The sequence below is a fragment of the Aquincola agrisoli genome (assembly GCF_036621135.1).
Lineage (GTDB): Bacteria > Pseudomonadota > Gammaproteobacteria > Burkholderiales > Burkholderiaceae_C > Aquincola > Aquincola agrisoli.
On sequence record NZ_JAZIBG010000049.1, the window covers coordinates 56,185 to 166,787 of the forward strand.

At 68.9% G+C, this 110,603-nt stretch carries 106 protein-coding genes, 1 pseudogene and 1 riboswitch (2 of these 108 only partly in view); of the genes and pseudogenes, 39 read left to right on the forward strand and 68 right to left on the reverse strand.

The features are described 5' to 3' along the window. Window positions 1-201 carry the start of a hypothetical protein gene (locus V4F39_RS23050; RefSeq protein ID WP_332292404.1) on the reverse strand. Its footprint begins 732 nt before the window's first position, so the window shows 201 of its 933 coding nt (coding positions 1-201); its start codon is at window positions 199-201; its stop codon lies beyond the left edge, outside the window. Between the two features lie 212 nt (window positions 202-413). Here V4F39_RS23050 and V4F39_RS23055 point away from each other — a divergent pair, with 212 nt between their 5' ends. Then, on the forward strand, window positions 414-908 hold the full coding sequence (locus V4F39_RS23055; RefSeq protein ID WP_332292405.1) for an RNA-binding regulator: 495 nt from the start codon (window positions 414-416) through the stop codon (window positions 906-908). A 104-nt stretch (window positions 909-1,012) separates the two neighbouring features. On the opposite strand, the gene V4F39_RS23060 is transcribed toward V4F39_RS23055, so the two are convergent. From V4F39_RS23060 to V4F39_RS23075, 4 genes are read right to left on the reverse strand one after another with little or no spacing between them, the layout of a single operon-like run. Beyond that, entirely contained in the window at window positions 1,013-1,807 is a 795-nt protein-coding gene (locus V4F39_RS23060; protein ID WP_332292406.1) for an SDR family oxidoreductase, read from the reverse strand. Beyond that, on the reverse strand, window positions 1,804-2,466 hold the full coding sequence (gene lptC, locus V4F39_RS23065) for an LPS export ABC transporter periplasmic protein LptC (protein WP_332292407.1): 663 nt from the start codon (window positions 2,464-2,466) through the stop codon (window positions 1,804-1,806). Before lptC ends, V4F39_RS23060 begins: the two co-directional genes overlap by 4 nt. Window positions 2,467-2,489: 23 nt before the next feature. Further along, entirely contained in the window at window positions 2,490-3,068 is a 579-nt protein-coding gene (locus V4F39_RS23070; RefSeq protein ID WP_332292408.1) for a KdsC family phosphatase, read from the reverse strand. Then, a complete protein-coding gene (locus V4F39_RS23075) occupies window positions 3,068-4,072 on the reverse strand; it encodes a KpsF/GutQ family sugar-phosphate isomerase (protein ID WP_332292409.1) in 1,005 nt (334 codons plus the stop codon). The genes V4F39_RS23070 and V4F39_RS23075 overlap by 1 nt, the downstream gene beginning before the upstream one ends. 92 nt (window positions 4,073-4,164) lie before the next feature. On the opposite strand from V4F39_RS23075, the gene V4F39_RS23080 reads away from it, so the two are divergent. Then, complete coding sequence (locus V4F39_RS23080) at window positions 4,165-6,162, forward strand: cation:proton antiporter domain-containing protein (protein ID WP_332292410.1); 1,998 nt, start codon at window positions 4,165-4,167, stop codon at window positions 6,160-6,162. Window positions 6,163-6,189: 27 nt separating this feature from the next. Here the strand turns inward: V4F39_RS23080 and V4F39_RS23085 are convergent, their stop codons facing one another. The 6 genes from V4F39_RS23085 to rpmH all read right to left on the reverse strand — a co-directional run bounded on the left by V4F39_RS23085 (window position 6,190) and on the right by rpmH (window position 10,758). Further along, window positions 6,190-6,657, reverse strand: a complete 468-nt coding sequence (locus V4F39_RS23085) for a Crp/Fnr family transcriptional regulator (protein WP_332292411.1) — start codon at window positions 6,655-6,657, stop codon at window positions 6,190-6,192. Between the two features lie 86 nt (window positions 6,658-6,743). Next, entirely contained in the window at window positions 6,744-8,123 is a 1,380-nt protein-coding gene (mnmE, locus tag V4F39_RS23090; protein ID WP_332292413.1) for a tRNA uridine-5-carboxymethylaminomethyl(34) synthesis GTPase MnmE, read from the reverse strand. Between the two features lie 12 nt (window positions 8,124-8,135). Beyond that, window positions 8,136-9,794, reverse strand: coding sequence for a membrane protein insertase YidC (gene yidC / locus V4F39_RS23095; RefSeq protein WP_332292414.1), 1,659 nt, complete (start codon window positions 9,792-9,794; stop codon window positions 8,136-8,138). Then, window positions 9,791-10,102: a membrane protein insertion efficiency factor YidD gene (gene yidD / locus V4F39_RS23100; RefSeq protein WP_378235113.1), complete on the reverse strand. Its 312-nt coding sequence runs from the start codon at window positions 10,100-10,102 to the stop codon at window positions 9,791-9,793. The genes yidC and yidD overlap by 4 nt, the downstream gene beginning before the upstream one ends. Then, entirely contained in the window at window positions 10,103-10,597 is a 495-nt protein-coding gene (rnpA, locus tag V4F39_RS23105; RefSeq protein WP_332292415.1) for a ribonuclease P protein component, read from the reverse strand. A 26-nt stretch (window positions 10,598-10,623) separates the two neighbouring features. Next, a complete protein-coding gene (rpmH, locus tag V4F39_RS23110; RefSeq protein ID WP_332292416.1) occupies window positions 10,624-10,758 on the reverse strand; it encodes a 50S ribosomal protein L34 in 135 nt (44 codons plus the stop codon). 336 nt (window positions 10,759-11,094) lie between these two features. Between rpmH and dnaA the strand changes: the two genes are divergently transcribed. The 3 genes from dnaA (at window position 11,095) to gyrB (ending at window position 16,447) form a co-directional block, all read left to right on the forward strand. After that, on the forward strand, window positions 11,095-12,510 hold the full coding sequence (dnaA, locus tag V4F39_RS23115) for a chromosomal replication initiator protein DnaA (protein ID WP_332292417.1): 1,416 nt from the start codon (window positions 11,095-11,097) through the stop codon (window positions 12,508-12,510). Window positions 12,511-12,735: 225 nt separating this feature from the next. Then, a complete protein-coding gene (gene dnaN, locus V4F39_RS23120; protein WP_332292419.1) occupies window positions 12,736-13,866 on the forward strand; it encodes a DNA polymerase III subunit beta in 1,131 nt (376 codons plus the stop codon). A gap of 94 nt (window positions 13,867-13,960) precedes the next feature. Then, window positions 13,961-16,447 carry a DNA topoisomerase (ATP-hydrolyzing) subunit B gene (gyrB, locus tag V4F39_RS23125; RefSeq protein ID WP_332292420.1) on the forward strand — a complete coding sequence of 829 codons (2,487 nt, stop codon included), beginning with the start codon at window positions 13,961-13,963 and terminating at the stop codon, window positions 16,445-16,447. 28 nt (window positions 16,448-16,475) lie between these two features. Here gyrB and V4F39_RS27245 read toward each other — a convergent pair whose 3' ends face one another. Continuing rightward, a complete protein-coding gene (locus V4F39_RS27245; RefSeq protein ID WP_378235114.1) occupies window positions 16,476-16,634 on the reverse strand; it encodes a hypothetical protein in 159 nt (52 codons plus the stop codon). Here V4F39_RS27245 and V4F39_RS23130 point away from each other — a divergent pair. Then, window positions 16,625-16,816, forward strand: a pseudogene (locus V4F39_RS23130) (hypothetical protein); the annotation flags it as partial. The gene V4F39_RS27245 and the pseudogene V4F39_RS23130 sit on opposite strands and share 10 nt — an antisense overlap. 81 nt (window positions 16,817-16,897) lie before the next feature. Here V4F39_RS23130 and V4F39_RS23135 read toward each other — a convergent pair. Then, window positions 16,898-17,347 (reverse strand): carboxymuconolactone decarboxylase family protein, encoded by a 450-nt coding sequence (locus tag V4F39_RS23135; RefSeq protein WP_332292528.1) that lies wholly within the window; start codon window positions 17,345-17,347, stop codon window positions 16,898-16,900. A gap of 264 nt (window positions 17,348-17,611) precedes the next feature. On the opposite strand from V4F39_RS23135, the gene V4F39_RS23140 reads away from it, so the two are divergent. Both V4F39_RS23140 and V4F39_RS23145 read left to right on the forward strand, forming a co-directional pair. After that, a complete protein-coding gene (locus V4F39_RS23140) occupies window positions 17,612-18,868 on the forward strand; it encodes a DEAD/DEAH box helicase (protein ID WP_332292530.1) in 1,257 nt (418 codons plus the stop codon). Window positions 18,869-18,929: 61 nt separating this feature from the next. Beyond that, window positions 18,930-19,457, forward strand: a complete 528-nt coding sequence (locus V4F39_RS23145) for a hypothetical protein (protein WP_332292421.1) — start codon at window positions 18,930-18,932, stop codon at window positions 19,455-19,457. Here V4F39_RS23145 and V4F39_RS23150 read toward each other — a convergent pair. Continuing rightward, complete coding sequence (locus V4F39_RS23150) at window positions 19,454-20,746, reverse strand: D-amino acid dehydrogenase (RefSeq protein ID WP_332292422.1); 1,293 nt, start codon at window positions 20,744-20,746, stop codon at window positions 19,454-19,456. The genes V4F39_RS23145 and V4F39_RS23150 overlap by 4 nt on opposite strands. Window positions 20,747-20,883: 137 nt before the next feature. On the opposite strand from V4F39_RS23150, the gene V4F39_RS23155 reads away from it, so the two are divergent. Further along, window positions 20,884-21,351: a winged helix-turn-helix transcriptional regulator gene (locus tag V4F39_RS23155; RefSeq protein ID WP_332292424.1), complete on the forward strand. Its 468-nt coding sequence runs from the start codon at window positions 20,884-20,886 to the stop codon at window positions 21,349-21,351. A 27-nt stretch (window positions 21,352-21,378) separates the two neighbouring features. Here V4F39_RS23155 and prsT read toward each other — a convergent pair whose 3' ends face one another. From prsT to V4F39_RS23175, 4 genes are all read right to left on the reverse strand, one after another. Continuing rightward, window positions 21,379-24,153: an XrtA/PEP-CTERM system TPR-repeat protein PrsT gene (gene prsT, locus V4F39_RS23160; protein WP_332292425.1), complete on the reverse strand. Its 2,775-nt coding sequence runs from the start codon at window positions 24,151-24,153 to the stop codon at window positions 21,379-21,381. Between the two features lie 58 nt (window positions 24,154-24,211). Continuing rightward, a complete protein-coding gene (gene egtD / locus V4F39_RS23165) occupies window positions 24,212-25,204 on the reverse strand; it encodes an L-histidine N(alpha)-methyltransferase (protein ID WP_378235116.1) in 993 nt (330 codons plus the stop codon). 10 nt (window positions 25,205-25,214) lie between these two features. Further along, window positions 25,215-26,507, reverse strand: coding sequence for an ergothioneine biosynthesis protein EgtB (gene egtB, locus V4F39_RS23170; RefSeq protein ID WP_332292532.1), 1,293 nt, complete (start codon window positions 26,505-26,507; stop codon window positions 25,215-25,217). Between the two features lie 97 nt (window positions 26,508-26,604). Beyond that, window positions 26,605-27,564: a LysR family transcriptional regulator gene (locus V4F39_RS23175; protein ID WP_332292426.1), complete on the reverse strand. Its 960-nt coding sequence runs from the start codon at window positions 27,562-27,564 to the stop codon at window positions 26,605-26,607. 106 nt (window positions 27,565-27,670) lie between these two features. On the opposite strand from V4F39_RS23175, the gene V4F39_RS23180 reads away from it, so the two are divergent. From V4F39_RS23180 to V4F39_RS23190, 3 genes are all read left to right on the forward strand, one after another. Beyond that, window positions 27,671-28,285 (forward strand): FMN-dependent NADH-azoreductase, encoded by a 615-nt coding sequence (locus V4F39_RS23180; protein WP_332292427.1) that lies wholly within the window; start codon window positions 27,671-27,673, stop codon window positions 28,283-28,285. A 37-nt stretch (window positions 28,286-28,322) separates the two neighbouring features. Then, window positions 28,323-29,207 (forward strand): pirin family protein, encoded by an 885-nt coding sequence (locus V4F39_RS23185; protein ID WP_332292428.1) that lies wholly within the window; start codon window positions 28,323-28,325, stop codon window positions 29,205-29,207. 82 nt (window positions 29,208-29,289) lie between these two features. Next, a complete protein-coding gene (locus V4F39_RS23190; protein WP_332292429.1) occupies window positions 29,290-30,960 on the forward strand; it encodes a phospholipase D-like domain-containing protein in 1,671 nt (556 codons plus the stop codon). Window positions 30,961-30,978: 18 nt separating this feature from the next. On the opposite strand, the gene V4F39_RS23195 is transcribed toward V4F39_RS23190, so the two are convergent. From V4F39_RS23195 to V4F39_RS23205, 3 genes are all read right to left on the reverse strand, one after another. Beyond that, window positions 30,979-31,761: a metallophosphoesterase gene (locus tag V4F39_RS23195; protein WP_332292430.1), complete on the reverse strand. Its 783-nt coding sequence runs from the start codon at window positions 31,759-31,761 to the stop codon at window positions 30,979-30,981. 16 nt (window positions 31,762-31,777) lie between these two features. Beyond that, window positions 31,778-32,494, reverse strand: a complete 717-nt coding sequence (locus V4F39_RS23200) for a UPF0149 family protein (protein WP_332292432.1) — start codon at window positions 32,492-32,494, stop codon at window positions 31,778-31,780. Between the two features lie 120 nt (window positions 32,495-32,614). After that, complete coding sequence (locus V4F39_RS23205) at window positions 32,615-34,489, reverse strand: phosphoenolpyruvate carboxykinase (GTP) (protein WP_332292433.1); 1,875 nt, start codon at window positions 34,487-34,489, stop codon at window positions 32,615-32,617. Between the two features lie 257 nt (window positions 34,490-34,746). On the opposite strand from V4F39_RS23205, the gene V4F39_RS23210 reads away from it, so the two are divergent. Beyond that, a complete protein-coding gene (locus tag V4F39_RS23210; protein ID WP_332292434.1) occupies window positions 34,747-35,331 on the forward strand; it encodes an MOSC domain-containing protein in 585 nt (194 codons plus the stop codon). On the opposite strand, the gene V4F39_RS23215 is transcribed toward V4F39_RS23210, so the two are convergent. Together V4F39_RS23215 and V4F39_RS23220 are read right to left on the reverse strand one after the other, a co-directional pair. Continuing rightward, complete coding sequence (locus V4F39_RS23215; protein ID WP_378235117.1) at window positions 35,332-36,417, reverse strand: AbrB family transcriptional regulator; 1,086 nt, start codon at window positions 36,415-36,417, stop codon at window positions 35,332-35,334. A gap of 9 nt (window positions 36,418-36,426) precedes the next feature. Continuing rightward, window positions 36,427-37,524, reverse strand: coding sequence for an alkene reductase (locus V4F39_RS23220; protein WP_332292435.1), 1,098 nt, complete (start codon window positions 37,522-37,524; stop codon window positions 36,427-36,429). A 106-nt stretch (window positions 37,525-37,630) separates the two neighbouring features. On the opposite strand from V4F39_RS23220, the gene V4F39_RS23225 reads away from it, so the two are divergent. Beyond that, the gene (locus tag V4F39_RS23225) at window positions 37,631-38,488 is read left to right on the forward strand and encodes a 23S rRNA (adenine(2030)-N(6))-methyltransferase RlmJ (RefSeq protein WP_332292437.1); all 858 of its coding nucleotides are present in this window, start codon (window positions 37,631-37,633) and stop codon (window positions 38,486-38,488) included. A 14-nt stretch (window positions 38,489-38,502) separates the two neighbouring features. Here the strand turns inward: V4F39_RS23225 and V4F39_RS23230 are convergent, their stop codons facing one another. Both V4F39_RS23230 and V4F39_RS23235 read right to left on the reverse strand, forming a co-directional pair. Continuing rightward, window positions 38,503-39,759, reverse strand: coding sequence for a pyridoxal-dependent decarboxylase, exosortase A system-associated (locus tag V4F39_RS23230; RefSeq protein WP_332292439.1), 1,257 nt, complete (start codon window positions 39,757-39,759; stop codon window positions 38,503-38,505). A 16-nt stretch (window positions 39,760-39,775) separates the two neighbouring features. Then, window positions 39,776-41,119, reverse strand: a complete 1,344-nt coding sequence (locus tag V4F39_RS23235; protein WP_332292440.1) for a UDP-glucose dehydrogenase family protein — start codon at window positions 41,117-41,119, stop codon at window positions 39,776-39,778. A gap of 144 nt (window positions 41,120-41,263) precedes the next feature. Between V4F39_RS23235 and V4F39_RS23240 the strand changes: the two genes are divergently transcribed. Beyond that, complete coding sequence (locus V4F39_RS23240; protein ID WP_332292441.1) at window positions 41,264-42,271, forward strand: NAD-dependent epimerase; 1,008 nt, start codon at window positions 41,264-41,266, stop codon at window positions 42,269-42,271. A gap of 10 nt (window positions 42,272-42,281) precedes the next feature. Here the strand turns inward: V4F39_RS23240 and V4F39_RS23245 are convergent, their stop codons facing one another. Continuing rightward, window positions 42,282-43,889 carry an acyl-CoA ligase (AMP-forming), exosortase A system-associated gene (locus V4F39_RS23245; protein WP_332292442.1) on the reverse strand — a complete coding sequence of 536 codons (1,608 nt, stop codon included), beginning with the start codon at window positions 43,887-43,889 and terminating at the stop codon, window positions 42,282-42,284. A gap of 191 nt (window positions 43,890-44,080) precedes the next feature. Here V4F39_RS23245 and V4F39_RS23250 point away from each other — a divergent pair, with 191 nt between their 5' ends. Genes V4F39_RS23250 through V4F39_RS23270 form a run of 5 tightly spaced genes read left to right on the forward strand, consistent with a single transcriptional unit; the run spans window position 44,081 to window position 47,546 of the window. Continuing rightward, complete coding sequence (locus tag V4F39_RS23250) at window positions 44,081-44,332, forward strand: acyl carrier protein (protein ID WP_332292443.1); 252 nt, start codon at window positions 44,081-44,083, stop codon at window positions 44,330-44,332. A gap of 35 nt (window positions 44,333-44,367) precedes the next feature. Beyond that, the gene (locus V4F39_RS23255; protein ID WP_332292444.1) at window positions 44,368-45,207 is read left to right on the forward strand and encodes a hydrolase 2, exosortase A system-associated; all 840 of its coding nucleotides are present in this window, start codon (window positions 44,368-44,370) and stop codon (window positions 45,205-45,207) included. Next, a complete protein-coding gene (locus tag V4F39_RS23260; protein WP_332292445.1) occupies window positions 45,204-46,058 on the forward strand; it encodes a hydrolase 1, exosortase A system-associated in 855 nt (284 codons plus the stop codon). The genes V4F39_RS23255 and V4F39_RS23260 overlap by 4 nt, the downstream gene beginning before the upstream one ends. A 28-nt stretch (window positions 46,059-46,086) precedes the next feature. After that, window positions 46,087-46,839 carry a hypothetical protein gene (locus V4F39_RS23265; RefSeq protein ID WP_332292447.1) on the forward strand — a complete coding sequence of 251 codons (753 nt, stop codon included), beginning with the start codon at window positions 46,087-46,089 and terminating at the stop codon, window positions 46,837-46,839. A gap of 2 nt (window positions 46,840-46,841) precedes the next feature. Continuing rightward, a complete protein-coding gene (locus V4F39_RS23270; protein ID WP_332292448.1) occupies window positions 46,842-47,546 on the forward strand; it encodes a GNAT family N-acetyltransferase in 705 nt (234 codons plus the stop codon). Between the two features lie 6 nt (window positions 47,547-47,552). On the opposite strand, the gene V4F39_RS23275 is transcribed toward V4F39_RS23270, so the two are convergent. Beyond that, on the reverse strand, window positions 47,553-49,019 hold the full coding sequence (locus V4F39_RS23275; RefSeq protein ID WP_332292449.1) for a hypothetical protein: 1,467 nt from the start codon (window positions 49,017-49,019) through the stop codon (window positions 47,553-47,555). Between the two features lie 226 nt (window positions 49,020-49,245). Between V4F39_RS23275 and V4F39_RS23280 the strand changes: the two genes are divergently transcribed. Genes V4F39_RS23280 through V4F39_RS23315 form a run of 8 tightly spaced genes read left to right on the forward strand, consistent with a single transcriptional unit; the run spans window position 49,246 to window position 58,342 of the window. Then, entirely contained in the window at window positions 49,246-50,205 is a 960-nt protein-coding gene (locus V4F39_RS23280) for a UDP-glucuronic acid decarboxylase family protein (protein WP_332292450.1), read from the forward strand. A gap of 33 nt (window positions 50,206-50,238) precedes the next feature. Beyond that, the gene (locus V4F39_RS23285) at window positions 50,239-51,189 is read left to right on the forward strand and encodes a glycosyltransferase family 2 protein (RefSeq protein ID WP_332292451.1); all 951 of its coding nucleotides are present in this window, start codon (window positions 50,239-50,241) and stop codon (window positions 51,187-51,189) included. 51 nt (window positions 51,190-51,240) lie between these two features. After that, window positions 51,241-52,719 carry a lipopolysaccharide biosynthesis protein gene (locus V4F39_RS23290; protein ID WP_332292452.1) on the forward strand — a complete coding sequence of 493 codons (1,479 nt, stop codon included), beginning with the start codon at window positions 51,241-51,243 and terminating at the stop codon, window positions 52,717-52,719. Window positions 52,720-52,747: 28 nt separating this feature from the next. After that, window positions 52,748-53,515, forward strand: coding sequence for a class I SAM-dependent methyltransferase (locus V4F39_RS23295; protein ID WP_332292453.1), 768 nt, complete (start codon window positions 52,748-52,750; stop codon window positions 53,513-53,515). Window positions 53,516-53,517: 2 nt separating this feature from the next. Then, window positions 53,518-54,717, forward strand: coding sequence for a glycosyltransferase family 4 protein (locus tag V4F39_RS23300; protein ID WP_332292454.1), 1,200 nt, complete (start codon window positions 53,518-53,520; stop codon window positions 54,715-54,717). A gap of 35 nt (window positions 54,718-54,752) precedes the next feature. Further along, entirely contained in the window at window positions 54,753-55,670 is a 918-nt protein-coding gene (locus V4F39_RS23305) for a glycosyltransferase family 2 protein (protein ID WP_332292456.1), read from the forward strand. Between the two features lie 6 nt (window positions 55,671-55,676). Next, window positions 55,677-56,672: a glycosyltransferase family 2 protein gene (locus tag V4F39_RS23310; protein WP_332292458.1), complete on the forward strand. Its 996-nt coding sequence runs from the start codon at window positions 55,677-55,679 to the stop codon at window positions 56,670-56,672. Further along, entirely contained in the window at window positions 56,669-58,342 is a 1,674-nt protein-coding gene (locus tag V4F39_RS23315; protein WP_332292459.1) for an asparagine synthetase B family protein, read from the forward strand. The genes V4F39_RS23310 and V4F39_RS23315 overlap by 4 nt, the downstream gene beginning before the upstream one ends. 13 nt (window positions 58,343-58,355) lie before the next feature. On the opposite strand, the gene V4F39_RS23320 is transcribed toward V4F39_RS23315, so the two are convergent. The 22 genes from V4F39_RS23320 to V4F39_RS23425 form a co-directional block, all read right to left on the reverse strand. After that, the gene (locus tag V4F39_RS23320) at window positions 58,356-59,225 is read right to left on the reverse strand and encodes a hypothetical protein (RefSeq protein WP_332292460.1); all 870 of its coding nucleotides are present in this window, start codon (window positions 59,223-59,225) and stop codon (window positions 58,356-58,358) included. A 90-nt stretch (window positions 59,226-59,315) separates the two neighbouring features. Continuing rightward, window positions 59,316-60,281 carry a polysaccharide deacetylase family protein gene (locus V4F39_RS23325; RefSeq protein ID WP_332292461.1) on the reverse strand — a complete coding sequence of 322 codons (966 nt, stop codon included), beginning with the start codon at window positions 60,279-60,281 and terminating at the stop codon, window positions 59,316-59,318. Continuing rightward, entirely contained in the window at window positions 60,278-61,651 is a 1,374-nt protein-coding gene (locus V4F39_RS23330) for a putative O-glycosylation ligase, exosortase A system-associated (RefSeq protein ID WP_332292462.1), read from the reverse strand. The genes V4F39_RS23325 and V4F39_RS23330 overlap by 4 nt, the downstream gene beginning before the upstream one ends. After that, the gene (locus V4F39_RS23335; protein ID WP_332292463.1) at window positions 61,644-63,023 is read right to left on the reverse strand and encodes a phenylacetate--CoA ligase family protein; all 1,380 of its coding nucleotides are present in this window, start codon (window positions 63,021-63,023) and stop codon (window positions 61,644-61,646) included. Before V4F39_RS23335 ends, V4F39_RS23330 begins: the two co-directional genes overlap by 8 nt. 20 nt (window positions 63,024-63,043) lie before the next feature. After that, window positions 63,044-64,249, reverse strand: coding sequence for a glycosyltransferase (locus V4F39_RS23340; protein WP_332292464.1), 1,206 nt, complete (start codon window positions 64,247-64,249; stop codon window positions 63,044-63,046). Continuing rightward, the gene (locus tag V4F39_RS23345) at window positions 64,242-65,459 is read right to left on the reverse strand and encodes a TIGR04063 family PEP-CTERM/XrtA system glycosyltransferase (protein ID WP_332292465.1); all 1,218 of its coding nucleotides are present in this window, start codon (window positions 65,457-65,459) and stop codon (window positions 64,242-64,244) included. Before V4F39_RS23345 ends, V4F39_RS23340 begins: the two co-directional genes overlap by 8 nt. After that, complete coding sequence (locus V4F39_RS23350; protein ID WP_332292466.1) at window positions 65,456-67,396, reverse strand: XrtA/PEP-CTERM system amidotransferase; 1,941 nt, start codon at window positions 67,394-67,396, stop codon at window positions 65,456-65,458. Before V4F39_RS23350 ends, V4F39_RS23345 begins: the two co-directional genes overlap by 4 nt. Window positions 67,397-67,414: 18 nt before the next feature. After that, complete coding sequence (locus V4F39_RS23355; protein ID WP_332292468.1) at window positions 67,415-68,632, reverse strand: TIGR03088 family PEP-CTERM/XrtA system glycosyltransferase; 1,218 nt, start codon at window positions 68,630-68,632, stop codon at window positions 67,415-67,417. A 5-nt stretch (window positions 68,633-68,637) separates the two neighbouring features. Beyond that, window positions 68,638-70,221 carry an exosortase A gene (xrtA, locus tag V4F39_RS23360; protein ID WP_332292469.1) on the reverse strand — a complete coding sequence of 528 codons (1,584 nt, stop codon included), beginning with the start codon at window positions 70,219-70,221 and terminating at the stop codon, window positions 68,638-68,640. Then, window positions 70,218-71,441, reverse strand: a complete 1,224-nt coding sequence (locus V4F39_RS23365) for a TIGR03087 family PEP-CTERM/XrtA system glycosyltransferase (RefSeq protein WP_332292470.1) — start codon at window positions 71,439-71,441, stop codon at window positions 70,218-70,220. Before V4F39_RS23365 ends, xrtA begins: the two co-directional genes overlap by 4 nt. A 14-nt stretch (window positions 71,442-71,455) precedes the next feature. Further along, window positions 71,456-72,493, reverse strand: a complete 1,038-nt coding sequence (locus V4F39_RS23370; RefSeq protein ID WP_332292471.1) for a FemAB family XrtA/PEP-CTERM system-associated protein — start codon at window positions 72,491-72,493, stop codon at window positions 71,456-71,458. A gap of 4 nt (window positions 72,494-72,497) precedes the next feature. Continuing rightward, entirely contained in the window at window positions 72,498-73,361 is an 864-nt protein-coding gene (locus V4F39_RS23375; RefSeq protein WP_332292472.1) for an XrtA system polysaccharide deacetylase, read from the reverse strand. A gap of 27 nt (window positions 73,362-73,388) precedes the next feature. Continuing rightward, complete coding sequence (wecB, locus tag V4F39_RS23380) at window positions 73,389-74,528, reverse strand: non-hydrolyzing UDP-N-acetylglucosamine 2-epimerase (protein WP_332292474.1); 1,140 nt, start codon at window positions 74,526-74,528, stop codon at window positions 73,389-73,391. Next, window positions 74,525-75,586, reverse strand: coding sequence for an XrtA/PEP-CTERM system-associated ATPase (locus tag V4F39_RS23385; protein ID WP_332292475.1), 1,062 nt, complete (start codon window positions 75,584-75,586; stop codon window positions 74,525-74,527). Before V4F39_RS23385 ends, wecB begins: the two co-directional genes overlap by 4 nt. A gap of 2 nt (window positions 75,587-75,588) precedes the next feature. Then, on the reverse strand, window positions 75,589-77,136 hold the full coding sequence (locus tag V4F39_RS23390; RefSeq protein ID WP_332292477.1) for a TIGR03016 family PEP-CTERM system-associated outer membrane protein: 1,548 nt from the start codon (window positions 77,134-77,136) through the stop codon (window positions 75,589-75,591). Further along, window positions 77,133-78,116, reverse strand: coding sequence for an XrtA-associated tyrosine autokinase (locus V4F39_RS23395; protein WP_332292478.1), 984 nt, complete (start codon window positions 78,114-78,116; stop codon window positions 77,133-77,135). Before V4F39_RS23395 ends, V4F39_RS23390 begins: the two co-directional genes overlap by 4 nt. A gap of 2 nt (window positions 78,117-78,118) precedes the next feature. After that, entirely contained in the window at window positions 78,119-79,696 is a 1,578-nt protein-coding gene (locus tag V4F39_RS23400) for an XrtA system polysaccharide chain length determinant (protein ID WP_332292479.1), read from the reverse strand. A gap of 32 nt (window positions 79,697-79,728) precedes the next feature. Beyond that, window positions 79,729-80,334, reverse strand: a complete 606-nt coding sequence (locus tag V4F39_RS23405) for an XrtA/PEP-CTERM system exopolysaccharide export protein (RefSeq protein ID WP_332292480.1) — start codon at window positions 80,332-80,334, stop codon at window positions 79,729-79,731. Window positions 80,335-80,713: 379 nt separating this feature from the next. Continuing rightward, window positions 80,714-82,009 (reverse strand): RNA polymerase sigma factor, encoded by a 1,296-nt coding sequence (locus V4F39_RS23410; RefSeq protein WP_332292481.1) that lies wholly within the window; start codon window positions 82,007-82,009, stop codon window positions 80,714-80,716. Window positions 82,010-82,046: 37 nt separating this feature from the next. Continuing rightward, window positions 82,047-82,469, reverse strand: coding sequence for a VOC family protein (locus tag V4F39_RS23415; protein ID WP_332292482.1), 423 nt, complete (start codon window positions 82,467-82,469; stop codon window positions 82,047-82,049). Window positions 82,470-82,509: 40 nt separating this feature from the next. Further along, on the reverse strand, window positions 82,510-82,911 hold the full coding sequence (locus tag V4F39_RS23420; protein ID WP_332292483.1) for a YciI family protein: 402 nt from the start codon (window positions 82,909-82,911) through the stop codon (window positions 82,510-82,512). Between the two features lie 101 nt (window positions 82,912-83,012). Then, window positions 83,013-83,408, reverse strand: a complete 396-nt coding sequence (locus tag V4F39_RS23425; protein WP_332292484.1) for a YciI family protein — start codon at window positions 83,406-83,408, stop codon at window positions 83,013-83,015. A 170-nt stretch (window positions 83,409-83,578) separates the two neighbouring features. Between V4F39_RS23425 and ahpC the strand changes: the two genes are divergently transcribed. From ahpC to V4F39_RS23445, 4 genes are all read left to right on the forward strand, one after another. Beyond that, on the forward strand, window positions 83,579-84,142 hold the full coding sequence (ahpC, locus tag V4F39_RS23430; protein ID WP_332292485.1) for an alkyl hydroperoxide reductase subunit C: 564 nt from the start codon (window positions 83,579-83,581) through the stop codon (window positions 84,140-84,142). Window positions 84,143-84,340: 198 nt separating this feature from the next. Continuing rightward, a complete protein-coding gene (gene ahpF / locus V4F39_RS23435) occupies window positions 84,341-85,912 on the forward strand; it encodes an alkyl hydroperoxide reductase subunit F (RefSeq protein WP_332292486.1) in 1,572 nt (523 codons plus the stop codon). 144 nt (window positions 85,913-86,056) lie between these two features. After that, window positions 86,057-86,443 carry a hypothetical protein gene (locus tag V4F39_RS23440; RefSeq protein ID WP_332292487.1) on the forward strand — a complete coding sequence of 129 codons (387 nt, stop codon included), beginning with the start codon at window positions 86,057-86,059 and terminating at the stop codon, window positions 86,441-86,443. A 38-nt stretch (window positions 86,444-86,481) separates the two neighbouring features. After that, a complete protein-coding gene (locus tag V4F39_RS23445; RefSeq protein WP_332292488.1) occupies window positions 86,482-87,549 on the forward strand; it encodes an NAD(P)H-dependent flavin oxidoreductase in 1,068 nt (355 codons plus the stop codon). Between the two features lie 24 nt (window positions 87,550-87,573). Here V4F39_RS23445 and V4F39_RS23450 read toward each other — a convergent pair whose 3' ends face one another. The 3 genes from V4F39_RS23450 to V4F39_RS23460 form a co-directional block, all read right to left on the reverse strand. Then, window positions 87,574-88,719 carry a CaiB/BaiF CoA transferase family protein gene (locus V4F39_RS23450; RefSeq protein WP_332292489.1) on the reverse strand — a complete coding sequence of 382 codons (1,146 nt, stop codon included), beginning with the start codon at window positions 88,717-88,719 and terminating at the stop codon, window positions 87,574-87,576. A gap of 30 nt (window positions 88,720-88,749) precedes the next feature. After that, entirely contained in the window at window positions 88,750-89,730 is a 981-nt protein-coding gene (locus V4F39_RS23455) for a Bug family tripartite tricarboxylate transporter substrate binding protein (RefSeq protein ID WP_332292491.1), read from the reverse strand. 81 nt (window positions 89,731-89,811) lie between these two features. After that, window positions 89,812-91,530 carry an acyl-CoA dehydrogenase family protein gene (locus tag V4F39_RS23460; RefSeq protein WP_332292493.1) on the reverse strand — a complete coding sequence of 573 codons (1,719 nt, stop codon included), beginning with the start codon at window positions 91,528-91,530 and terminating at the stop codon, window positions 89,812-89,814. A 104-nt stretch (window positions 91,531-91,634) separates the two neighbouring features. Here V4F39_RS23460 and V4F39_RS23465 point away from each other — a divergent pair, with 104 nt between their 5' ends. Further along, entirely contained in the window at window positions 91,635-92,546 is a 912-nt protein-coding gene (locus V4F39_RS23465; RefSeq protein WP_332292494.1) for a LysR family transcriptional regulator, read from the forward strand. A 22-nt stretch (window positions 92,547-92,568) separates the two neighbouring features. On the opposite strand, the gene cdd is transcribed toward V4F39_RS23465, so the two are convergent. Together cdd and V4F39_RS23475 are read right to left on the reverse strand one after the other, a co-directional pair. Next, the gene (cdd, locus tag V4F39_RS23470; protein ID WP_332292496.1) at window positions 92,569-92,994 is read right to left on the reverse strand and encodes a cytidine deaminase; all 426 of its coding nucleotides are present in this window, start codon (window positions 92,992-92,994) and stop codon (window positions 92,569-92,571) included. Between the two features lie 87 nt (window positions 92,995-93,081). Beyond that, entirely contained in the window at window positions 93,082-93,399 is a 318-nt protein-coding gene (locus V4F39_RS23475; protein ID WP_332292498.1) for a 2Fe-2S iron-sulfur cluster-binding protein, read from the reverse strand. 106 nt (window positions 93,400-93,505) lie between these two features. On the opposite strand from V4F39_RS23475, the gene V4F39_RS23480 reads away from it, so the two are divergent. Both V4F39_RS23480 and V4F39_RS23485 read left to right on the forward strand, forming a co-directional pair. Continuing rightward, on the forward strand, window positions 93,506-94,123 hold the full coding sequence (locus tag V4F39_RS23480) for a hypothetical protein (protein ID WP_332292499.1): 618 nt from the start codon (window positions 93,506-93,508) through the stop codon (window positions 94,121-94,123). Window positions 94,124-94,226: 103 nt separating this feature from the next. Further along, entirely contained in the window at window positions 94,227-95,525 is a 1,299-nt protein-coding gene (locus V4F39_RS23485; protein ID WP_332292500.1) for an alanine racemase, read from the forward strand. Window positions 95,526-95,550: 25 nt separating this feature from the next. On the opposite strand, the gene V4F39_RS23490 is transcribed toward V4F39_RS23485, so the two are convergent. From V4F39_RS23490 to V4F39_RS23535, 10 genes are all read right to left on the reverse strand, one after another. Then, window positions 95,551-96,492, reverse strand: coding sequence for a hypothetical protein (locus tag V4F39_RS23490; protein WP_332292501.1), 942 nt, complete (start codon window positions 96,490-96,492; stop codon window positions 95,551-95,553). A gap of 14 nt (window positions 96,493-96,506) precedes the next feature. After that, window positions 96,507-97,130: a PEP-CTERM sorting domain-containing protein gene (locus V4F39_RS23495; protein WP_332292502.1), complete on the reverse strand. Its 624-nt coding sequence runs from the start codon at window positions 97,128-97,130 to the stop codon at window positions 96,507-96,509. Between the two features lie 70 nt (window positions 97,131-97,200). Continuing rightward, window positions 97,201-98,532 (reverse strand): sensor histidine kinase, encoded by a 1,332-nt coding sequence (locus V4F39_RS23500; protein ID WP_332292503.1) that lies wholly within the window; start codon window positions 98,530-98,532, stop codon window positions 97,201-97,203. Then, window positions 98,529-99,230 carry a response regulator transcription factor gene (locus tag V4F39_RS23505; protein ID WP_332292504.1) on the reverse strand — a complete coding sequence of 234 codons (702 nt, stop codon included), beginning with the start codon at window positions 99,228-99,230 and terminating at the stop codon, window positions 98,529-98,531. The genes V4F39_RS23500 and V4F39_RS23505 overlap by 4 nt, the downstream gene beginning before the upstream one ends. Before the next feature lie 16 nt (window positions 99,231-99,246). After that, window positions 99,247-99,741 (reverse strand): Spy/CpxP family protein refolding chaperone, encoded by a 495-nt coding sequence (locus V4F39_RS23510; protein WP_332292505.1) that lies wholly within the window; start codon window positions 99,739-99,741, stop codon window positions 99,247-99,249. Window positions 99,742-99,868: 127 nt separating this feature from the next. Beyond that, on the reverse strand, window positions 99,869-100,396 hold the full coding sequence (locus V4F39_RS23515) for a gamma carbonic anhydrase family protein (protein WP_332292506.1): 528 nt from the start codon (window positions 100,394-100,396) through the stop codon (window positions 99,869-99,871). Between the two features lie 156 nt (window positions 100,397-100,552). Then, window positions 100,553-101,785 (reverse strand): phosphoglycerate dehydrogenase, encoded by a 1,233-nt coding sequence (serA, locus tag V4F39_RS23520; protein ID WP_332292507.1) that lies wholly within the window; start codon window positions 101,783-101,785, stop codon window positions 100,553-100,555. A 78-nt stretch (window positions 101,786-101,863) separates the two neighbouring features. Then, complete coding sequence (locus tag V4F39_RS23525) at window positions 101,864-102,616, reverse strand: SDR family NAD(P)-dependent oxidoreductase (protein ID WP_332292508.1); 753 nt, start codon at window positions 102,614-102,616, stop codon at window positions 101,864-101,866. A gap of 59 nt (window positions 102,617-102,675) precedes the next feature. Continuing rightward, entirely contained in the window at window positions 102,676-103,122 is a 447-nt protein-coding gene (locus V4F39_RS23530; protein WP_332292509.1) for a MarR family winged helix-turn-helix transcriptional regulator, read from the reverse strand. Between the two features lie 104 nt (window positions 103,123-103,226). Continuing rightward, window positions 103,227-104,525, reverse strand: a complete 1,299-nt coding sequence (locus V4F39_RS23535) for a D-amino acid dehydrogenase (RefSeq protein ID WP_332292510.1) — start codon at window positions 104,523-104,525, stop codon at window positions 103,227-103,229. 194 nt (window positions 104,526-104,719) lie between these two features. After that, window positions 104,720-104,809: riboswitch (glycine riboswitch) on the reverse strand. Between the two features lie 120 nt (window positions 104,810-104,929). On the opposite strand from V4F39_RS23535, the gene V4F39_RS23540 reads away from it, so the two are divergent. Genes V4F39_RS23540 through V4F39_RS23550 form a run of 3 tightly spaced genes read left to right on the forward strand, consistent with a single transcriptional unit; the run spans window position 104,930 to window position 106,929 of the window. Continuing rightward, window positions 104,930-105,439: a LapA family protein gene (locus tag V4F39_RS23540; RefSeq protein WP_332292511.1), complete on the forward strand. Its 510-nt coding sequence runs from the start codon at window positions 104,930-104,932 to the stop codon at window positions 105,437-105,439. 40 nt (window positions 105,440-105,479) lie between these two features. Next, entirely contained in the window at window positions 105,480-106,058 is a 579-nt protein-coding gene (locus V4F39_RS23545; protein WP_332292513.1) for an NnrU family protein, read from the forward strand. A 16-nt stretch (window positions 106,059-106,074) separates the two neighbouring features. Further along, the gene (locus V4F39_RS23550; RefSeq protein ID WP_332292514.1) at window positions 106,075-106,929 is read left to right on the forward strand and encodes an alpha/beta hydrolase; all 855 of its coding nucleotides are present in this window, start codon (window positions 106,075-106,077) and stop codon (window positions 106,927-106,929) included. Between the two features lie 15 nt (window positions 106,930-106,944). Here V4F39_RS23550 and V4F39_RS23555 read toward each other — a convergent pair whose 3' ends face one another. The 4 genes from V4F39_RS23555 to V4F39_RS23570 all read right to left on the reverse strand — a co-directional run bounded on the left by V4F39_RS23555 (window position 106,945) and on the right by V4F39_RS23570 (window position 110,319). Beyond that, complete coding sequence (locus tag V4F39_RS23555; protein ID WP_332292515.1) at window positions 106,945-107,607, reverse strand: phosphatase PAP2 family protein; 663 nt, start codon at window positions 107,605-107,607, stop codon at window positions 106,945-106,947. A gap of 66 nt (window positions 107,608-107,673) precedes the next feature. After that, window positions 107,674-108,684, reverse strand: coding sequence for an ABC transporter substrate-binding protein (locus tag V4F39_RS23560; protein ID WP_332292516.1), 1,011 nt, complete (start codon window positions 108,682-108,684; stop codon window positions 107,674-107,676). 80 nt (window positions 108,685-108,764) lie between these two features. Beyond that, complete coding sequence (locus V4F39_RS23565) at window positions 108,765-109,577, reverse strand: ABC transporter permease (RefSeq protein ID WP_332292517.1); 813 nt, start codon at window positions 109,575-109,577, stop codon at window positions 108,765-108,767. Continuing rightward, window positions 109,567-110,319 (reverse strand): ABC transporter ATP-binding protein, encoded by a 753-nt coding sequence (locus V4F39_RS23570; RefSeq protein ID WP_332292518.1) that lies wholly within the window; start codon window positions 110,317-110,319, stop codon window positions 109,567-109,569. The genes V4F39_RS23565 and V4F39_RS23570 overlap by 11 nt, the downstream gene beginning before the upstream one ends. A 199-nt stretch (window positions 110,320-110,518) precedes the next feature. Between V4F39_RS23570 and V4F39_RS23575 the strand changes: the two genes are divergently transcribed. Continuing rightward, window positions 110,519-110,603 carry the 5' end (the start) of a M12 family metallopeptidase gene (locus V4F39_RS23575; protein ID WP_332292520.1) on the forward strand. The gene runs 968 nt beyond the window's last position, so only the first 85 of its 1,053 coding nucleotides appear in the window; its start codon is at window positions 110,519-110,521; its stop codon lies off the right edge, out of view.

Genomic DNA, 110,603 nt, shown 5'->3' on the forward strand with positions numbered 1-110,603 from the left:
GGTCAGCGCTGCGCCCGCCTGCAGGACCGTCCACAGACCGTCGTCGCGGGCGAGCGAGGCGCCGGCCATCGCCAGCAGCAGCCCGGCGGTGCTGAAGGTCAAAAGTAGCGCAAACAGCGCACGGCCGTTGCGCACGGCCTCGACGCTGCCCAGCAGGCGCCCGAGGGCCGCCAACGGATCTCGGCGCGCTAATAGGTTCATGGCAAGGGGATCATAGCCGCCGGTCCCAGGGGGAACCCCTCATTGGTGCGTCATCCAGAAAACAACACTTGACAAGCGAACGCTTGCGCATTTTCGCGAAGTTATTTGTTAACCTTGCGCCCTCCAAGATTGGATGCGGCGCCTTCGCTTGAATGTTTCACGACGGGTTGAAGCTCCACATGGTGTTAAGTGATTGAAGGAAGGTCTTCCCCATGGGAAACAAGCTTTACGTCGGAAACCTCGCCTACAGCGTGCGCGATGAATCCCTCCAGGACGCGTTCGGCCAATTCGGCACCGTCACGTCGGCCAAGGTCATGATGGATCGGGAAACCGGTCGCTCGAAGGGCTTTGGTTTCGTCGAGATGGGCTCGGATGCGGAAGCGCAATCGGCCATCAACGGCATGAACGGCCAGGCCCTCGAAGGCCGCGCGATCGTCGTGAACGAAGCCCGCCCCCGCGAAGAGCGTCCGGGCGGCTTCCGCAGCGGTGGTGGCGGCGGCGGTGGCTACGGTGGTGGCGGTGGCGGTGGCGGTGGCGGCGGCTACGGTGGCGGTGGCGGCGGTGGCCGCAGCCCCTACGGCAGCGGCGGCGGCCGTGGCGGCTACGGCGGCGGTGGTGGTGGCGGCTATGGCGGCGGCGGTGGTGGCCGTGGCGGCTACAGCGGCGGCGGCCGTGGTGGCTACGGCGGCGGCAGCAGCGGCTACTGATCGCTCGGGCCCTGGTCCAAGGGCCCTCCACTGACGTCAGGCATGAAAGGCGCGATGGGCTTGCAGCCCATAGGCGCCTTTTTGCGTTTGGGGCTGCAGTCGGCTCAGCCAGCCTGCCGAGGCTTGCGAGCGCGCCCGGCCACGGCCCGGTCGAACAGCGCATCGGGCAGCATGCGCATCAACTTGCCGATCACGGCCATCTGCCAGGGAATGACGCGGTAACTCACGCCTCGTTCGATGGCCTCGAATGCCCGATCGGCGAAATCCTCGGGCGCCATCAGGAACGGCATCGAATACGGATTGCGCTTCGTCAGCGGCGTATCGATGTAGCCCGGGGCGAGCGTCACGACCTTCACGCCGTGGGGCCTGCATTCGCCCCGCAGGCTCTCGCAGTAGCTCGTCACGGCAGCCTTGCTCGCGCAGTAGGCGCCATGGCCTGGCAGGCCTCGGATGCCCGCCACGCTGCCGATGCCAACCAAGGTGCCGGCACGCCGATCGCACATCGCCTGCACGAACGGATGGAACGTCGCGGCCATGCCCAGGTTGTTGGTCTCGAAGGTCGCGCGCATCACCTCGAGGTCCGCGCGGATCGCCGTCTCCATGCCGATGCTGATGCCCGCATTGGCGATCACCACGTCCGGCAGCCCCTGCTGCGCCAGGCAGGCCTGGCCAGCTGCAACGATGCTGTCGACGTCGCGCACATCCGCGGCATGCACCGAGCAGCGGTCCGCCGCGAGCTGCTGCGCGGTCGCCCAACGGACGACTTCCTCTGAACGGCGTGCGACCAGGGCCAACCGCCAGCCGGCGCGGTAGAAGCGTTGAGCCAGCGCCTGGCCGATCCCGCTCGACGCGCCCGTGATGTAGGCCAGCTGGCCCACGCCGCCCTGGCGCGCGTTCACCGTGCTGGCCTTCCGGCAGGCACGAACCGCGCGCGCACCGGCCCCTTGAAGGTCGTCTGCTGCGTCAGGTGGTTGTATTCCATGCCGCCGGCCCGGATCTCGCTGCTGCCCTGACGCAGCAGCACCGGCAGGTGCGAGCGAAGCTGCTCGGTACGCAGGAAGGCGTGCAGGAACTCGCCCTCGAACTGCATGGCCGGCACCCCGGCGCGCGTCGCGCTGCGGTCGACGCGCGCACCGCCCAGCAGCTGTACCTCGCTCGCATCGCCATTGCTCAATGCGCGGCGGGCGGTGGCATGGGTGACGGAGCCGTCGGCTGAAAAGGCCTGGATGCGCACGGCGTCGATCTCCAGTGTGTCGGTGTCCGGATAGTGGCGCAGCTGATCGCCCTCGACCTGCACCAGCAGGCGCCCGTCGTCGCCGAAGCGCTGCAGCGTGAACTGCTGCATCGTGTAGTCCGGATCATGGCGCACGGCCGCGGCCTTGTCCTCGGGCGGCGCGCCGGGCGTGTTCTTGACCAGCCACCAGGTGGCCAGCACGAGCAGCGCCATCAGCAAGAGCGGCAGGTAGGCGGACAACGCCTCGCGCAGCCGCCAGTGCCACGGCATGCGCGGCAGGCCGCCGTCCGGCGGCGGCGAGGGCCCGAGCAGGGGAAGCTCCATCGATCCGACGGTACGCGGCCGGCTCAGGCGGCGTCCAGCGTGGTCAGGTGGCCATGCAGGAGGCGGGCATAGGCGCCGCTGGCCATCAGCAGCAGGTCGCACAGCTCGCGCGCTGCCCCTTCACCCCCCTGCAAGGCGCTGACGTGGTGCGCCGCCGCCTTGACTTCGGCATGCGCATTGGCCGGTGCGCAGGCAAAGCCGGCACGTACCAGCAGCGGCAGGTCCGGCCAGTCGTCGCCGATGACCGCGACCTCGGGCCAGGCGATCCCCAGCTCGTCGATCGCGCGCTGCACCACGGCGAGCTTGTCCTTCACGCCATAGTGCGCGTGCGACAAGCCGAGGTCCGCCACGCGCCGGCGCACCGCGGGGGAATCGCGCCCGGTGCAGATGATCGGCAGGATGCCGCCCTGCGCCAGCAGCTTGAGGCCATGGCCGTCGAGGCTGTGGAACGCCTTGAACTGTTCGCCGGACTCCGCGATGTAGAGCCGCCCGTCCGTCAGCACGCCGTCGACGTCAAAAACCGCGGCCTTCATGCCGAGGCCCGTGCCCTGGGCCCGCAGCAGCAGTTCGGGCGGGAAGCGAAGCTGGGGTTCGATCTGCATCAGATGACCTTCGCGCGCATCAGGTCGTTGCTGTTGATGGCGCCGACCAGCCGCCCCTGGGCATCGACGACCAGCACGCTGGTCACGCGGTGCTGCTCCATCACGGCCGCCGCCTCGACCGCCAGCACGTCGTCACGCACGCAGCGCGGCTGGCGGTGCATGACGTCGCCCGCGTGGAAGGCGCGCAGGTCGGTGCCGCGCTCGATCAGCCGGCGCAGGTCGCCATCGGTGAAGATGCCCTGCACCCTGTCCTCGGCATCGACGACGGCGGTGAAGCCGAGGCCCTTGGCGCTCATTTCATGGAGCATCTGAAGGAAGCGGGCGTCGGGTGCCACGCGCGGCAGGTCGTCGCCCGAGCGCATGAGATCGCGCACGTGCATGAGCAGCTTGCGGCCGAGCGCGCCACCGGGATGCGAGCGCGCGAAGTCCTGCTCGTGGAAGCCCCGCGCATCGAGCAGCGCCACGGCGAGCGCGTCGCCCATGGCCATCTGCGCGGTGGTGCTCGTGGTGGGCGCCAGGTTCAGTGGGCAGGCTTCGCGCTCGACGGCACACAGCAGCACATGGTCGGCGTGGCGCGCCAGGGTCGAGCCCGCCCGGCCCGTCATCGCCACCAGCGGCACGTTGAGCCGCTTGAGCACCGGCACGATGACATTCAACTCGTCGCTCTCGCCCGAATTGGAGATGGCCATCACCACGTCCTGCAGCGTCACCATGCCGAGGTCGCCATGGCTGGCTTCGCCGGGGTGCACGAACATCGCCGGCGTGCCGGTGGACGCCAGCGTGGCGGCGATCTTGCGGCCCACGTGGCCGCTCTTGCCCATGCCCATCACGACCACGCGGCCCCTGCAGGACAGCATCAGGCGCACGACGTCGGCGAAGGACGCATCCAGCCCCGCTCGGATCGCCAGCAAGGCCTCTGCTTCGTTCTGGAACGTGTCCGCGGCCAGGGCCAGTGCGCGCTGCGGATCGAAGGAAGAAATACCCGTGGTGGGATCGGCAGTCACGTGATCCTCGTCAGCCCGTTTTTTCCGGGCGCTCACTTAGGATCGGGCATTCTAGGTTGGCAGGCATGGGGCTTGCGATCCACCCTCGCCGCATGGCTTCTACGCTCGAACTGGTCCTGCTGTATCTCGTTGCTGCGGTGGCTGGCGTGGTGGCCTGCCGGTCGATGAGGCTGCCGCCGATGCTGGGCTACCTCGTGGTCGGCGTGGTCATCGGGCCCCACGCGCTGGCGCTGGCGAAAGATGCCGGCGGCGTGTCGTACCTGGCGGAGTTCGGCGTCGTCTTCCTGATGTTCGTCATCGGCCTGGAGTTCAACCTGCCCAAGCTGCGCAGCATGCGCACGCTGGTCTTCGGGCTGGGCCTGTCGCAGGTCGCGTTGACCATGGTGGCGGCGGTGGCGGGCAACGCGGCACTCACGCTGGTGTTCATGCTGCTGGGCAAGCGTTCCGGCCTGAGCTGGCAGACCGCGGTCGTGCTCGGCGGGGCGCTGGCCATGAGCAGCACGGCGATCCTCGGCAAGCTGATGGCCGAGCGGCTGGAGCTCGAAACCGAACATGGCCGGCGCGTGATGGGCGTGCTGCTGTTCCAGGACCTGGCCGTGGTGCCGCTGCTGGTGCTGATCCCGGCGTTGAGCGCGTCGCCCGAGGTGCTGCTGCGTGAGCTGGCCTTCGCCACCGCCAAGGCGGGCGTGCTGCTGGCGGTGCTGCTGGTGGGCGGCCAGCGCGCCATGCGCTGGTGGCTCACGCTGGTGGCGCGGCGCAAGAGCCCGGAACTGTTCGTGCTGAACCTGCTGCTCGTCACACTGGGCCTGTCCTGGCTGACGGAGCACTTCGGCCTGTCGCTCGCGCTGGGCGCCTTCATCGCCGGCATGCTGATCGCGGAGACCGAATACAAGCACCAGGTAGAGACCGACATCCGGCCCTTCCACGACGTGCTGCTCGGCCTGTTCTTCATCACCATCGGCATGAAGCTCGACATGTCGCTGGTCGCCGCGCACTGGGGCCTGGTGCTGGCGCTGGCGGTGCTGCCGGTGCTGTTCAAGTTCGCCCTCGTGACGGTGCTGGCCCGGGTGTTCGGTGCCCCTGCCGGCGTGGCCCTGCGCACCGGCCTGTACCTCGCGCAGGCGGGCGAGTTCGGCTTCGTGCTGCTGGCGCTGGCCAGGCAGCACGAGCTGCTGCAGCCGCGGCTGGAGAGCCCCATCCTCGCCAGCATGGTGCTGTCGATGATCGCGACACCCTTCATCGTGATGTACAGCAACCGCATCGTGATGCGCCTGTCGTCGACCGACTGGCTGATGCAGGCCGCCGCGCTGACCACCATCGCCAAGAAATCCATCCACAGCGAGGCGCACGTGATCATCTGCGGCTACGGCCGCAGCGGGCAGAACCTGGCGCGGCTGCTGGAACCGGAGAAGATCCCCTACATGGCGCTGGACCTCGATCCCGACCGCGTGCGACAGGCGGCGGCGGCAGGCCAGAGCGTGGTGTTCGGCGATGCCGCCAAGCTGCGCAGCCTGATGGCAGCCGGCCTGGCCCGCGCCAGCGCGGTGGTGGTGACATACCACGACACCGCCTCCGCGCTGAAGATCCTGCGGCTGGCACGCGAGCACGCACCCAAGGTGCCGGTGGTGATCCGCACCATCGACGACACCGACCTCGAACTGCTGCGCAACGCCGGTGCCACCGAGGTCGTGCCCGAGGCGATCGAAGGCTCGCTGATGCTGGCATCGCACGCGCTGGCACTGGTGGGCGTGCCGATGCGCAGGGTGATCCGGCTCACGCAGGACGCGCGCAACGAACGCTACGGCCTGCTGCGCGGCTACTTCCACGGCGCGGACGACGACGGTGTGGAGGAGCGCCAGCAGGCCAGGCTGCTGACCGTCAGCCTGCCGGCGGCGGCCGCAAGCCTCGGCCGGTCGCTCGGTGAACTGGCACTGCACGCGGTGGGCGTGGAGGTGGTGTCGGTGCGGCTGGGTTCGGGCCAGGTCGTGCGCGCCGACGAAGGCCTGGTGCTGGGCGCCGGCGATACGCTCGTGCTGGCCGGCCTGCCGGAGGCCCTCTCGCTCGCCGAAGAGAAACTGCTGAAGGGCTGACGCGCCTCGACCCCGCGCGCCGCGCGATCAGCTCACCGGGACCGCACGTTCCAGGTTGGCCCGCATGCGGGCGGCCAGCACGGCCGCGGCGCCGCGCACCACCTCGAGCGCCAGCGCAGGGTGGCGGGCCGAGAGCTCGTCCAGCCGCGGCGCTCTGAACGCCCAGACCACGCAGTTGCTCATCGCTTCGACATTGGCCATGCGGGGCGTCTCGCCGAACAAGCCCGCCTCGCCGACGACCGAGCCGGCGCGCAGGATGGCCACGCGGTGGGTGCCGGGCGCGCTGCGCGTGACAAACACCTGCAGGCTGCCACGCTCCAGGAAATACATCGTCCGGTCGAGCTCGTCCTGCTTGAGCAGCAGTTCGCCGGCACGCACCTCGTGGCGAGTGAGCATCGGCTCGAGCGCCTGCCAGGCTTCGGGGCTCAGGCGCGGGCCAAAAGCGTCCTCCGAATTCAGCGTGGCAACCGCCTCCATCAGCGCACTCAAATCCATCGTCTGCTCCAGCATCGACCGGTCATGAACCAGCGGCAATTATGGGTATGTAAACAGGATGTTACATAACCGGCGCAGGTGCAGATTCACTTTCCTATGCAGAAGCGGCTGAAGATTTCTCCGAGGAGGTCGTCGGCGCTGAAGGCCCCGGTGATCTCGCCCAGCGCGTTGTGCGCGAGCCGCAGTTCCTCGGCCAGCAGATCCAGCGCCGGCTCGGGCGACAGCCCTTGCGCTTGCGCGAGCAGGAGGTGCTCACGGGTACGCCGCAAGGCGTCGACATGGCGCGTACGCGCGATGAACACGCCCTCGGGTGATGCATGCCATCCGGCGCGCTCCAGCAACACGCGCCGCAGTGCATCGAGGCCTGTCCCGACCGATGCCGAGATCGCGAGCGCCTGCGCGGGCACAGGCGCCGCGGCGGCGTCCGCCTTGTTGTAGACGTGCAGCACGCGGGCGTGCTGGCGAGGATCGGCACCGGCCAGCCGGGCGGCGATGTCCGCATCGCCCGCGTCGTAGGAAGGCTCGCCCAGCCGCGTCAGGTCATGCAGGAAGATCACCGCATCGGCCGTCTCGATTTCGCTCCAGCTGCGGCCGATGCCGATGCGTTCCACCTCGTCGGTGGCCTCGCGCAGGCCGGCGGTGTCGATCACGTGCAACGGCACGCCTTCGATCTGTATCGTCTGGCTGACCTTGTCGCGCGTCGTGCCGGGGATCGGCGTGACGATCGCCAGTTCGGCGCCCGCCAGCGCGTTCAGCAGCGAGCTCTTCCCGACATTGGGCTGGCCGGCCAGCACGACCCGGATGCCTTCGCGCAGCAACGCGCCCTGGCGGGCACGATCGAGCACGTCGTCGACCGACTGCAGCAGCCGCGCCAGCTGGCCGAGCGCATCGGCCTTCTCGAGGAAATCGATCTCCTCCTCGGGAAAGTCGAGCGTGGCCTCCACGAGCATGCGCAACTGCACGATGCGATCGCGCAAGACGCCGATCTCCGACGAAAAGGCCCCGCTCAGCGATCGGCTGGCCGACCGCGCCGCCGCTTCGGTGCTGGCGTCGATGAGGTCGCTGACGGCTTCGGCCTGTGCCAGGTCCAGCTTGTCGTTGAGGAAGGCACGCTGCGTGAACTCGCCGGGCTCCGCCAACCGCAGGCCGAGGCCCTGGCCCGCCGCGAGACAGCGCGCCAGCAGCAGTTGCAGGACGACCGGCCCGCCATGCGCCTGCAGTTCGAGCACGTCCTCGCCGGTGTAGGAATGCGGCGCCGGAAAGTGGATGGCCAGGCCGTGGTCGATCGGCTGGCCGTCCTCGCCGCGCAGCGGGAGGTAGGTGGCGTGGCGCGGCTGCAGCGTCCGCCCGCACAGGGCTTCGATCAGGGGCCGCAGGTCGCGGCCGGAGGCCCTGACGATTCCCACCGCCCCGCGTCCGGGCGCGGTGGCGATGGCGACGATGGGGTCATGCTGGCGTGCCAGCATCTTCGAGGGGCGTCAGACGCCCAGCTTCCGGTTGATGACCCACTGCTGGGCGATCGTCAGGATGTTGTTGGTGATCCAGTACAACACCAGCCCGGCCGGGAAGAAGAAGAACATCACGCTGAACACCAGCGGCATGATCCACATCATCTTGGCCTGCATCGGGTCCGGCGGTGTCGGGTTCAGCCACACCTGGAACAGCGAGGTCGCCGTCATCACCAGCGGCAGGATGAAGTACGGATCCTTGGCCGACAGGTCGGTGATCCAGCCGATCCACGGTGCGTTGCGCATCTCCACGCTCGACAGCAGCACCCAGTACAGCGCGATGAAGAACGGCATCTGCAGGAAGATCGGCAGGCAGCTGCCCAGCGGGTTGACCTTCTCCTCGCGGTAGATGCGCATCATCTCCTGCTGCATCTGCTGCGGCTTGTCCTTCAGCCTCTCGCGCATCTCCTGGATCTTCGGGTTGATGGCCTTCATCTTGGCCATCGACTTGTAGGCGCTCGCGTTGAGCCAGTAGAAGGCGATCTTCAGCAGCACCACCAGGGCGACGATCGCCCAGCCCCAGTTGCCGAGGAAGGTGTGCAGCTTGGTCAGCAGCCAGAACAGCGGCTTCGACAGGATGTGGAACCAGCCGTAGTCCTTGACCAGGTCGAGGCCGGGCGCGAGTTCGGCGAGCTTGTGTTCTTCCTGGGGGCCGGCGAACAGCGTGGCCTGCTGGGTCTTGCTCTGGCCCGGGGCGATTTCGCCCAGCGGCAGCACCATCGCGATCGAGTACAGGTTGTTGCCGACCTTCTCGGCGCGGAACTCGCGCGGCTGCTGCGAGTTGATCAGCCACGCCGAGGCGTAGTAGTGCTGCACCATCGCGATCCAGCCGTCGTTGGCCTTGCGGTCATACTCGGCGTCGTTCTTCTCGATGTGCTTGAACTCGACCTTGCGGAATTTGCTGGCGTCGGTGTAGACCGCCGGGCCGGTGAAGGTGGAGTAGAACGACGATTCCCCGGGCGGCGCGTTGCCGTCGCGCACCAGCTGCAGGTACAGCTCGGGGGTGATGGGCTGGGCCGAGCCGTTGACGATCTCGTGCGACACATCCACCGTGTACAGGCCGCGGTGGAAGGTATAGGTCTTGACCAGCTTGACCCCGTTGGTCGACGGCGACTCGAACTTGACCTGCACGTCGTTGGCACCCTCCGACAGCGTCCGGGGGCCGGGCAGCACCGACATCGCGGTGAAGTGGTTGGGCAGGCTCAAGCCCTGCTGCGCGGTGATCAGGCCCGTCTGCGCCAGGTACACCCGCTGGGCGCTGCGATCGAACAGCACCACGTTGCGCGTCGGGTCGTTCTGGTCCAGCTGGCCCAGCAACTCCATGTAGACCAGTTCGCCGCCCTTGCTGTCGAGCACCGCCTTGATGCGGTCGGTCGTCACCGTGACCTGCTCGCCCACGGGCGTGGCCGCGGCGGGCGCGGTGGGCACGGCCCCCGCGGCAGCGGCGGTTGCGCTGGGTGCCGGCACGCCACCGACCGCGGACGCCGGCGCCGAGCCGGCCGGGGCGGGCCGAGATACCTGCGGTCCGAAGATCGACGGTTGTCCCGAGTGCTTGTTCCATGCGTCCCACAGCAGAACGAGGGACATCGTGAACACCACCCACAGCAGGGTGCGGCGAATATCTGTCATGGAGCAGTCTTGTTGGAGGAATCGGAAACGCGATCGCCCGTCAGGAAAGCGAACAGGCGAGGAGGCCGCTCGGGCACCGGGTCGCAACCTGCTTCGCACCAGGGGTGGCAGCGCAGCAGGCGACCGGCGGCGAGCATGCTGCCCGCGGCGGCACCGTGTTTCTCCAGCGCCTGGAGCGCATAGAGCGAGCACGTGGGCTCGAACAGGCACCTGCCGCCGATCCAGGGGCTCAGCAACAGGCGGTAGGCACGCACCGGCCACATCAGCGCGCGGCGAGGCAGCAGCGTGAGCCAGTCAGGCACGGCCATTCAGCGCAGCGCCGAGGCGGCCGCGCGCATCATTCGGTCCAGCTCGGCGCGTGCTGCTTCCCGCAGCACGCCGGAGGCGGCACTGCGGAACTGACGCACATCGAAGGGAGCCCTCAACCTCACGACCCACAAGCCCGGCGCCAGATCGGCGGCGTGCTCGCCCATCGCCGCCCGGATCTGGCGCTTGAGCAGGGTGCGGGTCACGGCGCGGCGCGCATGCCGCTTGGGCACCACCAGCCCCAGCCAGTGGCCGGTATGGTGTGAGTCATCCACAGCCTGCGCCACCGCAGCGGCATCGGCTGTTGACAACCGCGACGCGCCGGCACCTTCTGCCGCTGGCGGCACTGTCGTCGAAGCCTTGGCGGGCCGCCGAGCCGGCTGGTCCGCCACGAAATGCATCGCGAAATGGGGGCTGCGCGCCCTCTGGGGCGCGCCGAGCACACGCTCGAAATCGGCGGTTTGCACGAGACGCTGCACGCGCGAGGCCGGCGGCATGCTGCGGCAGGTCGCAGCGCGGTGCTTTAGGTCGCCAGGCGCTTGCGGCCCTTGGCGCGGCGTGCCTTGATGACGGCACGGCCGCCGCGGGTCTTCATGCGCACGAGGAAGCCGTGGGTACGGGCGCGGCGGGTCTTGGACGGTTGGTAGGTACGCTTCATGGTGAGGTGCTTTCGGTGGATGCCCTGGGGCGTCAGGCGCTTTGCCTTGTAGGACGCCCGCTTTCCAGCCCAGGCGCCCGGTGGTCGCCAGCCGGACTGGCCCCGAACCGGTGCTCACGCCTTGCCCGCCGGCCGTGGCTCGAGGGGCGCGGCGCGACCTCCTCGCGTCCGGGAAACCCGCGATTACAGCAAAAAGCACGCGCAGGGTCAATTGCGTCACACGCAGGCGCCTTGCCGGCCCGCCGCCGCCGGGATTTGTCCACCACTGTGGATAACCCGTCCCGCCCCGTTGTGTCCACAGGTAGAATCCGGGTGCTCTTAGAAGACTTTTCCACAATGAGCGCAGACCTCTGGCAACGCGGGTGCGAACGACTGGCCGCCGAGTTGCCCGAACAACAATTCAACACCTGGATCCGGCCCCTGCCGCCCGCTGACGTCACCGACGACGGCGATGCCGGCGTCGTGGCCGCCGTACGGGTGCCCAACCGCTTCAAGCTGGACTGGATCCGCTCGCAGTACGCCAGCAGGATCGAGGGTGTGCTGACCGACCTGGCCGGCAAGCCGGTGCGCCTCGAACTCACGCTCGCGCAGCGGGAAGCCCCGATGGTGCGACCGGCCGGAGAAGGCCTGCGTGTCCCCACGGCCGCCAGCGCGGCGCTCAACAGCGGCGGGGCCGCGGTCCTGACCGTGCCGCCCACGGTCACCCCGCGCCCACCGGCGCCCGCCGCCTCGGTACACCGCCTCAACACCGCCCTCACCTTCGACACCCTGGTCCCCGGCCGCGCCAACCAGATGGCGCGCACGGCGGCCCTGCACGTCGCCGGCGCCCCCGGCCACATGTACAACCCGCTGTTCATCTACGGCGGCGTTGGTCTGGGCAAGACGCACCTGATCCACGCCGTCGGCAACGCGCTGCTGCGCGACCGGCCCGACGCCCGCGTGCTGTACCTGCACGCCGAGCAGTTCATCTCCGACGTCGTCAAGAACTACCAGCGCAAGACCTTCGACGAGCTGAAGGCCAAGTACCACAGCCTCGACCTGCTGCTGATCGACGACGTGCAGTTCTTCGCCGGCAAGGAGCGCACGCAGGAGGAGTTCTTCAACGCCTTCGAGGCGCTCGTGGCCAAGCGCTCGCACATCATCATGACGAGCGATACCTACCCGAAGGGGCTGGTCGACATCGACGAGCGCCTGACCAGCCGCTTCGACGCGGGCTTGACCGTCGCGATCGAGCCGCCCGAGCTCGAGATGCGCGTCGCGATCCTGATCAAGAAGGCCGATGCCGAAGCCTCCCCGATGCCCGAGGACGTCGCCTTCTTCATCGCCAAGAACGTGCGCGCCAACGTGCGCGAGCTCGAAGGTGCGCTGCGCAAGGTGCTGGCGTACTCGCGCTTCAGCCACAAGGACATCAACATCGCCCTTGCGCGCGAGGCGCTGAAGGACCTGCTGTCGATCCAGAACCGGCAGGTGTCGGTCGAGAACATCCAGAAGACGGTGGCCGATTTCTACAAGATCAAGATCGCCGACATGTACAGCAAGAAGCGGCCGGCCTCGATCGCCCGCCCGCGCCAGATCGCGATGTACCTGGCCAAGGAGATGACGCAGAAGAGCCTGCCCGAGATCGGCGAGCTCTTCGGCGGCCGGGACCACACCACCGTGCTCCATGCCGTGCGCAAGATCGGCGGGGAGCGGCAGAAGAACACCGAGCTCAACCAGCAGCTCCACGTGCTCGAACAGACCCTCAAGGGCTGAACAACCTGGTGTCAAGTGACAAGTCTGTGGACAACTTTCGCGCAACTGGACAGCTGTCCACAGGCTGCGGCCGATCGGCCGAGTTGTTGTATGTCTCGCCCGAAAATCCGGGCCTGTCGGCCCACAGGCTTTCGCAGTGGCTAAATCGTTGATGGATCAGGCCAAAATCGCGTTCTCCACAGCCCGGCAGCGGCTCTACTAGAACTACCAAGTTAAGAGGAAGACATGATTGTCTTGAAAGCTCCGCAGGAAAAATTGTTGGGCGCCCTGCAGGCGGTGGCCGGCATCGTCGAGCGCCGCCACACCTTGCCGATCCTGGCCAACGTGCTGCTGCGCAAGACGGGCCCCGAGATCGAGTTCACGACCAGCGACCTCGAGATCCAGGTGCGCACCCGTGCGGAGCTCGGCGGCGACGCTGCCGACTTCGCCACCACCGTGGGTGCGCGCAAGCTGATCGACATCCTGCGCACGCTGCCCGCCGATCAAGTCGTGTCGCTGTCCGCCACCCAGAACAAGCTGACGCTGCAGGGCGGCAAGAGCCGCTTCACGCTGCAGACGCTGCCGGCCGACGACTTCCCGCTGGTCAACGAGACGGCCGAATTCGGCCCCGCCTTCAGCGTGCCCCAGAAGACGCTCAAGGCGCTGATCGGCCAGGTGCACTTCGCGATGGCGGTGCACGACATCCGCTACTACCTCAACGGCATCCTCTTCGTCGCCGAAGGCCAGACGCTGACGCTGGTGGCCACCGACGGCCACCGGCTCGCGCTGGCGCAGGCCACGCTCGAGACGGAGATCCCGAAGCAGGAAGTCATCCTGCCGCGCAAGACCGTGCTCGAACTGCAGCGCCTGCTGAAGGACGACAAGGGCGACGGCAAGGAAGGCGAGGGCGCCCCGATCGAGATGCGGTTCGCCGGAAACCAGGCCAAGTTCAGCTTCTCCGGCATGGAGTTCGTCACCAAGCTGGTCGAAGGCAAGTTCCCCGACTACAACCGCGTGATCCCGAAGAACCACAAGAACTCGGTCACGCTGGGCCGTGCGCCGCTGCTGGCCAGCCTGCAGCGCGCCGCCATCCTGACCAGCGAGAAGTTCAAGGGCGTGCGGGTGAATATCGAGCCCGGCACCCTGCGCATCGCCTCCAGCAACGCCGAACAGGAAGAGGCCAAGGAAGAACTCGAGATCGACTACGGTGGCGACACCATCGAGATCGGCTTCAACGTCACCTACCTGATGGACGCGCTGGCCAACATGAGCCAGGACATGATCCGCCTCGAACTGCAGGACACCAACTCCAGCGTGCTCATCACCGTGCCCGAGCAGGCCGGCTTCAAATACGTGGTGATGCCGATGCGCATCTGACCGCCGGCACTTGCATAGACAAGCGGGCTCCGGCCCGCTTCAGCGTTTCTTAAGAGGCCGCGGCTCGATGCCACCGGCCTGCGAAGTGAGCCCCATGACCGACCCGAACACCCCCCCGACCCCCACGCCCGACGCCTACGGCGAAGGCAGCATCCAGATCCTCGAAGGGCTGGAAGCCGTGCGCAAGCGGCCGGGCATGTACATCGGCGACACCAGCGACGGCACCGGCCTGCACCATCTGGTGTTCGAGGTGGTCGACAACTCCATCGACGAGGCGCTGGCGGGGCACTGCGACGACATCATCGTCACGATCCACTCCGACAACTCGATCAGCGTCATCGACAACGGCCGCGGCATCCCCACCGGCGTGAAGATGGACGACAAGCACGAGCCCAAGCGCAGCGCCGCGGAGATCGCGCTGACCGAGCTGCACGCCGGGGGCAAGTTCAACCAGAACAGCTACAAGGTCTCGGGTGGGCTGCACGGCGTGGGCGTGAGTTGCGTCAACGCGCTCAGCAAGCTGCTGCGGCTGACGGTGCGCCGCGACGGCAAGGTGCACTACATGGAGTTCCGCAAGGGCGTGCCGCAGGACCGCGTGCTCGAGCAGCGCAACGGCGTCGAGACCAGCCCGATGAGGATCACCGGCGAGACGGACAAGCGCGGCACCGAGGTGCACTTCCTGCCCGACGAAGAGATTTTCACCAACATCGACTTCCACTACGACGTGCTGGCCAAGCGCCTGCGCGAGCTGAGCTTCCTCAACAACGGCGTGAAGATCAAGCTGGTCGATGAACGCAACGCCAAGGAAGACAACTTCGCGTTCGCCGGCGGCGTGAAGGGCTTCGTCGAGTTCATCAATCAGGGCAAGAAGGTCCTGCACCCCAACGTGTTCCACGCGATGGGCGACAAGGTCAGCGAGCAGGGCACCAGCATCGGCGTCGAGGTCGCCATGCAGTGGAACGACAGCTACAGCGAATCGGTGCTGTGCTTCACCAACAACATCCCGCAGCGCGATGGCGGCACCCACCTCACCGGCCTGCGGGCCGCGATGACACGGGTCATCAACAAGTACATCGAGGACAACGAGCTCGCCAAGAAGGCCAAGGTCGAGGTGGCGGGCGACGACATGCGAGAGGGCCTGGCCTGCGTCGTCAGCGTCAAGGTGCCCGAGCCCAAGTTCAGCAGCCAGACCAAGGACAAGCTCGTCAGCAGCGAGGTCCGCGCGCCGGTGGAAGACATCGTCGGGCGGCTGCTCGGTGATTGGCTGCTCGAGAACCCGAACGACGCCAAGATCATCTGCGGCAAGATCGTCGAGGCCGCCCGCGCACGCGAGGCCGCGCGCAAGGCCCGCGAGATGACGCGCCGCAAGGGCGTGCTCGACGGCCTGGGCCTGCCCGGCAAGCTGGCCGACTGCCAGGAGAAGGATCCGGCGCTGTGCGAGATCTACATCGTCGAGGGCGACTCGGCGGGCGGCTCGGCCAAGCAGGGGCGCGACCGCAAGTTCCAGGCGATCCTGCCGCTGCGCGGCAAGATCCTGAACGTGGAGAAGGCGCGCTACGAGAAGCTGCTGTCGAGCGAGCAGATCCTCACGCTCATCACCGCGCTGGGCACCGGCATCGGGCCGGAAGACTTCAACGCCGACAAGCTGCGCTACCACCGCATCATCGTGATGACCGATGCCGACGTGGACGGCGCCCACATCCGCACGCTGCTGCTGACGTTCTTCTACCGGCAGATGCCCGAACTCGTCGAGCGCGGCCACATCTACATCGCGCAGCCGCCGCTCTACAAGGTCAAGCACGGCAAGCAGGAGCAGTACCTGAAGGACGGCGCGGAGCTCGACACCTACCTGATGAAGGTGGCGCTCGACGGGGCGCTGGTGGAGCGAGGCAATGGACAGCCGCCCATCGCCGGCGAGGAACTCGCCGACTACGCGCAGCGTGCCGTCGTGGCCGATAACGTGATCGAGCGGTTGTCGAACTGGATGGACGTGGAGGCCCTGCGCGCCATCGCGGACGGCCTGGTGCTCGACCTCGACAACGCGCAGAACGCCGAGGCCGGCGCGGTGGCGCTGAAGGGTGCGCTGCATGACGCGGAGGTGGCCGCCGAATACGACGAGCGCACCGACAAGCACCACCTGCGCATCAGCCGGCGCCACCACGGCAACATCAAGAGCAGCGTGATCACCGCCGACTTCGTGCACGGCGCTGACTACGAAGCGCTGAGCGCCGCCGGCACCCGCTTCAAGGGCCTGCTGGGCCCGGAGGCGGTGGTCAAGCGCGGCGAGGGCGAGCGCCAGAAGGAGATGAAGGTCGGCGATTTCCGCGCTGCGATGGCGTGGCTGATGCAGCAGGCGGAGAACAGCGTCGGGCGGCAGCGCTACAAGGGCCTGGGCGAGATGAACCCCGAGCAGCTCTGGGAAACCACGATGGACCCGACCGTGCGGCGATTGCTGCGGGTGCAGATCGACGACGCGATCGAGGCCGATCGCGTCTTCACGATGCTGATGGGCGACGAGGTGGAGCCGCGGCGCGATTTCATCGAGAGCAATGCGCTGAGGGCGGCGAACATCGACGTCTGATGAGATGTCGAACTTCCGCAAGCACCCTTCAGCGGGCCGCACGCCCTTCGAGCGCGGCCTGCTTTGCGGGATGTGAAAGACCGGCGCCCGTAGTTCGAGGGTAGAAAGCGAACGGCTCGTCGCGCAGGTCCCGCAGTCGCAGCGACCGGCGCGAGGCGAATCGATGTGCCTTCGCGACTGCCACCACGAGCGGCTCCGTCGAAATCGCATCAAACCGGATTCGTGCCGGGCGCCGGCAACGCGCTGGCAGCGCGCCTCATCGAGGCGATGGGCTTCGAGGCCGTGTACCTGAGCGGAGCCGGACTGACCAACAGTTTCTACGGTATGCCGGACCTCGGCTTCATCAGACTGCAGGACATCGCGCAGCACGCGGGCTGATGGGCGACCGCTGTGGAGCTGTCAGCGCGGACGGCCGCTGAGGGTCGAGCCAGCCGTGCGCGCGCCGCCGGCTCAGGCCTTGGCCCGTGGCTTCAAGCGGAAGCTGATCCCCAACCGGTTGATGGCGTTCATGGCCGCGATGGTCAGCGTCAGGTCCACCAGGTCCTTCTCCCCGAACACTGCCGCCGCTGCTGCATAGGCCTCGTCGGATGCGTGCGTTTCGCTGACGCGGGTGACTTCTTCGGACCACGCCAGCGCCGCGCGTTCCTGCTCGGTGAACAGGTAGGCGGCTTCGTGCCACACGGGGACCAGCACGATCTTTTCGACCGACATGCCTTCCTTGATGAGATCCCGCGTGTGGATGTCGATGCAGTGCGCACAGCCATTGAGCTGCGAGACACGGAGAAAGACGAGGTGGACCAGGAGGCTCGGCAGGCTCGTTCCGGTCGTGACGAAGTGGTGGAGGCCGCCCACGGCCTTTGCGCCTTCAGGCGAGACGGCGAACCAATTTGCGCGCTGCATGCGTTGCTTTCCTTTCATGTGTAGAGGAGGTGAGGGCCCGGGACAGGCCGGGGCCATCACCTCCAAGACGGGCGGCGGCAGGCGTTTGTGACGGCTTCGGCAAGAAAAAGCCGGCGTCGTCTTGTCCCTTCCCGAGCAACCCGAAGACATCGACTGGCGGGGCTGCGCCGGCTCCTGGATGACCCGGCGCGCCCCTTCCCGTGCATCGGCATAGACTTGCGCCCTTTGCCGGAGCGCCCGCGGCGTGAACCGATGTCCCCCGAGCTGTCTTTTGCCTCCACGGGCCTGTGCCCCGCCTTGCTGGACGCCGTCGAGCAGCGCGGCTATGCGGCCCCCACCGGGATCCAGGCCACCGCTATCCCGGCGATCCTGCGCGGCGGCGACGTGCTCGGCCAGGCCCAGACCGGCTCGGGCAAGACCGCCGCGTTCGTGCTGCCGGTGCTGCAGCAACTGCTCGCGACGCACCGCGCCACGCCGCGCCAGCTCCGGGCACTGATCGTCGTGCCCACGCGGGAACTGGCAGCCCAGGTCGGCGAGACGGTGCGGGGCTTCGCGCAGTCGCTCGAGGTGCCGGTGAAGACGGTGACGGTGTTCGGCGGCGTGTCGATCAACCCGCAGATGATGGCCCTGCGCGGCGGCGCCGACATCGTGGTCGCCACGCCCGGCCGGCTGCTCGATCTCGTGGACCACAACGCGCTGCGGCTCGCCGGCATCGCGACCCTGGTGCTGGACGAAGCCGACCGGCTGTTCGACCTCGGCTTCGCCGACGAGCTGCAACGGCTGCTCGCCCTGCTGCCGCCGCGGCGCCAAAACCTGTTCTTCTCGGCCACGTTCCCGCCGGCGGTCGAGGCGTTGGCCAACGGCGTGCTGCGGCAGCCTGCGCGGCTGAAGGCCGAGCCGATGCCGCCTGCGCAGCAGCCCGCCATCGTCCAGCGGGCGATCGCCGTCGATCCCGGCCGTCGCACCCAGCTGCTGCGCCATCTGATTGAGCAGGGCAACGTGCGGCAGGCGCTGGTCTTCGCCGGCAGCCGCTACACCACCGAGCTCGTCGCGCACAAGCTGTCCAAGGCGGGGCTGGCCGCCGCGCCCTTGCATGGCGAGCTGAGCCAGGGCGCCCGCACCGACGCACTGGCCGCGTTCAAGGCCGGCGGCTTGCGCGTGCTGGTCGCGACCGACCTGGCGGCGCGCGGCCTCCACATCGCCGGCCTGCCCCTGGTCGTGAACTACGACCTGCCCCGCGCCGCCGTGGACTACGTGCATCGCATCGGCCGCACGGGCCGGGCAGGCCAGGAAGGCATGGCGATCAGCTTCGTCAGTGCCGCGACCGAAGCGCATTTCCGGTTGATCGAAAAACGCCAGCAGCTCAGGGTGGCGCGGGAGCAGATCGCCGGCTTCGAGCCCACGGAAGCGGCCGTCGCCGACACGACGCCGCCCCTGGCGGACGCCACCGGCGGCGTCAAGGGCCGCCGCAAGAGCAAGAAGGACAAGCTGCGCGAGGCGGCGGCCCAGGGCGGCGGCTGAGCGCCGGCGGACGGGGGTGGCCGGCCGGTGCCATGATGGCGGTCCGTCTCAGGAGGCAGTCATGGGTCTCGACAGGTTCTTCAGCCGTGCACCGATCGGCGCCACGCTGGCCGCCGCAGCGGCCCTGCTCGCCGCCTGCGCGACCGGCTACGGCCCGGGCGGCCTGCGGCCGGGCGACGACATGCAGGCGGCCCTGCAGCAGATGGGGCAGCCCACCGGCGAATACGTGCTGGTCGACGGCGGCCGGCGGCTGGAGTTCGCGCGCGGCCCCTATGGCAAGCACACCTACATGCTCGACTTCGACCCCCAGGAGAAGCTGGTGAAGGCCGAGCAGGTGCTCACCGAAGCGGTCTTCGCCACCATCCAGCCCGGCATGACCGCAGCGCAGCTGCGTGAGACGCTGGGGCGGCCGGCGCGGGTGTGGGGCGTGCGGTACCACAACCAGACGGTCTGGTCGTACCGCTACGAGACGCCCTTCTGCCAGCTCTTCCACGTGGGCATCACGCCCGCGGGCCTCGTCGAGGACACGAGCTTCGGCCCCGACCCGCTGTGCGACGTGGACGAGCGGCGGGGGCTGCTGGGGCGCTAGGCGGTGGCGGCCGCCGGCCGGCCGAGGTGCCTGGGCGCGCGCTCGTACCGGTCCATCGCGAGGCCGTCGGTGCGGATCTCGGGCCGGCGGCCCGTCACCATGTCGGCGACGATGCGGCCCGAGCCGCAGGCCATGGTCCAGCCCAGCGTGCCGTGGCCGGTGTTCAGGTAGAGGTTGGCGATCGGCGTGGGCCCGAGGATCGGGGTGCCGTCCGGCGTCATCGGCCGCAGGCCGGTCCAGAACGTCGCTTCCCGCAGGTTGCCGGCAGGGAAGAGGTCGCCCACCACCATCTCCAGCGTCGCGCGGCGGCGCGGGTCCAGCCGCAGGTCGAAGCCGCCGATCTCCGCCATGCCGCCGACGCGGATGCGGTTGTCGAAGCGGGTGACGGCGATCTTGTAGGTCTCGTCCAGCACCGTGGACTGCGGCGCCAGCGACGGATCCACCAGCGGCACGGTCAACGAGTAGCCCTTGAGCGGATAGACGGGAATGTCCAGCCCCAGCGCCTTCAGCGCCGGGCGCGAGTAGCTGCCGAAGGCGAGCACGTAGCGGTCGGCCGTGAGCCACTGGCCGCCGACGCGCACGCCGGTGATGCGGCCGTGTTCGGTGCGCAGTTCCTGCACCCCCTGGCCGAACCGGAAATCGACGCCCAGGCCACGCGCCACCTCGGCCAGTCCGCGTGTGAACAGGTGGCAGTCGCCGGTTTCGTCGTTCGGCAGCCGCAGCCCGCCCGCCAGGCGGTCGCGGGCACGCGCCAGCGCCGGCTCGGCCCGGGCGAGGTCGTCGCGGCCCAGCAGTTCGTAGGGGACGCCGCACTCTTCCAGCACGGCGATGTCGCGCGCCACCGCGTCGAGCTGCGCCTGCGTGCGGAAGAGCTGCAGCGTGCCGCCGGTGCGCTGCTCGTACTGCAGGCCCGTCTCGGCGCGCAGCGCACGCAGGCAGTCGCGGCTGTACTCGGCCACGCGCATCATGCGTTCCTTGTTGATCGCGTACCGCTCGGCCGAGCAGTTGCGCAGCATCTGCGCCATCCAGCGCAGCTGGAAGAGCGTGCCGTCGGGGCGGATGGCCAGCGGCGCATGCTTTTGGAACATCCACTTCAGCGCCTTCAGCGGGATGCCGGGTGCCGCCCACGGCGTGGAATAGCCCGGCGACACCTGGCCGGCATTGGCGAAGCTGGTTTCCTGCGCAGGGGCGTCCTCGCGATCGAGCACGGTCACCTCGGCGCCGGCGCGCGCCAGGTAGTAGGCCGTGGTGGTGCCGATCACGCCGCCGCCGAGAACGAGGACTTTCATGGTTGCCGCCGCTGAGGAAGTTGGAACGCTGAAGCCTCGAATCTAGAACCGGAGACTCAGGAGATTTGCTTGTTTTTCTGGGTGCCAACAGCAAAATCAACTGGCCTCATCCCGGGCTGCAATCCTCCGACAGCAAAATGACCGCCCTCGACAGGACAGACCGCAAGATCCTCGACATCTTGCAGCGCCAGGGCCGCATCTCGATCACCGAGCTGGCCACGCAGGTCGGCCTGTCCACCTCGCCGTGCTCGGACCGCGTCAAGCGGCTCGAACGGGACGGCGTGATCACCGGCTACCACGCCCGGGTGTCGCCGGAGGCGGTCGGTAAGACGCTGCTGGTGTTCGTCGAGATCAAGCTCTCGGCCAAGTCGCCGGAGGTCTTCGAGAAGGTGCGCAACGAGCTCACGCACATGCCGGAGGTGCTGGAGTGCCACCTCGTCTCGGGCAGCTTCGACTACCTCGTGAAGGCACGCCTGCGCGGCATGGGGGAGTACCGGCACCTGCTGGGCGACATCCTGAAGAAGCTGCCCGTGCCGGCCGAATCGCACAGCTACGTCGTGATGGAGGAGGTCAAGGAGACGCTGGTGCTGGCGGTGGACCGCTGAGTGGCGCGGTCCGGCCCAGCGCCGCTGTCAGAGGCCGGCCAGCAGCCGCTGCACTTCGGGTTGCTGCCCGAACCGGTCGCCCAGCGCGGCGAGCGCCTGCAACTCGGCGCGGGCGGGCTCGCGGTGGCCGGCCCGCACCAGCAGCTTCGCCAGGCCCAGGCGCAGCGCGGCATCGCCGGGTGCCAGCGCCAGCGCCTCCTTCTGGACGGCGATCGCCTCGTCGAACTGCCGCTCGCCGGCCAGCGAGAAGGCGAGGGTGTCCAGCAGCGCCGGCGTGCCGGGCTGCAGCGCGACCGCCTTGCGCGCATGTGCCACGGCGCCCGGCCGGCCCTGGCGGGCGGTCACCCAGGCGAGGTTGTTCCATGCGCCCGCATGGCCGGGCTGGCGCTGCACGGCCCGCGTGAAGTGCGCGGCCGCCGCAGGCAGGTCGTCGCGGGCGAGGGCGGCATCGCCGAGGTGCAGCGCGAAGGCCGCATCGTCCGGATGCCGCGCCTGCCACGCGTGCGCCAGCGCTTCGGCGTCCTTCGGCCGCCGCGCTTCGAGCAGCGCCGCGTGCAGGCGCACCGCCGCTTCGGCGCGGTCGAAGCGCTCGAGCAGGCCACGGTAGAGGGCGGCGGCGCCGGCCGCGTCGCTGCGCGCGGCCTGGATATCGGCTTCCCACAAGAAGCCGGACAGATCCTGCGGCCGCTGGCGCTGCACCGTGCGCGCGACGTCGAGCGCCTGGGCGTAGCGCTTCTCCCGCAGTTCCAGGCCCATCAGCATCTGCTGGGCGGGCAGGAAATCCGGCGCAATCTCCAGGGCGTTGCGCAGATGCCGGGCGGCCGTGCCCGCCTGCCCACGCGACAGGTTCACCGCGGCCAGGCGCAGGTGCGGCTGGGGCGTCTGCGGCGCGAGGCTCGCCAGCTTGCCGAACGTGGCGGCCGCCTGCTCGGTGTCTCCGGCGGCCATCTGCGCGCGGCCCAGCGCGTCGAGCAGTTCCTCGCTGTCGGCCACGGCGCCCACGGCCTGCTGCGCGGCGTCCAGCGCGAGGGTGTGCTCCTGGCGGGCTAGGTGGTGCTCGACGAGGCGCAGCCGTGCCTGCACGTCGCCCGGATGGCGCCTCACCGCTTCGAGCAGCGGGGCGGCGACCTGCGCCGGCGGCGCGCCCGTGCGCTCGCGCAGCGCCGAGAGGCCGAGCAGCGCCTGCACGCTGCCGGGATCGGCGGCCAGCACCGTGTCGAACCGCGACAGCGCCTGGTCCGCCCGGCCTTCGGCCATGTCGAGCGCGGCGAGCCGGCTCACGGCCGGCATGTAGGCGGCGTCGATAGCCAGCGCCCGCTCGAACGACGCGCGTGCGCCCGCCGCGTCGCGCTGACGCAGCAGCACGGTGCCGCGCAGGTAGGCGCCGTCGGGCCGGTCGGGCTGCTTCGCCTCGAGCCGGCCGATGGCGTCCAGCGCGCGCGCGACCTGGCCTGCCCGCAGGTGCGCGGCGATCAGCGCCATGTCGGCCAGCGTGCCGTCGTCGCCGGCGGCCACCGAACGCAGCTGCCCGAGCGCCGCGTCCGAAGGGTCCTTCTCCCATTGCAGCCAGGCCAGCGCCGTACGGGTGCGCGTGCTGCCGGGGTCGGCCGCCAGGGCCTGCCGGAACGCCGCCTCCGCCTTCTCGGGCGCGCCGGCCTGCAGGTGCGCCTCGCCGGCGAGCGACAGCGAAGCGCTGCCCGGCTGCGCGGCCGCGAGCAGCGGGGACAAGGTCGCCAGCGCCTTCTCAGGCTGCCCGGACCGCAGGTACGTCTGCGCGAGCAGCTGCCGGGCCAGCACCAGGTCCGGCGCGCGCTGCAGTGCCTTGGTCAGCGATCGCTCGGCGGCCAGCAACTGGCGGTTGCCGAGCTCGATCGCGCCGGCCAGCTGCAGCGCGGACGGGCTGTCTGGCGCGGCCTTCAGCACCTCGCGCACCCGCTCGTAGGCCCCGGCCTTGTCGCCGGCCTGGAAGGCCCGCTGCGCGTCGAAGAACGTCGCGGTCGTGCGCTGCCCCGGCAGCTTGCGCAAGGCGTCGGCCTCGGCGGCTGCGGCGGCGAGATCCCCGAGGGCCAGCAGCAGGCCGGCCAGCGCCGCCTGCGCCTGCACATGGCCGGGCCGGATCGCCAGCGCACGGCGGTAGGCCTCGGCGGCGGCCGCCAGTTCGCCCTGGCCGTGCCACTGCAGGTCGCCCTGCTGGCGCCACACGTCGGCGTCGTCCGGCGCACTGCGCGTGAGCCGTTCCACGATCGCCAGCGCCTCGCCGTGGCGCGGTCCGCCGGCCAGCAGACGGGCCTGGACAAGCTGGGCGGGCACCGAGGCGGGGTCGGCCGCGAGCGCCTCGCCGATCGTGGCCTGCGCCTGGTCGGGGCGGCCGGCGGCGCGGTAGGCGGTGGCCACCAGGGCCTTCAGCGCGGCCGTCGCCGCGGCCTCCGGCAAGGCCGTGCCGGCATGCTCGCGGATCACTTCCTTCCACTTACCCTCGGCCAGCTGGGCCTGGGCCAGCAGTGGCACCGCCTGTGCCGCCGGGTGGCCGAGGTCGATCGCGCGGCGCAGCTGCGCGCCGGCAGCCACCGCGTCGCCGATCTCCAGGGAGGCCCGCCCGAGGAGAAAACGGGCCTCGGCATCGTCGGGCTGCTGCTGCAGCGCGTTCTTCAGCTGGATGACGGCCGCCCCTGGCTCGTGCGCCGCGAGGTAGGCGCGCGCCGAAGCGATCAGCGCCTGCGGCGCGGGATCGCGGGTGCAGGCCGCCAGCCAGACGGCCGATGCGATCGCCGCGGCCAGCAAGGGACGGGAAACAGAGGCCACCTACACCACCCACTCTGTCGGATTGCCGAGCGCGGATGGTACGCAGCCCCCGAGACGTTCAACGCGGCGCCTGCAGCCAGTGCACGCTGAAGTGCTGGCGCTCGTCGCACCACACCGGGCCCGGCTCGAAGCCCGCCTGCCGTGCGAGCCGCCGGAAGCCGTCGACTGTGAACTTGTGCGAGTTCTCGGTGTGCAGCGTCTCGCCCTCCGCGAGCACGAACGGTTCGCCGGCCAGGCGGACGGTTTGCGCGCGGCGGCTGACGAGGTGCATCTCGATGCGCTGCAGCCGCGGCTCGTAGAACGCGTAGTGCGCGAACTGCGCCGGGTCGAAGTCGGTGCCCAGTTCGTGGTTGGCGCGCACGAGCAGGTTGCGGTTGAAGGCGGCGGTGACGCCGGCGGCGTCGTTGTACGCGGCGTGCAGCACCGAGGGGTCCTTCACCAGGTCGACGCCCACGAGCAGCCCCCCGCCGCGCAGGAGCATGGCCGCCTGGCGCAGGAAGGTGAGCGCCTCGCCGTGCGCGAAGTTGCCGATCGACGAGCCCGGGAAGAAGCCAACCCGCCGCGCACCGGCGGGGCCGGCCGGCGCCGGCAGCGTGAACGGCTTCGTGAAGTCGGCGGCCAGCGGCTGCACGGCCAGGCCGGGGTGGTCGCGCTGCAGTGCCCGGGCGGCTGCATGCAGGTGCTCGGCGGAGATGTCGATCGGCACGAAGCGGCGCGGGCGGTCCAGCGCCGACAGCAGCAGCCGGATCTTCGTCGCGGAGCCGGCGCCGAACTCGACGACGTCGGCCTGCGGGCCGATCAGCGCCGCCATCTCGCCCGCGTGGCGGCCGAGCAGTGCCAGCTCGGTGCGCGTCGGGTAGTACTCCGGCAGCTCGCAGATGCGGTCGAACAGCGCCGAGCCGGCGGCGTCGTAGAAGAACTTCGGGGCGATGCGGTGCGGCCGCTCGGCCAGCGCGAGCCGCATCGCACGGTGGAAGTCGCACGCCGGCGCGTCCGCGGCCGTGGCCGGCGGGGTGGTCGACAGACAGGGATCCAGGTCTACATAGGCCATCGGTACTCCTTCATCCGAGGTCTCGGGCGAGCCGCAGCCCGCTGAACTGCCAGCGCGCGGCCGGCGGAAAGAAGTTGCGGTAGCTCAGGCGGGCGTGGCCCGGCGGCGTGGCACAGCTCGCGCCGCGCAGCACGAGCTGGCCGACCATGAACTTGCCGTTGTATTCGCTGGCCGCACCGCCCAGCGGCCGGAAGCCGGGATAGGGATCGTAGGCGGAACGTGTCCACTCCCAGACCTCGTGCAAGCCCTCGAACGCGCCGGCGTCCCCGGCCGCGCCGGGCGCGCGCGGATGCGGGTGCAGGTCGCCGCCGCCGGTGCGGCGCAGCACGGCGCCGGCATGGCGCATCGCATGCTCCCACTCGAACTCGGTCGGCAGGCGTGCCCCGGCCCAGGCCGCGTAGGCCGCCGCTTCGTAGAAGCTCAGGTGGCACACCGGCTCGGCGGGCTGCAGCGGCTGCAGGCCGAACAGCGTGAAGACCTGGGGCTGGGCGGTCTCCACCTCGTGCCAGCCCGGCGGTGCGAGCCAGCCCGCCGTTTGCGCGGCCGCCCAGCCGTCGGACAGCCACCAGCGTGGATCGCGGTAGCCCCCGTCCCGAACAAACTGGAGGTACTCGCCGCAGCTCACCGGCCGGCTCGCCAGTTCGAACGGGTGCAGCAGCACGGCATGGCGGGGGCCCTCGTTGTCGAAGGCGAAGCCATCGTGCACGGGATGGCCGATGTCGGCGCGTGCGCCGTCGAAGGCCAGCCAGCGCAGGGCGGAGGCCTGCGGGGCCGCCGGCCGCGCCGCAGCAGGCGGCGCCGGCAGGTAGGCCGGGTGCAGCGGGTTGGCCGACAGCAGGTGCTTCAGGTCGGTGAGCATCAGCTCCTGGTGCTGCTGTTCGTGGTGCAGCCCCAGCTCGACCGCCTGCAGCGCGCCGGGCCCCGCGTGCGGCAGGAAGGCGAGCATGGCCTCGTCGACCGCCTGGCGGTAGCGCAGCACCTCGGCCTGCGTGGGCCGGGTCAGCAGGCCGCGCTGGGGGCGCGGGTGCCGCGGTCCGAGGGCTTCGTAGTAGGAATTGAAGAGGTACCCATAACGCGGGTCGACGGGGCGGTAGCCGGGCGCGTCGGGCTGCAGCACCAGGGTCTCGAAGAACCAGGTGGTGTGGGCCAGGTGCCACTTGGTCGGGCTGGCGTCCGGCATCGACTGCACGCACTGGTCTTCGGGCGACAGCGGCTCGGCCAGCGCAAGGGAATGGCGACGCACGGCGGCGTAGCGGCGCGCCAGCTCGGCGGCCGCAGGTACAGCGGCGGCCGTGGCGCCCAGGGCGGCAGGGTTTTCAGGGTGGGGCGGCGTCGGCACGGCGGTCTCCACGGTGGGGGGGTGGGCGGAACGAGGCAACGCGCATGCCCAGGGCCGGCGGTCAGGCGGGCGGCGAGAACTTGCCCGCCTCGTCGCAGGTGCGCAGCCGCGCGGCCAGCGCGTCGATGAACACGCGGGTCTTGGCCGGCATCAGTCGCCGGCCGGGAAACACGGCCCACGCGGTGCTGGCGGGCAGGCACCAGTCGGGCAGCACGCGAACCAGTGCGCCGCGGCGCACCGCGTCCTCGGCCATGAAGTCGCCGATGGCGGTGATGCCGGCGCCCGCGCAGGCCAGGCGCATCAGCAGGTCGGGCAGGTTGGCGACGGTGCGCCGCTGCGGCACGCCCTGCCATTGCTGCTGGCTGCCGTCGGCGGCGGTGCGGGTCAGCGCCCACGGCATCGGTTCGCCCGCCCGGGAGAGGATCAGCAGCCCGTCCAGCGACGACAGCACCTCGGGCGACTGCGGATCGCCGTGGGCGCTCAGGTACGAGGGCGCCGCGTACAGGCCCGTGCTGAAGACCGCGAGCTGCCGCGCGGCGAGCTGGCTGTCGTCGGACAGCTCGCCCATGCGCACGGCGAGGTCGAAGCTCTCGCCGATGAGGTCGACGCGGCGCGGCGAGAGGTCGAGCTGCAGGGTGATCGCGCGGTGCCGCTGGATGAACTCGCCCAGCATCTCGGCCATCACCACGTTGGCGAAGTCCGCCGGCATCGACACCCGCAGCGTCCCGCTGGGCAGGGCCTGGCGGTGCAGGGCCAGCGCCAGCGTGCCGTCGACCTCTTCGGCGATGGCACGCGCGTGGTCGAGCACGCCCTGGCCGAACTCGGTGATCACCAGCTTGCGCGTCGTGCGCTGCAGCAGCCGCTCGCCGAGCCGGCGCTCCAGCTCGGCGATGCGGCGGGAGACGGTCGACTTCGGCAGGCGCACGCGTTCGGCCGCGCGGCTGAAGCTGCCGCTGTCGGCCACCCGAGCGAACAGCAACAGGTCGTCGGCGTGCAGGCTCGGGCTGATTGTTGCGCTCATGGAACGATGTTATCCGGATGGACCTCTAGTGGTACGGCATTCGGGCCAATACATTGACTGCACCCCCACGCACTTTGCGGCAACCTCTTACCCCCGGAGCCTCTCCATGAACATCCTGCAAGTCAATTCCAGCGCCCGCCAGGCCGCCCACTCCTCGAAGCTGGCCGCCGAACTCGTCGACCGTGTCGCGGCCGCGAACGGCGGCGCCCGCGTCGTGCTGCGCGACCTGACCACGCAGCCCCACCCGGTGCTGGACGAAGCCGCGCTGGGCGCCCTGTTCACCCCCGCCGAGCAGCGCAGCGCCGAGCAGGCCGCTCGCGTGGCGCTGGACGACACCCTGATCGCCGAGATCCAGGCCGCCGACGTGGTGGTGCTGGGCGTGCCGATGTACAACTTCGCGATTCCCGCGCAGCTGAAGAACTGGATCGACGCCATCGCCCGCGCCCGCGTGACCTTCCAGTACACGGCCAACGGCCCCGAAGGCCTGCTGAAGAACAAGAAGGTCTACGTCGTGCTGACCCGCGGTGGCGTCTACCGCGACCAGCCTTCCGACACCCAGGTGCCGTACCTGCGCACGGTGCTGGCCTTCCTGGGCATGACCGACGTCAGCTTCATCTACGCGGAAGGCATCGCGATGGGCCCCGAGGCCGAGGCCGCCGCGCTGGCGGCCGCCCGCTCGCAGATCGCCGGCCTGCTCGAAGACACGGCGGTCGCGGCCTGAGACCGCCCGCACCCCACCCCCACCAGGAGTTCCTGCCATGACCTCAGCCCTTCTCGACCGGGACGACCGCACGCACGACGTCGCGCACGCGCGCACGGTGGAGCGGCTGGTCGCCGGCACCCCGACCAGCGACGGCGCCGGCGTCAAGCTGACCCGTGTGCTGACGCAGCCGCTGCAGCGCCGGCTCGATCCCTACCTGATGCTCGACGCGTTCGGCACCGACGACCCCGACGACTACATCGCCGGGTTTCCCGATCACCCGCATCGCGGCTTCGAGACGGTGACCTACATGATCGCCGGCCGCCTGCGCCACCGTGACAGCGCCGGCCACGAAGGCTTGCTGGGCGACGGTGGCGTGCAGTGGATGACGGCCGGCCGCGGCGTGATCCATAGCGAGCTGCCGGAGCAGCAGGACGGGCGCATGGAAGGGTTCCAGCTGTGGCTGAACCTGCCGGCCAAGGACAAGCTGCGCGACCCGGCGTACCGTGACATCCCGAGCGCGGAGATCCCCGAGTTCGAGCGCGGCGGCGTCCGGGCGCGCGTGATCGCCGGCGAAAGCCACGGCGTGCGCGGCGCGGTGCAGCGCAGCGACACGCTGCCGCTTTACCTCGACCTGCACCTCGCGCCCGGCGCCACCTTCGCGCAACGCCTGCCGAGCGAGCACAACGCGTTTGTCTACGTGTACCGCGGCAGCCTGCGCATCGGCGCCACGGCCGTGCCGGTGCAGCGGATGGCGATCCTCGCGAACACGCCCGGCAGCGACGGCGTGGTGCTGCAGGCGGGCGACGAGGCGACGCGCGCGCTGCTGATCGCCGGCCGGCCCCTCAACGAGCCGATCGCCCAGTACGGCCCGTTCGTCATGAACAGCAACGACGAGATCTTCCAGGCGGTGGAAGACTTCCGCGCCGGCCGCCTGGCCTGAGCCCTGCATCGCGCCCGTGGCGTGCAACGCCGCGCGGCGTTGTCCGACACGGGCTTGCGCCGGACCGGGCGAGCATTGCCACATGGGCTCGTTCCGCCGTCTTTCGCTGTTCGCTGCCACGCTGTGCAGCGCCTTCCTGCTCCAGGCCTGCGCGGCGCTGCCGCCGTTGCCGCCCCGCACCGCCAGCCGGGCGATCGATCCCGGCACACCCTCGCCGCTGGCCCAGCGTGTGGCGGCCGAGCGGGCGGGCGTATCGCCGCAGCATTCGGGGGTGAGGCTGCTGGCCGGGGGCGAAGAGGCGCTGGCCACGCTGATCGCGCTGGCGGATCAGGCGGAACACACGCTGGACCTGCAGTACTACGCGGTCCTGAACGAGGCCAGCTCCCGCGCCCTGCTGCAACGTGTGCGCGCCGCGGCGGAGCGCGGGGTGCGCGTGCGGCTGCTGATCGACGACTTCAACACCTCGGGCACCGACGATGCGCTGCTGCGGCTGACCCGGCATCCGAAGATCGAGGTGCGGCTGTACAACCCGCTGCCGGCGGGCCGCTTCTCCATCGTGACCCGGGTCATGGCTTCGCTGCACGACATCGGCCGCATCAACAGCCGCATGCACAACAAGCAGCTGGTGGCCGACAACGCGCTGGCGGTGACGGGCGGGCGCAACCTCGGCGACGCCTACTTCCTGCAGGCCGCCGAGGCCAACTTCGTCGACCTCGACGTGCTGGTCGCGGGCCCGGTGGTGCAGCAGCTCTCGGCCACCTTCGACCGCTACTGGAACAGCGAGCTGGCGTACCCGGCCGACACGATCATCCCGGCCAGCGCCGCGGCGTCCGAACCGCAGGCCTCGGCGCCCTCCGCGTTGCCGCAGGCCCGGGCCCAGGCGCCGGCGGCCGGCCGGACCGCCCGGGAAGACCCGGCGCCCGCCGCCAGCGCGCCGCCCTTGCCGCCGGCCGCCTCGGTGCCGCTCGACGCGCCGTCGGGCCTGGCGCCCGAGACCGTCGCCCGGCTGCGCGAGCAGGTCGACCAGCAGCGCAAGGCGCCGCTGAAGCTGCAGTGGATGCCGGCCCGGCTCTGGGCCGACCGGCCGTCGAAGTCGCTGCAGCAGGGCACGCCATCCCCCGACGAGATCATGTTCGACGACTTCACCGGGCTGATGCGCTCGGCACGCAGCGAGGTGTTCCTGATCACGCCGTACTTCGTGCCCGGGCAGGGCGGCATGGCGCTGATCCGCGACATGCGCGCCCGCGGCGTGCGGGTGCGCATCCTCACCGCGTCGCTGGCCGGCACCGATGCGCCGGCCGTGCACATCGGCTACAGCCGCTACCGCGAGGGGCTGCTCGCGATGGGCGTGGAACTGTTCGAGCTGCGCGCCGAACCCGGCGGCCCGCAGCCGCCGCGCTGGGGCGGCGTCCACTCGCGCACCAACCTGCACGCCAAGGCGATGCTGGTCGATGGGCGCACGGTCGTGGTGGGGTCGATGAACTTCGATCCGCGGTCCGAGAACCTCAACACCGAGATGGGCCTCGTGATGCGCAGCCCCGCGCTCGCGAAGCAGCTCGAGGGCCTGCTGGCCGACATCATGCGCACCGGCGCCTACCGGCTCGACCTGGATGGCGAGGGCCGTGGCCTGCGCTGGACGCTGACGGACGAGCAGGGCGGGCGCAGCGTGTCCACGCGCGAACCCGACGTGTCGATGCTCAAGCTGCTCGGGCTGAAGCTGATCAGCCCGCTGGCGCCCGAAGAGATGCTCTGAGCCCGCCGCCGCGGCGGGTCAGCCGAAGACGTCGATTGGCTTGAACGGATCGAAGCCTTCCGCCTCGCCCTTGTGCTCGAGCCCGCGGGCCTGGCACACGACGCGCGTGCTGCGGCCGCCGGCACCCGGCACCCGGTAGTCGTGGCGGCAGTGCAGGTGGCCGTGCAGCCAGAGGTCGGCCCGGGGGATCAGCGCGTCGTCCGCGTTGCAGAAGCTGGCGCTGCCCGGCTGCTTGCCGTAGCGCGGATCGAGGCTGCGCGCACTGGGCGCGAAGTGCGTCACGGCCACCGTGGCATCCCAGGCTCCGTCGGCCGGGGCCGCGAGCGTGGCCGCCAGCCAGTCCCGGCACGCCAGCGCCTCTTCACGCACCGCCGCAGCGTCGAACGGCTGGCCGCCGCGGGTCGCGCGCATCACGCGCTGGAAATACTCGCCTGCCCGCAGGGCGCGGTCGCGCTGCGCGGGGCCGAACAGGTCGAAGTCGCACCACCGCACCGTGCCGGCGAAGCGCACGCGGCGCCCGTCAGGGCCGGCCAGCACGCAGGTCTCGCGTTCCAGCAGCGTCATGCCGAGCCGGGCGCAGCATTCGCGCAGGCCGTCCAGCGCGTCCTGCAGCTCGCGGCCGTCGAACTCGTGGTTGCCTGGCACGAAGACGACCGGCACCGGCCAGCCCGCGAAGCGATCGAGCGCCTGCCAGCGGCTGTCGATGTCGCCGGCGAGCACCAGGACGTCGGCGCCCGGCGCGGGCACCGGGTCGAAGGCCTCGGTCTCCAGGTGCAGATCCGACAGCAGTTGCAGGCGCATGCCGTGCGGCCTCCGCTCAACCGCGCCCGTGGCACTGCTTGAATTTGCGCCCGCTGCCGCAGGGGCAGGGATCGTTGCGGCCGACTTTCGGCTCCTCGCGGCGCACGGTGTCGACGTGGAAGCGCTGCTTGCTGGTCAGGTCCCACAGCTCCATCACGGTGGCGACCAGGTCCTCGATGGCCTCGTCGACCGTGGCCAGCGGGTGGTCGCGTTCGAGCGTCTCGTTGAGTTCGCGGTCCTCGTCCGTCTCGGCGGGCAGGTGGCGGTACAGCCGCGCGAGCGCCAGCGCGATGGCATCGTCGGCGACGTCGAACAGCGCGGGGAAGCGCTCGAGCGCCCAGTGGAAGCCCGCCACCCACGGCATCAGCGTGCGCGAGGCCTCGGATTGCACCGGGTCGTATTCGCTGGCCGGCGCGGCGCGGTCCAGGTCGACCACCAGCGGGTCGAACCAGCCGTCTTCGGCGAGCGCCGCATTGAGCGCGGCGTACCGCCGCTCGATCAGCGTCTCGCAGCGTGCGAGCCAGGCCGGGTCGACACCCTCCGGCAAGCGGCCGGTTTCCAGGTCGAAGATCGGCGGCAGCCATTCGGCCTTGGGGACGACGCGGGGCTGCACCAGCACGCCGCAGAGGTAGCCGTCGAGCATGATGGCGTCGAGCGGCTCGGCGGGCTCGGGGGTCTGGGTCAGCAGGGTGTCGAGCTCGTCCAGCTCGTCGTCGGTGAGGTCGAGTTTCATCGTTGCATTGTCGCCAAGCGAGGAGGGCGCCGCGGGCGCCGAAAAAACAAAGCCCGGCGCCGGGGAGCACCGGGCCGGGCTGCAGGCGCGCGCGAGGCGCGCCGCGAAGGGGGCCGGGCGTCAGGCGGCCAGCCGCCGCTCCAGGCGCTGCTTGGTGGCCGTCAGGGCCTCGGGCAGGTGGTAGGCGAGCTTGTCGAACAGCTCTGCATGCAGCGCCAGTTCCTGCTGCCAGGCGCTCGCGTCGATGCCGATCACGCTCTGGAACTGTGCCGGCGTGAACGCCAGCCCGTTCCAGCTGAGGTCTTCGTAGCGCGGGCTGATGCCGAACACGTGCTCCTCGCCGTTGGCCTGGCCGTCGACGCGCTCCAGGATCCACTTCAGCACGCGCATGTTCTCGCCGTAGCCCGGCCACACGAACTTGCCGTCGGCGCCCTTGCGGAACCAGTTGACACAGAAGATGCCCGGCAGCTTGGCGCCCGAGGCCTGCAGCTTGGCGCCCAGGTCGAGCCAGTGCTGGAAGTAGTCGCTCATGTTGTAGCCCATGAACGGCAGCATCGCGAACGGATCGCGCCGCACCACGCCCTGCTGGCCGGCGGCCGCGGCGGTGGTTTCGGAGCCCATGGTGGCCGCCATGTAGACGCCGTCGACCCAGTCGCGCGCCTCGGTGACCAGCGGCACGGTGGTGGAACGGCGGCCGCCGAAGATGAACGCGTCGATCGGGACGCCGGCGGGGTTGTCCCATTCAGGGTCCAGCACCGGGTTGTTGGTCGCGGCGACCGTGAAGCGGGCGTTCGGATGCGCGGCCGGCCGCAGCTTGCCGTCGGCCTGCTTGGCGGTGTCGGGCGTCCAGTCGCGGCCCTGCCAGTCGACCAGGTGCGCCGGCGGCGTGTCGGTCATGCCTTCCCACCACACGTCGCCGTCGTCGGTCAGCGCGACGTTGGTGAAGATCACGTCGCGCTGGAGCGACGCCATGCAGTTCGGGTTGGTCTTGTCGTTGGTGCCCGGGGCCACGCCGAAGTAGCCGGCTTCGGGGTTGATGGCGTACAGGCGCCCGTCCTGGCCGGGCTTGATCCAGGCGATGTCGTCGCCGATGGTGGTGACCTTCCAGCCTTCGAAGCCGGCCGGCGGGATCAGCATCGCGAAATTGGTCTTGCCGCAGGCGCTCGGGAAGGCGGCGGCGACGTGGCGCTTGACGCCTTGCGGGCTGGTCACGCCCAGCACCAGCATGTGCTCGGCCAGCCAGCCCTCGTCGCGGCCCATGGTGGAGGCGATGCGCAGGGCGAAGCACTTCTTGCCCAGCAGCGCGTTGCCGCCGTAGCCGGAGCCGTAGCTCCAGATCTCGCGGGTCTCGGGGTAGTGGACGATGTACTTCGTCGGGTTGCAGGGCCAGGCGACGTCCTTCTGGCCCGCCTCGAGCGGTGCGCCGACGGTGTGCACGCACGGCACGTACTCGCCGTCGGTGCCCAGCACGTCGAGCACGGCGCGGCCCATGCGCGTCATCAGTCGCATGTTGACCGCCACGTAGGGGCTGTCGGAGAGCTCGACGCCGATGTGGGCGATCGGCGAGCCCAGCGGGCCCATCGAGAACGGCACCACGTACAGCGTGCGGCCCTTCATCGCGCCCTTGAACAGCGCTTTGTCGCCGGTCTGCAGCAGCTCGCGCATCTCGGCGGGGGCCGTCCAGTTGTTGGTCGGGCCGGCGTCTTCCTTCTGCTGGCTGCAGATGAAGGTGCGGTCTTCGACGCGGGCGACGTCGCTGGGGTCGCTCCAGGCGAGGTAGCTGTTGGGGCGCAGCTCGGGGTTGAGCTTGCGGAACGTGCCCGCCGCGACGAGTTGTTCACACAGGCGGTTGTATTCGGCCTCCGAGCCGTCGCACCAGTAGACGTCGGCGGCCTGCGTCAGCGCGGCGATCTCGGCGACCCAGGCCACCAGCCGGTCGTGTTTGACGTAGGCCGGTACGTTGAGGCGCAGGCCTCCCAGGGCGGGACTGTTCATGGCTTCTCCAATCGGGGGATGACTAAAGCGGAATGGGGCCAGCCTCGCGGCTCCACGAAGGGGGTCGGGGCTCGCCGCATGCCGCGGCGGAAAACGGGTGCTGGATGAACAGGGAGGCACGCGTGGGCCGAAAGTTTCATCGAGGTACAGCGGATCACGCCGGCCTCTTCGCAGCATCCCGCAGGGGATTGTCATTCGAGTGTAATCCTGCGGTAACCACGCCAATCGGGGAGGTTATGCACAAAAGGAATAGATGCATGCCACAGACGGGCACCGTGGAACACGTGAACATCGGCCGCGCCGTACCCTTGCAGGTGGCGGGGCGCGCGGTACTCAGCGCCTTCCGCAAGCAATCGGCCGAGGGGCCGGTCGACGTGGACTGGCGGGGCCTGCGGGGTGACGAGCAGGCCGATGCCTCGGTGCACGGCGGTATGGCCAAGGCCGTGTACGCCTACCCTGCCGAGCACTACCCGTTCTGGCAGACGGTGCGGGCACAGGCCCGGGCCGCGCTGTGGGACGACGCGCCGCTGCCGGGGCTGCTCGGCGAGAACCTCACGCTGCGAGGCGTGCTCGAGTCCGACGTGTGGATCGGCGACCTGCTGCGCCTGCCCGGCTGCACGCTGGCGGTCAGCGAACCGAGGCTGCCCTGCGCGAAGCTCGGCGCGGCCCTGGGTTTCTCCCAGGCCGGCAAGCTGATGACGCAGTCGGGCTACTGCGGTTTCTATCTGGCGGTCCGGGAGCCCGGCACGGTGGCGGCCGGCGACCGCTTCGAGCTGTGTCCCGGGCCGCGTGAAGTCTCGATCGCCGAGGTGTTCCGCAGCCGCCGCGGCGGCGCGCGCTGATCAGGCCAACACGCCGCGCGCCGCGCGCCGCCGGTAGAGGGGGCCGGTCAACAGCAGCACGGCGATGTAGCGCACGACGTGGAAGGCCGTGACCACCGGCACCCCCAGCTGCAGCACCTTGGCGGTGATGCACATCTCGGCGATCCCGCCGGGCGAGGTGCCCAGCAGCACGGTCGCCCAGTGCAGCGCCGTCCCCTCGATGCGCACGAGTTGCGCCAGCAGCCACGCGAAGCCGGCGGACGCCGCGATCATCGCCAGCGTGCCGAGCGCCACGGCGCCGAGCCAGCGCGGGGCCGTGCGCAGAAAGCTGCGCGAGAAGCGGGTGCCCAGCGCGATGCCGATGAACAGCTGGCCGCCGTTGCTGATCCAGCGCGGCAGGGCCGACAGCTCCACCCCCGCGCCACTCAGCGCCGCGGCCACTGCCAGCGAGCCCAGCACCCAAGGATTGGGCAGGCCCAGCCGACGCACCACCAGGCTGCCCGCCGCTGTCGCCAGGGCGAGCAGCGCCAGCCCGCCCGGACGAACTTCGTGCAGGGCCAGGGGCGTCGTGTCCAGCCCGTGCAGCCCCGCGGCCTGGTAGCCGAAGGGGATCACCAGGACCACCAGCAGCACGCGCAGCGAATGGGCCGCAGCGACCATGTCGATCCGCCCGCCGTGCCGTTCGGCCAGCGCCGCCATCTCGGACGCCCCGCCGATCGCCGCCGCGAAATGCGCTGTGGCTGCGTCGACGCCTGGCATCGCGCGCCGCAGCATGGCCGCGAACAACGCCCCGATCAGCAGCGCCCAGGCCACGCCCGCCAGCAGCGCGGGCGCCAGCGGCGTGAGCAGCGCCAGCACCTGCGGCGTGAAGTACAGGCCCAGCGCGGTGCCGATCGCCCACTGCCCTGCGTTGCGCAGCGGCGCGGCGGTGCGCAGCGGCACACCGGCCATGCAGCCGGCCGCCGTGGCGAGCAGCGGGCCGATCATCCAGGGCAGCGGCGTGCCCAGCCGCTCGCACGCCCAGGCGGCCGCCATGGCCAGCACCAGCGTGGTGCCGAGCCAGGCCAGCCGGCGGGCATCCGGGACGGTGCTGCCGGCGGTGGTCACGGCGTGCGCTTATGCGGGCTGCGCATCGAGCGTGGGGTAGTCGGTGTAGCCCTTGGCGCCGCCGCCGTACAACGTCGCCGGATCGATGGGGTTGAGCGGGGCGTTCTCGCGCAGGCGGCGGCCGAGGTCGGGATTGGCGATGATGGGCTTGCCGAACGCGACCAGGTCCGCCCGGCCGCTGGCGACCGCATCGAGCGCCATGTCGCGGTCGTAGCCGTTGTTGACCATCCAGGCGCCCGGGAAGCGGCTGCGCAGGGCCTGGTAGTCGAACGGCGCCACGTCGCGCGGCCCGCCCGTCTGGCCTTCGATCACATGGACGTAGGCCAGCCCCAGCGGCGCGATCTGCTCGACCGCATGGTTGAACAATGCCTGGGCGTCGCTGTCCTGGCCGGCGTCGTTGACCGGCGTGACCGGCGACAGGCGCAAGCCCGTGCGCCCCGCGCCGATCTCCGCGGTCACCGCCCGCAGCACGTCCAGCAGCAGCCGCACGCGCTGCGGGATGGCGCCGCCATAGGCGTCGGTACGGTCGTTGATGCTGTCGCGCAGGAACTGCTCGATCAGGTAGCCGTTGGCGCCGTGCACCTCGACGCCGTCGGATCCGGCGTCCATCGCGCAGCGCGCTGCGTGGCGGTAGGCCTCGACGATGCCGGGGATCTCGTCGGTGCGCAGCGCGCGGGGCGCCGACACCTGCTCGAAGCCCTTGGCGGTGTAGGTTTTGCCGTTCGCCGCGCGGGCCGTGGACGACACCGGCGGCTGGCCGTCCGGCAGCAGCGACACGTGCGAGATGCGGCCCACGTGCCACAGCTGGACGACGATGCGGCCGCCGCGGGCGTGCACCGCATCGGTCACGGCGCGCCAGGCGGCCACCTGGGCCGGGCTGTGGATGCCGGGCGTGTCGAGGTAGCCCTGGCCTTCGGGCATGATCTGCGCGGCCTCGGTGATGATCAGGCCGGCACCGGTCTCGGGGTTGGCGCGTTGTGCGTAGTACTCGACCGTCAGCGCATTGGGCAGCTGGCCGGGCGCGCGGTTGCGTGTCAGCGGGGCCATCACGATGCGGTTGGCGAGCGCGATGTCGCCGATGCGAACGGGGTCGAAGAGCGTGGGCATGGGTGTTCTGGAGGAAGGGTGAGCGGAAAGGGTCCGCAGCCTACGCAAAACGCCTCAACCTTGCTGGCGACGGACGAGTCCGATCCATGCTAGTTACAGTGCACACATGCTCGCCTACCGACACGCCTTCCACGCCGGCAACCATGCCGACGTCCTCAAGCACCTGGTGCTGGCCCAAGTGCTGCGCTACATGGGCGAGAAGGACAAGCCCTACACGCTGGTCGATACGCACGCCGGGGCCGGCGGCTACTCGCTGGCCGGCCGCTATGCGCAAAAGCGCGGCGAGTTCGAGACGGGCATCGCCAAGCTGTGGGACCACCCCGGCCTGCCGGCGCCGCTGGCCGACTATGTGGCGCTGGTGCGCCAGTTCAACGGCGGCGGCGCGCTCGAGCAATACCCCGGATCGCCCGGCATCGCGCAGATGCTGCTGCGGCCGACCGACCGCGTCAGCCTGTACGAGCTGCATCCCACCGATCAGCGCATCCTGGAGACCTTCCTCGGCCACCGGCCGCACACGCGGGTGCAGATGAGCGACGGCTTTGCCGCGCTGCAGAAGGAGCTGCCGCCGCCCTCGCGCCGCGGCGCGGTGCTGATCGACCCTTCGTACGAGCTCAAGACCGACTACGGCAAGGTCGTGACCGCGGTGCGCGAATGCCTGCAGCGCTTCGCCCAGGGCACCGTGATGGTCTGGTATCCGCAGGTGCAGATCGTCGAGGCGGCGCAGCTGCCCAAGCGCCTGATCGCGGCCGCGAAGGACGCGCCCAAGGGCTGGCTGCACGTCTCGCTGCACGTGCACCGCGGTGAGGGCGACGGCTTCGGCCTGCATGGCAGCGGGATGTTCGTGATCAACCCGCCGTTCGTGCTGCACGACACGCTGGCGGCGGTGATGCCGCTGCTCGTCGAACTGCTGGGCCAGTACGAGGGTGCGCGCTTCACGCTCGACCAGCACCTCGGCCGCGGCTGACGCCGCCGCCGGCCTCAGACCAGCACTTCGACGCAGCCGGGATGCCCGAGGAAGTTCTGCGGGCTGGCGCTGGCGCCATAGGCGCCCGACTGGAACACCACCGCCAGATCGCCTGGCTGGGCGACCGGCAGTTCCATGCGGTCGGCCAGCAGGTCGAGCGGCGTGCACAGCGGGCCGACCACCGAGGCCGGCTCGCGGTCGGCGGCGTCGGCGCGCGTGCCGATCGTGACCGGGTAGTTCTTGCGCACCACCTGGCCGAAGTTGCCGGACGCCGACAGGTGGTGGTGCAGGCCGCCGTCCGTCACCAGGAACACCTGGCCGCGTGAGACCTTGCGGTCGATCACTCGCGCGACGTAGACGCCCGCCTCGCCGACGAAGTAGCGGCCCAGCTCGATCACCAGCGACGCCTGCGGCATCTCGCGCGAGGCGCGCTCGGCCAGCGATGCGAGGTTGTCGCCGATGGGGGCCAGGTCCAGGCGCTGTTCGCCCGGGAAGTAGGGGATGCCGAAGCCGCCGCCGAGGTTGAGGAACTTCACCGGCCCCGGGGCGATCGCCGCCAGGCGCAGCGCCAGGTCGTAGGATTTCTGCTGCGCCTCGCAGATCGACTCGGCGCGCAGGTTCTGCGAACCGGCGAACAGGTGGAAGCCCTCGAACGCCAGCTGCGCCCCGGCGATCTCGGCCATCAGGCCGGGCAGCTGCTCGACGTCGACGCCGAACTGCTTCGGGCCGCCGCCCATCTTCATGCCGGAGCCCTTGAGCTCGAAGTCGGGGTTGACGCGCACCGCCACCCGCGCCGGCACGCCGAGCGACTGCGTGATGCCGGCCAGCAGCTTCACCTCGCGCAGCGACTCGAGGTTGATCAGCACGCGCGACGCCACGGCCCGGCGCAGTTCGGCCTCGGTCTTGCCGGGCCCGGCGAAGCTCACCTCGGCGGGATCGGCGCCGGCATCGAGTGCGATCTTCAGTTCGCCCGCCGAGGCCACGTCGATGCCATCCACCAGCGCGGCCATGAAGGCGACCAGCGCGGGCATCGGGTTGGCCTTCATCGCGTAGTGCAGCTTCACCGAGGCCGGCAGCGCCTGCCGCAGCTCGGCGACACGCTGGCGCAGCAGGCCCCGGTCGTAGGCGTAGAAGGGCGTCTGGCCGACCCGCTCGGCCAGCAGGCCGAGCCGTTCGCCGCCGACGACCAGCTCGCCGTCGCGCACCGCGAACTGGTGCATCGGCGCATGTTCCGGCGTCCGGCGTGCGGGTGTGGCGGTGGATTCCGTCATGGCGCGGCCCTTCCCGTCAGGCCTGCGCGGCGGGCGCCGTGCCGCGCCCGATGCCGACGTACTCGAGCCCGAAGGCCTTCATCAGCGCGGGCTCGTAGAGGTTGCGGCCGTCGAAGACCACGGGCTGCTTCAGCGTGGCCTTGATCATCTCGAAGTCCGGGTTGCGGAACTCCTTCCACTCCGTGACGATCAGCAGCGCGTCCGCGCCCTGCAGCGCCGCCGCCTGGCTGTCGACGAACTCCACCCCCGCCACGCCCTCCAGCACTCGCCGCGCCTCGGGCATCGCCACCGGGTCGTAGGCGCGGATGGCCGCGCCGCGCTTGACCAGCTCGGCGATGACCACCCGGCTCGGCGCCTCGCGCATGTCGTCGGTGTTGGGCTTGAACGCCAGGCCCCACAGCGCCAGGGTGCGGCCCGTGAGGTCCTCGCCGAAGCGCTTGACCACCCGCTCGACCAGCACGTGCTTCTGCCGCTCGTTGGCTTCTTCCACCGCGTTGAGCACGCCCAGGTCCAGGCCGTTGTCCTCGCCGATGCGGATCAGCGCCTTGACGTCCTTGGGGAAGCACGAGCCGCCGTAGCCCGCGCCGGCGTACAGGAAGTGCGTGCCGATGCGCGGGTCGCTGCCGATGCCCTTGCGCACCAGCTCGATGTCCGCGCCCACCCGCTCGGCCAGCAGCGCGAGCTCGTTCATGAAGCTGATGCGGGTGGCCAGCATCGCGTTGGCGGCGTACTTGGTGAACTCGGCGCTGCGCACGTCCATCACGATCAGCTTGTCGTGGTTGCGCATGAAGGGGGCGTAGACCGCGCGCATCAGCAGGCTGGCGCGCTCGTCGTCGGAGCCCACCACCACCCGGTCCGGGCGCATGAAGTCGTCGATGGCCGCGCCTTCCTTGAGGAACTCGGGGTTGCTCACCACCGCGAAGTCCATCGGCACGCCGCGCTCGGCCAGCGCAGCCGCCACGGTGGCGCGGACCTTGTCGGCGGTGCCCACGGGCACGGTGCTCTTGTCGACGATGACCTTGTAGTCGGTCATGTGGCGGCCGATGTTCGCCGCGGCCGCCAGCACGTACTGCAGGTCGGCCGAGCCGTCCTCGTCGGGCGGGGTGCCCACGCCGATGAACTGCAGCGTGCCGTGCGCCACCGCGGCCTGCGCGTCGGTGGTGAACGCCAGCCGCCCGGCCGCGGCATTGCGCTGCACCAGCGCGTCCAGCCCCGGCTCGTGGATCGGGATCTCCCCGCGCTGCAGCATCGCGATCTTGCGCGTGTCCACGTCCAGGCACACCACGTGGTTGCCCATTTCCGCCAGGCACGCGCCCGTGACCAGGCCGACATAGCCGGCGCCTACTACTGTGATTTTCATTGCCGAGACCTTTTCGAGATCGAGCGCTGGATTGCAGCGCAGGATTCTGCCTGCGGCCGGTGACGCGCCCGGTTCAAAAACGCGACGGGCCGCACGCATGCACGAAAATCGCATTCATCGTCGGCGCTCGTCACTCCACCACCCATGAAGATCCTGCTCACCGGCGCGGCCGGGTTCATCGGCGCGCACGTGGCGCGCCTGTTGCTCGAGCGCGGCGACACGGTTGTCGGCCTGGACAACCTCAACCCCTATTACGACCCCCGGCTGAAGAAGGACCGCCTGGCCACGCTGGCCGGGCATGCGGGCTTCCGTTTCGAGCAGATGGACGTGGCCGACCGCGCCCGCATGCCGGCGCTCTTCGCGCGAGAACGGTTCGACCAGGTGGTGCACCTGGCGGCACAGGCCGGCGTGCGGCATTCGCTGGTCGACCCGCATGCCTACGTGGACAGCAACCTCGTGGGCTTCATGAACGTGCTCGAAGGCTGCCGGCACCACGGCGTGGGGCACCTGGTCTACGCATCGAGCTCCAGCGTGTATGGCGGCAACACCGAGATGCCGTTTTCCGAGCACCAGGGCGTCGACCACCCGGTGAGCCTGTACGCCGCGACCAAGAAGGCCAACGAGCTGATGGCGCACACCTACAGCCACCTTTTTTCGCTGCCGACCACGGGCCTGCGGTTCTTCACCGTGTACGGGCCCTGGGGCCGGCCCGACATGGCGCTGTTCCTGTTCACGCGTGCCATCCTGGCCGGCGAGCCGATCCAGGTCTTCAACCACGGCCGCATGGTGCGCGACTTCACCTACATCGACGACATCGCGCAGGGCGTCGTCAAGACGCTGGACCGCCCGCCCGCCGCCGACCCGGCCTACGACCGCGCGCAAGCCGATCCGGCCTCAAGCCACGCGCCCTACCGCGTCTTCAACATCGGCAACCATCGCCCCGTGCCGCTGATGGACTTCATCGCGGCGATCGAACGCCACACCGGCAGGACGGCGTTCAAGCAACTGCGCGACATCCAGCCCGGCGACGTGCCGGCCACCTATGCCGACGTGTCCGAGCTGGAGGCCTGGACCGGCTTCGCGCCGCACACCTCGATCGACGACGGGATCGGCCGCTTCGTCGCCTGGTACCGCGGCTACTACGGGGTGTGAGGCGCGGCGTTCAGGCCTGCGCCTGCCGTTCGACCCAGGCCGTGGCCAGCAGCTTGCGGTCGATCTTGCCGTTGGGGTTGCGCGGCAGCGGGCCGGCCATGCCCTCGATGCCGGCAGGCACCATGTAGGCGGGCATGCGCTGCCGGCATTGCGCAAGCAGGGCCTGCAGGTCCACCGCGGCGCTGCCGTCGGTCGCGGTCGCGATCACCTGGATGGCCTGGCCCCACGCAGGATGGTCGACGCCGAAGGCCACGCATTCGCCGACCAGCTTCGTGGCGTAGAGCACCTCCTCGACCTCGGTCGGGCTCACGCGGTAGCCGGACGTCTTGATCATCTCGTCGCGCCGGCCGACGAAATACAGGAAGCCTTCGGCATCCCTGCGCACCGTGTCGCCCGAGAACACGGCGTACTCCGGCAGCTGCAGGCCCGCCTCGCGTCCGCCGATGCCGGGCGCCAGCAGCTTGTAGCGCTCGGCGGTTTTCTCGGGGTCGTTCCAGTACCCCTGGCCGACGAGCGCACCGCGGTGCACCAGCTCGCCGGGCTCGTCGGGGGCGCATTCGGTGCCATCCTCGCGCAGCACCAGGATCTCCGCGTTCGGAATCGCCTTGCCGATCGAATCGGGCCGGCGGTCGACCTCCTCCGGCGGGAGGTAGGTGGAGCGGAAGGCCTCGGTCAGGCCGTACATCAGGAAGGGCTTCGCGGAGGGCACGCGTTGCCTGAGCGCTGTCAGGGTCTCGCGCGGCATGCGTCCGCCGGTGTTGGCGAAGTAGCGCAGATGTCGGTCGATGGCCTCGGGCCATTCCAGCTGCGCCAGCTGGATGTAGAGCGGGGGTACCGCGGTGAGGCCGGTCACCTGCTCGCGCTCCATGGCCTTGAGCACATCGCGCGGCAGCAGGTAGTTCAGCAACACCACCCGCGCACCCGCGTGGAAGGCCGTGGTGAGCTGGCTGAAGCCGGCGTCGAAGCTCAACGGCAACGCGGCCAGCAGCGTGTCGTGGGGGCCGTTCTCCAGATACGACGCGACGCTCTTCGCGCCCGCCACCATGTTGCGATGGCTGAGCACCACGCCCTTGGGTTTGCCGGTGGAGCCGCTCGTGTACAGGATGGCGGCGATGTCGGTGTCGATCACCCGGTGCCCGGCTTGCGCGGGTGCGGCGAGCAGCTCGGACCAGCGGGTCTGCGCCGCCCCGCCTTCGGGCGCGGCCGCCGCCGTGGCGGCGCCGGTGACGACGACATGCCGCACGCCCGGGCACTGGGCCAGCGTCGGGCCCAGCAACGCCAGGCGATCGGGCGAGGTGATGAGCACCCGGACGTCGCAGTCGCGCAGGATGAAGCCGACCTGTTCCGGCTTGAGCAGCGGATTCAGAGGCACGAACACCGCGCCGGCCAAGCCGCAGCCGAAGCTGGCCACCACCGTTTCGACGCGCTTCTCGAGGTAGATGCCGACGCGTTCGCCGCGCTGGAGGCCCAGGTGCATCAGGCCGCTGCAAAAACCGTCGAGCAAGTCGCTCAACGCCGCGTAGCCGATGGATTCGGCGCCATGCACGAGGGCGGGTGCCTGGGGCTGGCGGTGCGCGCAGACGCGCACGAAATCAGGGAGGAGCGTAGCGTCGCGCATGCGGGGGGGTCGGCGGCAAAAGCTCCGCGTCCGGGGCTGGGGTCCTTCGGGCGGAGCGGAGCACAGGAGGAGGACGGTCGGAAAAAGTATGTCACACCAAGGCCGGGCGGCGCGGTAGTTGCGCGGCCGCGACAGGCCCTGCGCCTCCCCTAGAATCCGCGGCTTCCTGACCAGCCCACGTGGAAGCCCTCATGAACGTCGAACGGGAAGTCCTGCAGCTCCTGGACGAAGTACTCAGCCTCGACGGCCGCAGCGCTGGTTTCGGCCGCGACACGCCGCTGCTGGGTGCCATCCCCGAACTCGACTCGATGGCCGTGGTGTCGCTCATCACCGGACTCGAAGAGCGCTTCGGCATCGTGGTCGACGATGACGAGATCAGCGGCGATACCTTCGCCAGTGTCGGCACGCTGATCGACTTCGTCGGCGCCAAGATCGCCGCCTGACAGAAGCCGGTCGCTTCATGGCGGCTTCGACGGCGATGCAAGCGTTTTTCCTCCCCGCCGAAACGGCCGCGGGGGGGCAGCGTTTTGCGCTGTACCACCCGCCATCCGGCGCGCCGCGTGGTGCCGTGTTGTTCGTGCATGCCTTCACCGAGGAGATGAACAAGTCGCGCCGCATGGCCGCCCTGGCCGCGAGGGCCTTGGCGTCGTCGGGCTGCGGCGTGCTGCAGCTCGACTTGTACGGCTGCGGGGACAGCAGCGGTGAATTCGCCGAGGCCACCTGGTCCGATTGGCTCGCCGACGTGCAGCGGGGGGCGCGATGGCTGCAGCAGCGCCATCCGGGCATGCCGTGGCTCTGGGGTCACCGCGCCGGCTGCCTGCTGGCGGCGCAGGCGGCGCAGGCGATGGGAGGCGGGTATCCGCTCCTCTTCTGGCAGGCGCCGGCGGCAGGCAAGCCGCTGCTGCAGCAGTTCCTGCGGCTGAAGCTGGCGGGCTCGATGCAGGGCGGCGCGGCCAGAGGCAGCACAGAGGCGCTTCGCCAGGCGCTGCAGGCGGGCCGGCCGGTCGACGTCGCGGGCTACCTGTTGAATCCCGCGCTGGCCAGCGGCCTCGAGGCCGCTGCGTTGGATGCCCTGGCCCCGCCCGCGGGCACGCCCGTGGTGTGGCTCGAAACGACGGCCCGCGAGCCCGCCGCGTTGCTGCCGACGTCGGCGGCCCTGCTCGAGCGCTGGCGCGGCCAGGGTTGCGAAGTCGCGGCCGAGGCCGTGCCCGGCCCGGCCTTCTGGCAGACGGTCGAGATCGAAGAGGCCCCGGCGCTCGTCGACGCCACGGTCCGGCACGTGCTGAGGGCGTCGTCGCCGGCAGCCGCAACACCATGACAGAACGCGCCGTCGTTTTCTCCTGCGCCGCCCAGCCGATGGTGGGCATCGTCCACGAGGCTGCGGTGCCGTCGGACACGGCGGTGCTGATCGTGGTCGGCGGGCCGCAGTACCGGGGCGGCAGCCACCGGCAGTTCGTCCAGCTCGCGCGCCGCCTCGCCGCCGAGGGCGTGGCGTCGATGCGGTTCGATGTGCGCGGCATGGGCGACAGTGGCGGCGGGCAGCGGGGATTCGACGCGCTGGATGACGACATCGCCGCGGCCCTCGACACCCTGCAATCACAGCTGCCGGCCGTGCGTCGCGTGGTGCTGTGGGGCTTGTGCGACGGTGCTTCGGCGGCGCTGCTCTACCTCGAAGGGCGTGCGGACCCACGCATCACCGGCTTGGTCGTCGTCAATCCCTGGGTGCGCTCGGAGGCGACGCTCGCCCGCACGCATGTCAAGCACTACTACCGCCAGCGGCTGATGCAGCGGGAGTTCTGGGGCAAGCTGCTGAAAGGGGGCGTGGCGCTGCGCGCGGCGTCCGAACTGGGGCGCAACCTCGTACGCGCGCTGAGGCCGGCGCCCGCAGCGCAGGCGGCGGCAGGCGCGCAGGCGCCGTTCGCCGAGCGGATGGCAACGGCCTGGCGCGGTTTTTCCGGGCCGCTATTGTTGATACTCTCGGGGAACGACTACACGGCCAGGGAGTTCGTCGAGCATGCGACGACGAGCGCTGGCTGGCGGGGCTTGGTTTCGTCGCCCCGGGTGTCGCGCCATGACATCGAGGACGCCGATCACACCTTCTCCGACCCGCCGTCCCAGAAGGCCATGGAAGCAGCCACCGTGGCATGGTTGCAGCGCAACTTCCCGTAGAAGAGCCATGCACAAGCGCTTTTGCCGTATGAACCAGCTTCTTCGTCAACCGCTGCTGGTCCTGTTGCTTGCCTGGGCGGCGGTTCCGCTGGCCGGTGCCCAGAAGCTGCCGCCCGCGGTGCGGGGCGGCGAAGCGCCCAACCCGATGTGCGGCCGCATCTTCACGAACCACTACGGCCCTTACGACTACCGCACGCACCGGTCCGCGCTGCAGATCGTCGAGGACTTCCACTTCGATGCGAAGGTCGAGGCGGGTCTGCGAGGCATCAACGGCGACGTGGGCGGCGACATCAACTACACGTTGAAAGCCTCGCCCAATCACCACCGTGCGCTGATCTCGATGACCCGCATCACCGAGAAGGCGCGGAACGACCGGCTGCCCGGCATGGAGTGGCCGATGGAGTGCTACTTCGACCGTGCCATCCGTTTCCGCCCGGACGACACCGTGGTGCGTGTGCTGTATGCACAGTGGCTCCACAAGCGCAATCGCACGGAAGACGGGCTCAAGCACCTGGACGTCGCGGTGACCCAGGCGGGCGACAGTGGCTTCTCCCACTACAACATCGGCCTGATGTACCTGGAGCTCGGCGCCGCGGAGAAGGCGCGCCAGGAGGCCTACACCGCGCTGAAGCTGGATTTCCCTCGCCAGGGCCTCATCGACGCGCTGAAGCGTGCGGGCCAGTGGCAAGAGCCGCCACCGGCGCCACCGCCCGGTGCCGCGTCCGGGGCAGCCTCGGGGGCGGCTTCGGCGCCCGTGGCTGCGGCGTCGGCTGGCGCCTGACCGTGGCAGGCATACTGTCCGCCTTCCGCGCAATGTGGAAGGAGCGCGGGTGGGCCGTCACGCTGATGTACGTGGCACACCGCATTCTCCAGGGGGTGTCGCGGGGCCACGGCGGCGTGTTCCCCTATGTCCTGGTGGCGCAGCCGATCGGCCGTGGCAGCTACGCCCAGGTGCGCGACGATGCGCGCACGGTCGTGCGCGTCGTGGACGCCGACGATCCGGTGACGGCCAGTTTTCCACGGCCTGCCGCCATCAACCGGCAGCGGTGGGCGGCGGGCGCCACCTGCTACGCCGCCGAGAGCGGCGGCGAACTGGCCGGAACGATCTGGATCCAGCGCACGCGTTATCTGGAAGACGAGGTGTGCTGCGAGTACCGCCTTGCGGATCCCGCGGTCAGTGCCTGGGACTTCGACGTGTACGTCGTGCCGCGTCTGCGGCTGGGCCGCACGATGGGCCGCCTGTGGAAGGCCGTCGATGCCGATTTGGCGGCCCGCGGTGTGCAGTGGAGCTTCAGCCGCATCTCGCTCTTCAACGCGGCATCGATCAGCTCGCACGCGCGGCTCGGCGCCGTGTCGGTGGGCCGGGTGGTCTTCGTGCGGATCGGGCGGGCCCAGGTGGCCTTCCTTGGCCGATGGCCGGGGGTCCATGCTTCGCTGGGGCGGCGCCCACCCGTGATCGTCTTGGCGCCGCCAGCCCCCGCCCGATGAACAGGTTCAACCGCGCCTGGCTTGAGCCTTCCGGCGCCATTGCAAAGCGATCAGGCCGGCGATGAGCATGGCGGCTGCCTGCGGCTCCGGAATCATCGTGATCTGCGGCTTGTAGAGCCAGACGGCGGCGTCCTGGGTGGCGGCGTTGTACTCGTCCAGTGCGATGAAGGCCTGCAGTTCCGCGACGTAGATCCACTTGCCCAGCACCCCGTTGGCGAAGTTGCCTTCCGGTTGCGCGCCCGCGCTGGTGTGCTTGGTCACCGTCCAGGCATCCAGCAGTGTGCCCGAGGCGTCGAATTCCGGTGCGGTCGAATACACCGTGCCGAAATCCTTGCCGTCCCACAAATAGAAGCGTCCGCTGGCCTCGTCGAAGGCGATGCCCATGTCGCGGTTGGTGCGGAAGATGGCGCCCGTGCTGTCATGCAGCTCGATCCAGCGGTCGCCGATGAGGGCATCGGACCCCAGGTCGATCTGGTTCAGATCCCAGAGCCCCAGGCCGAACTCATCGTAGGTGTTCGCCTTGTTGGAGATGCGGACGTAGTAGCCGTTGTCGCTGTCGATCGCCGCGGCGGACTGGCTGCTGCTCGCGTTCCATGAGCGGCCCACCACATCCCAGCGATCGAGCTCATTCGTGGCCGGGTCTCCGGGCATGTAGCGATACAGGTTCGGAAAGCCGGACGCGTTGGAGTCTCGGGTGGTGTAGACGACGTCACGGCCGTTCTCCTCACGGTAGGCACTGGTGCCCTCGAGGGGGCTCTGCCCCCGCGTGCCGGTGTAGGTGTCGGCCCGGTTGGCCCACATCTGGCCACCTTCCACGGAGGGGAGGTAGCCCGAGCCGGTCGTGCCGCCGACCTTGTTGGCGTCTGCCTTCGAGGGATCCCACAGCCAAGGCCCGGCGCCCACCGGGTTTCCGTTGGCATCGCGTGTGACGAAGCCCGCCCCCGTATTGAAGGCGGCTCCGCCGAAGGTCACGTAGCGATCGATGTGGGGAAGAAACAGCCCGTTGTCATAGCTGTGGGCAGACTGCGGTGCGGCGTCGTCCACGACGTAGAACACGGCGTTGCCTCCGCTGACCAGCCGGCTCGGCAGCGATCCGCGGGTCCACGTGCCGCTGGCGCCTTCCCACAAGTACATCTCGTTGCCCATGTACGCCGCGTGCCCGCCGCCCCACAACATCAGCCGGGCGCGGTTCGGATCCCAGGCGATGTTGCTCCACGACTTCACAACGGCGCCGGGGTCGGAGTAGGTGCCGCTGGGCAGGCCGCCATCCAGTGGACTGGCCCAGGCGTCGGAATAGAGGTTGGTGCTGGCCTTCACCCAAGTGCCTTCCGCCATGGCGTCGAGCAGCCCTTGCAGGTAGCTCAGGTCCTGGGCTTGGGCGGCTGTCGTCGTGCCCGCCGTCATCATGCAGACCACGGCGAAGGCGCTGGCGGTGCGCCGCGCGAGGCGGCGGAAAGTGGTATCAGGAGTCATGGCAGCGTCCGGTCGCGAAGAAATCGGTGTGGACGCGCAGTTTGTTACGGTTCCGCGCCCTGCGACGGGGCGGCGAATTTTTTCCCATGCGGGTTTTGCCTTACTGCGGTTTTCGCGACGCGCGCATGCCAAGTCCGGCACGCTCCTGTGCAGCGATGGTCGGGTGGTCGAGCGGTAACATACTCTCCAGTTGCCACAGCATCCTGCCTGCGGCGGGAGCGGACAAATGAGAAGTTACGGGACGATCAAGCGCGTGATGGTCACCGGTGGCGCAGGTTTTCTTGGTTCGCACCTGTGTGAACGCCTGATCGAAGCTGGCCACGACGTGCTGTGCATCGACAACTTCTACACCGGCACCAAGGACAACGTCGCACATCTGCTGGGCCATCCGCACTTCGAGCTGATGCGCCATGACGTGACCTTTCCGTTGTACGTCGAGGTTGACGAGATCTACAACCTCGCGTGCCCTGCATCGCCGGTGCACTATCAGTACGACCCCGTGCAGACCACGAAGACCAGCGTGCACGGCGCCATCAACATGCTGGGGCTCGCCAAGCGGCTGAAAGCCAAGATTCTGCAGGCGAGCACCAGCGAGGTGTATGGCGACCCGCAGGTGCACCCGCAACGCGAGGACTACTGGGGCCACGTCAACCCGATCGGCCTGCGCAGTTGTTACGACGAAGGCAAGCGCTGCGCCGAGACGCTGTTCTTCGATTACCACCGGCAGCACAAGCTGCGCATCAAGGTGGCGCGGATCTTCAACACATACGGGCCGCGCATGCACCCCAGCGACGGCCGGGTGGTGAGCAACTTCATCGTTCAAGCGCTGCGCGGGGAGCCGATCACCATCTACGGCGACGGTTCGCAGACCCGGTCCTTCTGCTATGTCGACGACCTGATCGCGGGGCTCATGCGGCTGATGGACACGGGCGACGACTTCACCGGCCCGGTGAACATCGGCAACCCCGGCGAGTTCACCATCCTCGAACTGGCCCGAAAGGTTGTGGCTTTCACCGGATCCAAGTCGGAGATCCTGCACAAGCCGCTGCCGAGCGACGATCCGCTGCAGCGCCAGCCCGATCTCACGCTGGCGCGCGCCCACCTGAACTGGGAACCCAGCACGGCGTTGGACGCCGGGCTGCAAAAGACCATCGCGTATTTTTCGCAACTCCTCGCCAAGGCCTGATCGGCCTGGCAAGGCAGTCAGCCCGATCCGTTCATGGCTTCGCTCGTCACCGTCATCATCCCGGCGTACAACTGCGCCGCCACTGTCGCAGAGACGCTGGAAAGCGCGCTGGCACAAGACCACCCGGCCACCGAGATCATCGTCGTCAACGATGGCAGCACGGACGGAACCCTCGATGTGCTCAGGCGGTTTGGCGACCGCATCCGTGTGATCGACCAGAAGAATGCGGGCCCGCCTGCAGCGCGCAATGCTGCACTGCAGGCCGCGCGGGGCGACTACATCGCCTTTCTCGATGCCGACGACGTCTGGGTCCAGGGCAAGCTGGCGGCGCAGGCGCGGCACCTGGATCGGCACGCCGATGTCGGTACGGTGTTCACCCACTGGCACGTCTGGATGCCGGAAGCCGACGGCAGCTTCAAGCGCCGGCCAGACATCGAGGCGCGGCACGTCGACGACAGCGTGGACGCCGTCAACTCGGGTTGGCTCTACACCCGATTGCTCTTCGACTGCGAATTGCTGACCACCACGGTGATGCTGCGCGGCAGCATGGTCAAGCGGCTCGGGGGCTTCGACCTCCAGCTGTGGAATGGCGACGACTACGACTATTGGCTGCGTTGCTCGCGCGAGGGCAAGATCACCAAGCTGGCCTCCACCGGCGCGCTGTATCGGATCCTGCCGAACTCGGTGTCGCGTCGCCCGCGGGAAGTGAACTACGAGCACGAGGTCATTGCCAGCGCCGTCAAGCGTTGGGGCTTGACTGGCCCCGATGGCAGCGAAGCCGATCCGGTGCGGCTCCAACGCCGATTGCATGATTTGCAGGTGGCTCATGCCTATACGCATTTGCTGCGTGGGGACGCTGCCGTGGCGTTCAACGGCTACCGGGATGCGCTGGCGCGCAGGCCCAACGAGCTCAAACTGTGGATGAACACCGCCCGCGCGGCGATGAAGCTTGGACTGCGCGGGGCAGGCAAAGGGGTTGGTTAGCTTGAGCCCCGGCATGGTGTCTGCGAGCCATCACGTCAGGGTGCGCACGTCATGACCAGCGTGCGCCGCGCGTTGGCGCTGTCCTTCCTCGAGCGCTACCTGACGCTGGTGCTGGCGCTGGCCAGCAACATCATCCTTGCACGCCTACTGACACCGGAAGAGATCGGCATCTATTCCGTCAGCCTCGCGGTGATCGGCATCGCGCAGGTGCTTCGAGACTTTGGGATAGGCAATTTCCTGATCCAGGAGAAGGATCTCAGCGACGACCACATCCGAACGGCGTTTGGCATGTCGTTATTGCTGGGTGGGGGATTGTTCCTGATCGTCCTCTTGCTGGCGCCGATGGCGGCACGATTCTATGAAGACGAACGCATGCTTCAGACGCTGCGCATTTCGTCATTGAACTTCGCAATATTGCCGTTCTGTACGATCTCGCTGTCTCTCCTGCGGCGTGAACTTCAGTTCAAGCGATTGCTGTATGTGAACTTGGTGGCGGCGCTTGTGGGGTTCTGTTCGACCATTGCCTTGGCCTGGGCGGGGTTTGGTGCCAACAGCATGGCGATCAGCGCAGTCGCCACAAACATCTGTGTCGGCGTGGGGGCTTGGGTCGCGCAGGCGCAACGCCGCATACTTTTGCCGAGCTTGAGCCGCTGGCGTCAATTGTTGCGTTTTGGTGGGCAGAGCGCAGCGGTCAACGTGGTGACGACCGTGTCGATGGACATCAATGATCTGGCACTTGGAAAGATCCTTGGTTTCACGCCGGTGGCCTTGTTCAGTCGAGCACAGGGACTTGTCAATCTGTTCAGTCGGGACCTCATGGGAGCGGTGCGGAATGTGGCGTTTCCTGCGTATGCGCAGACACACCGGTGCAATGGCTCTGTTGAAGCTCAGTACATTAGCAGCGTTGGGGGCGTAACGGCATTTGCGTGGCCCTTTTTTGGATTCATGGCCCTGTTTCCGTTGGAAGTTCTTCGCCTGTTATACGGACCTCAGTGGGATGCCGCGGCAAAGCTCGTGCCGCCGTTGGCTGTTGCGGGGGGCTTGTATGCCGCGAGCAGCCTGATATCAACCCTCCTGATGGCCGCTGGGCGAATGGATCAGGTAGCGCGGTTGGAGTTAATTTTTCAGCCGTTGCGTGCCGTCATCATCGTAGCTGCAGCGCTCGTATTCCGATCCCTGGAAGCGTGCGTTTGGGCTTATCTGCTGTGTTTTATTATATACGTGCCTTTATCCTATGGGGTCAAAAATGCATCTCTGGCCAGCGACTGGTCAGCTTTGCGGCACCAGTTGTTCTGTAGCCTCAAAATTACCGTTGTCACTTTGGCCTTGCCTGGCGCTCTGAGCTTCTGGTACGGCTTGGACAGGGCGGCGCCTATGAGTGCAGGGTGGTTTGCTATGGTCATTCTGTCGGGCATATTGTGTTGGGTTGCTGGGTTACGGATCAGCGAGCACCCATTGGCCAGTGATCCGCTGATGCAGCGCTGGATGAGGCATTTTCCTGGCCTGCGGCTAACGCCTCGGCGGGGTTGATTCGAATTTGCAACCATGAAAGGTCGCGATGTTTTTCTTGGAAACTCTATTGGTTCTAGGCTTGGTAGTGATCGGCGGCGTTGGATTGCTCACTTGGCGAAAAATCCGAGCGGTGCATTTGGCTACTTATAAGCTGCTCAGTGACGTTGCTGCTATCAGAACCGAATCGGAGAATTTTTTTTCGCAAGTCCAGGCGCTGTTGGCGCTGGAGCGGCGTCTCCAATTAGACATGGCTTTGCCCGCCATGCGTGGTTGGGCCGGGTCACCGGACTTCTTATTGCACGTTGCGGAGCAAATTCACCAGCGCCGCCCGGCTGTGATCGTTGAATGCAGCTCGGGTGTTTCGACGATCGTCGCGGCGCGATGCCTGCAGCAGTTGGGGGCTGGTCACGTATGGAGCTTAGAGCATGAAGAGCAGTACGCGCAAAAGACCCGCGACATGCTGGTGCGGTATGGGTTGAGCGACTGGGCGACCGTGCTGCACGCACCTCTGCAGACGACTCATACGTCAACACCTTGGTATCAAGAAGATGTGCTGCCCATCAATATAGGGCAGATCGATATGTTGGTTGTGGACGGACCCCCCGCAGGGCTTGCGCCAATGGTGCGTGCACCTGCCTTTCCTCGTTTGCGTTCTAGGTTAGCGCCCAATTGCATTGTTTTGGTCGACGACGCAGATCGCCCGGACGAAACTGAAATGGTTCGCCAATGGGCCGCCACAGAGCCTGGTTTAGTCATTGAGCGTCCTACGGCTGAAAAGGGATTGGCAATGGCCATACTGTCAACGAAGAGTTGAGAATGCCTCGCGTTGCTCTGCTTTGCCCGGGCCTGGGGCGTGTGCATCGTGGGCATGAGTCGTTCGCAAGGAATCTTTTCGACCTGCTGTCTGACTCTCTCGATATCACTCTCTTCAAAGGCGGCGGGCCGGCGTCGGCGAGGGAAATTGTCGTGCCCCATATAGCACGCGACGCCGTGGGCTTGCAAGACATAAAGCTGCCGGTTTCTCCACGCTGGCACGCTTCGGAAGCAGGCCAGGAGCGCATCCGCATAGAGTGCACTAGCTTCGCGTGGGCGGCGCTAGGGGCGTTGCTCGAAGGTGGATTCGATGTTATTCACTGCCTCGATCGGGATGTCTGCAATGTTATCTACGCACAGCGGCATCTCTTTCGCCATACACCCAGAGTACTGTTTTCAAATGGTGGTGCTATTCCCGCTGATGATTTGCCTTCGTGTGACTTTGTCCAGGAGCATACAGAGCTAAATCTCAAGCACAGTGTACGAGGGAAGGCGTTCATGATCCCCCATGGGGTGAACATGGCGATTTACCATCCTGATATCGAGACAGATTTCCGTGCGCGTCATAACATTCCGGCGGACGCGGTGCTCCTGATTTGTGTGGGAACGATATGTTTTTGGCACAAGCGCATGGACTACGTTATCAAGGAGATTGCTGCCGCAGGCCAAGACCTACATTTGGCCATCGTTGGCCAAGACAGTGAGGATTCGCCCGCGATACGCGAGCTGGGATACAAACTGCTTGGCGACAGGGTGCATTTCGACTCCCTGGCGCCGACGGAGCTTCCTAAAGCTTATGCGGCCGCTGATGCTTTTGTTTTGGGGAGTATTTTTGAGACCTTCGGTCTTGTGTACATTGAGGCGATGGCCATGGGCCTGCCTGTAATATGTACCAACCACCCTAATCAAAAGAGCATTGTTAAGGAGGGTGTTTTCATTGATATGGCCCGGCCTGGCGCTTTGACCGAGGTTTTATCGGTGGGGCATCAGGCGCGTTGGCAGGCTCTCGGGCGACGCAGTCTTGACATAGCCAGGAAGTATTACGACATACGTTCTCTCAAGCAACAGTATTTACTAAAATACGCCGAAATTGCAACTGCGCCCACGAAATTGCCAACGTGGGACTTGGCGCGAAGAGCCACGCAAAATGTGCGCGGCACGCTACGATGGGCCAAACGTACGATACGTGGGCAGTCCGAGTAGAGGGCACTGGGGCACTGCACATGTTGACTATCTTGATGGCAACGCACAACGGTGCTGGTACATTGCCGCGCGTACTAGACGCATATACACAGCTGCGGTACCCAGCCGTTCCATGGAAAATTGTGGTGGTGGACAACGCGAGCACCGATGGAACATCAGCCATACTGGCTGCATATGCCGGCCGGTTGCCGATTGAATCGATTTATACGCCTCGCCGGGGCAAGAATATTGCACTTAACCTGGGAGTGGCGCATTGCCAAGGTGACCTTGTCGTATTCACTGATGATGACGCCGTACCTCAGGCCGATTGGTTGTCTAAATTATTTGAGGTGGTGATATCTAGACCGGAATTCGATATTTTTGGAGGCGGTATAGATCCTTTATGGCCGGATGGTCAATGTCCGCCTTGGATATCTCGTTTGGTGAACTTGGGTGCGACGTTCGCCGTCACTCCGGTGGACTTGGGTGAGGGCCCGGTGCCCGCGGCGCAGGTGTGGGGTCCGAATATGGCTGTGCGTCGTCGTGTTTTTGACGAGGGCCATCGATTTGACGAATCCGTCGGCCCGTCAAGTGGTCAATACGTGATGGGAAGTGAGGTGGAATTCACCACGCGGCTTGAACGAGCCGGTTATCGCGCCTGGTTTGCTGCTGCGGCGCGGGTAGGGCATATCATCCGATCGCATCAACTGCAGCCAGCATGGATCATCCAGCGAGGCTATCGCCTGGGTCGGCACATGTTTCACCAGGAGTCGTCCCAAGCGATGGGTAACGGTGTTCCTCGGCTCAGAGGTGCACCGCGCTGGATGTACGGAAAGTTGGTCAAGCAGGCTGCACAGGCCTTTATCGGCCGTGTGAAAGGCGATTTTGACCAGCGCTTTCTTGCGGACTGGGAGATCTCATTCTTGCGTGGCTATCTCTACGAGGCAGCGCGGCATGCGAAGTCGGCACACTGAAAACTGATGAAGTTCAGCGTCGTCATACCCACCTACAACCGCAGGCCCCGCATCGCAAGCGCGATTGAGTCTGCTCTTGCTCAGAACACGTCCACGATCGACGTGGAGGTCTGGGTTGTCGATGATGCTTCAACGGATGGAACCGTGGAATGGTTGCGTACGGTTTACAAAGGGCGTCCCGTCAGGATATTGGCCAACGTTGGCAGCAAAGGCCCTGCAGGGGGACGAAATTCTGGGTTGGCGGCCGTTCAGGCGGCTGGCCAAGCCGAAGCTGTGGCGTTGCTGGATTCTGACGATGTGTTCTTGCCGAATCATTTGGCCGACGCTGCCGCATTGCTGAAGCGGCATCCGAATGTCGACGTTGTCTTTGGGCGCGCCCGCTATGAGCAGGGGGGGAAGGAGGTCCCATATATGGGACCCGCTTTCGAGCGGAAGCTCGCAACGGCGCCTGTCGCACAATGTATTTCAGATGCGACGCTGTTCGACAGTCGCTTTTTCGAATATCTATTAGAGCAGGGCTGCTGGTTCAATCTCTCCAGCGTCGTACTGAGAGCGAACGCTGCACGTGAGCGCATGGTGGAGACGCTGCGCGTCTCGGAAGACTATGAGTTCTGGGTACGGCTGGCCCGCAACCACCGCTTCGCGTGCCTGCACAACCCGCAGATCATTTACAACTTGGGTGCTGACAACGTTTCTTTTGAAGCGGATGCGAACGTCGAGGGGCATTCGAGTCAATTGCTATCTGCGCTGTCGCGTATCGCTTCCTATCCCGGCCTGACCGCCCGGCAGCACGGCGTGGTGCAGGCGCAGATGGCCAGTGTGCTGTTCGATTGGGGTTGGCGCTCTAGCCAAGCGGGCCATCTGCGGCAAGCAGCGCGGCTTCATCTTCGCTCGCTGCGCCTGGGCCTCCGTCGGGCCAATATGACGGCATTGGCCAAATTGCTGATACCGAGGCAGCGTTCCATATCTAAGATTACATCAAAGAACAAGGCTGTTCGATGAGCTCAGAATATCCGCCGGCAACTGTGCAAACTTGGGGACGGCCTCGATTCACCGCACCGCAATGGGCCGAGCTGGCGCGCAGCCAAGGCGATGCAGCGGCATGGCAGGCAGCCTTTGATGAAGCGGGAGTGCTGGCTCCGACCCGCGTCGAGGGGGGGTTTGCGGTCGGCATCGTCGACCAGGTGGGCCGTGCATTTCTGGCTGTCGATCGCTTCGCCGAGCATTCGCTTTGCTATCGCATCGAAGAAGGGAGCTTGCGGTTCGCCGCCCGCGCGGATACGTTGGCGGATGCTGGTTTGGACGCGATCGACCCGCAGGCAATTTTTGACTATCTCTATTTTCACTGCATTCCTTCGCCGCGCACTATTTTCAGGAATGTCCACCGTGTCCCACCCGGGCATTATGTGCGCTTCGAGAACGGTCGACTGGAGACTGGGCCATACTGGCAGCCGCGTTTCGATGAAGCGCCCCGTGGTGATTTCGACAGTCTGCGCGATGACTTTCGAGCTTTGCTTCGTGATGCCGTGGCTCGCTGTCTGGATGGCGGCAAAGCGGCATGTTATCTCAGCGGTGGCACAGACAGCTCCACGGTGGCTGGCCTCATTGGCGAAGTGATGGGGCGTCCTGCTGCCACCTATTCGATCGGCTTTGAAGCGCAAGGCTATGACGAAATGTCCTATGCGCGCGTTGCTGCGCAGCATTTTGGCACGGAGCATCACGAGTACTATGTGACGCCGGCAGACCTCGTGGCGTCCATTCCCGCAGTGGCTCGGCACTACGACCAGCCTTTTGGAAATTCGTCAGCGTTGCCCGCATACTATTGCGCGCGCATGGCGCGCAACGACGGCGTAAGCCGTTTGCTCGCCGGTGATGGCGGCGACGAATTGTTCGGGGGCAACGCACGCTATGCCAAGCAGCGGGTTTTCGGCTGGTACGAGCATGTTCCGATGCCGCTGCGCAAGGGGATCGTCGAACCTATCTTGTTGCAGACCCCTGCCGGGCGCGTGCCATTAGTCCGTAAGGTTGCAAGCTATGTCGATCAAGCGCGTGACGAGATGCCGAACAGGCTCCAGCAATATAACTTGTTGCTGCGTTTGGGCGTCGATCAGGTGCTTACACCTGATTTCCTGGCAAGCATCGACATGGCCGCTCCTCTGCAGCACCAACGGGCAGTTTGGCACGCGGTAAAGGAGCCCGCCAGTGATCTCAACCACATGCTTGCATACGACTGGCGTTACACATTGGCGGAAAGTGATTTGCCGAAGGTCCGCGGAAGCGCAGCGTTGGCGGGAATGGACGTTGCGTTCCCGATGCTTGACGATGGGTTGCTTGATTTCTCCTTGCGTCTGCCTGTTTCATACAAACTCAGGGGCCTCAAGCTGCGCTGGTTCTTCAAGGAGGCGTTGCGCGGATTTCTTCCAGACGAAATTCTGACTAAGAAGAAGCAGGGCTTCGGCTTACCTTTTGGGGTGTGGGCCATGCAGCATGATGCTCTGTATCGCCTGGCTCAAGCATCATTGCATAGCTTCGCTACACGCGGCATCGTGCGAGCTGACTTCATTGAGGCGCTGCTGCAGACGCACTTGAAGGCCCATCCAGCTTATTACGGCGAGATGATTTGGATCTTGATGATGCTGGAGCAATGGCTGCAGTCGCGGGAAGGCGCTTGATGGCGTCTCGGATCTACGGCGTTGATCGATATTTCAGAGCTTCTTCATAGAGCGGTTTGAGTCCGAATCCGCTGCATATGTCCGATAGCTTGAAGTTGGCGGACAGTTCCTTGGACAGATCGCGCCGCCAATCATCCACGCTGGCGGCTATGTAGTTCTTGCGCCGCATACGGGTGTAGTGGCCTTCGTCGACCTCTGCTTCCGGAATCGCCATCAACTTGCCCCCCAGCGCCTTGTGCCAATAGCGGATGCCGACCCCGCAGTCCCAGTACATCGTGGTGCGCCTCTTGCGCTCCTCGTCGCCTGGACAGTTGGGGTGGAGGTAAAAGCAGAGCCACCAGCCGCAGCCCAGGTCGAAATTGCTGCGACTGGCGCCACGGGTCACGCAGCCGAGCAACTCCCAGTAGCGAAGTGTGTGGGGTTGCTGAAGCCGCTGTCGCATCGATGGCCGGGGCTCCACAGTAATCATCGCGCCGTCTTCCAGCGTTTCGAACCGCCGCGCGTACGCCTGCATCTGCTCGATCGGCATCAAAAGATCCGCATGCCAGAAGGCCAGCCGCTCGCACCAGGCGAACGCGAAGTCCAGCGGGAAGTGCGGATACATCGTGCCGAAGCCGAAATGCCGGTTGAAGTCGATCAGCACGGCGCCCGGCAGCAGCGGCGGTGGGCCCACTCGCGGATCGAAGCCGACCACCGGCGTCCAGCCCACTTCCAGCACCATGCGCTGTTGCAGCAGGCTCCACTCGGCGTCGACGTTCCAGCACAGCCACGGACGCTCCACGCCGGCGAGTTGGCTCTCCCACTCCCGGGCGACCGACAGGATGTCGTGGTACGTGAAGGGCGAGGCGTTGAACCCCTCCCAGTTGCCGATGCCGGCGCTCATGCGTTCGCGCTCGCCACCGGTGAGCCACGGACGCGTCAAATGGAGGGGAGGCTGAACGTTCATGACTCTCGAGGATGAGGAGCAGACGCCTTAAATGCGTTCGGGCTTGCGGCGCAGATTGGCAACCAACCGCAGGCCGAATCGCGCGCGGTGCTGGTCCCAAGGCGTGAATCGGGGAATCTGGAACATGTCGGAACCCTGTTGCGCAGCACCCCACGCCGTGGTCACGGCGGCACGGAAGCCGGCTCGGCGGGCGAGCGCCACGCTGCGGCCTGTGTAGTCGGTGCGCGGCTTGCCGTTGGGATAGGCGAACAGGTCGATCGGCGAATCCAGAATCTCTTCCAGGGCCGTTTTGCCGCGTGCGATCTCTGCCATTGCAGCGTCATCGTCGAGGACTGCCAGGATGGGGTGCGAAGCGGTATGGCCGCCCACGGCCATTCCCTGGCGCACGAGCTCGCGGACTTCTTGCGAACGCATCATCAGCGTGCGGGGGCGCTGCACGCCGGCGGCTTTCAGCACACCGTCCACCGCCTGCTCGCGGCGTGCGGGTTCCAGGTACTTGAGCCGGCCCAGCAGGTGGTCGATCGCGGCACGGCGTTGCTGCACGCCGCCGAGTTCAATGCATCCCAGGCTGCCGTCGTCCACCTTGGACAGGTCCAGCGAGGCGTGCGACGTTCGCCGCACGGCTTCGACCACCCCATCGTTCCACATGCAGCCGCCATCCAGGTAGTCGCTGGCGACGAAGAAAGCGGCCGTCAGGCCATGGCGTTGCAGTATGGGGACGGCCACGCGCAGGTTGTCTTCGTAGCCATCGTCGAAGGTGATCGCCAGTGCCCGCTCGGGCAGCGTGCGTTCCTGCAGATGGCGGACTGCCGTACCGAGCGGCAGCACGTTGAACCACGCGGCCAGCCAGCCGCAGAGGCTGTCGAAGCGGGCGGCGTCGATCTCTTCCGGGAAGAGCGGATCGGGCGCGTCGAGCACACGATGGAAGATGAGCGTGGACAGCCGTGCCCGCGGACCGCGGGGTGTCGTGAGGTTCAGCAGGGGCTTGATCATCGGTGCGGCTGCAGCGTTGCGGAGGATGTCCGTGCCGGCTTGCGGCCTGCAGGGGCGGCAGGCGGTGTGCCATGCAGCGGTTCGACCAGCCCCAGACGGTACTGCCACGGGCGGCCCGTGTGTGTTTCGGTCTCCCAGCCGCGGTTGCGCACCCAGGCGCGCGCGAGCACCACCATGGCCATGATGTAGTAGGGCAGGTCGAAGTACGACAGGCTCAGGAACGATCCCCCCACGAGGTAGCCGAGCAGCGACGCCTGGGCCATGCCGGCCAGGTCGAAGCACCAGCGTGCCTGCGCGATGCTGGCGGCCTCCTTGCGCAGCTTCGAGGCCATGCGCCAGGTGCTGATCCAGATCATCACGAACAGGAAGAAGCCGATGAAGCCATGGTGGCCCATCACCTGGAAATAGATGCTGTGTGCGACAGGGGTGCCCAGTTGGGGCGTGGGTGAATACAGCTGGAAGAGTTCCGGCCGTGCGAGGTTGAAGCCGATACCGAACAGGTAGTGTTTCGCGACACCCCAGGACACCCACCAGGCGCTGAAGCGGCCCTGCGCCGACTCGTCCTCCTGGTACTCGCCGATCGTGTTCATTCGCTCAGTCCACGTGTCGGGCATGAACGCGAGCAAGGCCATCGCTGCCAAGGCAATGAACACGCCGCCGAGCATGCGCTTGTGCCCCCGCCACCACAACAACAACGTCATTGCGCTGATAGCAAGCAGACCACCACGCGATTGCGAGCCCAAAACCGAGATGGCGCACAGCAGCATGATGGCTGTCATCGCGAGCCTCGCGCGCGCCGATGGCATCTGCAGCTGGCAGAAGCGCAATAGCGGTATGGTCATCACCAACGCCAATGCAAATTCGTTGTTGTCCGCGATGAAGGAGTCCGGAGGGCCCCATACGTGGTAGCTACCACCGTGAGCCAGAGTGAACAACCCGCCCTTGGCACCCAGCAACGCCAAAGACAAGGCGCAAACCCAGGCGAGCGCAACGATCTGCAGGCGAGAGTGAATCATCGCCAGTGCGACGAAGACCATGAGGTACACCTTCATGACCTTGTCCCATTGGAGGTAGTCGGTCTTGTAGTCCAGGCCCATCAACCAAGAGACAGTGACCCACATGAAGAAAAGCAGCAACCAGACTGTGGGCGCGCCTTGGAAGGGTGACTTCTTCTGTCGATAGAACACCAGCGCGAGCAACGTGGTTCCGGCGGCCATCGCCGCCACCGGCGCCGTATAAGCGAACCCGTAGGTATAGCGGTGCGGATTCATCAGGCTGATCCAGCACCAGGCCAGCACGCCGATCCACGGACGTCGCAGCGTCAGCAGCACCAGCGCGACGATGATGCCCATCACCAGGATGTCACGCATGGGCCGCCTCACGCATCGAGCCTGGGGCCACGTGGCTCACGATGTAGCGGAACTTGCCAGATCGTTCGGGCGCGATCGCCTCCACACGGACGACGTCCACGGCCACCTGCATCCCCAGGCGCTGGCGGAACCCCTTCACCACCGCGGCTTCCGATGCCGCATCGAACGCAGGACCTGCAACGATCTGCACCGACGTGCGGTACAGGTCATGTTGCTCGACGCGGAAAGCCTGCACGCCCGGCAGGTCCCGCAGCACGTAGATCAGCGCCAGGCCATGGATCACCGTGCCGTCGGTCGCCACCACAAAATCCGTGGCGCGGCCTTGGATCTCTCGCAGCGTGGGCAGTCCCCGCCCACAAGTGCAGGGGGCCTCTCCCATCACCGCGATGTCGCCCGTCCGGTAACGGATGAACGGAAAATCGTGTGTCGCCAGATGCGTGACGACGATCTCGCCGGGTTCTCCGGGGGCCGCCGGCTGGCCATCGCGGTCGATCAGTTCGACCACCACGTCCTCCGCGGTCAGGTGCATGCTGCCGGCCGGACACTGGTGCGCGATGAAGCCGGCGTCCCGGCTGCCGTAGCCGTTGGCCACCGGGCAACCGAACACGCGCGAGATGGCGTCCCGCTGCTCGTCGTACAGCCGCTCGCTGGTCACGAACGCCACGCGGATGCCGAGGTCGTCCATGCGTTGGCCGCGCTTTTCGGCATGCCGCGCGATGTGCGACAACGCCGACGGATAGCCGAAGAGCATGCGCGGCCGCCGGGCGCGGATGCGCGCGACGAAGCCGTCGAGCTTGGCCTCGCTCATCTCGAATGCGGGCAGCAGTTCGGTGCGCATCAACGCATCGCGCCATCGGCGCACCCGATCCTGCGCCCCGAGCTCGATGGGCGAGCCCCAGACGACGATCTCCGGGTCGCCGATGTCCACGCCCCACCAGCGGGTCGCCCGCCATTTGGCGGCCACGTCGTGGCTGACCCGGCGTGCACCGATGTAGAAGATCAGTGGCTCGCCCGACGATCCACCCGTGTTGAAGCGGGCCAGCCCGATGGCGTGGTCGTGGCGCAGGGCTTCGGTATGGGCGCGTATCGCGGCCTTGTCGAGGAAGGGTAGCGCCTGCAGGTCGGACACGCTCTGCACGCGCCGCGGATCGAACCCGAGCCGGGCGAAGATGTCGCGGTAGTAGGGCACGTGCTGCCCGGCCTCCTGCAGCAAGGCGCGCAGGCGCTGCAGCTGCAGGTCGGCCAGCCGATCGGCAGGCCACCACTGCGTCTGCTCCATTTCACGGCGTACCCGCACCGTCGTGTGCGACTTCAGCTTCTCCTGGACCGGGAATACGAGGCCCGAGACGAGTCGTGTGTACAAGCTGGACATGGTGTTTCGTTCGGGCCGGCTTAGCGTGCGGCGAGGCGCTTGAAGGCGCCAAGAAGTGTCTGGACGCGCTGGTCCCAGGTGTTGGCCGCTGCGTGCGCGCGGATGGCCTGCCGGTTCCAGGGCCGGGCCAGGGCATCGGCCAGCGCGTCGTGCAACTGCTGTTCGTCATCGAACGGCACCACGATGCCTAATGCGGGATCGGACACGACCTCCTTGTTGCCTCCGACATCGGTGGTGACGACCGGCAGGCCGCAGGCCATGGCCTCGAGCAGCACGTTGGCCCAGCCTTCGTTGCGGGTGGCCAGCACGAAGACGTCGGCGGCCGACAGCACGGCACTCAGGGCCTGCGGAGGCAGCGGGCCGAGGAAGCGCACGGTCTCGCCGAGCCCCAGCTCGTCGGACAGCTTGTGCAGCCGAGCCGTCCAGTCGCCTTCGAGGCTGGGCCCGCCGACCACCAGGTACACCAGCCCCGGAAAGCGCCGGCGCAGTGCGGGCAGGCAGGCCATCACGCGATGGAAACCCTTGCGCTCGACCAGGCCGCCCACCGTGACCAGGACCGGCACGCCTTCCGGCAGGCCGAGGCGCTGGCGTGCTGACGGCTGCGGCTGCGGCGTGAACTTGTCGAGGTCGACGCCGTTGCCGACCACCTGCACACGCTCGGCCGGTACGCCGAGTCCGTGGGCCACGGCCGCGAGCGAGGCCGACACGGCGAACACGCGGTCCGCACGCAGCAGCGCCTGCCGGAGCAGGGGCGCGAGCGCCAGATCCTTGGCATGGCGCGTCTCGGTGCCCCGCAGCGTGATGCAGACAGGCACGCCGAGCCAGCGGCCCAGCAGCGTCGCGGCGTAGCCGTCGGGATAGCCGAAATGCGCGTCGATCAGGTCGAGGCGCCCCGCACGCTTCAACGCGCGCAGCCGCGGCCAGGCGGCCAACGCCATCGACAGGCCGTCGAGGCGCTTGAGCAGGCCAGGGAGCGAGAAGAACCGCGGGAACCACACCTCGTGCGCAGATTGCTGCTCGAAGCGCGGCGCGCCCGGCCGGAAGCCCGGCTTGAATCGCGCCAGCAGGCCTTGCAGCGGAAACCACGGCGTGGGCGCGACCACGCACAGCGGCAGCTGCCGGCCGACGCGGAACATGCGCTCGCGGATGAACAGCCCCGCACCCGGCTGCATCCGGCTCGGGAACAGGCTGCTGAACACCACCACGTGCGGCCCCGGTTCACGCATCGGCGGTCTGCGGCACCGCGTGCCGGTAGGGCGCCTGGTAACGCGCCACGCTGGCAGCCCAGTTGCGCTCCTGCTCGACGAAGCGGCGGCCCGCCTGCCGCAGCGCGGGCCAGTCGCTGCGCCGCGCCAGGAGGTCGGCCAGCGCGCGGCTCAATGCAGGCGCGCTGCCCGCGGTGAACAGCGCGCCGGTCTCGCCATGACGGATCAGCTCCTGATGCCCGCCGACGTCGCTGGCCACCAGCACACGACCTTGCGCCATGGCCTCCAGCGGCTTCAGCGGTGTGACCAGCTCCGTCAGGCGCATCGAGTGGCGCGGATACGCCAGCACGTCGATCAGGTCGTAGTAGCGCTGCACCTCGGCGTGCGGCACGCGCCCCGTGAACACGACCTTGTCGGCCACGCCGAGCGCCGCGGCCTGAGACTTGAGCGCCGCCTCCTGGGGGCCGCCGCCCACCAGCAGCAGCCGGGCGTTCGGCCGTTCGCGAAGCAGTTCTGGCAGCGCCGCGAGGAGCAGGTCGAGGCCTTCATAGGCGTAGAACGAACCGATGAAACCCACCACTTCGCCGCCCGATAGGCCAAGTTGCGCACGAAGCGTCTCGTCGGCCGCGCCGCCCGGTGTGAAGCTCTCGATGTCGACGGCGTTGGGGATGACGGTCACCTTGGCCGCCGGGATGCCCCGTGCGACGATGTCCTGCCGCAAGCCTTCGCAGATCGTGAACACATGCCGAGCATGGCGCAGCGCATAGGTTTCGAGCCAGCGCGTGAAGCGGTAGCGCAGGCTGCCTTCGTGTGTCGTGCCATGGTCGACGGCCGCGTCCTCCCAGAAGGCGCGCACCTCGTAGACCACGGGAATGCCGAGCTCGCGGCCCACGCGCAGCGCCGGGATCGCGTTGAGCACCGGCGAATGGGCATGGATGATGTGCGGGCGGACCTTCAGCGCGACTTCACGCAGCCGCACTTGCACCGCCTTCATCAGGGAGATCTCGGCCAGTCCGGGCAGCCGAGGGCCTGCTGGCGCGGGCGTGCGGAAGAAGTGCAGGCCGTCCACGGTCTCGTCGGGCTGCGAAGGCGCCGTGTGTTTCGGGCTGGTCAGGTGGAAGGTCTCCCAGCCCAGGCGGCGCTGCTCGCGCAACAGCGCCGCGGTGCGGAAGGTGTAGCCGCTGTGCAGCGGGATCGAATGGTCCAGTACATGGAGGACACGGAGCGTCATGCCGTCACCGCCTCCTGCTGCGATGCGGGCCGGCGCACGGCCGGCGCATCCACCACCGTGCGCAGGAACGCCTCGAACATCATCAGCGTCCAGAGGGGGGCGCTGTAGTCGCGCACGCCCGATTGGTGCGCATCCACCAGGTGCTGGAGGTACTTGCGGTCGAACCAGCCGGTCTCGGCCAGGCGCGGGCCCAGCACCGCGTCCCGCACACGCTGCTTCAGCGGCCCCCGGAACCAGCGTGCCAGCGGCACCGAGAAGCCCATCTTCGGGCGGTACAGCACGTCGTGGGGCAGCTTGGGCTCCATCGCCTTCTTCAGCAGGAATTTGCCTTCCTGCCCGCGGATCTTCAGGTCGGAGGGCAGGGTCGCGAGCCATTCGATCAGCTCATGGTCCATCAGCGGCTCGCGCACCTCCAGCGAATGCGCCATGCTCGCGCGGTCGACTTTGGTGTTGATGTCGCCGACCAGGTAGGTCTTCATGTCGAGGTACTGGATCAGCGCCAGCGGGTCGTCGGTGCCGGCGCGTGCCGCGTGTGCGTCGAACACCTGGCGGGCGTCGTAGCCGGACAGCGCCGCCTTGAAGCGCGGGCTGAAGAGCGCGTCGCGCATCGGGCCGCGCAGGATGGACACCGAATGGAAGTAGGCCTCGACCGAGGTGCGTGCCATGCCTTCGAACGTCGTCTTGGCCCGCAGGACACGCGGCGCCCAGTCCGCCTTCGGGTAGACCTTGCCCAGCAGGCCGAACAGTGGCTTGCGCACGCCCTCGGGCAGCGCCGAGCGCATGCGTTCCTCCATCAGGTGAAGGCGGTAGCGGCGATAGCCGCCGAAGGTCTCGTCGCCGCCGTCGCCGGACAGCGCGACGGTCACCCGCTGCCGCGCGAGCTGGCACACGCGGTAGGTGGGGATGGCGGAGCTGTCGGCATAGGGCTCGTCGTAGAGGCGCGCCAGCGTGTCGATCAGGTCGAAGTCGTCGCTTTTCACCGTCTCGACGTGATGGCGCGTCTGGTAGCGGTCCGCCACGAGCTGCGCGAAGGCCGACTCGTTGAACTGGGGGTCGTCGAACGCGATCGAGCAGGTGTTGACCGGCTCACCGGAGACCTCCGCCATCGTGGCGACCACCGCGCTCGAGTCGACGCCGCCCGACAGGAAGGCGCCCAGCGGTACTTCGGCGATCAACCTCAGGCGGACGGCTTCCTGCAGGCGGTCGCGCAGTTCGGCGCAGGCATCTTCCGCGGTGATGCCGTTGTCCAGCGTGAAGCGCACGTCCCAGTAGGGGCGAGGCTGTGGCATCGGTTCGCCGCGGCGCCACAGCAGGGTGTGGGCCGGCGGCAGCTTCCTGGCCTGCTTGAAGATCGTGCGGGGCTCGGCCACGTAGCCCAGCGCGAAGTACTCCTCGACGGCGAAGGGATCGATGTCGCGATCCAGTTCACCGTGCGCCAGCAACGACTTGAGCTCCGAGCCGAAAAGAAGCCATCCGTCGGCCAACGCCGCGTAGAACATGGGTTTGACGCCCAGGCGATCACGTGCCAGGAAGAAGGTCTGGCGCTTGCTGTCCCACAGTCCGAACGCGAACATGCCGCGCAGCCGGTCGACGCAGCGCTCGCCCCACGCCTCCCAGGCATGGACGATCACTTCCGTGTCGCTCTTGGTGTGGAACACGTAGCCCAGCGCCTGCAACTCGCTCATCAGCGCCTGGTAGTTGTAGATCTCGCCGTTGAAGACGATGGCGACCGTCCGGTCCGCGTTGAACAGCGGCTGCTGGCCGGTGGCGATGTCGATGATCGACAGCCGCCGGTGCCCCAGGCCCAGGCCGGGCTCTGTGTGCAGGCTGCCTTCGTCGGGCCCGCGGTGAAACTGCGAGTCGTTCATGCGCTGAAGCGCTGCCCGGTCGATCGGGCGCTGCCCGCGGCTGTCGAATAGGCCGGTGATTCCACACATGCTTGTGTACTCTCTGGCTTAGGCGGTGCGCGCGGCGCGCAGTGCCTGATCGTAGATGCCCTGGTAACGCGCCACCATGGCTTGCAGGCTGAATTGTCCGACGATCCTCGCACGGCCCGCGCGGCCCATCGCCTCTGCGGCGGTGGGTTCGCACGCCAAGGCGGCTATCGCACGCGCCATGGCCTGCGGATCGGCGGCGGGCACGACCAGGCCAGTCGTGCCGTCGACGACCAACTCGGCGTTGCCGCCCACGTCGGTCGCCACCACGGGCAGGCCGGTGGCCATCGCTTCGAGGATCGTGTTGGAGATGCCTTCCGCCCGGGAAGGCAGCACGAAGCAGTTCAGGCCGCGCATCACGTGGGCCACGTCCGTCCGCTCGCCGGGCAGCCAGCTCAGGTCGGCAACGCCCGCCTCCGACAGCACGCGCTGCACGGGCTCCCGCAGGGGGCCAGCCCCGACCATGACCAGGCGCAGCCTGTCTCTCAGGGCGGGTTCTTGCTGCAGCACCCGCACGAACGCGTGCGCGAGGGTCAGCTGGTCCTTCACCTGCTGCATGCGGCCGACGGTGCCGACCAGCCAGTGGCGTCCGGGCGGGAACGGGCAGCCTTCGATGCCGGGCTGCGCAGCCCCGGTTGCCGGCCGAAAGCTGTCCGCGTCGACGCCGTTGTAGACCTGGCTCATGCGCGCCGGTGCGACATGGATCCGTTCGGTCAGGTAGCCGGCCAGGTCGCGCGACAGCGCGATGTAGTGCGTGACCCATGGCTTGTAGGCGCGGCGCATCAGCTGGTACTTGCGCTTGGTCCCATCGAGGTCTTCGACATCCCGCCCGTGTTCACCGTGCATCCGCACGGGCACGCCGGCCCACCAGGCCGGCAGCACGCACTCCAGCGCGGCGAGGTTGCGCGTGTGCACGACGGCAGGGCGGAGTTGCCTGAACAGGCGCGCCAGGCGTGGGTAGAGGCGCACGGCATGCCCCGGCGGCTTGTGCAGCGAGATGAACTCCACGTCGCTGCGGCGGATGCGCCGGCTGAACGCCGTGACCTCCGTCAACGCGATGATCGCGTGCCGGTAGGTGTCGGCCGGCATGTGGTTGATCAGGTTGACGAGCCCGTTCTCCAGGCCGCCGGTGTCGAAGCGGTAGACGACGTGGGCGATCAGGGGCCGGGGGTCTGCTGCCACGGCGGCGGCCGGGACCGGGCCGGGCTGCAGGGGAGGCGAGGCTTGGAACTTGTCCATCGCCTTCAGCGGGTGGCCCGCGTGCGCGTGAGGCCTTGTTCGATCAGGCCCCAGTTCGCACGAAGGAAGTCGTGCAGTGCCGCCGCCGCGGTGGCTTGGCCGGTGGTGTCTTCTGCATAGAGCATCACCGCGGCGCCGTCGTCGCCCTCGCCGCGCAGGCGCTGCCATGCGCCGATGGCCTTGGCGACATGGTCGCTGGAGGTGACAGGGCCGCCGAGCCAGTAGAACTGCCAGACGAGCATGCTCCGCCGGTCGACGAGGTGGCTCGAGTCGGTGCGCAGCAGCGTGGTCTGCAGCACCTTCAGTTCGCGGCCGTCTTCGAGCGCAACGGTGTGCGTGGCGGTGTCGACGGGATTCCAATTCCTGTCCTGCAGCGAGACCACCTGGTTCTCCGCGGACGCCAGCTTGCGGCCTTCCGACTGCTGGCGGTAGTAGGCGAGGTAGGCGCCCACGGGCGGGACGCCTGCATGGACGTAGCGCCTCGACGCTTCGGCATCGGGGTTCCTGAAGGCGGGTTTCCACGCTGAGTCGCCGGAGGCATCGACACGCCAGCCGCCTTGCAGCTCGGCAGGCAGCGACAGTTGCGGCGGACCGGCTGTCGTCGCCGGGTCGTCGATGCGGTTCAGGGCTTGCTGCGGTGTGGCGGCGGCGGCGATGGCCAACGCGGTGGCGCACCAGAGATGCCAGCCCGGCCGCGCCGCCACGTCGGACGGCGGGAGGGCGTGCTGCGGTCCGGCAGGCGCCTCGGACCATCGGGCGCCGAGCATGAAAACGGCTGTCACCACGACGCCGAAGAACACCCAGCCATAGAGAAGATGGTCTGCCCCGACGGCGAGCTGGTTGCTGGAAAGATGCCCCAGCATCACGATCATGTAGGCACGTACCCAATTGGCGACGATGGGCACTGCCAGCGACACCAGGGCGAAGACGGTGCGGCGTTGCCACGACCGGTAGTTGAGGTAGGCGAACAGGCTGCCGACCATGAACGAGGCCATCAGGTAGCGCACGCCGCTGCAGGCCTCGACCACTGACCAGTTGCCGCTGGGGATCACGAACTGCAGGCCTTCCCGGTAGACCGGGATGCCGCTCAGCCGCAGCGCCAGCACCGTGAAGTCGGCCGTGGCATGCATCAGCGGCGGGATCATGAACTCGCCGATCGGCACGGCGAAGAACAGAAACGCGAGCGGGAAGAGGATGACCTTCGCGGTGTGCCAGCCCAGCACCAGGGGGACCGACAGCACCACCAGCCCGGTGGCGCTGAGCTGCGTCACCGCGTTCACCGCCGCGAGCTGACCGACGAGCCATGTGGCGCACAGCAGCAGGAACGGTGCGAGCAGCCAGACCGTGGGCGCCGGCATCTGCCGTGCGAGCGCCGTGCGCTGCCGCCAGATCAGCCAGAGCCCGATCGGTGGCACGACATAGGCATGCGCGAATGTCTCGGAGCGAGACCAGATCTGCTCCATGCTTCGAAAGGTGTCGAAGAAGAACACGCCGATGCACGCCAGCAGCAAGGCCAGCGCCAGCCCTGAACGCCGCCATTGCGCCGCATGGGTGGGGTCCATCGCGGCGGACGAAACGAGCCCGGTCATGCGGCCACTCCCGCGCGGGCGGCGATGGCCGCATCGAGATGGCCGTCCAAGCTGCCCAGGTGTGCCGCCCAACTGTAGTGGCGGACCACGCAGGCGCGGCCGGCTTCGCCCAGGGACCCGGCCTGCTGCGGATCGCGCAGCAAGGCGGAGATGTGGCGCTGGTAGTCGCCCGCTTCGTCTGCACCGATCAAGTCACGTCCCGGCATCGCGTCGATCGCCTCGACGCAGGACTGCGCAGCGACCACGGGCCTGCCCATGGCCATCGCCTCCAGCACCTTGTTCTGCACCCCTCGGGCGAGGCGAAGGGGCGCCACCACGACGCGCGCGTGCTGCAGGTACGGCCGCACGTCCGGCACCGTGCCCGTGACGTTCACCGCTTCGCCAGCCAACGCCCGCACCGCCGGGGTGGGCGCACGCCCGACGATGTGGAACCGCAGCCGCGGCCATTCGCGGCGCAAGGCGGGCAGGACTTCCTGGGTGAACCAGACGGCCGCGTCGATGTTGGGCCAGTAGTCCATCGCGCCCGTGAAGACCAGCGGCCATTCGTCCGCGGAAAAAGGCGAGGACAGGTTGGCGTCGGGCGCGAAGTAGTCGGCATCGACGCCGTTGCACAGGGCGTCGACGCGACTGCCGCATTCCGGCGCGAGCTGGCGGAACAGCGCGGCCTCCTTGCTCGTCACGAAGAACGAGCGCTCGGCACGGGATGCGGCGCGGCGCTCGTAAGCCAGCAGGCGCTGGCCCTCGCGGCGGTAGAGCCACGACAGCGGCCACAGGTGGCGGCCGGCATATTCGCCCCACTTGGCGGAATCGACATCGACAAAATCCACCAGCATCGGCAAACCCGGCACGCCTTCGGCGTACTGCACCATCGATGACGAGAAGACGACGGCTGCGTCGATGCGCTCCGTCGCCAGCGTCTGCCGCACCCATGCGGCCAGTGCTTCGTCGCGGTAGTAGCGCAGGGTGAGCGCTTCGCCCGTCGCCAGGCCCGCCAAACTGGCGACACGCGCGCGCCGCGGTGAGAGCTGGGTGGCATGGAAACCCGCACACCAGCGGCGCACGGTGTCGAGGTGCGCCAGGTCCTGCGGGTCGTCGACGAAGGTGCCGAGAAAGACTCGGTGCCCGGCCAGCAGATGCTTCAGCACGTGGTACGACCGGACCTTGTCGCCCTTGTTCGGCGGGTAGGGCAGGCGGTGCACGAGGTAGAGCAGGTTGGCCATCGCAGCACGACCGGCTAGCCGAGGTTCCGCACGATCAGCGGTCCGAGGCGGTTGGCCAGCGAGATCGGCATGCGCCGCCATGCATTGATCAGCAGCTTGTACTTGGCATTGCTGGGGTTGTTCTGCGGCACCGTCTCGCGGCGGTACAGGCAATGCTCATAGTGCAGCGGTGTCGGCTCGAAGCCCCAGTTCTTCTTGAAGGCGTACGAGCCCGTGCCTTGCTTGCTGCGGCCGTAGTCGAAGACCTTCAGTCCGCTGGCGCAGGCGTGCTGCATCAGCGCCCAGTACTTGAAGTCGTTGCCTGCCAGTTCCCGGGCGTCCTCGTCGTCTCCCGCGTAGTACGGCAGGATCTCGTCGCGGAAGCGGAAGCTCAGCACGCCGCTGATCGGTCGGCCGTCGGGCGCGGTGACGATGAGCACGCTCGCGTCGGCGCCGAAGGTGTCCAGCAAGCCCTGGAAGTAGCGCCGCGGCATGGCCGGCGTGCCGTGGCGGTGCACGTTGTCGGCGTACAGCGGGAAGAACCGGTCGATGCCGTCGTCGAAGGCGGCCTGCAGCCCGTTCTTGATGCCCTTGCGGACCATCGCGCGTTGCTTGCGGGGGATGGCCAGGAGGTTGGCCTCGTCATCGGGCAGGATCTCCTTGCGGAACGTCACGTACAGATCCTGCACGGGCCAGTCCGCGTGGCGGCGAACCGTATTGCGCAACTCGAGGTGTTCCACGCCCAGCCGCCTCGCCAACTGCTGCGCCTCCTGTTCAAGCGCCGCGGCAGCCTCTTCATCCAGCGCGGCCACGCCGCCATAGACCGCGAACGGCAGGCTGACGAGCGATTGCCCGAAGAGCGCGCTGTGCACATGCGCCAGCGGCAGCACGCCTCGGATGCCGGAGGCATCCTCGGCAGAGAGGAAGAAGGTCTGATGCCGGAACACCTCGCGCAGCAGCGGCTGCCAGCCGGCCAGGTGGAAGAAGGTGGCCCCGGGACAGGAGCGCACAAAGGCATCCCAGCGGCCCGCGGCCAGAACGTCGTGCGGGCCGAGCCGCCTGATCTTCAACATAGGGTCAGGACGCGCGTGCCGCTGCGGGGCGCAGGAAGATGTCGTCCATGCGTCCCCACTGGAAATCACCCAGCAGCCGCTCGAGCCGATGGGCCATCTTGCCGATGTTCACGTAGTGGCGGAACCGCGTCTTGGCATCGATGCCGGCCACGCGGGGCTGCGCCTCGTCGATCTCCCACGGGTGGAAATAGAACACCGCGGACGCACGATCCTGCTGGTTGACCTGGCGCAGCATCCAGCGGGACACGGCGTAGGGCAGCAGCCGGAAATAGCCGCCCCCGCTGGAAGGGAGGTTGTGATTGAGCACACGCAGCGTCGTCACCGGTATCTCGATCAAGCCTTCGCGGGTTTCATAGGCGAAGCGAGGGGAGTCCGGCATGCCGTAGTGGTCGTGGCGGATCGGGTAGACGCTGGAGCTGTACCGGTAGCCTGCGCGCGCCAGGCAGTCGAAGGCCCACAGGTTGCGCTTGCCGATCGAGAAGCTCGGTGCGCGATAGCCTTGCACGGCGGTGCCGGAAATGTCTTCGAGCGTTTTCTTCGCGCGCTCGATGTCCTGGCTGAAGGCCTCGGGGGTGAGGTCGCTGGCACGCTCGTGGCCATAGCCGTGGCTGGCCAGTTCATGGCCCTGGGCGACGATGCGATGCACCAGCCCCGGATAGCGTTCGGCGACCCAGCCGAGCGTGAAGAACGTGGCGCGGGTCTGCTGGTGCTGGTCGAGCATCGCCAGGATGCGCTCGACGTTGCATTCCACCCTGCAAGGCCGCGAGTCCCATTCGTCGCGGCGGATGTAGGGGGCGAACGCGGAGACCTGGAAGTAGTCCTCCACGTCGATGGTCAGGGCATTCCGGATGGGCGGGGCGGCGTGCATGGCGCGTTGGGGTGTGGTTTGCCGGGGTTACTCGGCCGGTGCGCCGGCGTTCAGCCACCGGAAAAGGTCGGCCGCGATGCGTTCTGCGGCGCGGCCGTCCCACAGTTCGGGAACACGCCCACGCTTGCCGCGGCCTGACAGGATCTCGGCGACCCCGCTTCGGATGGCGGCCACGTCATGGCCCACCAAGGTATTGGTCCCCTGCTCGATCGTGATGGGCCGTTCGGTGTTCTCTCTCAACGTCAGGCACGGAACGCCCAGTGCGGTCGTTTCCTCCTGCAAGCCGCCGGAGTCCGTCAGCACCATCGTGGCGCCGGCCATCAGGCCCAGCATCTCCAGGTAACCCTGCGGCGGCAACACGGCCATGCGGGCGGGATCGATCAGCGAGGCCAACTCGAAGCGGTCGATGTTGGCACGTGTGCGTGGATGCAGCGCAAACACCAGCGGCAGCTGTTCGGACACCTCGCGAAGCACCTCCAGGACGGCCCGCAGCCGAGCGGGTTCGTCGACGTTGCTGGGGCGATGGAGCGTTACCACGCCGTAGCCGCTGGCGTGTCGAAGCAAGGACGGGTCGATGCCGTGCGCCTGCAAGGTCTGCTCCCCGGGGCGGGCCTGAGGCCTGTTCGAAAGCAGCGAATCGATCATCACGTTGCCGACGAAGTCGATCCTGCCGGCAGGAATGCCCTCGCGCTGCAGGTTGTCGCCGGCGCTGCGCTCGGTCGTGTAGAGCCGGTCGGCCACCTGGTCGGTCAGCACGCGGTTGATTTCCTCCGGCATCTTGCGGTCGTAGCTGCGCAGGCCCGCCTCGACGTGAACGACAGGAACGCCTTTCTTCACCGCCACCAGCGTGCAGGCGAGCGTCGAGTTGACGTCGCCCACGACGAGCACGCAGCTCGGCTTGTACTGGTCGATCGCCGGTTCGAAGCGCTTCATGACCTCCGCCGTCTGCACGGCGTGCGATCCCGACCCCACCTCGAGATTCAGGTCGGGCTGGGGCAGGCGCAGGTCCACGAACAGCTTGTCGTTCATGCCGGCGTCGTAGTGCTGGCCCGTGTGCACCAACACGGCGGGCAAGGGCGGCTGGTGGGCGGCGAGTGCGCGCAGGATGGGCGCCATCTTCATGAAGTTGGGCCGCGCGCCGACCACACAAATGACGGGGCCGATCATGCGTCGCTCTCCGGAGAGGGGGGGGTGGCTGCAGCGACGAGGCGCTGCAGCAGGGACAGGGTGTCGAGGTTGATGCGTTCGAGCCGCAGCAGGCTGCGTTCCAGTCGCTGCAGGCGGTCGTCGTTCTGGCGCGCCGCGAGCGCGTCGAGCTCACGCGTCATGCCTTCGGCGGATTCGACGCTCAGGGTCAGCCGGGGGGCGTCGATGTCGCCTGCCGGAGCGCTGCTGGGTTGTGATGCCGCGGCGCCCCCTTCGCGGGCGAATTCCTTGACCACCTCTTCGACATCCGCGACCGTGAGCCGCGTCTTGTCGTTCAGGTACCCGAGCAACAGCAGGCGATCACACACTGCGTTGATACGGCGAGGCACACCTTGGCTCGCATTGAAGATGGCGTGGAAGGACTCGGGCTCGAATTCGGGATGGCCGGTCGAGCCTGCGCACTTCAGGCGGTGCTCGATGTAGTGCTGCGTGTCTTCCAGGTCGAGCGGGCCGATATGGCAAGTGGCGGCCACCCGCTGGCGGAACTGTTCCATCTCGGGCCGCTGGAGGATTTCGCGGAACTCGGGCTGGCCCACCAGGAAGCTCTGCAGCAAGGCCTGGGTGCCCAGTTGGTAGTTCGACAGCATGCGCAGTTCTTCGACCGCGCGCGGAGACAGGTTCTGCGCCTCGTCCACCACGAGCAGGCAGCGTTTGCCCTGGCTCGCCTGGCCGATCAGGAACGCCTCCAAGGTGATGAGCAGCTCCGACTTGGTGACGCCCTTGACTTGAAAGCCAAACGCCGCGCCGACCATGCGAAGCGTGTCTTCCGCATCCAGCTGCGTGGTCACCAGCTGGCCGACCACCACGTCGCTGCGGTTGAGGCTGTCGAGCAGGCCGCGCAGGATGGTCGTCTTGCCGGCGCCGATCTCGCCGGTGATGACGATGAACCCCTCGTTGCGCATCACGCCGTACTCGAGGTAGGCCTTTGCGCGACGATGCTGCTTGCTGTCGAAATAGAAACTGGGATCTGGGTTCAGCTGGAACGGCTTGCTGCTCAGTCCGTAGAAGGCTTCGTACATGGTCAGAACTGATACCCGAAATTGGCGATCAGCGCCCGCTCGGTGAATTGCGTTGTGCCGCTGGACTGGCTGTAGCGGGCGGACACACCCAGGTCTGCGCGGGGGCTGAGGCGCGTGGTCCAGCCCGCCGAGAGGCTGCGCACGGACGTGCGTTGAGAGCTGAACTCACCCGTCGAGCGCACCCAACCCAGCGTGGTGTTGATCGATGATTGCTGGGTGAGCCGATGCGACCAGTTGGCATTGAAGCCGCGCTGGTGAACCGAATTCGAGGCGCCGAAATCATCGCCTGTGTCGGTGGCGCGCTGGAGCTGGCGCGACGAGGTTCGTGTTGCCTGGAAGACGACCGTCGAGCGGATGCCCATCAGTGCCAGCGACAGCGATTGGACGCGCTGCAACGTGGGCGATGCCGTCAGGAAGCCCGGGATGGCGGTGCTGTTCGGGTTCAACCCGTAGATCGCGATCACTTCGCGCACGAGCAGATCACGCCGGAGCAGGTCAGGCTCCGCCGAGGCGAACTGCTGGAACAGGAGGTCATAGACGGTGATGCCCCCCGAGCGGCCGTTGGGGCCGCCCGTCGAGACGTCCCGGGAGTCGATGAAGTTCCAGACGGTGCGGGGCGTCCGGAAGGTGAAGCTCACGGCGTGGGACGAGCCGAAGAAGCGCTTTTCGTAGCGGGCGGAAAGCTTGGTCCGTTCGCTCGGCACCCAATCCAGCTGCAGGCCGGCGATCTCGTACGATTTCTTTTCAGGGCTTTGCAGGTCCGTCCATTCGGTGCCGCCGATGCCGGTGAGCACCAACGACGACATCAACGGATAGCTCAGCGTTCCGCGCAACGTATCCGTCTCGGTGGAGGTGCCGGAGTCGTAGTCGACCGTGTCCCGGCTCGCCGACATCGACCAAGCCAGTGTGCGTTGTGTATCCCCTCCCCGAAGCGAGAGCCTGCCGCCTGTGGACTTTGAATTGGCGGCGCTGAAGCTGCTGCTGCGATTCACCCCGTAATTCAGGCGCGCCTCGTATCGGGCCAGCGAACCGAGCTCCCCTTGGATATACGGCGATACGGAGAAGGTTCTCGTCTCCGAGCGGTTGCCGCTGGCCAGCGACGGATCGGTGGCGGTGGGGCCAAAAGCGGAAATCTGCTGCTGCGAGATGGACCCCGCCAAGTCGACGAAGGCCCAGTTGTCGACCAACTCGGCCGTGCCGACGCCGTTCAGCGTGTTCTGCAGGTCGTTTTCCTCGGAATGTCGGGCGTACAGCAAGCTCGACAGCGAGTATTCGAGGCTGCCTCGCACCCGGCTGCCGGTACCGAGCAACCGCACGCTGACCGTCGCCTGCGTGATCGCGTCACTTTCCCCGTCGCTGGATGCCTGGTAGTTGTCTGTCAGCGTCTGCCGCAGGCTCGCCGCGGGCGACAACGTCCAGGTGCGGCCGCTGCCATCGCTTTGCGCCAGGGCCATGGACGGGATCCCGACAAGCGGCGTGACGGCCAGCGCCATCGCCCGGATGGCACGCCATTCGAAGGCGGCCGTTTTCTGCCTGGCCCGCCTGGTCACGACAGCGTTCCGGGCGCGGACGTCGACGGGGCTGCTGCACGGTCGGGACTGGGCCCGTAGCCGTAGCCGTACCCATAGCCATAGCCGTAACCCGACGCATAGCCGTCGGTAGAAATCGTGCGAGCCTGGTTCAGCAGCAGCATGCGGACAGGGCAGTGCTCGATGGTGGAGAGCGCATGCTGCACGTCGGACTGCAGGGTCTTGTCGGCGTGGACGACCACCACGATCTGCCCCATGTTGGTGGCGAGTGCCCGCGCTTCCGTGGTCAGCAACAGCGGCGGTGAGTCGAAGATGATGATGCGATCCGCATAGCGGGTCGCGATGTCGTCCAGCAGCTGGCGCATCGCATCGCTGGCGAGCAACTCGGTGGCCTTGGGGCGGGGCGCGCCGCTGGGCAGGATGGACAGCTTGTCGACGTTGGTACGCAGGAGCACGTCCGCCATGTCGGCTTGCTGCTCCAGCACTTCCAGCAGCCCGGGCCCTTGAGGAATGCCCAGCATGCGGGGCAGAGAGGGCCGCGCGACGTCCGCATCGACCAGCATCACGGTGTGGTCGAGTTCGTTGGCGATGCTCATCGCCAGATTGATGGACGTGAAGCTCTTTCCTTCCCCGGCCAGCGCGCTGGTCATCATGATCAGGTTGGCGTGGGTGATCGTGGAAACGCCCTTGCCGACCGCGTTGCGAATGAGCGGGCGCTTGATCACACGGTACTGGTCCGCCACGTTGGAGCGTGGTGCCGCGGGCGTGACGATGCCTGCGGCCGCGAGCCTGTCGAGGTCGAGTTCGACCTTGCGCGAGGCGGGCCGCGCGAGATTCGTCGCAGCGTCGGAGGCAACTGCCGGGGACGGCACCGGCTCGGCGGGCGGCCCTCCTCGCGAGGGCGACGAGGTCGCTGCCGAGGCCGGCTGGGGAATTTCGATGCCGGCTTCCCTGAGTTGCGCCAACCGCTGCGCGGCTTGCTCTATCAAACTGCCATTCATGGTTATTTGCCTGTCATCACAGACATGGCGACCATGCCCAGAACGAATAGACCGACCAAGCTGGCGCTGGCGGCGGAAAAGCGAAGCATGTCGCTGCGGTCACGCCGGTGGTCGGCGTCCGTTTGAATCAGCGACACCACGCCCAGCAGCGGCAGATCGAACTTCGCACGCAGTTCAGACGCACGGTGGAACACCGGACGAAGCTGGCTCGCGCTGAAGGCGACGAACAGGCCGGCCCCGATCGCCGCCGCCAACGCCAGGGGCAGCAGCAGCATGCGGTTGGGGGATACCGGCTTCGGTGACACCCGCGGCGGCTCGATCAGCCGGAAATCCGCCATGCCCGACGCGACGTCGAGATCCCCGGACATCGCGGCCGCCTCGCGTCGCGCCACCAGATCTTCGTAGTTCTTCTTGTGAATCGCGTAGTCGCGGTTGAGCTGTGCCGCCTCTGCTTCGATCTTGGGGGTGAGCCGGATCTTGGAGTGCGCATCGTTGTACCGCGCTTCGTACTCGGCGACCCGGGCCCGGAGCGCCGCCACCTGCACCTCCGAGGTCGCCAGCACACGGTTCATCTCTTGGGCGGCCAGGCTGGACTGGTTGCCGCCGCCCATCATCGATGGCTGCTGCGCCTGCTGCTTGCGAAGTTTGGCGACCTCCGCGGCCTTCTGTGCTTCCAGCTCCTTGACGAGGCGGCGCGTGCTGACGACCTCGGGGTGCTGGTCGGTGAACCGTTGCAGCAGCGCGTCGAGGTTGCGCTTCTGGCTTTCCAGGCGCCCATCGATCTCGGGCGTCGCGATGTTGAGCGAAGACTCTTCCAGCAAGCTCTGCACCGTGGAATTGACGCCGGCGGAGGTTTCGGCGGCGAGGGCGGCCTTTGCGGCGGATCGCGCGTTCTCCGCTTCTCTCAGTTGCAGCCTTGCGGCCTCGAGCTGGGCCGCCAGCTCCGCCAGCCGCGTTGCAGAGTCTTTCCCGTCGCTGAACTGGAGTTCGATGTTCTTCAGCCGGAAATCTTTCAATCGGGCTTCCGCCTCCTCCAGCTTCGCCTGGTAACTGCGGATCTGCTCATTGATGAAGACCTTGGCGCTGTCCGTGTCCTTGCGGCTGGCACCCATGCTCGATTCCACGAAGATCGACACGAGCGACTGGATGGCACGCTTCGCTTTCTCAGGATCGGAGTCGCGGAAGGACAGCAGGTAGAGGTTGTCGCGGTCGGCGCTCTTGATCTGCAGCGTGTTCATCAGCCGCTCGACGGTCGCCTCCTGCTTGGCCTTGGTGCTCTGGTCAAGGTCGAGATCGGCCATGCGCACCAGCTTCTCGATGTTCGGCCGGCTGATCAAGGTGCGGCTGAGCATGTTCACCTGCTGGTTCACATCGGGTTGAACTGCCAGCCCGGACATCAGCGGTTTCAGGATCGTCTGCGTATCCACGAACACGCGCGCACTGGCTTCATATTGGTCGGGAATCCGCATCACGAATATGGCGCCCGCGATCGCCACCAACCACGCCACGGCCACGCCTTGCCAGCGGTACTTGTACATACCGCGCGCAATGCTGGTGATCTGCTCAATAAGTTCGTACATTGCGCGTTCCTGCCGCCAACACCCGGCTCATGTCAGAAGAAGCTCTGCGGAATGATGAGGATGTCGCCCGGACGCATTTCGACATTGGCTGAGATGTCTCCGTCCTTGATCAGGTCCTTGAGGCGGACGGCGTATTGCTTATTGCCGTCGGAGCCCCGCAGGATCGTGGCCTTGTTGCCGGCCGCAAAATCAGTCAGCCCGCCGACGGCAATCATCACGTCCAGCAGCGTCATCTTCTGCTTGTAAGGCAGGAATTGAGGCCGCGCGGCCTCGCCGACAACGCGGACCTGTTCGCTGTACGGGCCGATGAAATTGGTCACGACGACCGTCACCACCGGATCGCGGATGTACTTCTCGAGTTGCTTCTCAATATCCCGCGCAACCTGGGTCGGGGTCTTTCCCTGCGCCTGGAGTTCATCGACGAGGGGGGCGGAGATCTTCCCATCGGGGCGCACCGGCACCGACATCGACAATTCGGGATTGCGCGAGACGATAATGTTCAGCGCATCACCGGCACCGATGATGTACGAGTAATCCGGCGCAGGGGTGTCGGTCGGTATCGGCGGATATTTGGTGGAAAACCCGGAGCAGCCTGCCAAGATCATCAAAGAAATTGCCACTAATGGTAGTTTTAGCATGATGCGTCCTTCAAGATGAGAAGGGCGCACGATGGATGCGCCCTTGGCATGGCTGTGGTTCGGTGAATCGCGGGTCTGTCTAGCTCAGGCATACAACGTTGCCCACAGGTGTCAGCAAACCTCGGATAGGGTCTCGCGGATGGTAGGCCCAGGGGCCGGGCGAGTCGTCGCACAATTTACTACAAGGCCTTGACGGCACAGGGGCATGCCGACTCCTGTGATCGCCCGTTGTCGTGCGGATACGCACTGTTTGGCCATGGTTGGTGTGCAGCCGGCCTGTTGGAACACCCCCACATGGGTGGCGCTGAACATCGGAAGTCGTCGTGCCACGGGGCACGGGTGGTAACGGCGTCGCCCTGACACGGGCCGGCGACCCGTGCTATTGGATATAGGGATCGCTCAGATCCTCTGCGCGCGCTAGCAGCACCGCGCGGTCGCGGCCGTTCCGTGTGAGCGACGCGGCATGCTCGAAGGCCGCGCGGGCCTGTGCCCGCCGGCCCATCTGCGCCAGCAATTCGCCCTGGGCGCTGTAGAACCACGGATAGGCCGCCATCGCAGGCTGCGAGGCCAGGGCTTCGACCAGCGGCCACGCCGCGGCGGGCCCGCTCGCCATGCCCACCGCCACCGCCCTGTTGAGTGCGACCACCGGCGAGGGTGCGGCTTCCAGCAAGGCGTCGTAGAGCTGCACGATGCGTTGCCAGTCCGTGTCGCCGGAGCGCGTCGCGCGTGCGTGGCATGCGGCGATCGCGGCTTGCAGCGCGTACGGGCCCCATCCCGCGCCGGCGTCGGCCAGGGCCTCGGCACGGGCCAGTGCCGCCAGGCCGCGGCGGATCAGCAACGGGTCCCAGCGGCTGCGATCCTGGTCGCGCAACAGCACGGGGTGGCCGTTCGTATCGATGCGCGCGTGCGCGCGGGACGACTGCAGCTCCATCAGCGCCGACAGTCCGTGCGCCTCCGATTCGTTCGGTACGAGGCCCGCGAGCACCCGTGCCAGGCGGATCGCTTCATCGCACAGGGCGGGCCGCATCCAGTCGTCCCCGGCGGTGGCCGCATAGCCTTCGTTGTAGATGAGGTAGAGGACGTCGAACACCGAATCGAGGCGTTCGGCCCGTGCGTCGGCGGCCGGCACCTCGAAGGGCACACGCGCCGCCGTCAGGGCACGCTTGGCCCGCACGATGCGTTGCGCGACGGTCGGTTCGGACGTCAGGAACGCGCGGGCGATCTCCGCGGTGCTCAAGCCGCCCAGCAGGCGCAGCGTCAGCGCCACGCGCGCCTCGGTCGGCAGCACGGGATGGCAGGCCGTGAAGATCAGTTTCAGAAGATCGTCGCCGATGTCGTCCTGCCGCGCGGCGTCGAGCGCGTCGACGAAATCCGGGGTCACGTGCGCGCCCAGCGCATCGGCATCGGCACCCAGCTCCTCGTGTTTGCGCTGCTGCATGGACAGCTGCCGCAGCCGGTCGAGCGCCCGGTGCTTGGCCGTGGCCATCAGCCACGCCCCGGGGTTGTCGGGCAACCCGTCTCGCGGCCAATGTTCCAGCGCGGCCACCAGCGCGTCCTGCGCCAGTTCCTCGGCCAGGCCGACGTCACGCACCAGCCGCGCCACCCCCGCGATGATGCGCGCGGACTCGATGCGCCAGACCGCCTCGATGGCACGGTGCGTCGCGTGGGCCGTCACGGGCGGGGGCTTTCGGCGCCGGCAGTGGTCGCAGGCCTCATGACGCCTGCTGCGCGGGTTGGGCAGGGGGTTCGCCCGTCATCGCGACCAGTTCCCAGATGTGGCCGTCCAGGTCTTCGAAGCCGTGGCCGTACATGAACCCGTGGTCCTGGGGCGCGCGAGGTGCCGTGCCTCCGGCGGCGACGGCCTTGGCAACCAGGGCATCGACCTCCTCCCGCGTGTCGCAGGAGACGCAGATCAGCACTTCCGACGTCCGGGTGGCGTCGGCGATCGGCTTGCTGGTGAAGCCCTTGAAGAAGTCCTCGACCAGCAGCATCGCGTAGAGGTTCTCCCCCAGCACCAGGCAGGCGCCCTGGTCGTTGGTGAACTGCGGGTTGAAGCTGTAGCCCATCTGCTCGAAGAAGCGGCGGGAGCGCTGCATGTCCTTGATCGGCAGGTTGACGTAGATCTGCTTGTGCATTCGAAAAGCTCCTTGGGGGTCGTCGTGTTGGGGGCCAGCCTCAGCGGGCGGGCCCGAGGCCGGAAACGTCGGCGCGGCGATCGTCGGTGTCATACAGCTCGCGCACCTCGATCTCGGCCGGCATCCCTTCGCCCATCGGCGCGGGGAAGCGGCGCGCCCACTCCATCGCTTCCTCGCGGTCGCGCACCTGAATCAGCGTGTAGCCGGCGATCAGTTCATTCGTCTCGGCGAAGGGGCCGTTGGCCACCTGCTTGGACCCGCTGCCGTAACGGATGCGCCAGCCGTCCCGGCTGGGCTTGAGGCCGGCGGCGTCCAGCAGCACGCCGGCTTGTCCGAGTTGTTCGTGGTACGCGGCCAGCGCCGGCCGCAGCGTCTCGTCGGACCCCGGGGACGACCCGGCTTCGGTGTCGGGCGTGGCCCGCACGATGATGATGTATCGCATCGCATCGCTCCTGTCGTGTGGTGCGCCAGCGGCGCCCCTGATTCACGACGATCCGATCGCGCGGAAATCGACAATGGCCGCGCTGCGTACGCCGGGAAGGGTCAGGAGCCTGGCGCGCTGGTGGGGACCGCGGCGGCCTCGGCCTCCCAGCACGGGCCGAGTTTCCGGACCTCGACCGTGCACCACTCGGCCGCCGGGCAGTCGGCCGCGATCGCCAGCGCCTCCTCGCGCGTGGCGACATTGAGCAGGAAGAAGCCCCCCACCATCTCCTTCGTCTCGGCGAAGGGTCCGTCGATCACCGTGCGGCGGCCGCCGCGGACCTGCAGGCGCGCGGCGTGCGGCCCCGGCTCCGCGAGCGATTCGGCGGCCACCAGCAGCCCGCGCGACGTCAGGCCGGCTGCGAACGACTGCATGCGCTCGTAGACCGCCCGCCCCGCCAGTTCGCCCCGCTCACGGCGCTGGCCCGGGGGCTCGATGATCAGCAGCATGTACGACATGGCGGCAGGCTCCTTCCGATGAGACAGGGGTCAGGGGGACTGGCCATTCTGCCGGCCGCGGAACTTAGTCTGGCTCAATCAGTCACATTGAATCAATAAATCCACGCGATGCCGTTCGACGGCCACAATCCACTCCGCGTTACCACCAACCCACCACCTAGGAAGCACACATGTCGCTCATCAACACCCAAGTCCAACCGTTCAAGACCCAGGCCTTCCACAACGGCAAGTTCATCGAGGTCACCGAGCAGACGCTGAAGGGCAAGTGGTCCGTGCTGATCTTCATGCCGGCGGCCTTCACCTTCAACTGCCCGACCGAGATCGAGGACGCCGCCGAGAACTACGCCGAGTTCCAGAAGCTGGGCACCGAGGTCTACATCGTCACGACCGACACGCATTTCTCGCACAAGGTGTGGCACGAAACCTCGCCGGCCGTCGGCAAGGCCAAGTTCCCGCTGGTCGGCGACCCGACGCACCAGCTGACCAACGCCTTCGGCGTGCACATCCCCGAAGAAGGCCTGGCGCTGCGCGGCACCTTCGTGATCAACCCGGACGGTGTCATCAAGACCGCGGAAATCCACTCCAACGAGATCGCCCGCGATGTCAAGGAAACCGTGCGCAAGCTGAAGGCCGCCCAGTACACCGCCGCCCATCCCGGCCAGGTCTGCCCGGCCAAGTGGAACGAAGGCGCCGCGACGCTGACCCCGTCGCTGGAACTGGTCGGCAAGATCTGATCCACGACACGTGACGAAGCGCAAGGCCGGCACGCCGCCGGCCACGCAAGCTTCCAGGGCGGGCCGGCAGCACCGGCTTGCCCCGGCCCGCACCGGGCCCTGTTGAAAACGTCCCGCGGCTTGCGGCCTGGGGGCGTCTTCAACGGGGTCGGACCGACCTCGCCCGAAAACGCGCAAAACCCACCTCAAGGAGCTGCCATGCTGGACGCCAACCTCCAGGCCCAACTCAAGGCCTACCTCGAACGCCTGCAGCACCCGATCGAGCTGATCGCCTCGCTCGACGACCGCGACGAATCGCGCCAGGTCAACGAGCTGCTGACCGAGATCGTCGGCCTGTCCGACAAGATCAGCCTGCGCACCGACGGCACCGACGCGCGCCGCCCCTCGTTCCAGATCACCAAGGCCGGCGCCGACATGGGCGTGCGCTTCGCCGCGCTGCCGATGGGCCACGAGTTCACCTCGCTGGTGCTGGCGCTGCTGCAGGCCGGTGGCCACCCGCCCAAGGTCGACGCCGACGTCATCGAGCAGATCAAGGCGCTGCAGCCCGAAGGCGAACTGGTCTTCGAGACCTGGATGAGCCTGACCTGCCACAACTGCCCGGACGTCGTGCAGGCCCTGAACCTGATGGCGGTGCTCAACCCGAAGATCAAGCACGTCGCGATCGACGGCAGCTTCTTCCAGAAGGAAGTGGAAGAGCGCCAGATCATGGCCGTGCCGACCATCCTGCTGAACGGCCAGCCCTTCGGCCAGGGCCGCATGGAGCTGGAAGAGATCCTCGTGAAGGTGGACACCGGCGCCGCGGCGCGCGGTGCGGCCAAGCTCGACGGCAAGGAGCCCTTCGACGTGCTGATCGTCGGCGGCGGCCCGGCCGGCGCGGCGGCCGCGATCTACGCAGCGCGCAAGGGCATCCGCACCGGCGTGGCGGCCGAGCGCTTCGGCGGCCAGGTGCTGGACACGATGGCGATCGAGAACTTCATCTCGGTGAAGGAAACCGACGGCCCGCGCTTCGCGGTCGCGCTGGAAGAGCACGTCAAGTCATACGACGTGGACATCATGAACACGCAGCGCGCCGAAAGCCTGAAGGCCGAAGGCGGGCTGATCGAGGTCAAGCTCGCCAGCGGCGCCACGCTGAAGGGCAAGACGGTGATCCTGGCCACCGGCGCGCGCTGGCGCGACATGAACGTGCCGGGCGAGGCCGAGTACCGCACCAAGGGCGTCACCTACTGCCCGCACTGCGACGGCCCCCTGTTCAAGGGCAAAAAGGTGGCGGTCATCGGCGGCGGCAACTCCGGCGTCGAGGCGGCGATCGACCTGGCGGGCGTGGTCGACCACGTCACGCTGCTCGAGTTCGACGGCCAGCTCCGCGCCGACGCGGTGCTGCAGCGCAAGCTGCACAGCCTGCCCAACGTCAAAGTGCTGGTGAACGCGCAGACGACCGAGGTGAAGGGCGACGGCAGCAAGGTCACCGGCCTGACCTACAAGGACCGCAAGACCGACGAAGTGCACGAGCTCGATCTGGCCGGCGTGTTCGTGCAGATCGGCCTGGTGCCCAACACGCAGTGGCTGAAGGGCAGCGGCGTAGAGCTGTCGCCGCGCGGCGAGATCGTCGTCAACGCGCACGGCCAGACCTCGGTGCCCGGCGTGTTCGGTGCCGGCGACGTGACGACCGTGCCGTACAAGCAGATCGTCATCGCGCTCGGCCAGGGCTCGACCGCGGCGCTGGCGGCGTTCGACCACCTGATCCGGACGTCGGCGCCGGCCGAAGCCTGATCGAGGCGCAGCGCAGGCCGCTGCCATCACGTCCCCGAGACCCCGTGGCGATGCCCCGGGGCCTTTTCCTTTGGCAACAGGGCGTTATCTCAAATGCGAACAATTCGCATTTAACATGCAGCCTCGCTGACCACGAGGTGCACGATGAACCGTCCTATCCAGAACGAGCCGGCCACGCTGGCGCGTGAGCACACCGCGCTCGTCATGGCGTACGGCCAGGTGCAGCGCCGCTGCAGCCGCCTGATGGCCGAGCAGGCCGCGTTGATCGAGCGGCAGTCGCGCGAGCTGATGCGCCTGCGCGCCGCGGTGATCCTGCGCGACACGGCGCTGGGCTGGGCGCACGAGGACCGCGCCGAGCTCGAAGCCGCGGTGCCCGGCCTGCCCACGCGCCGGGCGTTGGCGCAGCGGGTCGACGCGCTCGTCGCGCGGGTGCACGCGCTGTTGCGCGAGCGTGACCGCTGGGGCGCCGGCACCGTGCCGTCGCTCGTCGGCAAACCCCGCGGCGGGCGGGGCTTCGGCCCCGCGGCGTAGGCTCGGGGTTCCGTCCGAGGACGCTGCTCCGCCGCCCCATGCCCGCTACCGCCGCCTCCCCCTTCGCCGCCCGGCTCGGCATCCAGTTTCCCGTCATCCAGGCCCCGATGGCCGGCTCGCAAGGCAGCCGGCTCGCGCTGGCCGTGTCCGCCGCCGGCGGCCTCGGCTCGCTGCCCGCGGCGATGCTGACGGCCGACGCGCTGCGCGCCGAACTCGCTGCGCTCCAGGCCGGCGGCCGGCCCTACAACGTCAACTTCTTCTGCCACCGCCCACCGGAGCCCGATGCGGCCCGCGACGCTGCATGGCGCGGCAGGCTCGCAGCGCTTTACGACGCCGAGTTCGGCCTCGACCTCGCGAACGCGCCGGCCGGCGCAGGCCGGGCGCCCTTCACCGCGGAGATCGCCGCGCTGGTCGCCGATGTCCGCCCGCCCGTCATCAGCTTCCACTTTGGCCTGCCCACCCGCGAACTGCTGGACGAGGTGAAGCGCTGGGGCTCGTTCGTGCTGTCGTCCGCCACCACGGTCGACGAGGCGCGCTGGCTGGAGGCGCACGGCGCCGACGCCGTGATCGCCCAGGGCTGGGAAGCCGGCGGGCACCGCGGGCACTTCCTCGACGACGACCTGACGCGCCAGCCGGGCCTCTTCGCGCTGCTGCCGCAGGTGGTCGACGCGGTGAAGTTGCCGGTGGTCGCCGCCGGCGGCATCGCGGATGCGCGCGGCGTACGGGCAGCCTTCGCGCTCGGCGCGAGCGCCGTGCAGGTCGGCACCGCCTACCTGCGCTGCCCTGAAGCGGGCACCTCGGCCCTGCACCGCGCCGCGCTGGGCAGCCCGGACGCGGCGCACACGGCCCTCACCAACGTTTTCAGCGGCCGGCCGGCACGCGGCATCGTCAACCGCGCGATGCGGGAGCTCGGCCCGCTCGCCGACGACGCGCCGCGGTTCCCGAACGCGACCGCGCCCATCGCGCCGCTGCGGGCGGCGGCGGAGAAGGCCGGGACGGGGGCGTTCTCGCCGCTGTGGGCGGGGCAGCACGTGGCGGCGGAGGCGCTCGACGCGGCCGCGCTGACGGCCGCGCTGGCGCGCGGCGTGCCGCCGGACGCGCCGTGAGCACACGACGACAACGCCACCGCCTCACTCCACCGGCGGCGCCACCCGGTACGTCGCCGGCGTGCGGCTGAGCTTGATCGGCGACGCCACGCCCTGGTAGTCGCCGATCTCCACCACCATCTCCCGGTGCGCGGTGTGCGGATGCTTCAGTGCCGCATCGACCGACAGCACCGGCGCGCAGGGCACACCGCGGTCCATCAGCGCCTGGGCCAGCGCCTCGCCGTCGAGCGCGGCGAAGCGTGCGACGAGTTCCTCGCGCAGCGCCTGGCGGTTCACCGAGCGCTGGCCCGGCGTCGCGTAGCGCGCGTCCTGCGCCAGGCCGGGCACGCCGAGGTGCTCGCAGAGGCCGGCGAACTGGCGGTCGTTGCCGACGGCGAGGAACACCGGCGCGGTGGCCGTCGGGAAGGCGTCGTAGGGGTAGATGTTCGGGTGCGCGTTGCCCGACAGCCCCGGCCGCCGGCCATCGAGGAACCAGTTGGCCGCGTGCGGGTGCAGCAGCGACAGGCCGCAGTCGAACAGGCTCGCCTCGACGAACTGGCCGAGCCCGCTCACCGCACGCTCCTGCAGCGCGAGCAGCACGCCCAGCGCGGCGTTCAGGCCCGTCACCATGTCGACCACCGGCAGCCCGACGCGCAGCGGCTCGCCGTTCGCCTCGCCGTTGACGCTCATGATCCCGGTCATCGCCTGCACCGCGGCGTCGTAGCCGGCCAGGCCGCCGAGCGGGCCGTCGGCGCCGAAGCCGCTGACGCGCACGTGCACCAGCCGCGGGAAGCGCGCGTGCAGCACGTCCCAGCCGATGCCCCACTTCTCCATCGTGCCGGTCTTGAAGTTCTCGATCAGCACGTCGGCGCCTGCCAGCAGCGTCATCAGCACCTCGCGGCCTTCGGGCTGCGCCAGGTCCAGCCGCGTGCCGCGCTTGTTGCGGTTCAGGCCGAGGTAGTACGACGCCACGCCGTGGCGGAACGGCGGGCCCCAGGCGCGGGTGTCGTCGCCCTGCGGGGGCTCGACCTTCAGCACGTCGGCGCCGTGGTCGCCGAGGATCTGCCCGCAGTACGGTCCGCCCAGCACGCGCGACAGGTCGATCACGCGGAGGCCGGCCAGTGCGCCGGGGCCGCGGGAGGGCAGGGCGCGGTCGTCGGGAGAAGGGGCGGCGTCTTGCGGGATGCTCATGGCGGGCCTCGGCGGTGGGGAGAAGGCGGATCAGTCGGCGCGGGCGCCCGAGGCCTTGATGACCTCGCGCCACTTCGCGGTTTCCTTGCGCATGAACACGGCCAGCTGCGCCGGCGTGGTGGCCGGCGGCGGCTCCAGGCCCTGCTTGGCCAGGCCCTCCTTCACCTCGGGCTGCTGCAGCACCGCGACGAAGGCGTTGTTGAGCTGCGTGACCACCGCCTGCGGCGTGCCGGCCGGGGCGACGATGCCGAAGAACACGCTGACATCGAAATCGGCCACGCCCTGCTCCATCAGCGTGGGCACCTCGGGCAGCGCCTGCGAGCGCGTGCCGGCCGTCACGCCCAGCACGTGCAGCTTGCCGGCCTTGATGTGGGGCAGCGCCGTCAGCACGTCGGTGAACGACATCGCCACCTGGCCGCCCAGCAGGTCGTTCAGCGCCGGGCCCGTGCCCTTGTAGGGGATGTGCTGGATGTCGGTGCCGGTGCGCATGTTGAAGAGCACGCCCGCCAGGTGCGACGAGGCGCCGTTGCCCGAGGACGCGAAGCTCAGCTTGCCGGGGTTCTTCTTCGCGTAGGCGATCAGTTCCTGCACGTTCTTCGCCGGCATCGACGGGTGCACCACCAGCACGTTGGGCAGGTGGCCCACCTGGATCACCGGTGCGAAGCTCTTCACCGGGTCGTAGCCGATCTTGCCGAACAGGCTGACGTTGATGGCCAGCGGCCCCGAGGTGCCGAACAGCAACGTGTGGCCGTCGGCCTCGGCGCGCGCCACCGCCTCGGCACCGATGTTGCCGCCGGCGCCGGCCTTGTTGTCCACCAGCATCGGCTGCCCGAGCTGCGGCTTGATGGCGTTGGCCAGGATGCGCGCCATCGCGTCGGTGGGGCCGCCGGGCGCGAAGGGCACGACGAGCGTGAGCGGCTTGCTGGGAAAGCCCTGCGCGAGCGCGGGCAGCGGGCCGGCGGCGGCCAGCGAGGCGGTGGCGGACAGCAGCCAGTGGCGGCGGTTCAGCATGGTCTTGTCTCCGTGACGAAGGTCGGGTCGGGGGATCGGCACCGGGATGTCGGGCTCTTCGGCCCGTTCGGCGCCGCAGGTTCAGGGAATCAGGAACACGGCCTCGGCGGCCGCCTGGGCGGGCGCATCGAACGCCGCGGCCAGGGGATCGGCCGCTTCGAGCCGGTGCTGAAGCACCAGCCCGGCCAGGTGCAGGCGATCGGGCGTGCCGATGCGGGCCGCCTCCCATGCCATCGCGGCGGCGGTGGCCAGGTGGTACAGGCCCGAGGCCGCACGGCGCGCGAGCACGTCGCCGCCGTCCGCGGCCGCGGCTTCGGCCAGCACGCGCACCCGCGGCAGCTGCGCGTCGAAGCGGGCGCGCAGCGCGGCGTCCATCGCCGACGCGCCGAGCAGGCCGTCGACGTGGGCCATCAGCGCGTCCAGCGAGCTTTCGCGCTTGATCGCGCGGACGACGTCGAGCGCGACGATGTTGCTCGTGCCTTCCCAGATCGAGCCCAGGTGCGCATCCCGCACCAGCCGCGGATCGGCCCATTCCTCGATGTAGCCGCAGCCGCCGCGCACCTCCATCGCGTCGCCCGTCACCTTGCGCGCATCGCGGCAGGCGCGGAATTTGATCAGCGGCGTGAGGATGCGCGCCAGCGCGTAGGCGCCGGGCTCGCCGGCATCGGCGCGGCGCAGCGCGGCGGCGGTCTGGAACACCATCGTGCGCGCCTGTTCGGCGGGCAGCACCAGCTTCATCAGCTGCCGGCGCATCAGCGGCATCTCGACCAGCTTGCGCCCGAAAGCCTCGCGGTGGCGCGCGATGTGCAGCGCCTCGCTCACGGCGCGGCGCATCAGACCCGCGGCGCGCACGCCGTTCGACAGCCGCGAGTTGTTGACCATGTCGGCCATCTGCACGAAGCCGCGGCCAAGCTCGCCGACGAGGTACGCGCGTGCGCCTTCGAGGCGGATCTCGCCGCTGGCCATCGAGCGGGTGCCGAGCTTGTCCTTCAGCCGCACGATGCGGTAGCGGTTGTGGCTGCCGTCCTCCAGGTCGCGCGGCAGCAGGAAGAGCGACACGCCCTTCATGCCGGCCGGCGCGCCGTCGACGTGCGCCAGCACCATCGCCAGCGCCGCGTCGGGGTTGGAGCAGAACCACTTGTCGCCCTCCAGCAGCCAGGCGCCGGGGTGGTCGGGGTCGGGCCGCGCACGGGTGGCGGTGGCCGAGATGTCGGAGCCCGCGCCCTGCTCCGTCATGAACATCGCGCCCTGCGACAGCGTGTCGAGGTCGAGGCTGGTCAGCGACGGCAGGTACTTCTCCACCAACTCGGGCGCGCCGAACTTCTTCAGCGTGCGCGTCAGCGAATCGGTCATCGAGACCGGGCAGCACAGGCCGAACTCGGCCTGCACGAAGAGGTAGGTCAGCACGTACTTGACGGTGGCCGGCATCTGCCCGGGCCAGCCCAGCACGTCGCTGCGGTGCGAGATGGCGGCCAGCGCGTACTCGCCGAAGGCCAGGCGCTCCATCTCGACGTAGGCCGGGTGCTTGAGGATGCGCGGGTCGTCCTGCCCGCTGCGGCTGCGCAGCTGCAGTTCGGGCGGATGCTTGTCGGCGGTGCCGGCCAGGTCGTCGAGCCGGCCGCCCGCCAGCGCGCCCAGCTGCTCGAAGCGCGGCGTCAGGTGCGTCACCAACTCGGGCGGCAGGTACACCGGCAGCAGCGCCGCGAGCTGCGGGTCGGTGGTGAAGAGGTTGGCGCCATGCTGGTCCGGCACCGGGTGGGCGGTGGGCGCGTCGAGGTCGATGGACGGGCGGGCCGACATGGGCTTGTCTCCTGGGGGTTCACTTGCTGGTTCATCCCATTCTTGGCAGTGCGACGATAGTTGTCCAATATCGATTAACTCTTCATCGATACAAATCTGAAATCATGGAGTTCCGTCACCTGCGCTACTTCCTCGCATTGGCCGAAGAGCTTCACTTCGGCCGCGCGGCGCGTCGGCTGGCCATTTCGCAACCGCCGCTGAGCCTGAACATCCAGCAGCTCGAAGCCTCGATCGGCGCCAAGCTCTTCGTGCGCAACAGCAAGGAGGTGCGGCTGACGGCGGCCGGCAAGGCCTTCGAGCCGGCGGCCCGTGCGCTGCTCGACCAGGCGCGCGAGGCCGCGCTGCGTGCCCGCGACGTGGACCGCGGCTTCGCTGGCCAGCTGCGCGTGGGCTTCGTCGGCGCGATGCTCTACCGCGGCCTGCCGCAGAGGCTGCGCCGCTTCCAGGCCGAGCACCCGGGCATGCGTCTGATCCTGCGCGAGCTCAACTCGGCCGACCAGCTGCTGGAGCTGGCGCACGGCCAGCTCGACGTGGGCTTCGTGCACACCGCGCGTGTGCCGGCGGAGATGTCGCGCCTGCTGTTCACCGCCGAACCCTTCGTGTGCTGTCTGTCCGAAGACCACGCGCTGGCCGGGGAGGCGGCCATCACGGCCCGGCAGTTGCGCGACGAGCCCTTCGTGATGTTCTCGCGCGGTGTCTCGCCCGACTACTACGAGCGCGTGCTGTCGATTTGCACCGACGCCGGCTTCCACCCCGAGATCCGCCACGAGGTGCGGCACTGGCTGAGCGTGGTGTCGCTGGTGTCGCAGGGCCTGGGCGTCGCGCTGGTGCCCGACGCGCTGCGCCGCTCGGGCATCGCCGGTGCGCGCTTCGTGCCGCTGGCCGATTCGCCCACGCAGTCACAGTCGTGGTGCGTATGGAACACCGCCGACCCGAGCGCGGCGATGCAGGCCTTCCTCGATGAGGTGCGCACGGCGGCCGCGGTGGAGGCAGCCGCTGCCGACCCGGCCGGCTGAGGAAATGCGGGGGCGGGCTGGGCTAAGGCGCCGCGTCGTCCGCGAGGTGCTGCGGCCCGAAGCTGGCGGGCAGTAGCTGGCCCAGCGTGTAGCGCGCACGCAGCGTCCCCGGGTCGCCCGAGAGCACCGGTGCGTCGGCCGCGCCGAACTCGCGCAGCTTCTGGCGGCAGCCGCCGCAGGGCGTGACCGGCTCCGGGCTGTCGGCGATGACGGCGGCGGCCTGCACGTGCCGCCCGCCCGCCATCACGAGGTGCGCCAGCGCCACCGCCTCGGCGCACAGGCCTTCGGGGTAGGCCGCGTTCTCGATGTTGGCGCCGGCATGCACGCGGCCCTGCTCGTCCAGCAGCGCGGCGCCGACGGCGAAGCGCGAGTACGGCGCATGCGCCCGGCCGCGCGCCTCGCGGGCCGCTGCCAGCAGGCGCGCTTCGGTGTCAGGCGGCAGGTTCATGTCAGTTGCCGCCCGGCCGCCCGAAGGCACTGACGCGCCCCTCGGGGGCCGCGAACGAAGTGAGCTGGGGGTCGTTTCATCAGCACCTCATCCCCACGATGCGCTGCCGGGCTGCAGCACCACGTCCGAGCGCGGCTGCGCCACGCAGGGCAGCACGCAGCCGTCGCGCCGCTCGTCGGCGCTCAGCCCCGGCCAGTCGATCACGTAGTGCACCTCGCCTTCGATCAGCCGCGACAGGCAGGCGCGGCAGGTGCCGTTGCGGCAGGCGCTGCGCAGCGGCAGGCCGGCCTGCAGCGCGGCCGCGAGCAGCGTTTGCGTGGACAGGGCGGCATAACGCGGGCCGGCCGGTGCCAGCTGCACCGTGTGGCAGCGCGGCAGCGGCGCGGGATCGTCTGCAGGCGGCATGGGTCGGACGGCAAAGGAGGGCGGCCAGTGTAGGACCGGCACTTCGCAACAAGTTGTTCCAGCAGCTCAGGTCGGCCATTGCGGCGTCGATATGAGGCGGATGTCGATGGGTGAGACCGCTCCCGCACCGCTGGAAAACGCCGTGCCGCCTGCGCTGATGCCGGGCCGCACGCCTGATCCTGCGCGTTCGCTGCCGCGCACGCCCATCGCCTCGCCCTTCCGCCGGTTCGGCGCCCAGCCGATCTACCGCGTGATCGAGATCACCCGCGATCCCGGCGGCCGCCTGCACCTGCAGGGCCACATCTGGCATACGGACCTCGACCGCCTGCGCCGCTTCGGCCGGGCGCTGGCGGCCAACTCGGCATCGCACCGCGTGGTGATCGCCGACAGCCGCGGCGAACTGGTGGAGGAGCTGGCCCTGGCCGGCCCCGACCAGCGGCAGCCGCTGTGGAACGACTGGCAGCAGATCCCGCTGCCCCCGCCGCCGCCGCGGTCGCCGTACGCGACCCGCGTCGCCGCGCCCCTGGGCCGGCCGCCCGTGGCCGAGCCGCCCCCGCCGCGATCCCCGCTGGCGGCGCCCCCGCCGGCGCCCGCCGCTGCACCGGGTGTGCAGGCCGCACCGGCAGCAGCGCCGGCGGCCGCCGTGCCGCCGCGCGACCTGCCCCGCCTGTCCTCCGACATTCCCGGCGCACAGCCCCCCCCGGGGCCGGGCACGGACGGCTGACCGGCGCCCGCCGCGGCGCAGCGGCACCGCGAGCGGGTACAAAGCGCGGTGCGCGCGCCATCCCGGCGGCGCCCAGGAGCGACCGCATGACGAAGGTGTACGCATGACCCGCCCCGGCGCGCCCGAGGCCGCGCTCGACCCGCTGCTGACGGGCCACTGCAAGGGCTACCCGACCACCGCGGCGCCGCGGCGTGCCAGCGAGCTGGCCGAGGCCGGCTGGAACGTCCTGGCCGGCGACCTGCCCCTGCCGCTGGCGGTGATCAAGCGCACGGCGCTCGAGCACAACCTGGCCTGGATGCAGCGGCAGGTTCGGCAGTGGGGCATCGACCTCGCGCCCCACGGCAAGACGACGATGTCGCCGCAGCTGTTCCGCCGACAGCTCGATGCCGGCGCCTGGGGCCTCACCTTCGCCACCGTCACGCAGCTCGCGGTCGGCGTGGCGGCCGGGGTGCGCCGTGCGGTGCTCGCCAACCAGGTGTTCGACGACGGCGACCTGGCGGGCCTCCAGTCGCTGCTGCAGGCGCACGAGGGCCTGCGCGTGGTGTTTCTCGTCGATTCGCTGGCGCAGCTGGCGCTGATCGAGGCCTGGGCCGCCGCGCGTCCCGGCAGCCGGCGGTTCGAGGTGATGCTTGAGATCGGCGTCGACGGCGGACGCACCGGCTGCCGCACGCACGCGCAGGCGCTGGCGCTGGCCGCCGCGCTGCATGCCAGCCCGGCGGTCAGCCTCGTGGGCATCGAGTGCTACGAAGGCCTGGGCGCCCAGGGGCGCAGCGAGGCAGACGCGCCTTATGCACACGCCCTGATGGACCGCGTCGATGCCATCGCGGGCCACTGCGACCAGGCCGGGCTCTTCGAGGCGCCGGAGGTGCTGGTGTCGGCGGGCGGCTCCGCGATCTTCGACCTCGTGGCGGGCCGCCTGAAGCCGGCGCTGGCGCGCCCGGTGCGCGGCCTCCTGCGCTCGGGCTGCTACGTCACCCACGACCACGGCTTCTACAAGCGCATGGTGGACGCGGTGAACCGGCGCTGCGGCTGCGCCGACGGACTGCGCCCGGCGCTGGAGGTGTGGGCCGCCGTGCAGTCGCGGCCCGAGCCCGGGCTGGCGATCCTGGCCGCCGGCCGGCGCGATGTCTCGTTCGACATCGAGATGCCCATTCCCTGGGGCCGGGCCGCGCGGGGGGCGCGCAGGCCGCAGGCGGCGCCCGCCAGCTGGCGCGTCACGGCGCTCAACGACCAGCATGCCTACCTGCGCTGGGATGCAGCCGACGAGGCGGCGGCGCCAGCGGTCGGCGAGCGGGTGGGGCTGGGCATCTCGCATCCCTGCACCACGTTCGACAAGTGGCACTGGATGCCGATCGTCGAGGACGACTACCGCGTGACGGGCGCCGTCACGATGCACTTCTAGCCGCGCCGCCGCCGGGCGGCGGGCGTCAGCGTTGCAGGAAGCCGCGGAGGTTGGCGATCAGCCGGGCCCCCAGCCCTGCGGGCACCGGCGGGGCGGGCGGACGCACCGGGCGGGCGCGGGCGGCGGCCCCGCCCGCGGCGAGCACGGGGGCGGGGGCGTCCGCCGGCGCCGAAGGCGCGGCCACCGGCGTCTGCGCTGCGCCGGCCGCAGCGGCCGCGAGGGTCGCGTGGTCGCGGGTGACGTAGCCGACCGCGGTCCACTCGCGCAGCATCAGGCACCAGGGGCGCGCCTCATCGGCGGCAAGGGCAGGCACTGCCATGGACACCGGGCCGGTGGACGCCTGGCCCGGCAGCGTGCCCAACGGGGCCGACGCCAGGCAGCGGCCTTCGAACGGCCCGCCGCGGTACGGCGCGGCCAGCAGCCAGAGTTCCAGCGCCAGGGTGCCGCTCAGGTTGTCCGGTGGCCGGGGGTTGTGGACCCGTTCGGCCAGCAGCGTCAGGCCTCCGTCGGGGCCGCGCGTGAGGGTGACGCCGTGCAGCCGGGGCTGGACGAAGCGCTCGGGCTGCCCGAAGGCCGCCCGGTCGTGCACCACGGCCCGGCCGTCGGGGCGGGCCGCGGCCAGCCGCAGCTCCATCGTGTACGGGCCGGTGCCGGCCGGCGGCAGCGCCGTCACGTAGCCTTCCACGCACAAGGGCTCGCCATGGGTGTGCAGGGGCACCGCCACCGGCAGCGCCGCGACGAGCGTGCCGGCCTCCGCGCCGCTGCCGCCGGCCGGCGTCGCCCACAGCTGCAGGCTCCAGCTGCCGGCGTCGGCCGCCGTGGGGGCCCAGTCGATCTCGGCGTTGAGGCAGGCGGTGTCGCCATCCACCCGGTACCCGAAGGCCCCGACGATCCGGGCCGATGGGATCGAAGCCGCAGCGGCCTGCGCGGCCGGGTGGGGGGCTTCGGATCCGGCGGAGGGCGTCATGCCGGCAGGTCCGCTCAGCGCGGCCGGCGGGTGCGCGCGAAGCCCGCCGCGCCGAGCGCGAGCGCCGCCAGCGCCAGGCTGCCCGGCTCCGGAATGGTGCCGCCGGGCGTTTCGGCCAGCTCGAAGCGCAGGTTGTCTATGTAGAACATCGGATCGAGTTCGGAGGTGATGTACAGCGTCGCCTCGCTGAAGCCGGCGAGATCCTCGAGGCCCACGAAGGAGGCGCTCGTGCCGGTGCCGTAGAGCAGCTCGCCGCCGGCCGCCTCGATGAAGAACTCGGTGCCGTTGGAGAATTGGTCCATGCCCAGGCGGACGATCGGGTTCGCGAAGCTCAGCGTGATCCATGCCGAGGAGGCCGGCGGCAGGGCATGGTTGTGGTTGCTCGCCCCCTGGCTGCCGAACGCGGCCTGCGCGGCAGCGCTGTTGTCCGTGTACATCAGGCCGCCCGTCACCGTGACGCCCTGCGCGGCGTAGAGGTTCCCGACCAGCAGCTGGTCGCTCAGCGCATTGAAGTCGATCACCGTGGAGGGGCCGAACGCCCCGAGCCCGACGGCCACCGGCGCCGCCATCGCAGGAGAAGCTGCTGCCGCGATCGCGGCCAGCGCCAGGGTCGACGTGAGATTTTTTATCACTGGCATCACCTTGGTGCGGGGGTTGCAAAGGGTGCCCATACTACGCAAGAAAAGGGCCGCACCGCATGACGGGCCGTCAACTTCCGGCCGGCAGCCGCAGCTCGACGGCCAGCCCCGGCGCCGCGTGGTGGAAGCTCAGCGTGCCGCCGTGCGCCTCGGCGACCAGCCGGCACAGGTACAGGCCGAGCCCGACGCCGCCGCTGCGCCGCAGGCGCGCGCCGTCGGTGCGGTAGAACGGCTCGGCCAGGCGGGCCAGCTGGTCGTCGCCGACGCCCGGGCCGCGGTCGCGCACCGTCAGGCAGACCGCGTCGAGGCCGTCGCGTCGCAGCGACAGCGTGACCGGCGCGCCGCCCGCGTGCCGTTGGGCATTGCCCAGCAGGTTGCGCAGCAGCAGGCGCAGCCGCGTGCGGTCGAGCGGCATCGGCGGCAGGCCGTCTTCGAGCGCCAGCGCGACGGTGCCCGGCGGCGCGTCGGCCGCGGCGTCGCGCACCAGCGCGGCCAGGTCGGTGGGCTCGGTCTGCAGCGCCGCATGGCCGGCCGCCAGGCGCTCGCTGTCGAGCAGGTCGGCGATCAGGTCGCGCATCTCGCCCAGGTCGCGCAGCAGGCCGTCGCGGGCGGGGCCGTCCTCGACCAGCTCGGCGTGCACGCGGGCGCGGGTCAGCGGGCTGCGCAGTTCGTGGCTGATGGCCAGCAGCAGCCCGCGCTTGGCTTCGAGCATGCGCTGCAGGTCGGCCGCCATCGTGTCGACCTGCCGCGCGAGCAGGCCCAGCTCGTCGCGCCGCTGCATCGCGATGGGCGTGGAGAAATCGCCCTGGCCGTAGCGCTGCACGCCGGCGCGGATGCCTTCGATCGGGCGCAGCAGCCGGCTGACGCCGCGCCAGGCGATCGCCACCAGCAGCAGCAGCACGCCGAGCGTGGCCCAGCCGAAGCCCCGTGCCCGCAGCTCGTGCGGCGGCTGCGCCAGGCGGAAGGTCACGCGGTGGCCGTCGGCGAGCACCCGGGTCTGCCAAGCGCCGCCGTCGTCGGCTTCCGCGCCGCGGCCGCGCCAGCGGCGCGCTTCGGCCGGGGGGCGGCCTGGGTCGGAATCCCACTGCACCGTGGGCCCGTCGATCCGGATGTGCAGCGGCAGCCGTGCCGCCATCGCGGCGGCCTTGTCGATGGAGGGGGGCGTGCCGAGGTCGGCCACCGCGAGGTCCAGGTAGTGCTTGGCGAGCGGGCGCGCGTAATCGCGCCAGCCGCCGCGCATCACCTGCTGCATGCCCACGACGAAGACCACCACGGTGGCCAGTGCCAGCAGCACGAAGAGCCCGACCAGCCGCCAGCGCAGCGAGTACGACAGCCGCGCCCGTGCACCCTGCCAGCGGCTGCGCCAGCGCGGTGCGCGTGTGCCGCCGGGGGGAACGCTCACGGCCGCCCGCCGGCGAAGGCGTAGCCGACGCCGCGCAGCGTCTTGATGCAGTCCAGCGGCTCCAGCTTCTTGCGCAGCCGGCTCACGAGGATGTCGACGGCGCGGGTGAAGAGGTCTTCGGCGGCCTGGCCGCGCAACCGCTCGAGGATCTCGTCGCGATGGAAGACCTTCTGCGGCTCGCGCGCCAGCAGCACCAGCAGCTCGAATTCCGTGCCGGTGAGCTCCACCGGCAGCTCGCCGCGCAGCACCTGGCGGCGGTCGAGGTCGATCACCAGGCCGTCGAAGCGCAGCACACGGCCATCGGCAGCCGGCACGGGCGCCGCGGCCGTGCCGCGGTCGCCGCTGCGGCGCCACACCGTCTGCAGCCGCGCGAGCAGTTCGCGCGGCTCGAAGGGCTTGGGCAGGTAGTCGTCGGCGCCGAGCTCGAGGCCGATCACCCGGTCCATCACGTCGCCGCGCGCCGTCAGCATCACGATGGGCACGTCGCTTTCATGGCGGATCGTGCGGCACAGCGCGAAGCCGTCCATCTCCGGCAGCATCACGTCGAGGATGGCGGCGTCGAAGCGCCCGGCGCGCAGCAGCGCGAGCCCGGCGCTGGGCGTGGTGGCCGCCTGCAGCTCGCAGTCGAAACGGCGGAAGAAGGCCGCCAGCGGAGCGGCCAGTTGCTCGTCGTCGTCGATCAGCAGCAGGCGGCGCATGGGGCGGGGGCGTGTGTCAGCCGCGCGGTCCGTGGCCCGGCCCGTGGCCGCGGCCGCCGCGGCGCGCCATGAACTCGCGCACCTTCTGCTGCTGCTCCGGGCGCAGGCTGTCGTAGAAGTCCGCCATCGCGGCGATGACGGCCGGGCTGGCCGCCTGGAGGGCCTGCGCCTTCTCCTGCACCAGCGACTGCGCACGGGCGCGGTCGAAGGTGCTGCCCGCCACCAGCGCCTGCATCTCGGCGCGCGGGTGGGTGGTGCCGCCCATCACCGCCTGGCGCTGCGCCTGCAGCGTGCTGGCGAGGGTGTCGAGCTTGGCCTTCTGCGCGGCGTCGAGCTCGAGCTTGGCGGCCACGCGCTCGACCATCCGGGCGCGGTGCTTCGCGCGGTCTTCGGGGCTGTGCTGCGCCCAGCCGCCGTGGCCTTCGAAGCGGTGCGAGCAGGCGGCCAGACCGCCGAAGAGGACGCTGGCGCCGAAGACGCCGACGAGGGTGCGTTGGATCCAGGCTTTCATCTGTGGCTCATCGAGGAAGTTGCGATGGGGCCATGGTGTCCGCCGATCAGGGACGTGTCCTTTCGGCACGGTATCGGCGTGTTGCGTTTCTTTTCAACGGGAACGGCCGCGCCGTCGCCGGGGCCGTTCAGCCGATCTTCTTCAACCCGTCGCGAAAGCGCGCGGCGTTGCCCACGTAGTGCCGGGCGCTGCGCTCGAGCCCGGCGATCTGCTCGGGCGACAGCGTCTTCACCGCCTTGGCGGGGCTGCCGATGATCATCGAGCCGTCGGGGAACTCCTTGCCCTCGGTGACCAGCGAGCCGGCGCCCACCAGGCAGCCCTTGCCGATCTTCGCGCCGTTGAGCACCACGGCGCCGATGCCCACCAGCGAGCCGTCGCCGATGGTGCAGCCGTGCAGCATCACCATGTGGCCGATGGTCACGTTGTCGCCGATCGTCAGCGGCTTGCCGGGGTCGGAGTGCAGCACGCTGTTCTCCTGGATGTTGCTGTTGCGGCCGATGCGCACCGTGTCCGCGCTGTCGCCCCGGACCACCGAGCCGAACCACACGCTGGCGCCTTCGTCCAGCGTGACGTTGCCGATCACCTGGGCGCTGTCGGCCACCCAGGCGGTGCTCGCAATGCGGGGCCGGAGGTCGTCGAGTTCATAGATGGCCATTCGGCATGCTCCTGTCACGAGGCCCACGCCCCGATCACGCCATCCTAGCTGCGCCTCGCGCGCGGCAGGACCCAGCAAAAGCCGCGGATCCGGCTGCGCCGGTCCGCTGGCGAACGGCCCCCTCGGGGGGTAGCGAGCGCCAGCGAGCTTGGGGGCTCAATACAACACGCGGCACCGGATCGTGCCAGGCACGCTGCAGAGCTGGCTCAACGCGGCATCGCTGGTGGCGCTGTCGACGTCGATCACCACGTAGCCGACCTCGTCGTTGGTGCGCAGGTACTGCGCGGCGATGTTGATGCCGGCCTGCGAGAAGCGTTCGTTCACATGGGCCAGCACGCCCGGCACGTTGCGGTGGATGTGCAGCAGCCGGCTGCGGCCGGTGTGCTCGGGCAGCGCCACCTCGGGGAAGTTGACGGCCGAGACGGTGGAGCCGTTGTTGCTGTAGCGGATCAGCTTGGCCGCCACCTCGCGGCCGATGTTGGCCTGCGCCTCGGCGGTGGAGCCGCCGATGTGCGGCGTGAGGATCACGTTCTCGAACCGCGTGAGCGGCGACTCGAACACCGCGTCGTTGCCCTTGGGCTCGACCGGGAACACGTCGATCGCCGCGCCGGCGAGGTGCTTGCGCGCCAGCGCGTCGGCCAGCGCGTCGATGTCGACCACCGTGCCGCGCGACGCATTGATCAGATGGCTGCCCGGCTTCATGCGGGCGAGCTGCGCCGCGCCGATCAGGTCCTTCGTGCCCTCGGTCTCCGGCACGTGCAGCGTCACCACGTCGGCGGCGGCGAGCAGCTCGTCGAGCGACGCGAGCTGGCGCGCGTTGCCCAGCGTGAGCTTGGCCTCGATGTCGTGGAACACCACCTGCATGCCGAGCTGCTCGGCGAGCACGCCGATCTGCGTGCCGATGTGGCCGTAGCCGACGATGCCCAGCGTCTTGCCGCGCACCTCGTAGGAGCCGGCGGCGCTCTTGTCCCAGCCGCCGCGGTGCTGCTGCGCGTTCTTCTGCGGGATGCCGCGCATCAGCAGGATGGTCTCGGCCAGCACCAGCTCGGCCACGCTGCGGGTGTTGGAGAACGGCGCGTTGAACACCGGCACGCCCTGGCGCATCGCGGCCAGCAGGTCGACCTGGTTGGTGCCGATGCAGAAGCAGCCCACGGCGGCCAGCTTGGGCGCCTGCGCCAGCACCTCGGCGGTGAGGTTGGTGCGCGAGCGGATCCCGAGGAAGTGCGCGTCGCGGATCGTCTCGACCAGCGCATCGCCCGACAGCGCCTTGGGCGACGTGACGATCTGCGTGTAGCCGTCGGACTGCAGCGCCTCCACCGCCGTGGCGTGGATGCCCTCGAGCAGCACGAACTTGAGCTTGTCCTTGGCGACGGAAAGGCGCTGTGTCATCGGTGAATGCGGTTCGGAAAGGGGGCCGTGATTGTGGGCAATGGTGCTTGACTGCGCCGCCGGTGGGGCCATGCGGCCTTAGCCGTTGCGCTTGATCGTCAGCGGCCCGAAGGACTGGCAGTTGGGCATCATCGAGATCGCGTTGATCGTCACGTGCGGCGGACGCGAGGCGAGCCAGTGCACCGTCTCGGCGATGTCCTCGGCCGTCAGCGGCTGCGTGCCGGCATAGACCGACGCCGCCTTGGTGTCGTCGCCGTTGAAGCGCACGTTGGAGAACTCGGTGCCGCCCACCAGGCCGGGCTCGACGCAGGTGGCGCGCACGCCGGTGCCCACCAGGTCGGCGTTCAGGTTGTGGGTGAACTGGTGCACGAAGGCCTTGGTGGCGCCATAGACGTTGCCGCCCGGGTAGGGCACCTCGCCGGCGATGGAGCCGATGTTGATCACGCTGCCGCGCCGGCGGGCCACCATGCCGGGCAGCACGGCCCGCGTCACGTTGGCGAGGCCCGCGCAGTTGGTCGCGATCATGCGCTCCCAGTCGTCCATCTCGGCCTGGTGGGCCGGCGCGAGGCCGAGCGCGAGGCCCGCGTTGTTGACGAGCACGTCGATCTCGGCGAACTCGGCCGGCAGCGCGGCCAGGGCCGCGGCGGTGGCCGGACGGTCGGTCACGTCGAGCGGCAGGGCCAGCACGCGGCCCGGGTGGCGCGCGGCCAGCGCCTCGAGCCGCTCGACGCGGCGGGCGGCGGCGATGACGCGGGCGCCATCGGCCAGGAAGCGCTCGGCGATGGCCAGGCCGAAACCGGCGCTGGCGCCGGTGACGAGTACGGTGGTCATGGGCAGGTCCTCGGAATGCGGTTGCGCCGCACTGTAAAGCGGGCGCCGCGGGGCGGGCGTCAGCGCGGCGTGGGCAGCCGGGTGCGCATGCGCCCGAGCAGCCCGGCCAGCTGCGCACGTTCGTCCTCGGTGAAGCCGGCGACCAGCGAGGCCGCCAGGCGCTTGCGATGCCGGTTCATCGTGCGGTTCGCGGCCTTGCCCGCCTCGGTGAGGCTGAGCCGCCAGCAGCGGCCGTCGAGCGGGTCGGCTTGCCGCTGCAGCAGGCCGGACTGCACCAGGTGCGCCACCATCCGCGTGACCTGGGCCTTGTCCCGGCCGGTCTCCAGCACGAGCTGCTGCTGGGTGAGGCCGCTGCCGGCCGCCACGATGGCGAGCAGCCGCAGCTCCAGCGGGCTCGCGGCGATGCCCTGCTCGCGCAGCGCCTGCTGCATCCAGGCGCGATAGCCGCCGAAGAGGCTGATCACGGGTTCCAGCAGGTCGTCGTCGGGGCTCGGCGTGGCGGGCATGAGGGCGTCTCCGTGGGGCTTCTTGTACCGGACGAGCCCGCATCATATAGAGGGCATACCGTTGATGTGATCAACCAATTGCCCTGCCGAACCACGCGCGAGCGTCAGGCGCCGCGCAGCGCGAACCGCCCGCCGGCGCCGGGTTCGTCCATGCCGCAGAACGCGAAGTCCACCTCCGGCCTCTGGCCGCCGACGATGTCGGCGATCGCGCGGCCCGAGCCGCACGAATGCGTCCAGCCGAGCGTGCCGTGGCCGGTGTTGAGGAAGAGGTTGTCGATCTTCGAGCGGCCGATGTAGGGCACGTTCGACGGCGTGGCCGGACGCAGCCCGGTCCAGAAGCGGGCGTTGCGGCCGTCCGTCATGCCCGGGAACAGCTCGCGGGTGCGGCGCACGATGGCCTCGCAGCGCACCAGGTTCAGGCTGGTGTCGTAGCCGTTGAGTTCGGCGGTGCCGGCGATGCGCAGGCGGTTGCCCAGGCGCGAGAAGACGAGCTTGTACTCGTCGTCCGTCAGCGACACGGTGTAGGCCTGCGACGGGTCGATCACCGGCAGCGTGACCGAGTAGCCCTTGGCCGGGTAGATGCGCAGCGCGATGCCCAGCTGCCGCGCGAAGTCCGCGCTGAAGGAGCCCATGCAGAGCACGAAGCCGTCGGCCTCCAGGCGGCTGACGATGCCCTGCGCGTCCGCGACGCGCACGGCCGCCAGGCGCTGGCCCTCGCGCTCGACGCCGACGATGCGCGTGTCGTGGAGGAAACGCACGCCCGCGGCCTGCGCGTGCAGCGCCAGCGCCTGCGTGAAGGCGTGGGCGTCGCCCGACTCGTCGCTGGGGGTCATGCTGCCGCCGACGATCTTGTCGCGGCACTGCGCCAGCGCGGGTTCGATCTGCACGCATTCGTCGGCGGTCTTCATGTCGAGCTCGCAGCCGTGGTCGCGCATCACCTGCGCCGGCGCCTGCGCGGCGTCGAACTCCTTCTGGCTCGTGTAGAAGTGCAGGATGCCCTTCGCCAGGTGGTCGTAGGGCAGGGCGAGCTGCTGGCGCAGCTGCTGCAGCGTCGTGCGGCTGTAGAGCCCGAGGTTCACGATCTGGCGGATGTTGTGCCGGGTGCGTGCCGGCGTGCATTCACGCAGGAACTGCAGGCCCCACAGCCATTGCTGCGCGTCGGGCCGCAGCCGGAACAGCAGCGGCGCATCCTCGCGGGCGAGCCACTTCAGCACCTTCAGCGGTGCACCGGGGTTGGCCCACGGCTCGGCGTGGGAGACGGAGACCTGCCCGCCGTTGGCGAAGCTGGTCTCCAGGCCGGCAGCGGGCTGCCGGTCGACCACGGTCACCTCGTGGCCGGCCTGGCGCAGGAACCAAGCCGAAGTCACGCCGGTCACGCCGGCGCCAAGAACGATCACTTTCATCTGAACCTCTGGGTACGCATCGTCGGGAGGGAACGAGCGGTGACTGCCGCGCGCCGGGGCGTGCGGCCATCGGGCCTCTCGTGCCGCTCCCGCTGTCCTCGGTACCTGAGAGATTCCGCGGCGGCCCTTCACGGGCGGCGCGCGTTGCTCCTTCGGTGGAAGCCCCGGGGGGCTTCGCTCTCCAGCGTCGGCCAACTTCGGATTCAGTACGGAGCCTGAGCGTGCATGGGAGGTTGCGCCTTCGGCGGCATGCACGGGTGCATGCGCTCTCCTGAATCCAGCGGGCATTCTAGAGTTGCGATCGCCGCCGACGGCGTGTTGTCCGACACCCGGCCAGGGTCGCTTGCGGCGACACTCGCCCCCCGGACCGCCGTTGGCGGCTCGGGATCGACAAGGAGAAAACCATGAGTCGTACGTTGCTCGTGCTCGCCGTGCTGGCATTGACCGCCGGCTTCGCGCTGCTGAACTGGACCGCCTTCGCGACGCCCACGTCGCTGTACCTCGGCTTCACGACGGTCGAGGCGCCGCTGGGCCTGATCATGCTGGGCCTCGTCGCGCTGCTGAGCGTGGTGTTCGTGGTCTGGGCGATCTCGCTGCAGGCCACGCTGCTGATGGAGCAGCGCCGCCTCAACAAGGAACTGCAGGCGCAGCGCGCCCTGGCCGACACCGCCGAGGCGTCCCGCTTCACCGAGCTGCGCAGCTTCATCGCCGCGGAAACGCTGCGCATCGCGCAGTCCACCGAGCAGACCCGTGCCGCGCTGGTGCAGCGGATGGAGCAGTTCGAGGACCGCCAGCGCACGGCCTTCGAGCAGAGCGCCAACGCGGTGGCGGCCTCGCTGGGCGAACTCGAGGACCGGCTCGAGCGCGGCCAGGCGCTCACGAGCCCGGCCCTCGCCGACCGCTCCCGCTTCTGACACCGGCGTTCGCGCCGCAACCCGCCAGCCCCCGCCCGCCATGACCGCCCTGATCGCCGGACTGCTGTTGTTCCTCGGCCTGCACTCGGTGCGCATCTTCGCGCCGCAATGGCGCAGCCGGCAGATCGCCGCACGCGGCGAGAAGGCCTGGAAGGGCCTGTATTCGCTGGTGTCGCTCGCGGGGCTGGTACTGATCGTCTGGGGCTACGGCCAGACCCGCGCGGCACCGATGTGGCTGTGGGTGCCGCCGCTCGGCATGCGCCACGCGGCCGCGTTGCTCACGCTGCTGTCGTTCATCCTGATCGCGGCGGCCTACGTGCCGCGCAATGCGCTCAAGGCCCGGCTGCACCACCCGATGGTGCTGGGCGTCAAGGTCTGGGCCTTCGCCCACCTGCTGGCCAACGGCACCGTGGCCGACGTGTTGCTGTTCGGCAGCTTCCTGGCGTGGGCGATCGTGCTGTATGCCGTGTCGCGGCGGCGCGACCGCGCGGCGGGGGTGACCTACCCACCCGGCACGGCGGGCGGCACGCTCCGCGCCGTGGCGGCCGGTGCGGCGGCGTGGGCCGTGTTTGCGTTCTGGGCGCACGAGTGGCTGATCGGCATCGCCCCGCTCGGTTGACGGCAGGCGCCGGCCGGTGGTGATCGCCCAGCGCGGGGGATGGCGCACGGCGCTGCCGCGTGCGCTCGGCGTCCTGCTTGCGCTGCTGCTGCTGGGCTACGGCGCCGTCCTGGCCAAGCTGTGGTGGGGCCAGGAAGGGCTGATCTTCCAGCCGACCCCGCTGCCGGCCACCCACCGCTTCGCGCTGCCGGCGGACGTGCACGAGGTGTTCGTCGACGTGCCGGGGGCCCGTCTGAACGCGCTTCACCTGCGCCGGCCGGATCCGCAGGGGGTGGTGTTCTTCCTGCACGGCAACGCGGGCAACCTGGAGCGCTGGTTCGTCAACCTGGACTTCTACCGCGCGCTGAACGTCGACCTCTTCATGCCCGATTACCGGGGCTTCGGCAAGAGCACCGGGGCGATCGAAAGCGAGGCGCAGCTGCTGGCCGACGTGCAGGCCGCGTGGCAGGCCATCGCACCGGCCTATGAGGGCCGCCGCGTCGTGTTCGTGGGCCGGTCGCTGGGCACAGGGCTCGCGGCCTCGCTCGCGGCAGCGCTGCCGCCGGAGCGGCGGCCGGACGCCCTGGTGCTGATCTCCCCGTACCGCAGCATGGTCGCGATGGCGGCCGAGCAGTACCCGCTGGTGCCGTCGGTGCTGCTGCGCTATCCGCTGCAGACCGACCTGGCGCTGGTGCAGCTCGCGGGCTCGCGCACGCGGGTGCAACTGCTGCACGGCGACCGCGACGCGCTGATCCCGCTGGCGCACAGCGAAGCGCTGGCGAAGGCGCTGCCGGGCGTCACGCTGCAACGCATCGAAGGGGCAGGCCACGGTGACCTGCAGTCGTTCCCCGCCTACCTGGATGCACTGCGCGCGGCGATCCAGCCGCCGTAACCGGCCGCGGCCGCGTCACCGGGCGGCGCCGTACCGTTGCGCGCCGTTGCGCTGCAGCTGCCAGTCGCGGTGCATCATCTGGCGGGTGTAGGGCGCGTCGCGGCCCGCCAGGCCGATCGAGATCGCCGTGACCCAGTCGTGCGTGCGCGAAGCCGGCGCGCCCGGCACCGCCACCAGCAGCCAGGCGCCGAGCAGCAGGATGAGCTTCTTCGGCGCGCTCGTCCTGGGCATGTGCACCAGCGACAGCGCCGCCACGCTGGCGCCGGCGCCGAGCAGGAAACCGGCCCAGCTTTCGGACGGGGAATGGGCGTACACCTCCACGCGCGACACCGCGACGAGCGCGGCCAGCGCGAGGCCGATCCCGACGGCGGGCCCATGCCAGCGCGGATGCGCCGCGCCGACCGCCTCGCGCGCCAACAGCGGCAGGATCGCCGCGGCGAACATCGCATGGCCGGAGATGCCAGTGAAGTCCAGCGGCGCATAGCCGATGCCCCAGCCGATGAAGGCGATCTTGGTGACGGTGGTGATCGCCGCCGCGACGCCCGTCGCGCCCAGCCAGGTCAGGGCGACGCGCGGAGCCCGGGCCCGCAGGGCCAGCCAGGCGGTGGCCGCGAGCAGCGCCGGCAGCAGCAACTGGGCTTCACCCAGGCGGGTGACGGTGTTCCAGAACAAGGTCATCGATCGCGTCGGCAACAAGAAGGCCGGCTCATGGCCGGCCAGAGCTTTGGGGGAAAACCCGGAAGCTTACTTGCCGCCCAGCTGCTTTTTCAGGTCTAGGCCCACGCCTTTGTTGACAAATTGCAGCGTCGCCACTTTGGACAAGTCCACCTCGCCCGGCTTGTAGAGGCCGGCCCTGACCATCTTGTCGTGGAAGTCCTTGATGCGTTCGGGCTTCATCGCACCGATACCCAGCGTCAGCGCGTCGCCGGAGTCGACGATGCCGAGCTCCTTCATCAGCGCGACCGACCGGCCGATCATCTCGTCGGTCATCTCCGGGTTGTCGCGCTTGATCAGCGCATCGGCGCGGCGGCGGTCGCCGTAAAGGTAGTTCACCCAGCCGAGCACCGAGGCGTTGACGAAGCTGCTGATCAGCTCCGGCTGTTGCTTCACCGTGTCCAGCCGCGCCTCGATGGTCGTGCTGTAGGTGCTGTAGCCGTGGTCGGCGAGCAGGAAGGTCAGCGGCTTGAACCCGCCCTGCTTCTCGATCGAGATCGGCTCCTCGACGGCGTAGCCCTGCTGGATGCTCTTCTTGTCGGCCAGGAAGGGGCCGAGGTTGTAGTTGTAGGGCTTCAGCCGTTCGTCCCTGAAGCCGTAGTCGGCTTTGAGCCAGCTCCACCACGAGAACTGGGCGTCCTTCGCGATGAACGCCGTGGGTGCGTTCTTCAGGTCCGCGAACTGGCCATAGCCCTGGCCGGGGTGGGCGAACAGGGCCTGCGGATCCTTCTGGAACATCGACGCGACCACCACCACCGGCACGCCGTTCTTCACGTTGTCGAAGCTGTGCAGCAGGTTGCCGGTCATCAGGAAGTCGATCTTGCCGGCCGGCAGCAGCGGCCGGTTGTTGACCTGCGGCCCGCCCTGGCGGATCTCGACCTCCAGGCCCATTCGCTTGTACGTGCCGTCGGCGACCGCCTGGTAGAAGCCGCCGTGGGCGGCCTGGGCCTTCCAGTTGGTGGCGAAGACCACCTTGGTCTGCGCCTGGGCGGCGAACGCGGCGAGGCACAGGGCGGACAGAGCGAGGGCACGGTACGGCATGGTGGAAGCGCGTGCTGGAGGTGCGCGACTATAGCCAGCGGCGCGGCGTTCGTAACAGGACGCCCCGCCGGCAGGGCGGGTCAGTCGAGCGGGCGTTCACTGTCGTGCCAGCGCCCCAGCAGCCATCGCGACAGCAGCAGCGTCAGCCCGTACAGCGCGATGCCGGTCAGCGAGACCAACACCAGCGCGGCGAACATCTTTGGAATCTCGGTGCGGAAGCTCGCCTCCAGGATGCGCGAGGCCAGCCCCGTTTCCCGCCCGGCGGCGCCCGCGGTGAACTCCGCGACGACCGCGCCCACCAGCGCCAGCCCGGCCGCCACCCGAAGCCCGGCGAGGAAGTACGGCAGCGCCGAGGGCACCAGCAGGTGCACCAGCGTCTGCCACGGCGTGGCGCGGTACAGCCGGAACAGGTCGCGCAGCCGCGCGTCCGCGCTGCGCAGGCCGACGACGGTGTTCGCGAGGATGGGGAAGAACGCGACGATCCAGGCGCACAGCAGCAGCGCGGCCGTGGTGCTGTCGACGAAGATCAGGATCAGCGGCGCGATCGCGATGACGGGGGTCACCTGGAGCACGACGGCGAAGGGGAACAGGCTCAGCTCCACCCAGCGCGACACGGCGAACAGGCCGCCCAGCAGCACGCCGCCGAGCACCGCCAGGGCGAGCGCGCCGAGCGTGATCTTCAGCGTGAACCACCAGCTCGCCATCAGCGAGCCGGCGTGGGCCCACAGCGTCTTGCCCACCAGCACCGGGCCGGGCAGCAGGTACTGCGGCAGCTCGTAGATCCGCACCGCGGCCTCCCAGCCGCCCAGGGCCGCCAGGGCCACGGCGGCAGGCACCACCCAGCGCAGCCACCGCGGTTCCGGCCGCCGGGCGGCACCACGGTCAGCGGGCATCGGCGCCCTCGGTGGCCTGTTCGAGGGCGGCGGCGACCTCGGCGCAGGCGCGGGCATAGGCCGCCGTTGCCCGGAAGCCGGCGTCGCGCGGGTAGGGCGCGTCGACGGTGATCTCCCGGACCACCCGGCCGGGCCGCGCGCCCATCACCACGACGCGCTGGCTGAGGAACACCGCCTCGTAGACGCTGTGCGTCACGAAGAGCGCGGTGAAGGCGTCGCGCTGCCACAGCCCGAGCAGCTCCTGGTTCAGCCGGAAGCGGGTGATCTCGTCGAGTGCCGCAAAGGGCTCGTCGAGCAGCAGCAGCGAGGGCCGGGTGACCATCGCCCGCGCGATCGAGGCCCGCATCCTCATGCCGCCGGACAGCTCGCGCGGCAGCGCGCGGGCGAAGTCGGCGAGGCCCACGGCCTGCAGCGCCTCGCGCACCGCCGCGTCGGCCGCGGCGCGCGGGGCGTGGCGCAACCGCAGCGGCAGGCGCACGTTGGCCTCCACGCTGGCCCAGGGCATCAGCGTGGGATCCTGGAACACGTAGCCGACGCCGTCCGCCGGCCGCTGCACCTGGCCGCTGCTCGGCGCGTCCAGCCCGGCCAGCAGGCGCAGCACGGTGCTCTTGCCGCAGCCGGAAGGCCCAAGCAGGCTGACGAACGCACCCGGTGCGGCCTGCAGGCTCACGTCGGCCAAGGCCTGCACGCCGTTGGCGTAGCGGCGGCTGACGTGTCGAAGGGCGATGGCCGCGGCACTCACCGCGCGGCGGGCCGCTGGCGCGCCAGGCGGGCGGGTTGCAACTGCAGTCCGGTACGGCGTCTCATAGCAGGCATGATGCCGCAGCGGGCCATCCCTCATTGGAGGCCCCTACATTGCAGCGCCCGTCCCATGGCCGCGCGCGCCACCATTGCCTAAGGTCAAAGAGCCACGGGCCCGAACGGCCCGCTCGGAGGTTCCCATGTCGCTGAACCCGGAAAACAGGCCCTTCCGTCCTGCCGCCAAGTGCTGCTACGACTTCATCCTGCCTCGCAACCTGATGCGCC

Excerpts from the sequence above, each read along its gene's own strand:
- V4F39_RS23370 (WP_332292471.1), bottom strand. The coding sequence starts at position 72,493 with ATGTTGAAGATCAGGCGGCTCGGCCCGCACGACGTTCTGGCCGCGGGC.
- V4F39_RS23070 (WP_332292408.1), bottom strand. The coding sequence starts at position 3,068 with ATGCAGATCGAACCCCAGCTTCGCTTCCCGCCCGAACTGCTGCTGCGG.
- gyrB (WP_332292420.1), top strand. The coding sequence starts at position 13,961 with ATGACCGACCCGAACACCCCCCCGACCCCCACGCCCGACGCCTACGGC.
- V4F39_RS23425 (WP_332292484.1), bottom strand. The coding sequence starts at position 83,408 with ATGTCGTACATGCTGCTGATCATCGAGCCCCCGGGCCAGCGCCGTGAG.
- V4F39_RS23155 (WP_332292424.1), top strand. The coding sequence starts at position 20,884 with ATGACCGCCCTCGACAGGACAGACCGCAAGATCCTCGACATCTTGCAG.
- V4F39_RS23235 (WP_332292440.1), bottom strand. The coding sequence starts at position 41,119 with ATGAAAATCACAGTAGTAGGCGCCGGCTATGTCGGCCTGGTCACGGGC.
- xrtA (WP_332292469.1), bottom strand. The coding sequence starts at position 70,221 with ATGACCGGGCTCGTTTCGTCCGCCGCGATGGACCCCACCCATGCGGCG.
- V4F39_RS23240 (WP_332292441.1), top strand. The coding sequence starts at position 41,264 with ATGAAGATCCTGCTCACCGGCGCGGCCGGGTTCATCGGCGCGCACGTG.
- V4F39_RS23365 (WP_332292470.1), bottom strand. The coding sequence starts at position 71,441 with ATGGCCAACCTGCTCTACCTCGTGCACCGCCTGCCCTACCCGCCGAAC.
- V4F39_RS23225 (WP_332292437.1), top strand. The coding sequence starts at position 37,631 with ATGCTCGCCTACCGACACGCCTTCCACGCCGGCAACCATGCCGACGTC.
- ahpC (WP_332292485.1), top strand. The coding sequence starts at position 83,579 with ATGTCGCTCATCAACACCCAAGTCCAACCGTTCAAGACCCAGGCCTTC.
- V4F39_RS23195 (WP_332292430.1), bottom strand. The coding sequence starts at position 31,761 with ATGCGCCTGCAACTGCTGTCGGATCTGCACCTGGAGACCGAGGCCTTC.
- V4F39_RS23505 (WP_332292504.1), bottom strand. The coding sequence starts at position 99,230 with ATGCGCCGCCTGCTGCTGATCGACGACGACGAGCAACTGGCCGCTCCG.
- V4F39_RS23055 (WP_332292405.1), top strand. The coding sequence starts at position 414 with ATGGGAAACAAGCTTTACGTCGGAAACCTCGCCTACAGCGTGCGCGAT.
- rpmH (WP_332292416.1), bottom strand. The coding sequence starts at position 10,758 with ATGAAGCGTACCTACCAACCGTCCAAGACCCGCCGCGCCCGTACCCAC.
- V4F39_RS23320 (WP_332292460.1), bottom strand. The coding sequence starts at position 59,225 with ATGAGCGCCGGCATCGGCAACTGGGAGGGGTTCAACGCCTCGCCCTTC.
- dnaN (WP_332292419.1), top strand. The coding sequence starts at position 12,736 with ATGATTGTCTTGAAAGCTCCGCAGGAAAAATTGTTGGGCGCCCTGCAG.
- ahpF (WP_332292486.1), top strand. The coding sequence starts at position 84,341 with ATGCTGGACGCCAACCTCCAGGCCCAACTCAAGGCCTACCTCGAACGC.
- V4F39_RS23085 (WP_332292411.1), bottom strand. The coding sequence starts at position 6,657 with ATGGATTTGAGTGCGCTGATGGAGGCGGTTGCCACGCTGAATTCGGAG.
- V4F39_RS23220 (WP_332292435.1), bottom strand. The coding sequence starts at position 37,524 with ATGCCCACGCTCTTCGACCCCGTTCGCATCGGCGACATCGCGCTCGCC.
- V4F39_RS23510 (WP_332292505.1), bottom strand. The coding sequence starts at position 99,741 with ATGAAAGCCTGGATCCAACGCACCCTCGTCGGCGTCTTCGGCGCCAGC.
- V4F39_RS23450 (WP_332292489.1), bottom strand. The coding sequence starts at position 88,719 with ATGAGCATCCCGCAAGACGCCGCCCCTTCTCCCGACGACCGCGCCCTG.
- V4F39_RS23405 (WP_332292480.1), bottom strand. The coding sequence starts at position 80,334 with ATGCTAAAACTACCATTAGTGGCAATTTCTTTGATGATCTTGGCAGGC.
- V4F39_RS23355 (WP_332292468.1), bottom strand. The coding sequence starts at position 68,632 with ATGGACAAGTTCCAAGCCTCGCCTCCCCTGCAGCCCGGCCCGGTCCCG.
- dnaA (WP_332292417.1), top strand. The coding sequence starts at position 11,095 with ATGAGCGCAGACCTCTGGCAACGCGGGTGCGAACGACTGGCCGCCGAG.
- yidC (WP_332292414.1), bottom strand. The coding sequence starts at position 9,794 with ATGACAGATATTCGCCGCACCCTGCTGTGGGTGGTGTTCACGATGTCC.
- V4F39_RS23280 (WP_332292450.1), top strand. The coding sequence starts at position 49,246 with ATGAGAAGTTACGGGACGATCAAGCGCGTGATGGTCACCGGTGGCGCA.
- V4F39_RS23340 (WP_332292464.1), bottom strand. The coding sequence starts at position 64,249 with ATGCGTGAACCGGGGCCGCACGTGGTGGTGTTCAGCAGCCTGTTCCCG.
- V4F39_RS23300 (WP_332292454.1), top strand. The coding sequence starts at position 53,518 with ATGCCTCGCGTTGCTCTGCTTTGCCCGGGCCTGGGGCGTGTGCATCGT.
- V4F39_RS23230 (WP_332292439.1), bottom strand. The coding sequence starts at position 39,759 with ATGACGGAATCCACCGCCACACCCGCACGCCGGACGCCGGAACATGCG.
- V4F39_RS23460 (WP_332292493.1), bottom strand. The coding sequence starts at position 91,530 with ATGTCGGCCCGCCCGTCCATCGACCTCGACGCGCCCACCGCCCACCCG.
- V4F39_RS23145 (WP_332292421.1), top strand. The coding sequence starts at position 18,930 with ATGGGTCTCGACAGGTTCTTCAGCCGTGCACCGATCGGCGCCACGCTG.
- V4F39_RS23175 (WP_332292426.1), bottom strand. The coding sequence starts at position 27,564 with ATGAGCGCAACAATCAGCCCGAGCCTGCACGCCGACGACCTGTTGCTG.
- V4F39_RS23210 (WP_332292434.1), top strand. The coding sequence starts at position 34,747 with ATGCCACAGACGGGCACCGTGGAACACGTGAACATCGGCCGCGCCGTA.
- V4F39_RS23465 (WP_332292494.1), top strand. The coding sequence starts at position 91,635 with ATGGAGTTCCGTCACCTGCGCTACTTCCTCGCATTGGCCGAAGAGCTT.
- cdd (WP_332292496.1), bottom strand. The coding sequence starts at position 92,994 with ATGAACCTGCCGCCTGACACCGAAGCGCGCCTGCTGGCAGCGGCCCGC.
- V4F39_RS23200 (WP_332292432.1), bottom strand. The coding sequence starts at position 32,494 with ATGAAACTCGACCTCACCGACGACGAGCTGGACGAGCTCGACACCCTG.
- V4F39_RS23535 (WP_332292510.1), bottom strand. The coding sequence starts at position 104,525 with ATGAAAGTGATCGTTCTTGGCGCCGGCGTGACCGGCGTGACTTCGGCT.
- V4F39_RS23400 (WP_332292479.1), bottom strand. The coding sequence starts at position 79,696 with ATGTACGAACTTATTGAGCAGATCACCAGCATTGCGCGCGGTATGTAC.
- V4F39_RS23560 (WP_332292516.1), bottom strand. The coding sequence starts at position 108,684 with ATGCCGTACCGTGCCCTCGCTCTGTCCGCCCTGTGCCTCGCCGCGTTC.
- V4F39_RS23530 (WP_332292509.1), bottom strand. The coding sequence starts at position 103,122 with ATGCCCGCCACGCCGAGCCCCGACGACGACCTGCTGGAACCCGTGATC.
- V4F39_RS23440 (WP_332292487.1), top strand. The coding sequence starts at position 86,057 with ATGAACCGTCCTATCCAGAACGAGCCGGCCACGCTGGCGCGTGAGCAC.
- V4F39_RS23260 (WP_332292445.1), top strand. The coding sequence starts at position 45,204 with ATGACAGAACGCGCCGTCGTTTTCTCCTGCGCCGCCCAGCCGATGGTG.
- V4F39_RS23295 (WP_332292453.1), top strand. The coding sequence starts at position 52,748 with ATGTTTTTCTTGGAAACTCTATTGGTTCTAGGCTTGGTAGTGATCGGC.
- V4F39_RS23475 (WP_332292498.1), bottom strand. The coding sequence starts at position 93,399 with ATGCCGCCTGCAGACGATCCCGCGCCGCTGCCGCGCTGCCACACGGTG.
- serA (WP_332292507.1), bottom strand. The coding sequence starts at position 101,785 with ATGACACAGCGCCTTTCCGTCGCCAAGGACAAGCTCAAGTTCGTGCTG.
- V4F39_RS23305 (WP_332292456.1), top strand. The coding sequence starts at position 54,753 with ATGGCAACGCACAACGGTGCTGGTACATTGCCGCGCGTACTAGACGCA.
- V4F39_RS23180 (WP_332292427.1), top strand. The coding sequence starts at position 27,671 with ATGAACATCCTGCAAGTCAATTCCAGCGCCCGCCAGGCCGCCCACTCC.
- V4F39_RS23310 (WP_332292458.1), top strand. The coding sequence starts at position 55,677 with ATGAAGTTCAGCGTCGTCATACCCACCTACAACCGCAGGCCCCGCATC.
- wecB (WP_332292474.1), bottom strand. The coding sequence starts at position 74,528 with ATGATCGGCCCCGTCATTTGTGTGGTCGGCGCGCGGCCCAACTTCATG.
- V4F39_RS23205 (WP_332292433.1), bottom strand. The coding sequence starts at position 34,489 with ATGAACAGTCCCGCCCTGGGAGGCCTGCGCCTCAACGTACCGGCCTAC.
- V4F39_RS23190 (WP_332292429.1), top strand. The coding sequence starts at position 29,290 with ATGGGCTCGTTCCGCCGTCTTTCGCTGTTCGCTGCCACGCTGTGCAGC.
- V4F39_RS23385 (WP_332292475.1), bottom strand. The coding sequence starts at position 75,586 with ATGTACGAAGCCTTCTACGGACTGAGCAGCAAGCCGTTCCAGCTGAAC.
- V4F39_RS23185 (WP_332292428.1), top strand. The coding sequence starts at position 28,323 with ATGACCTCAGCCCTTCTCGACCGGGACGACCGCACGCACGACGTCGCG.
- V4F39_RS23395 (WP_332292478.1), bottom strand. The coding sequence starts at position 78,116 with ATGAATGGCAGTTTGATAGAGCAAGCCGCGCAGCGGTTGGCGCAACTC.
- V4F39_RS23335 (WP_332292463.1), bottom strand. The coding sequence starts at position 63,023 with ATGTCCAGCTTGTACACACGACTCGTCTCGGGCCTCGTATTCCCGGTC.
- V4F39_RS23345 (WP_332292465.1), bottom strand. The coding sequence starts at position 65,459 with ATGACGCTCCGTGTCCTCCATGTACTGGACCATTCGATCCCGCTGCAC.
- V4F39_RS23330 (WP_332292462.1), bottom strand. The coding sequence starts at position 61,651 with ATGCGTGACATCCTGGTGATGGGCATCATCGTCGCGCTGGTGCTGCTG.
- lptC (WP_332292407.1), bottom strand. The coding sequence starts at position 2,466 with ATGGAGCTTCCCCTGCTCGGGCCCTCGCCGCCGCCGGACGGCGGCCTG.
- V4F39_RS23315 (WP_332292459.1), top strand. The coding sequence starts at position 56,669 with ATGAGCTCAGAATATCCGCCGGCAACTGTGCAAACTTGGGGACGGCCT.
- V4F39_RS23255 (WP_332292444.1), top strand. The coding sequence starts at position 44,368 with ATGCAAGCGTTTTTCCTCCCCGCCGAAACGGCCGCGGGGGGGCAGCGT.
- V4F39_RS23275 (WP_332292449.1), bottom strand. The coding sequence starts at position 49,019 with ATGACTCCTGATACCACTTTCCGCCGCCTCGCGCGGCGCACCGCCAGC.
- V4F39_RS23480 (WP_332292499.1), top strand. The coding sequence starts at position 93,506 with ATGGGTGAGACCGCTCCCGCACCGCTGGAAAACGCCGTGCCGCCTGCG.
- V4F39_RS23525 (WP_332292508.1), bottom strand. The coding sequence starts at position 102,616 with ATGACCACCGTACTCGTCACCGGCGCCAGCGCCGGTTTCGGCCTGGCC.
- egtD (WP_378235116.1), bottom strand. The coding sequence starts at position 25,204 with ATGGCCTATGTAGACCTGGATCCCTGTCTGTCGACCACCCCGCCGGCC.
- V4F39_RS23290 (WP_332292452.1), top strand. The coding sequence starts at position 51,241 with ATGACCAGCGTGCGCCGCGCGTTGGCGCTGTCCTTCCTCGAGCGCTAC.
- V4F39_RS23285 (WP_332292451.1), top strand. The coding sequence starts at position 50,239 with ATGGCTTCGCTCGTCACCGTCATCATCCCGGCGTACAACTGCGCCGCC.
- V4F39_RS23265 (WP_332292447.1), top strand. The coding sequence starts at position 46,087 with ATGAACCAGCTTCTTCGTCAACCGCTGCTGGTCCTGTTGCTTGCCTGG.
- V4F39_RS23150 (WP_332292422.1), bottom strand. The coding sequence starts at position 20,746 with ATGAAAGTCCTCGTTCTCGGCGGCGGCGTGATCGGCACCACCACGGCC.
- V4F39_RS23420 (WP_332292483.1), bottom strand. The coding sequence starts at position 82,911 with ATGCGATACATCATCATCGTGCGGGCCACGCCCGACACCGAAGCCGGG.
- V4F39_RS23565 (WP_332292517.1), bottom strand. The coding sequence starts at position 109,577 with ATGCCCGCTGACCGTGGTGCCGCCCGGCGGCCGGAACCGCGGTGGCTG.
- V4F39_RS23245 (WP_332292442.1), bottom strand. The coding sequence starts at position 43,889 with ATGCGCGACGCTACGCTCCTCCCTGATTTCGTGCGCGTCTGCGCGCAC.
- V4F39_RS23080 (WP_332292410.1), top strand. The coding sequence starts at position 4,165 with ATGGCTTCTACGCTCGAACTGGTCCTGCTGTATCTCGTTGCTGCGGTG.
- V4F39_RS23495 (WP_332292502.1), bottom strand. The coding sequence starts at position 97,130 with ATGCCAGTGATAAAAAATCTCACGTCGACCCTGGCGCTGGCCGCGATC.
- V4F39_RS23540 (WP_332292511.1), top strand. The coding sequence starts at position 104,930 with ATGAGTCGTACGTTGCTCGTGCTCGCCGTGCTGGCATTGACCGCCGGC.
- V4F39_RS23445 (WP_332292488.1), top strand. The coding sequence starts at position 86,482 with ATGCCCGCTACCGCCGCCTCCCCCTTCGCCGCCCGGCTCGGCATCCAG.
- V4F39_RS23485 (WP_332292500.1), top strand. The coding sequence starts at position 94,227 with ATGACCCGCCCCGGCGCGCCCGAGGCCGCGCTCGACCCGCTGCTGACG.
- V4F39_RS23350 (WP_332292466.1), bottom strand. The coding sequence starts at position 67,396 with ATGTGTGGAATCACCGGCCTATTCGACAGCCGCGGGCAGCGCCCGATC.
- V4F39_RS23375 (WP_332292472.1), bottom strand. The coding sequence starts at position 73,361 with ATGCACGCCGCCCCGCCCATCCGGAATGCCCTGACCATCGACGTGGAG.
- V4F39_RS23455 (WP_332292491.1), bottom strand. The coding sequence starts at position 89,730 with ATGCTGAACCGCCGCCACTGGCTGCTGTCCGCCACCGCCTCGCTGGCC.
- V4F39_RS23545 (WP_332292513.1), top strand. The coding sequence starts at position 105,480 with ATGACCGCCCTGATCGCCGGACTGCTGTTGTTCCTCGGCCTGCACTCG.
- V4F39_RS23490 (WP_332292501.1), bottom strand. The coding sequence starts at position 96,492 with ATGACGCCCTCCGCCGGATCCGAAGCCCCCCACCCGGCCGCGCAGGCC.
- V4F39_RS23325 (WP_332292461.1), bottom strand. The coding sequence starts at position 60,281 with ATGATCAAGCCCCTGCTGAACCTCACGACACCCCGCGGTCCGCGGGCA.
- V4F39_RS23135 (WP_332292528.1), bottom strand. The coding sequence starts at position 17,347 with ATGCAGCGCGCAAATTGGTTCGCCGTCTCGCCTGAAGGCGCAAAGGCC.
- V4F39_RS23555 (WP_332292515.1), bottom strand. The coding sequence starts at position 107,607 with ATGACCTTGTTCTGGAACACCGTCACCCGCCTGGGTGAAGCCCAGTTG.
- rnpA (WP_332292415.1), bottom strand. The coding sequence starts at position 10,597 with ATGCCGCCGGCCTCGCGCGTGCAGCGTCTCGTGCAAACCGCCGATTTC.
- V4F39_RS23515 (WP_332292506.1), bottom strand. The coding sequence starts at position 100,396 with ATGGCCATCTATGAACTCGACGACCTCCGGCCCCGCATTGCGAGCACC.
- mnmE (WP_332292413.1), bottom strand. The coding sequence starts at position 8,123 with ATGCTGGCACGCCAGCATGACCCCATCGTCGCCATCGCCACCGCGCCC.
- V4F39_RS23250 (WP_332292443.1), top strand. The coding sequence starts at position 44,081 with ATGAACGTCGAACGGGAAGTCCTGCAGCTCCTGGACGAAGTACTCAGC.
- V4F39_RS23415 (WP_332292482.1), bottom strand. The coding sequence starts at position 82,469 with ATGCACAAGCAGATCTACGTCAACCTGCCGATCAAGGACATGCAGCGC.
- yidD (WP_378235113.1), bottom strand. The coding sequence starts at position 10,102 with ATGGCCGTGCCTGACTGGCTCACGCTGCTGCCTCGCCGCGCGCTGATG.